The sequence below is a fragment of the Nocardia uniformis NBRC 13702 genome (assembly GCF_001613345.1).
GTDB lineage: Bacteria > Actinomycetota > Actinomycetes > Mycobacteriales > Mycobacteriaceae > Nocardia > Nocardia uniformis.
The window spans coordinates 115343-228935 of sequence record NZ_BDCE01000044.1 but is presented as its reverse complement, the minus strand read 5'-3'; the positions used below and the strand labels follow the sequence as shown (position 1 = coordinate 228935).

Sequence of the window (113593 nt, the reverse complement as noted above, 5' to 3'; positions counted from 1 at the left end):
CCGATCGGATTTCGAAGCCCTCCGCGGTCGGAGAAGCGTTCTCGCGCCGCTGAACCCAGTCGATAATGGTGGCCACCGCGTCGGCGACCGGCACGGTGTTCACCTGGGTGCCGTCGCGGAACCGGAAGCTGACCGCGCCCGCCTCCACATCGCGCGCACCGGCGAGCAGCATGAACGGCACCTTCTGCGCGGTGGTGTTGAAGATCTTCTTCTGCATGCGGTCGTCGCTGCGGTCCACCTCGGCGCGAATGCCGTTGTCCTGCAACAGCTCTACCACGGCGTCGAGGTGCGGGGCGAAATCGCCCGCGACCGGGATGCCGACGACCTGCACCGGTGCCAGCCACGCCGGGAACGCACCCGCGTAATGCTCGGTGAGCACACCGAAGAACCGCTCGATGGAGCCGAACAGCGCGCGGTGGATCATGACCGGGCGATGCTTACCGCCGTCCGCGCCGGTGTACTCCAGCTCGAAGCGTTCGGGCAGGTTGAAGTCCAGCTGAATGGTCGACATCTGCCAGGTGCGGCCGAGCGCGTCCTTGGCCTGTACCGAGATCTTCGGGCCGTAGAAGGCCGCGCCGCCGGGATCGGGCACCAGATCCAGGCCGGAGTCGGTGGCCACCTTGCGCAGGGTTTCGGTGGCCTCTTCCCACAGCTCTTCGGTGCCGACGAACTTCTTCGGATCCTTGGTCGACAGCTCCAGGTAGAAGTCGTCGAGGCCGTAGTCGCGCAGCAGGCTCAGCACGAATTGCAGCGTGGAGGTGAGCTCCGCGTGCATTTGCTCCTTGGTGCAGTAGATGTGCGCGTCGTCCTGGGTCATACCGCGCACCCGGGTCAGGCCGTGGATTACGCCGGACTTCTCGTAGCGGTACACCGAGCCGAATTCGAACATGCGCAGCGGCAGTTCCCGGTACGACCGGCCGCGCGACCGGAAGATCAGGTTGTGCATCGGGCAGTTCATCGGCTTGACGTAGTAGTCCTGGCCGGGCTTGCGGACGGTGCCGTCGTCGTTGAGTTCGGCGTCGAGGTGCATGGCCGGGAACATGCCGTCGCGGTACCAGTCCAGGTGGCCGGAGACCTCGAACAGGTGGCCCTTGGTGATGTGCGGGGTATTGACGAATTCGTAGCCCGCGGCGACGTGGCGGCGGCGCGAGTAGTCCTCGAGCTCCTTGCGGATGATGCCGCCCTTGGGGTGGAACACCGGCAGGCCCGAGCCCAGCTCATCCGGGAAGGAGAACAGGTCCAGTTCCAGACCCAGCTTGCGGTGATCGCGCTTCTCGGCCTCTTCGAGCAGGCGCAGGTACTCGTCCTGGGCCTCTTGGGATTCCCACGCGGTGCCGTAGACGCGCTGTAGGTCCTCGCGGCTCTGATCGCCACGCCAGTAGGCGGCTGAGGAACGGGTCAGCTTGAATGCCGGAATGTATTTGGTGGTCGGGATATGCGGGCCGCGGCACAGATCGCCCCAGATCCGTTCACCCGAGCGCGGATCGAGATTGTCGTAGATGGTCAGCTCGGCACCGCCGACCTCCATGACCTCCGGATCGTCGATACCCGACTTATCGGAGATGAGTTCCAGCTTGAACGGCTCCTTGGCCAGTTCGACGCGAGCCTCTTCGACATCGGTGACGCGTCGCGAGAATCGCTGCGCGCCTTTGATGATCTTCTTCATCCGGGATTCGAGCTTGGTCAGATCCTCCGGAGTGAAGGGGCGGTCCACCTGGAAGTCGTAGTAGAAGCCGTCCTTGATCGGCGGGCCGATTCCGAGCTTGGCCTCCGGGAACTCCTGCTGCACGGCCTGTGCCAGCACGTGGGCGGCCGAGTGCCGGATAACGCTGCGCCCGTCCTCGGAGTCGGCGGTCACGGCTTCGACCTCGATATCGGCGTCGGGAACCCAGGTCAGGTCCTTGAGGTTGCCCTCCGGATCCCGCACCACGATGACGGCGTTGGGGCCCTTGCTCGGCAAGTCGGCCTCGCGCACCGCGGCACCCGCCGTAGTCCCGGCAGGCACCCGGACGAGGGCTGCTGGGGTCTGCGGTGATGAGGTGGTCACGGCTGCGTGCTCCTTGGCGTTGTCGTATAAGCGGGAATGCCCCGCCGTGCGCTGGTCATAGCCGGCCGCGCCCGTGACGGTTCACGAACGCATTCCTCCGGCGCGACCATGCTATCGGCAGGGCACCGCCCCCGCGTCCATGGACCCGGCCCGGCGGTCGATCGTTGTCGTACAGCGTTGTGGCGATGTTGTGGTCCACCGGTCGTCCGCCGATCAGCGGTTCGACCCGCTACCGCCGGTGGACACCGCGGTGGCGACCGCCGACCGGACCCGGCCGCGGGGTGGTCAATCTCTCAACCGCGAGCCGCCAGCTCTGCCAGCAGCGCTTCGCGTTGCGGCGCAGGGCGTTTCGGGCAGCTGGTGCACATGTCGCAGCCGGGGACCTCGAAAACGAGGCAGCAGGAGATGCGGCGGACGAAGGTTCGGGGGGCGATATCGATGAAGCGCGGGATGGGGAGGCGACCGGCTATATCGCGGGCGAGCTGCGCACCCGACTCCTGGGCGCCGATATCGAGGGCCCGGTTTCCGATGGCGTCGGCGACTATCGCCCACAGCGCCGCCGGTCCCGCACCGGAGACCTCCGCCACGACCGGGATGACCTGCGACAGGGTGTGCCGCAGGGCCGGGCCGGCGCTGGAGCCGGTGCAGCCGGACGCCAGGGCGGTCGGCTCGGTCTCGTCCGGCGCGTCTTGGCCGGTTGCCGCCGTAGCGCAGTGGCAGGGCTCGTCGCCGTGGGTGCCGAGTTCGCTCGCGGCGGGTAGCGGCAGCACCCGTTCGATACCGCCGTCGGGGCGGATTTCGCACGCGATGTGGTCGAGTGCCGGATTCATGGCGGGCCGACCTGCCGCATAGGCACTGACGATCGGGGTCACCAGCGACGATGCCGCCATGCACCACCACAGGGTGCCGGAGACGCGGGAATCGGCCGTACCCCAGGAGATGCCCATATCGGCTATCCGTTCGGTGAGCCACCGCGGGTTCAGCAGCTCCGTTCCCGGGACAATGGCCGCGTTCACTGGAACAGCGGACTGCGCAGTAGTTCCCATTCGACTCCGATCCAGCCACCGATCAGACCAAGGGTGCCGAGCAGCCACAGGGTCGCGACCACAAGGGTCACGGTGGCGATCGCGGCCAGTCCGCGCACCAGCAGACCGCGAGCGGCATACCAGCCCATGGCCCGGTGATACCGCCCACGTGTCCAGTGCAGCGCACGGTGTGCCCAGGCGAATCCGGTGGCCAGAATCCCCAGCCCCGCGAAGACGATCAACCAGCCCGGGCCCGGATACGGAATCGTCACGATCCCGATCGCCAGGACCACGACACCCAGCACGCCCACCACGATCCGGTGGGCGAGGTTCAGGGTAGGGCGTCCGCCAACGGCCTCACGCCAGGCGCGCCAGCGAGTTGGAGCAGTAAGCACAACGCCAGGGTACGGGCGGCGACACGACAGGGCGTGCGCCGACGCCTTCTTCCCGAACCGACTCATTCGCTGCCAATCCGCCACCACATCGGATGCTCCGTCGGAGCTCGCCGCTCATACCTGCGAGTGGGGCGGTTCGACATCGGTGACCATCACCCTGGGAAGGGTGAACGAAGATCTCATTCCGGCAAGTTTCGGCCGGGATCCACTGCTGCGGGAGTGTGGATTCCGGCCGAGAGCGTGCCGGGATGACGAATAGCTCGGTCAGGACACGCCCGCCGCGTCCCGGGCCGCGAGGTAGCCGAAGACCAGGGCCGGGCCGATGGTTGCGCCGGGTCCGGCGTAGGTGTAGCCCATTACCGGGGAGCTGGTGTTGCCCGCGGCGTAGAGGCCTTCGATGATGGAACCGTCCGCGCGAAGGGCTCGGGCGTTGAGGTCGGTGTTGATGCCGCCCTTGGTGCCGAGGTCGGCGGGGACCAACTGGGCGGCGTAGAACGGGGGGTTGGTCAGCTCGCCGAGGCTGGGGTTGGGTTTGTTGGTGATATCGCCGTAGTAGTGGTCGTATTTGCTTTCGCCACGGTGGAAGTCGGGGTCTGTGCCGGTTCTGGCGTGGCTGTTGAATCGCTCGATGGTGGCGGTGAGGGACTGTGTGGGGACTGCGATCTGTTCCGCCAGTGCGGGTATGGAACCGGCGGTGACGATGGCTCCCGATCGGATCCAGGAGCGCGGCAGCGGCTGTCGGCCCGCGACGCTCGCGAACATGTAGCGGTTGCGATAGGTCTGGTCGAATATGAGCCAGGCGGGGAGGTTTTCGGCGGGACCCTCACCTTGCCCGTGGTCACCGCCGAGCATGCGGTGGGTGGCTTCGACGTAGGGCAGCGATTCGTTCATGAAGCGGACGCCGCGGCCGTTGACGATGAGGCTGCGTGGGAGTGAGCGTTCGGAGAGAGCGAACCATGGGCCCTTCGGTAGCGGGATCGACGGGGCCCACCACGCGTCGCCCATGAAGGAGACGGCCGCACCGAGACGTAGTGCGGCGGTAATACCGTCGCCGGTGTTGGTGGGGGCGCCGAGGGTCAGGGAGGCCGAAACCGGTGCGCGGTGGTATTTCTCGCGCATCTCCGGGTTGTTGTCGAAGCCACCGCAGGCCAGCAGCACACCGCGTCGGGCACGCAGAGTCGTTGTGATTCCACTGTTTTCGACAACGACCCCGACCACCCGATTGTCCTCGGTGATCAGATCGGTCATCGCGGTATTCAGCCGGACGGGGACACCGGCGGCGCGCACCCCCAGCATCAGCTCGGCCATGAGGGCAGAGCCCAAGCCGATGAGCTTTTGTCGGCGCAGCCTGCCGAGCAAGGTGCGCACACCGATCCGCAGCAGGCGGTGCGGGCCGCGCCAGTTCCGCAATCCCGTACTCGCCCACCGGTATTCGGACTGTTTGAGCACGACACCGAGCGGCGCTTTCACATAGGACGGGTGCAGCGTCGCGAGATCGTCCCCCAGTGCGCGAGCGTCGAACGGCGACGGCTCGCACGAGCGTCCGGTGGCGCGGCCGCCGGGAGCCTCCGGGTGGTAGTCGGAGTACCCGTTCACCCATTCCAGCCGCAGCGCGGAGTTCTCGATGAGGAACTCCAAGGCTTCGGGACCGCGCTCGATATAGGTGTCGATCAGCTCCGGAGCCACATCGCCCCCGACAATGCTCGCGAGATAGGCTCGCGCATCCTCGATATCGTCGGCCGGAGCCTGTCGGCGGAGCACCGAGTTGCCGGGAATCCACACCCCACCACCCGATCGGGCCGAGGATCCGCCCCAGTACCGCGATTTCTCCACGATGACGGTGCTCAGTCCGTGGCGGGCGGCGGTTATCGCCGCGGCCATCCCCGCCGCACCCGACCCAACGACAATCAGGTCGACCGTGTCGTCGGTTACGTTGTCGTACCGCATAATTCAACGCTCGCTATCTTCAGTTCTTCCAACGTTCATCGAGCACCGCCGCGAGGGCGCCCTCGACACACACCAGCAGTGACGCCCCTTTGGCGGAGCCGCGCAGCCATTGCAGATAGCCGAATTCAGCGGCGGCGAGCATTAGATGCACCAGCAGGCCGGGATTGCTATCGGTCCGGGAATCACGCGACATACGCTGTGCGACAAGCTCGACCAATCGCTCGCGATGCTCCGGAGTAATCAACGCGACCCGGTCGAGCAGGTGCGGTGCGGTGCGGAACGCGGCACGCCACTGCTCGAGTTCCGCAGCGGCGAGCGTCGTGGACCGAGTCATAATCGCCTGCGCCAGTGCGATATCGGCGGACTCGTCACTCGGCCGCTCCTCCAATAGAGCGGCGATACCGGCGCCACCCTCACGCACCGGATCCAGCAGCAGATCGTCCTTACTGCGCACATGCCGGAAGTAGGTACTCGGCGAGATTCCGGCGGCGGCCGCGATCTGCTCGGTCGTCACCTCCTCGAACCCGCTGCGCGCGAACAACTCGAAGGCCGCCCGCTGAATCTCGGCGCGAATCTGCCTGCGCTGCCGTTCCCGTAGTGACATGGACACTCCTCCACTCGATAGTGCGAGTATCTCCATATATGACAGCGACTGTCAAGAGTGGACCTGCTGTCACAACGCAGACGGGGCGCGGATTCACTCGGAATCCGCGCCCCGTGACGAATCAGCCCCTGCCGCAGGGGCATTGGCCACTGCCGTGAGCTACACCGTCACCAACTCCGCCAGCTCGCCATCATCGATCTCGGCGATCCCGTCGGCCGTCACCGCGAGCACCCGTGCGGTACCGATATCGAAGAACAAGCCGGACACCGTGACGCCGCGGTCGCGAATGGCCGCACGCACCAGTGGGTGATTACTCAGCGTTGCCACCTGTACCGCCACATTCACCATGCTCAGCTGGTCGACGTCGGAGAACCCGGCATCGGCCGCGGCACGGGCGACCGGATGGCCCATGCGGAACCGATCCAGGCTCGGCACCGCGTACTCCAACCAGTCGCCGAGTCCGGATCCGGTGTGCGCGCCCGCGTACACCGCCGTCATGGCACCGCATCCGGAGTGCCCGCACACCACCAGATTGTCGACCCGCAATTCCTCCAGAGCGAAGATCAGTCCGGCCTCCAGGGAGGTGTCGCGCCCATAGGACGGCACCAGATTGCCGACATTGCGGACGGTGAACAGATCACCGGGACCGCTATTGGTAATGACATTCGGCACGATCCGCGAATCCGCGCAGGTGAGGAAGAACGAATGCGGTTGCTGCCCGTGCTCGTCGAGATGCGGTCGCACCACATGGGCATTGCGCCGGTGATAGGCGGCGATACCCGAGGTGATCGGGCTGCTCTCGCCGGTATCGCGCCACGGGCTCAGCACATCGTCGAGCAGTCCGCGGGCGCGACCGCGCACCGGTGGTCCAGCCGGGGCGTGCTTCATGGGCGCGGTCCCCAGCTCGATGAATTCCACTGTGCCGCCGGTACTCTCGTGCTGGGTCGCCCAGTCGTGAATGGATTCGTAGGCGGCGTGGTCGAGGAAGTCGACACTCATCTCCACCAGCACGACGGTCCCGGCCGGCACCTTCGCGAGTTCGGAGGACAGCCTGGGCAGCGCCAGGAAGGTACAGGTGCCCTCGATCCGCACCAGCCACCGGTCGTCGTCCACATGCTCGGCCGTCACCGCGACGCGCACCACGCGCCACAGCAGCAGCGCGAATGCCACCACGAGACCGATGAGCACACCCTCGAGGAGATTGAGGAACACCACACCCGCGACGGTGGCCACATAGATGAACAGATCGCCGGTGCGATGCGCGAGCCGAATATGCGCGGTCTTCACCAGCTGCATGCCGACCACGATCAGCAGACCGGCCAGGGCGGCCTTGGGAATCTGCTGCACCAGGCCCACGAGCGCGACCGAGAACACCAGCACCCACACACCGTGGATGAGCGCCGACGCCCGGGTGCGGGCACCGGCCGCCACATTGGTGGCGCTGCGCACGATGACGCCGGTGACCGGCAGACCGCCGAGCAGACCCGAGGTCATATTGGCCGCACCCTGTGCCACCAATTCGCGGTCGAAGTCGGTGCGCGGCCCGGTGTGCATCTTGTCGACGGCGACCGCCGACAGCAGACTTTCCACACTGGCGATGAGCGCGATGGTCAGCGCCGCGAGCGCCACCGCACCCCAGCCACCGCTGGGCATCTCGGGCAGGCCGATCGCGTCGAACAGTGAGCCGTTCAACACGATTCGCTCGACATTGCCGGGAACCACCAGCGACAGCACGGTGCCGACGAGCACCGCCACCAGCGGTCCGGGCACCACCCGAATCTTGCCGGGCATGTACTTCCAGCCGAGCATGATGGCAATGACGACGGCACCGATGAGGACGTCGTAGGCATGCAGATTCAGCAGCTGCCGCGGTAGCTCGGTGATATTGGCCAGCGCGGAACTGTGCGACGAACCACCGAGCAATACATGCACCTGCTGCAGGGCGATGGTGATGCCGATACCGGCGAGCATGGCGTGCACCACAACCGGCGCGATGGCCAAGGCCGCCCGCGCGATCCGGCTGAGTCCGAACACGACCTGCAGCGCTCCGGCCGCGACGGTAATGAAACAGGCTGTCTTCCAGCCGAATTGATTGATGGTCTCGGCGACAACAACGGTCAGGCCGGCGGCGGGGCCGCTGACCTGCAGCGCCGAACCACCGAGCAGACCCACCACCACACCACCCACCACGGCGGCGATGAGTCCGGCGGCAATGGGCGCGTCGGAGGCGACGGCAATGCCGAGCGAGAGGGGCAGGGCGACGAGGAAGACCACGAGCGACGCGGGCAGGTCGTGGCGCAGCAGCACACGCCAGCGGGAATCTCCCGGGCTGTGCTGTGATTGGGTGTCGAGCGACATACTTCTCCTTCACCAGGGCCTGACGAGGGCCCGGACGATGTCTGGCAATGGCATCGAGGAGGCGCTGTGGGCGGCACTGACCACAGGATCGCCGGGAAGCGAAGGCAAGGCTAATAGTAAAGACTTAGCAAAGCCTGAGAAAACCTGTGCCCCAATGAAAACCGTCCGTGAACTCTGCATCACACCCATTCCATTCAGACCGGTTGAACCGCTGAGTCTTTCGCCGGAAGTCGTCGGCCCAAGTCATCGATCTGCGCGATCCCGCTCACAGTGACCTCAACCACGCGACCGCTAGCGATATCAAAGAACAGGCCCGACACCACGACTCCGCGCTCCTCGACCCCGTGCCGCACCACCGGATGCGTATAGAGCGTCTCCAATTGCATGGCCACATTGACCATCGCGAGCTGATCGACCGAGCCGAATCCCGCCGCCGCCGCGGCGAACGCCACCGGGTGCCCGGCCCGGAAACGGTTGAGGCTGGGCTGCGCATTGGCAAGCCACGTGTCGAGCTCGGTTCCGGTGATCGCCCCGCCGTACAGCGTCTCCATCGCCCCGCAGCCGGAATGCCCGCACACCACCACCGATCGGATATCGAGCTTGTCCAGGGCGTAGACGAGTGCGGCCTCGATGGAGGAGTCGCTGCCATCGGCGGGGATCACATTGCCGACATTGCGGACGGTGAACAGATCACCGGGACCGCTATTGGTGATGACATTCGGCACGATCCGCGAATCGGCACAGGTGAGGAAGACCGAATGCGGTTCCTGACCATCACGCAGTCCGCCCAGATGCGGGCGCACGGCATGCGCATGGCTGCGGTGATACTTGGCGATACCGGTCACCATCGGGTCCGCGCGCCGGGCGGTGCGCCGCCAGGGCGCGAGTACCTCGTCGAGCATGCCCCGGGTCGGGATGCGGGCGGGCGGACCCACGGCGGCGGTGTCCATTCGGACCGGTCCCATCTCGACGAATTCGACAGTGCCACCGACATTCTCGTGCTGACGCACCCAATCGTGAATGGCTTCGTAGGCGGCATGGTCGAGAAAGTCGACACTCAGCTCGATCAGGACATCCGCACCCTCGGGCACCTTCGCGAATTCCGTGGACAGTCGAGGCAATGCCAGGAAGGTGCAGGTGCCGTCGATACTCACCATCCAATTGCCGTTCTCAGCGACCGGCATCGCCACAACCGCTACGCGCACCACCCGCCAGAGCAGCAGCGCGAAGGCGATGCCCAATCCGATCAGCACCCCTTCCAGGAGGTTCAGGAACACCACGCCCAGCACGGTGGCGGTATAGACGACGAGATCGCCGGTGCGATGCGCGAGTCGAATATCGGCCAGCTTCACCAGCTGTACGCCAACAACAATGAGCAGACCGGCCAGGGCAGCCTTGGGAATCTGCTGCACCACGCCGACCAGGGCGACCGCGAACACCAGAATCCACAGTCCGTGCAGCACCGAGGACGCACGAGTACACGCCCCGGCTCGCACATTGGCAGCACTGCGCACGATGACGCCCGTGACCGGAAGTCCGCCGAGTAGACCCGAGGTCATATTGGCCGCACCCTGACCCACCAGTTCACGGTCGAAATTGGTGCGCGGGCCGCTGTGCATCTTATCGACGGCGACGGCCGACAGCAGACTCTCCACGCTCGCGATGAGGGCGACGGTCAGCACCGTCATGGCGATCGTGGCCCAACCGCCCCGCGGAATCTCCGGCAGGCCGATGGCATCGAACAGTGAGCCGTTCAATACGATTCGCTCGATCTGGTCGGGCATCAGCATCGACAACCCGGTCGCGGCCACGACGGCGACCAGCGGACCGGGTACCACCCGGATCCGTCGCGGGAGATAGCGCCAGCCGAGCATGATCACAATGACGACGCCGCCGATCAGCACCGCTCCCCCGTGCAGATTCAGCAATTGCCCCGGTAGCTCCGTAATGTTCTGAAGGGCAGTGCTTTCCGAAGCACCGCCGAGCAGCACATGCACCTGTTGCAGGGCAATGGTGATGCCGATTCCGGCGAGCATGGCGTGCACCACCACCGGCGCGATGGCCAGTGCGGCACGGGCGATTCGACTGAGCCCGAAAATGATCTGCAACGCCCCGGCCGCGACGGTAATGAAACAAGCGCCTGCCCAACCGAATTGGGCGATCGTCTCGGCCACCACCACGGTGAGACCGGCGGCGGGGCCGCTGACCTGCAGCGTGGACCCGCCGAGCAATCCGGCGACCACGCCACCGACAACGGCGGCGATCAATCCCGCGGCGACGGGAGCTCCGGTGGCCACGGCAATACCGAGTGACAGCGGGAGCGCGACCAGGAACACCACGAGCGAGGCGGGCAGATCTTTTCGTAGCACCTCAACAAGACCAGGAAGCGACGTCCGGGCGGCTTGTTCGGTGTCGGTGGACATATCTCTCCTTCGCCGAATCGACTTCAGGCGATCCGGTTCATCGGTCAACATGTACTGGCATCGAGAGCGGGCGGGCGAAGCCGTGGAGCGAGGCCTCAGCGGAGCGAGACCCCCAGCGGAGCGGATACTCAGCGAAGGCCGGGCTAATCGTAAAGAGTCGGCAAAGGTGATGAAAAGCTTTTGCAGGAAGAAAGAGCCAACCGCTATCAAACTGTGACCTGGGCCACTTTTAGCTGGTCAAGCACCCATTGGGGTTATCGGTCGATCGACACACCCGCGAGACGAGAAGTACTACTACAGCGACAGCCACGATGATTTCGCCATCTGGACGCCACCGGCCGAACTGCCGGAGGTGTCCGGAACAGTCAGGCACGCAACGATATTCATCGAGAACGAACCGCGAACCTGAACGCCGATCCCGCACGCGGCGTCCACGCCGCGCCCGCCAGCGTGATCAGGTACACGAGGACATAGATGTTCATCAGGATCGGGGCGATCGGCCACGATGGCGGAAAGAGGAAGAGCCCGATCGACACCCAGGTCTCGTCCCACCGATAGGTCCAGGCGGCGACCGAGACGTAGAGCGCTACCGCGACGAGCCCCCACCACGGCGACGTCAGTGCTCGGTGGACGAGGTAGACGAGCAGGGGCACGAACCAGACCCAGTGATGCCCCCAGGAGAAGGGGGAGACGGCACAGGCGGTGAGACCGGTCAGCGTGACGGCCAGCAACCGCTCGCCCCGATCGTGCAGCGCCTTGGCGATCATCGAACCCGCCACCGCCACGGCTGCGGCGATGAGCAGCCACAACCACAGCGGCGGCGCGTGTCCCATCAGGTGCGCGAGTACACCGCGGATGGATTGGTTGGCGGGATGGGTGGCCTCGGCAATGCGGTCGGACCGCACGAATGTCGAGAACCAGTACTGCCGGGAATCCGTGGGCAGTACGATCCACGCCACCGCGATCGACCCGAGGAACACCGCGGACGCGATGGCCGCCGAGCGCCACTGCCGCAGGACGAGGAACTGCACGATGAAGTACCCGGGCACGAGTTTGATCCCGGCGGCGATCCCGACGCCGATCCCCCGCAGGCGGTCTCCGTCGTTGCGCGAGAAGTCCCACAGCACCAGCAACATCAGCCACAGGTTGATCTGACCGAAATACAGCGTGGTGCGCACCGGTTCGATGAATACACAGCTGATCGCCAGCAAACCGCTGACCACCGTCAACCACGTATTCGACCGATACTCGAGCATGCGCCAGCACAATCGGACGCACGCGAACAGCACCATCAGGTTCGCGGCCAGCCAGACGTCGGTCACATAGGCCCACGGCACCAATACAATTGGCAAGAAGACGATGGTGGAAAACGGAGTGTAGGTGTAGAGCAGTCCGAACAGGGTCGGCTCGGTGTACAGCGGGCGGCCCCACAGAATCCGCAGCGCCCCGTCCCGATAGATATGCGCGTCGAGACCGCCGACCAGGATTCCGGCCTTGTCCAACCACGGATCGACCGTCGTGAACAGCAGGACAACCGCGGCAGCGGCGGTCGCGGCCAAAACGAAAATGGTTGCGCTCGAACGGGGAAGTTCCACCGTCCGCGCGTCACCCACACCAATTACGTTAGCTAACTATTGGCCATCGAGCATGACCCCGAACCCGGGGTGTCGCGGTGGCACTGACCACATTCGCCCATAAGCGTCACGAATCGGCGCACCATCGATGCCGCGCCAGTTGCCCTCGCCGCGAACCCGGCTACCGCGCTGCTGCGGAATCGCCGCTAGGCGTGGACGGGCTCGGTCTGCTGAATCCGGGTGACCAGCCTGGTCAGGGAGCGGGCCAGGCGGCCACGGTCGTCGGCGAGTAGGTCGAGTCCGGTCTCGTTGAGCGCCTTCGTCATTACCTGGTGGGTGATCAGGCCGCGGCGGGTGGGGAAGACCAGGACGCGGCGACGGTCGGTGTCGTCGACCCTGCGGTGGACCAGGTTGTCGTCGATCATGGCGTCGATCAGCCGGGTCAGGCTGGCACCGCTCAGCAGGGTGACCTCGGCGAGTTGTGACATGGAGCGGCCGGAGCCCGCGGCGACGGCTTCGAGCACATGCCAGCGCCCGACGGAGGTTTCACCGATACATGCCGCGATCGCGCGATCCAGCTCGTGGGAAGCCAGACGCGCCAATCGCGCCAGCTCTGCCAGGGCAGCGGGGGCAGTGCTATCGTCCACGGAAGCACTATATACAACGTCGTACTTTAAAGATTCACATGGAAATATGCGGTGGTGATTTTCCATGGCACGCTTCACTTCTCGCGGTAGCCGCTCGACTGTCGATATAGCGCTGGTCGTTCCGCTGAGTGGGCCGGCCGGTTTGTTCGGCCCCTCCGCCGAGGCGTGCGCCGACCTCGCCGTCGAGGATATCAATGCCATGGGCGGCATTCTGGATCGCCCGGTGCGGCTGCATGCGGTCGATGCCGGTGCGCCCCTGCCGGAATTGGCCGCGCGAATCGGCCGGATGGTGGATCTCGGGCAGATCGACGGGGTCGTCGGCTGGCATCTGTCCAATGCTCGAAAAGTGATCACACCGCAGACGGCGGGCCGAATTCCCTACGTCTACACCACCTTCTACGAGGGCGGTGAGGATTCCGACGGCGTCTATATGGTCGGGGAGACACCCGATCAGCAACTCTTCCCCGCATTGCGCTGGCTGCGCGCGGAATTGGGAATTCGTCGCTGGTGCGTCATCGGCAACGACTATGTGTGGCCTCGGGAAACCGCGCGGGCGGCGAAAGAATTCGCCGCCACCACCGCCGATATCGAGATCCTCGGCGAAACCTATATTCCCCTGGGCGGGCGGCGCTTCGGCCACGCACTCGACCTGGTCCGCGACTCGCCCGCCCAAGGTGTCCTGCTGTTCATGGTCGGCGCGGATTGCGCCGCCTTCAACCGCGCATTCGCCCGCGCCGGACTCGACGACGGTCGACTGCGGCTGAGCATGATGATCGGGGAGGATGTGCTGTACGCCGGTGGCCCGGACAGCACGCGCGGATTGCACACCGCCTCGGGCTATTTCGAGAGTGTCATCAGCCCGGAGGGGATGGATTTCGGCAGCCGCTACGTGCGCCGCTTCGGCACCGTCGCGCCCGCGCTGAACAATATCGGCGAATCCTGTTACGAGGGCATGCTGCTGTTCGCCTCCCTGGCCGAGACCGCCCGGAGCCTGGACCTGCGCGCCATCGAACGCCATGCGGCGCAGGTCAGTTACGGCGGGCCACGCGGCGAGGTACGAGTGCGCGGTGCGCACACCACGCAGCCGGTCTTCCTGGCCGACGCCGACGCTCTGCGCTTCAGCGTGCTCGCGGAACTGGGTCGATAGCCCCCACCTCCGAGCCGTCGACGTAACGCCGTATTCACGTGCCGGTTCCGCTGCGGCGACATCCGCGGGTTTGTATCGTTCCCGTACGGAATACATTCATTTGAAAATAAGTGAGGTGAGCGTGCCCCTCTACGAGTTCCGCTGTCGCGACTGCGGCAGCTTCGATCGGAGCTTCGCGATGGCCGAGGTCCCGGCGGCGGTGGACTGTCCAGGATGCGCGGCCACGAGCAGGCGACAACCGGGCGGTGCGTTCATTCGCCCCGGCTCGGCCGCCGCCCGGCTCATCGACGCCACCACCCGCACCGCGAGCGAGCCCGCCGTCGTCGGCGCACCCGCCGCGCGAGGTGCCGCCCTGACCCGGAATCCGTTGCACCACAAACTCCCCCGCCCCTGAACCCGAAGGAGGGCCCCATGCCCGAACTGCTGTTCCCGCTGGATTCCGGCAAGAAGTTCACCGAGCAGAAGATCGTCGGACACAACCGTTGGCATCCCGATATTCCCGCACCGGTGACCGTGCAGCCGGGTGACGAGTTCCGGGTGCATGTGCGCGAATGGTTCGACGGTGCCATTCATAACGACGATTCCGCCGACGATGTGCTGAACGCGCCGCTGAGTACGGTGCACTGCCTGTCCGGACCTTTCGCCGTCGCAGGCGCACAGCCCGGCGATCTGCTCATTGTCGATATCCTCGATATCGGCCCTATCCCGCAGGAGGATTCGGGCCCCCTGGCCGGCCAGGGCTGGGGTTACACCGGCATCTTCCCGACCGACAATGGCGGTGGTTTCCTCACCGAGCACTTCCCCGACGCCTACAAGGCGATCTGGGATTTCAGCGGACACACCGCCACCTCCCGGCACGTACCCGGCGTGCAGTTCACCGGCATCATGCATCCCGGACTCATGGGCACCGCGCCGTCGGCGGCGCTGCTGTCGAAGTGGAACACCCGCGAGGGTGCGCTGATCGCGACCGATCCGCTGCGTGTCCCCCCGCTCGCCCTGCCGCCGGAACCGCGCGACGCCATTCTCGGCTCCCTCTCCGGTGCCGAATTCGACCGTGCCGCAGCCGAAGCCGCGCGTACCGCCCCACCCCGCGAGAACGGTGGCAATCAGGACATCAAGAACCTGACCCGGGGCAGCCGCGTCTTCTACCCGGTCTTCGTGGACGGCGCGAAGCTCTCCGTCGGCGACCTGCACTTCTCCCAGGGCGACGGCGAGATCACCTTCTGCGGTGCGATCGAAATGGGCGGCTTCCTCGATCTGCGCGTCGATCTGATCAAGAACGGTATGGAGCTCTACGGCGTCAGCGAGAACGCCATCTTCATGCCCGGTAACGAAGGTCCCAATTACACCGAGTACCTGGCATTTTCGGGCACCTCGGTCACCCTCGACGGCGAACAGCGCTACCTCGACTCCCAGCTGTCCTTCGAACGGGCCTGCCTGCACGCCATCGACTACCTCAGCAAATTCGGCTACAGCCGCGAGCAGGCGTACCTGCTCCTGGGCGCGGCCCCCATCGAGGGCCGCTTCTCCGGCGTGGTCGATATCCCGAATTCCTGTGCGACGGTCTACATTCCCACCGCCATCTTCGACTTCCCCATTGTCCCCACCGCCGCGGGCCCGATCACCATCGACCCCGGTATGGGCGCTCCTCGCGCCACCCGCTGAATCGTCGCCCTTCCACATCGCGTCGGACCGTCGATGAAGTACCGTCACGATCCGAACGAGGATGACTGTGAGGAATTGGCATTCGCATATGAGGAACTCGCCGCGCACCGAGCTGCCCGGCGAGTTCCTCGTCATGACTGGCACCGATCCAGCTGTGCGCGATGGCATCGAGCGCCACCTATATGAGATCGGAAAGTTCCGATGAACAGCGCAACGGTCGCCATCGGCGTATGGCTGATCGCCGTCGCGATATTCGCCATCGCAGGCCAGATGGTTCGAACCCCCTTGTGGCGAAATCGATTTCGCGACGTCGGCAAGGCACTGGCTTTGGCGCTGGTCGCCGCCCTCGCGACCGTCGGCTTGCTGCTGGCAATGTACTTTTGACCCGATCGCGCCGTAGCGCGAAGTCGCTGGATCTCATTCGCGACGCTTCTAGCGGACGGCCCGACCGACAGCCTCCTCGACGATCGCATCGAGCGGCGCGTCCGGCACTGGTGCCCGCGACCGCGGCGACAGCCTGGTAGACCCTCCTATTCGATGCACCGAAACCGCCCCGTCTCCCATCAGATTCTCGCAGTGGTCGTGACAGGGGCATGTCAGGTGGATGTCAGGCCGGAGGCCGATGGTTGTCCCCATGAACAGGCCGGGACCGAACAGCAGGAGAGCCGCTATGTCTACCTTCGCCACGCCGGGGCCCATCGCCGCCACCGTGCAGGTCGCCGGCGCTCGGGTGCGGGTCATCGCGAGCGATCGGACCGACACCGTCGTACTGGTCGAACCCATCGACCAGGCGAACCGGCACGACGTCAAGGTGGCCGACAAGACCAGGGTCGCATTCGCCGGCGGGCGGCTGTCGGTCAAGACCACCACCTCAGGCGGCAAGGACGGTTCGGTGGCGATCACGATCGAACTACCCACCGGCTCCAGCGTGGTGACGTACCTGACGCATTCGAGTGTGCACGCCGACGGCTCCTTCGGCGAGTACGAATTGCATATGGCGTCGAGTCGGGTCCAGCTGGATCACATCGACGCACTGCGCGCGAACAGCTCGGCCGGGGAGATCGTGGTCGGCCGTATCGCCGGACGCGCCGATATCAACGGCAGCGTGGTCGCGGTGCGGATCAACGAAGCCCATGGCGCGGTCGGACTGTCGAGCTCGGGCGGGCAGACCTGGATCGGTCACGCCTCGGCCGACCTCGATCTCAGCAGTGGCAGTGGTGGTTTCGATATCGACCGCGCCGACGCCGGCGTCACCGCCACGACCGGCAGTGGCGACATTCGAATCGGTCGGATGACAGGCGGGCACGCGCAACTGGAGAACCACTCGGGAACTATCGAGGTCGGCGTCGGCGCGAGCGCTGCCGCCCTGGTCGATGCCGACAGCAAGCGCGGGTCGGTGCGCAACTCTGTTGCAGCACAACACGACTTCGACACATTCGGCGACAAGGTCACGATCAATGCGCGCACGCGGCGTGGCGATATCATTATTCAACGTGCGGCGAGTTGACCGCGAACACCGGCACGTCGGTACTCGCGGGCTCTTCCCCTGCCTTCAGGAGCCGAGCGTGACCGCGGCCAGTTCAGCCCAACTCGACTCTGTCCCCGCCCGGGTCGCCTCGGCGAATCCCTCGTCACCGAGAATGCCTCGCGCGGACTGCTCGATCCGGGCCACATCCGGATGGGAACGATCCGACAGACCGCGCACGCCCGCGCTGGCCGCGAGCAGCCGCGCGGCCTGCTCGGGCTGTTGATCTCGCAGCGCCAGATCCGCGATCCCGACGAGCGCCCGCGCGATCAGGGTGGTGTGTCCCGTCTCCGACGCCGCCTGGAAGGCCGCGATGCGATATTGCCGGACGGCGTCCAGGTCCTCGGCGAGGTAGCCGAGGATGTCCTGTGTCACCGCGCGGATGAGTGACCGCTCCGCATCGTCGCCCAGCGTGGCTGTCGCAACGTCGAGTTGTCGGTGTGCCTGTTCGGCGTCGCCGCTCCAGCGGGCGAGCTCGGCCTTCGACAAGGCCAGCTCGGCCAGCACGGTCGGCCAGGCCACTCGTTCCGCGACCCGCTGCGCCTGCGCCATGGCCGCCGCGCTCGACTCCGCATTGTCCATCAGCCAGTACAGCTGGGCCTGCCGCGACCGCATCGGCACCACATCCTCGATGGCACCGACCTCGGTGACGACCGCGATCGCCTGTTCGTAGTGTTCGCACGCGGCGGCGAACTCGCCGCGCATAGCTATTCGGTTAGCCAGTTCGGTCCGGGCGAACGAAATTCCCCATCGGTCGCCGATCGCGTGGAACTCGTCGAGTGCCTTCGCCAGATCCGCATCCGCGGCCCGATCGCCGTGGCCGAGCAGGATCCGCATCTTGCCGAGCTGCAGCCGGGCCAGGGCGCGGACCCAGGGGTCCGTATCGGCCAGCAATGCTTCCCACGCGGGCAGGAACGCGTCCGGTCCCCGCAGCATGCGTTCCAGTGGAGCGGCGAATCTCAGCGCCGGGTGACCGCCCTGAACACGCTGGCTGATCTCGTACGTCTTGCGGATCCACTCCGCCGCCCCGAACTGGTCACCCTGTGGACCGGAGGTCACGAACTGTACGACGAACGCGTACACCGTGCCACGGATCTCGTCGGCCACCTCGCCGGACATGGTGGCGGCGGCCATGATCAGCTCATTGCCCTCCGCCTTGTGCCCGCCGAGCCACCAGTACCAACCGGCGGCGGCGGCGAGCCGCATCGCCGCGGCTGTCTCGTCGGCCGCGAGCGCACCGCGCATCGCGGCAGCGATATTGTCGTGCTCGATCTCGAGGGCGGCGAGCCATTCCAGTTGCTCGGCGCGGCGCAGGTGCGGCTCCGCGACTTCGGCGAATTCGGTGAAATAGGCGAGGTGCGCATGACGCGCCGGCTCCGATTCGCCCGCCTCCACGAGGCGCTGCTCGGCGTACTCCTTGATCGTGCCGAGCATTCGGTAGCGCGCAGCCAGGTCGCCCTCGGTGCGCACCAGCGATTTCTCGCTCAGCGCCTCCAGTAATTCGAGTACCTCCCCCGCATCGACCGCGTCGCTCGAGTCGGGCGCACTAGCGACTGCTCGCAGGTCGCTCGAAAAGGTCGGCGCCGCGCAGACCCGCTCGGCCGCTTCCAGGCTCGCTCCGCCCGCGAACACCGAAAGCCTGCGCAACACAACCCGTTCGGCGTCGGTGAGCAGCTCCCAGCTCCAGTCGACCACCGCGCGCAGAGTCCGGTGTCGTGGTAGCGCGGTACGGCTGCCGCTGGTCAGCAGGCGGAACCGGTCGTCGAGCCGATGGGCCAGCTGATCCAGGGACATGGTGCGGAGCCTGGCCGCGGCGAGTTCGATGGCCAGCGGCATGCCGTCCAGTGCCCGGCAGACGCGCGTCATTGTCGCCAGCGCGTGCGCGTCGAGCTCGAGATCCTTGCGGACCGCGGCCGCCCGGTCCCGGAACAACTGGACGGCCGGGGCGGATTCGAGTTCGCCGGGGGTGGCGGTGACCTCCGGTACGGCCAGCGGCTCGACCAGCCACAGTGCCTCACCGGTAATGCCGAGCGGTTCCCGGCTCGTCGCGATGATCCGCAACCGTCGGCATTCCCCGAGCACTCGATCGGCGAACCTCGCGGCCGACTCGATCACGTGCTCACAGTTGTCCAGGATCAGCAGTGCCTCCCGCTCGCGGAGCGTGGCGATGACCCGGTCCGTCGGATCGGCGTTCGGGGCCTCGCCGAGCAGAGCGTCCCGGCGGCCGAGCCCGGCGAGCGTCGCCTGCGCGACGTCACCGTCGGCGCCCAGGCCCGCGAGCTCCACCAGCCAGGCCCCATCCGGCAGGTCATCGAGCAGTATGCGCGCGGTTTCGGTGGCCAGCCTGGTCTTACCCGATCCGCCCGGCCCGATCAGGGTGGTGAGCCGGTGGTCGGCGATGAGTTCGCGGACCACCTCGATATCAGCGCCCTTGCCGACGAAGCTGGTCAGTTCGGCACGCAGGTTGGTCTTGCGGTTTTCCTCCCGGCGTCCCAGCTCACCGCGCAATAGCGCGACGTGCAGGGCGGACAGCTCCGGGGAGGGGTCGACGCCCAGCTCATCGGCCAGGGCCTCTCTGGTGCGCTCGTACACCCGCAGTGCGTCGGAGTCGCGACCGCTCGCGGCGAGGGCCCGTATCAGTGCGGCGACGAGCCGTTCTCGCATCGGATGCGCGGTGACCAGGTCGGTCAGTTCCGGGACCAGATCCGCACCGTTGCCGATGCCGATCTCCGCATCGAACCGATCCTCCACGGCGGTGAGGCGCAGTCCCTCGAGGCGGGTGACCGCGGCATCGAAGGCCGCGCTTTCCGGTAGGCCGATGTCCTGCATGGCCGCGCCGCGCCACAGCGCGAGGGCCTCGCGCAGCCGCCGGACGCGTTGTGCGCCCTCGTCATTGCGGGCCTGGGCGAGCAGGCGTTCGAACCGCACGGCATCGACGGCGTCGGGTTCCACCCGCAGCCGGTAGCCGTCCGCCTGCCCCTCGACCACACCTTCCGGCAGCGCCTTCCGCAGTCGGGAAACCAAGCGGTGCAGGGAGTTCGCGGCGTCCGATGGCGGGTGCTCACCCCAGATCCAGTCGACGAGTGTCGCTTTCGGGACCGCGTGACCCGGTTCGAGGGCGAGGGCGATCAACAGCCCGCGTAGTCGCGCGCCCGGCACGTCGGCGAAAGCGCCGTCATCCGTGCGAATTTCGAATGGTCCCAGGATCCCGATCTGCACCCGGCCGATCTTGCCACGGGCGGTGGCGAGCCCGCGCCGCCGCTGCGGAGCAGCACGTCAGCGAGGGGCAGGGCCGGTGTCAGAGCCGTGTCAGTCGCGTGTCAGGCCGGTCGGCGAATGTTGTCGCAACAGCCCGCCCCGAAAGGAATTCCGATGACTCGAACGGTTCCCGTACCCCACGGCCTCCCCACCAAGCGCGATGCGGGGCCCTTCGCCCCGCCCCGCCAGATCACCCAGCTGCGCGATGCTCGCCCGGTCAGTCCCATGGTCTTCCCCGACGGTCACGAGGGCTGGCTCGTCACCGGCCATGAGGCGGTCCGCCAGCTCATGTCCGACACCCAGTTCAGCTCGCGCCAGGACATCGGCGTGGTCCACACGGTCGAGGACATTCCGGATATGCCCGCCCAAACCGAACCGTCTCCGCAGATCCCGGGCTTGTTCATCGCCATGGATCCGCCGGACCACACCCGGCTGCGGAGCCTGCTCACCAGCACCTTCACCGTCAAGCGCATGAAGCAGCTCCAAGACCGCATCATCGATATCACCGAGCGGCAATTGGACGAGATGGCACGCCTGACCCCGCCGGTCGACCTGGTCAAGGAGTTCGCGCTGCCGGTGCCCTCGCTGGTGATCTGCGAAATGCTCGGCGTGCCCTACGCGGATCGGGAGACCTTCCAGGTCAACTCCGCCAAGTTCCTGGTCAAGGAGCAAGAAATCGAAGAGAAGATGGCCGCGTACGGCGCGATGACCGGATACCTCGCCGAACTGGTCACGGGTAAACGCGCCGAGCCCGGCGACGACATCCTGTCCGACCTGGCTCGCAATGACGACCTCAGCATCGAGGAGTTGGTAGGTATTGCCTTCCTGCTGCTGCTCGCGGGCCACGAGACCACCGCCAACATGCTGGGCCTGGGTACCTTCGCGCTCCTCGAACATCCCGACCAGATGGCCGAATTGCGCGCCGACCCGGAACTGATGCCCGATGCCGTCGAGGAGCTGCTGCGCTACCTGTCCGTTGCCGACATCTTCTACCGCTACGCCACCGAGGACATCGAACTCGGCGGTGAATTGATCGCCAAGGGTTCGACCGTCGTCGTCTCGCTACTGGCCGCCAATCGCGACCCTCGGCGCTTCGACGACCCGGACATCCTGGATATCCGCCGCAAGGGCGGCGGCCGCGTCGCTTTCGGCCACGGCATTCACACCTGCCTCGGCCAGCAATTGGCCCGCATCGAGATGCGCGCCGGTTTCGACGGACTGCTGCGCCGCTTCCCCACCCTCGAACTCGCCATCCCCGCCGATGAGGTGAAGCTCCGGACGGACATGAATATCTATGGCGTGCACGAACTTCCGGTCACCTGGACGGAAACGGCCGAGTAGGTCCACCCGGCAGTCGCGAAAGGAGACAGGGCAATGCGAATCATTGCGGATCGGGAGCGCTGTATCGGCGCGGGCATGTGCGCCCTCATCGCGCCGGAGATCTTCGATCAGGATGAGGACGACGGCAGGGTTCGGTTACTCGACCGGAGCCCGCGGCACGGTCACGCGGCAGTTCGGGAGGCCCTGGACACCTGCCCGTCCAGGGCACTCGCACTCGACGAGCCGCGCGAGTAAAGGCCGATCGACTGGGGCCAGGGTCAACGCTGGGCGCGGGACTGTCGGCGCACCGCCGCGCCCTCGATGACCGGGCCGACAGCGCCGCCGGTACGGGCGCGGCCCTGGTCGGCATGTCCGAGCGCTGACAGATTCGAGAACACGGCCAACTCATGCCCTACCTAGTACCCTACGTTCTATGGAGGCCAAGACGAACACCTCACGTTCCATGAAGTCCAAGTCCAAGTCCAAGACGAGCGTGTACCTCGACCCCGAGCAGGCGGCCCGTCTCAAGAAGGCCGCAGCGGAGTCGGGGCGATCAGAAGCCGATCTCATCCGCGAAGGGGTCGACCTCGTACTGCTGCGCTCGCACAAGGTGCGCCGCAGTCGACCGTGGCCATCGTTCGACTCCGGCGACCCGAACTTCGCCGCCGATAGCGAGGAGCTGCTGGGAGAGGCCTACGGGCAGTGAGCTTCTTCATTGCCGATACCTCGGCGATCATCGCCGCATACGATCGGGCCGCCGAATTACACAGCCGTGCACGTGATTTCCTCGCCACCTCGGTAGCTGTCGTCTCACCACTGGTGCTCGACGAGATCGATCATCTGCTGATCGCACGATTCGGCAAAGACCGTCATATCGCGAATCTCGTTCTCGACGATCTCCTCACCTCGGCCGAGGAAGGCGCGGTACTCGTACCGCCGGTCGATCGCGATGACCTCCGGGTCGCGCAGCAGATCATCCAGCAATACGGCGGACTTCGACTCGACCTCGCCGACGCGGTCAACGTGGTACTCGCTGAGCGCTACCTCACCAACGACATCCTGACGCTGGATGAGAAGGATTTCCGCGCCGTCAGACCGCTCACCCCCGCACACCCCGCGTTCCGGCTACTTCTCCAGGACCAGTAAGTCCTCGAGCCTGGAGGCGACGAGCGGATGGTCGAACAGCTCGACCCTTTCCGATGTCATTGGTCCAGTTCGCGACTGCGGTCCGCCTCGCGCTGACGGGCCGCTTCCTGTCGCCTCGCTTCAGCAGGAACGAAAGGGACAGTGACCGGTCGAATCCATGAAAGAAGACGGTCAGTCACTGGGTCACAGCCCTGACTCTTCGCCGGCATCGTCCCGGGCATGGTGTCCGGTGCCGGTCGCCTTCCCTCCGCCCCGATACTTCCGCTCAGCTTCCCGCTGGGCCTCCTGCTTGATCCTCTCGACTTCCCGCCGAGTCTGCTCCGGCACCATGACGCGAGTCTGATAGGAGCCCAACGCAATCGACGCGCCGAACCCGCTGGCCACCACGGCCACCCCCGCAATCCACGAGATGTGCCAGAACGCGGCGCCGACACCGATCATCGAGAAGCTCAGCCCGAGGGCCTTGGCGGTCGCCGGGAGGAATCGCAGGATCGGATACCCCTCCGGGTTGGGCCAGTCCGAGATCAGCACCAAGACCCCGAGATGCGGCAGGGCGATCGCAAAGGCAACGACCGCGATCATGGCGGTGAGGTCCATCGAGGGAGCGGTGAGGAATGGCTGCACAATGACGGTGCCAATCGCTATCAGCCCGCCGTAGATCAGGTTGTCCTGCCGTACCCACGCCGCCTTCTCCTCGGGCGTAATCCCGTCTAGCCACTTCTTGTCCTCGTCGCGCATACGCCCATCATCGGATGGCGCTGCCTGCGGAACGCGACATTGCGACAGCGTGTTGGAGAGCGCTGCTCCGTCGGTGTGGGTCAGCGCTTCCAGATACCGCTGGAGAGGAAGGCGTCCCAGGCCTGTGGACCGAACTCCAACTCAGGCCCGCCTGGGTTCTTCGAGTCTCGGACGGCGACCACATCCCCATCGAATTTGACCTCCACACACGCATTAGAGGCCTCGCTCCATCTGGACTTGAACCATTTGCCCGCAGGTGCTTCGTAAGTCACGCCGCGTACTCCTTCGCCAATCGCGCCACCATGTTTCGGGTGTCGCCTTCACTCAACGCTACTGATTGCAGGTCCGAGATCGCTGCCCGGTATCGCTGAACTACGTCGTCTCGATCGTTGTAGTCACCACCGCCCAACGCACGTTCGAGATACACGACCGGCGGTTCGACCGGTCCCCGTTGTCGGCGCGGAAAAGCCAGCAACGTGAAGCTCAGAAGCGTCAACCCTCGATGCGAGCCAACCTCGAACGGGATTACACGGATACTGATGTTGTCGCGCTCACTCACCTCCGCCAACCACTGAAGCTGCGCGGACATCACGACGGGGCCGCCAGGTTGGTGCCGCAGTACAGCCTCGGAGATGAGCGCTTGCATGCTGAACCCGTCCTCATCCAGCTTGGCCTGTCGACGGGTCGTCAACTCAACTCGACGTTCCTGGTTGACGAGAGACATTGCGGGATCGTCGATCCGAGCTATCGCCCGCCGGTAGTCGGCCGTCTGCAACAGTCCGGGCACGAGAACCAGCTGATGAGTCGTGATCTCATTGGCGGAGGTCTCCAGTCGCAATAGGTGCGGAAAATGCGAAGCGTACTGATCTGCGTACTCCCGCCAGTATCCTTTCGAATTCCCTTGAAGTTTAGCCACTTTGGCCTGTTCCCTGACTTCACTCCACAGCTCTAGCGCTTCCTTTCGACTGGCGGCGTCGACCGCGTAGAAGTCCAGAAGACTTTCGAGTTGCGGGGTGGTCAGTTTCGTGAGCTCGCCGTCCTCGAGCCGCCTGATCGTCATGCGGGAGACCTCTACGCGCAGCGCTGCCGCAAGTGGCGACTTCCCTGCCTGTTCCCGCAGATCGAGCAGGTATTTTCCAAACGCTCTGCGAGAGACCGTTGTTCCGGCCATTTTGTTAGCCTCGCTATCTGGGAGTGTTCGCAGTGAGCACGCTCATGGTGTGCACTCATCATATTTTGTGTGCATTACGCCGTGGGCAGTTCACGAATAATGATTTGGGTGTCTACTGAGATGTAGCACCAGGCGACGACATCGACATCCGCCGCTTCGGGCGTAAGGCCATCGAAAGTACCCACATTTTCAAGGAGTTCCAATGCTCCCTGCCTTGCTCCAATTGCTCTTGGTCGCTCTAGCTGTCGCGATTACCGTTGCCGTCGCCGCTTGGGGGATTTCCATCGACCGTTCCGAAATCCCGCCCACGCCAAGCGATCCGCTTCTGGTCGCGGGCGGACGCCAGCTCTACCGCATTCCGACCCACAACACCCACCGCGCCCACGGCCGACACCGAGCGCAGTGACGACATGTACTCCAGGCTCTCGCACTATCGGATCCCCGCCACCGTGCAGCTCAGCCCGATCACGGTGAAATGCCTGCTGTGGCGGCATCGCAACTGTGTCGAGGGTGACGCGCCCACACCCTCGCCCGCCTCGTGCAATGCGCGCCGACAGCTCCTCCGAGTCCACCGGGACAATGGCTGGCCCTGGCCCATCCCACGCGCGGACCAGCCGTCTCCCACCTCTTCCCGTCCCCAGCCACTCCCCAGGAGTCCGCGATGACCGGTCCCTTCGAATACGTACCGTCCTCCGACAGCCCGACCATCAGCCACGCCGCGCCCACATCACCTGCGGCATATAGTGATCGAGACATCAGGGCGGCGTTGCTGTTGCACGGCGAGGTCTGCGAGCGCAACGGTTGCGAACTGCGCCGGTTCATGGCGAATCTCGATCAGGAACGGGCTGGACGACGGCGGCCACGAGGACCGAACAGTGGTTCACATCGCGATATCCCGCTACCCGTCAGGGCTGACCGGTGAGTACCGCCATCACCGCATCGAGGAAGGCCTGGCCGCCCATGAGGTAGCCGCCCGCTATCGCGCCGACCAGGAGGCCGATCGGGCCGGTGATAATGCTGAGCATCATGAGACCGGCTGCGGCTCCGAGGATTCCGCCGAGGATTCCGCCGATGACGACGCCGACCATGTTCTTGTCGAGTTCGGCGACGAGACGGTCCATGGAGCCGATCTGGCGCAGCTCACCGATTTCCTTGGCGTCCACCCGCGGCGTCAGAGTGAGCTTTTCGCCGTTGTCGCTGATTTGTTCGGCGAGTTCCAGACGCTTTTCGGAGATTTCGAAGACCAATGGCACCGCCGCGACCGTGTCACCGTCGTCAGACTTCAGTAGCACCTTTCCGCCGTCGGCGGTGACCTCGAATTTACCGCCGTCGACCGAGGTGCTGATCACCTGATCGAAATGATCGAGCACAGCACGGTAGCCAATCCCCTGTTCTACGCCTGACCAGGCATTTTCCCGGCTGTCCAGGGCCGGCTTCGCTGCCACGCTTCCGGTGGCGATTCCCATGGCAGCAATGGTCAGCAGGGTTGTTCCAGCGAACGTGCCAAACTTCATTCTGAATTAATTCCTTTTCACAGAGCTCCGGCCGTAACCCGGCCGGTGTCACCACATTGTGCCCAGTGGACGGTGGTCGACCGCACGGCAATTTGGCGATAGTTGACAGCTCATCGTTGCCGGATCGTGATCTAGTCAGTTGATCAAAATAGTTGCACCACAGCATGACTCGACAGGCGCGCATCATGTGCTGTATACCTGGCGTGATCTTGGAACTGCGGCGGACGAATTCGCATCTCACGAAGGGTGATCGCCGCAGGAGTTCGACCTGGAGGAATGTATTGTCGCGCCGACGTTTCCATGCCGGCTTAACCTTGGCGAGTGTCGTGGTCGGTGCCGCACTGACAATGGCAGCCCTGATGGCCGCCGCACTGTCGCTGGTAACCACGGGTGCCGATACCAGCGCGGATACCAGCGAAAACACCGGTCCGACAACGGCATCGACCGCGTCGGCGGCAGTGGAACCACCGCTGCCCGTCCTCGGCGCCCGATCAGCGGACCCCGCCACCGGGAACATCAATAAAACCGCCACCCCGGGGACGCCCGCGGTGAATATCGGCGACTGCATGGAATTCGGTGCCAACACACATCCGGAAAAGGCTGTCTGCGGCAACGGAAACTCCCACTACAAAGTCGTCGCGACGGCGGCCGCGAACAACCACTGCCCCGCCGATGTCGATCATGTCCATCACCACCCCCGCCCGGGCACCGAACACGACCTACTGTGCATGGATATCGACTGGTCCGTCGGCGGATGCATCGAACTCGGCGGCGACGGCCCCCGCCACATCGACTGCCACGCCACCGACACCACCGAGGCGGTCCGTGTACTGGCGATCGAATCGAGTACCACCGATATCACCGCATGCCCGAGCAATGCCGGATTCGTCTACGACCAGCGGCGGATCGTGGTCTGCGTCGCCCACCTGTAAATAGCCGGTCCCCGAGTACGGCCATGAGCCCGGCCCCGGTGGTGGACGCCGATTCGCTGCGCAGCCCCTCGGCCCGTTGCCCGACGATCTCCGACGACGGAGCTAGTTACGAACGCCGTGTTCACACCCGCCGAACGCCGCCTTCGCATGATCTGCTGGTCCGGTCAACTCTGTCAGGTCGAAGCCATCGACGACTGGCGGCAACGGACTCTCAATCGGGAACATCCCAGAAGGCCAGCTCGTGGCGCATACCCTCCAGGAAAAGGGATTCGGCGCGAGCGGGATCCATATCGGACTCGTCGAGCATCTGGCCACAGCGCCGAGTCAGGGCGGCGAAGGCCGGATCGGCGTAGGTCTGAACCCACTGCCGGTAGCGAGGTTCGGTGGGCATGTTCTCGGCGAGGATGGAGCCGAGGGTGGAGTACCCCCACATGCACGGATACAGCGCCGCCAACCCGTCACCGTAGGAGGCGGCCGACTCCAGCAGAAACTCCGTATACGCCCGGCACGGTGCACCTTTCACCGCATGCTCCAGATCGGCCCCGAACTCCCCCGCCAACGACCGGTGCAAAGACAACTCCTCGTGATAGGTGGCATACGCCAAATCCACCAGATCACCCAGATGAGCAGCCGGAGCCTGCCACGCCAGCCGCGAGAACACCCGCACATAATCGAGCAGGAACAAGTAGTCCTGCTCGAGCCAGGACCGAAACACCGGCTCCGGCAGAACCCCCTTACCGATCCCGACCACAGTCGGGTGCTCGAGCTGCCGCGCGACAAGCGGATAACCCACATCCTCCAGATGCGACGAAAGACTCATACCCCTGAGTCAATCAGGTGCCGTGTACACGATGGCGATCACCGGTCCCGCAGGGGCTCGATCACCCGCCCATAGAAGACATCCGCTGCCGAGGTCACGCTAGCGATGAAGCTCGCCGCGGTCCCGGACCTCCGGCTGCCCATGGGGAGACTCTGCTCCAACGTGAAGTACACGATCGCACCGGCACGATCGGCGGTCAGCGCCTTGGGGTTCGCGCGCACGGTGTCGAGGTGCTCGCAGACCTCATTGCCGGGCTCGGAGAACACCGCTTCCACCTGCACATCGCCCGGCACGTCCTGGAGCTGTCTGAGCAACCACGACACTCGACGACCAGATGTTCCCGCATCGGGCGCATCGAGGGTGGTACGACAGCGAATCTTGTTGGTACGCAGGTCTGCCACAACCACGAGGTCACCTGACGCATCCGGAATCCGGAGGACAGCTTCGAATATTCCGTCGGTCGCCAACAGCTCCGCGACGGCAGCATTGCGAGCAGCGGGATCGACGCGGTGTCGACGAGGCAGGATGTGCCCGACGGTCAGCCCGAGTTCGGCGGTCAGCCGCAGCGAGAGATGGCGCGCCAACGACACCCAGGTATCCGCGACGGCGAGCGCCTTCTGATCCCCCGCGCGCAGGGTGCCCGCGGTCACCGCGTCACGAACGGCAACCCAGTGCCGACCCATATCGACGAACTCGGCCGCGCCCGAGCGCGGATGATCGAGGTAGCGCAGGAACTCACTCAGCAACCACGCCTGTAAATCGTCGTCGATACCCCCGTGCGACAGCAGCATTCGCGCCTCGTGCGCCACCTCCGCCCACGACAGGTGCCGCAGGGCGACCTTGGCTAGCTTGCGACGGTCGACCTCGACGGGCAGCTCTCCGGGGCCTGCGGGAATATCGTTCGACAGGCTGACCACAACGTCGTACTTGTTCTTGCGGGCCACGTCGAGATAGCTCTCGAGCTGGTCGTGCTTGAGCTTGCTGTTGCCGGTCTTGACCTCGAGCAGGCCGGTCCACACGCGGCTGCCTCGAACCACCTTGAGTACCACGTCGGGGATGACCTTCGATTCACCCCGCGCGTATTGCACCTCGGCATAGCCCTCGAAACTCCCTGCGGGAGCGCCCATCCGCGCGCAGACCGCCCGCGCGAACGGACGGACGGCCTGCATTGTCGCGATCAGCGCCGAGGTGGCACGCCGCTCCTGCTCCTCCCCTGCTCCGACGCCGACCACGGAGAACAATCGAGCCGGTTGCCAGCTCTCGTTCTCGGCCAGTTTGAACTCGAAAGGCTTGGCATTCTTCGCGACCCGCTTCGAGGTACGTACACCGCGGCGGCGGGGCACGGTCCGAACGCTGGCCGTATCGGGCTGCGCGACTTCGGTATCCGGCACGACACCCTCGGTGGAATCCAATACGACAGCGTCGGTGGAATCCGGTACGACAGCGGTCGGCTCGGGTTCGGCCGCTGATCCCGCATCGAAGGGCGTATCGGCCGATCGACCTTCCGCGTCGTCTTCGATCGTGACACCGAAATCCGTTGCCAGGCCCGCTAATCCGGAAGCCCATCCCTGCGCCACGGCGCGGACCTTCCAGATACCGCCGCGGCGGTACACCTCACCGAACAGGAACGCTGACTCTGTCGTGGCGTCAGCGGTCGCGTACTCTGCCAGCGCCTGCCCCGCTCCGTCGACAACACAGAACGCTATGTTGCCCAGCTCTCCGAAAGTCCTGGTGCCGACGCTGCCAGCGAGTGCGACCGTGTGGATATCGTCCGGGATCGCGGACAGGTCGATGGCGATCCTGGTCTGCGCACCCCCCTCGGTCGCACTACTACCGAGGAATCGCACCGATCCGTCCGACGATTCCGGTTGGTTGTAGAAGACGAAATCACTATCAGAGCGAACCTTTCGGTCCTCTCCGATTAACAGGGCCGAGGCGTCCACCTCGATTTCCGATTCCGCCCACCCGATAACGACATCGACACGTTCGATATCACCGGGCAGCGACACATTCTGGCCCTTCGAAAGAATCGAAGCCGTCAAGGTTTGCCTCTCCACTGTACGAGCACGTCGCATCGACACTGCCACATAAGAATTCGGCACTCCCACGAGAGTTGTTACAGTTCCGACCGACCCGTATTTTCGTTAGCACGCCGCAGATAGCCCACGCCCGACCCGAATACCCGACTCCCGGTAGAAATTTCGATTCCGCCCGGAAGTATGGAGGTACACGGTACTCTTTCCTCAAAGCTGTTGCCTTCAAGCGTATTTCGACAGCTTCGTGCGCCGCCACCGCATTCGCCGGCGCGATTCAACCTTGCCATAGCTCCGGAATTTCCTCTCCGTGACAATGACGTCCGCGGCTCAACTCCTGCAGCAGGAGGCCGACAGCACGATCGCACGAGAATTCTCCGGACTCAACAGGATCGAAAGGGTAGGAACATGGCTGACGCGCGTTCGAATCAATTGCGGTTACTGGCTCCCGATCAGGAAGCTGATGTCGAGGCGGTGGTCAATGGGTTGCTGACAGGGGCCGCTACCGGCGTTCCGGAGTATCTCGTCGACGATATCGCCGCGGTTCGGGCTCGAAGCAATCTCGGGAAGGTATTGATACCGGGGGCGGGGGGTGTGCTACTCGATGGGATTGCCGCTTGGCCGCTGACCGGTGGGCCGCACCCGCTGATTGTCATGCCTGCCGGGTTGGATCCGACCGGTTGGAAGATGTACTCCGGAGCCGTTATTCGGCTGCTGATGCGCGGTTACGCCGTGGTCGCATATACCGAACGTGGGCTACCCGGGTCCGAAGGGGAGCTGACTGTTGCCGGGCCCGAAGATGTCGCGGATGGGAAGAAGGTGATCGACTGGGCATTGGAACATACTCAGTTGAACGCCGACAAGGCGAAGATCGGGATGGCCGGCATCTCGTACGGTTCCGGGATCAGCCAGCTCGTCGCGCAGGCCGACGATCGGGTCAAAGCCGTTGTCGCACTGAGTACCTGGGCTGATCTGGGCGAGGCGCTCTACGATAATGGGACGCGCCATACGGCGGCGGCGGAAGCGCTCGCCTTGATCAGCGACCGCCCCAGCGCGGAACTGTCGAAGGTGCTCGACGACTTCCGGGCGAACACGAATATCGACCTGGTCCTGGACTATGCGAGGGACCGCTCCCCCGCTCATCTACAGGGCACGCCACGAGCCGTACCGACTTTCTTCACCAGCTTCTGGCACGAGACGATCTTCCCGCAGAATCAGCTGCTCGAATACTTCGATCGCTTTCCCGAACCCAAGCGCTTGGATCTGGCGGTGGGCGACCACGGCGCGGTGGAGATTCCCGGCCTGCTACTCGGCGTGTACACCCGCACCACCGAGGCCGCCTACGACTGGTTCGATCGCTTCCTGCTCGATATAGACAATGGCATCGACCACGACGGTGCGGTGCACACCGAGACCATGCACACCTTCACCGTCGGCGCCGCCGCGGATCTGCACTCCTGGTCGAGGTCGGCAAGACGCTACTTCCTCACCGCACCCCAGGACGAATCCTCGTACGGCACATTGCGTTCAGAGGCCCCGCCCGCGTTCAGCCAGAACTTCCAGGCGGGCGGCCAGCAGGCGCGAGCGGTCGAGAAGCTCGTCGAGGACGGGTTCCGCGAGCGACTGCTCATGCCCCGTCGCCAACCACTCGCCGATATCGACCGCACGACCGCCGCCATCTGGACCACCGGCCCGGCATTCCTGCGCCCCCAACACCTCGCGGGCATCCCCGAGGTCGCGCTGACGGTCACGCCCACCGGCGACATGGTCACCCTCATTGCCTACCTCTTCGACCTCAACCCCTTCACCGGCGCGATGCGCATCATCACCCACGCCGCCACCACGGTGCACAACCAGCAATCCGGTCAGCCGACCGCCGTGCGGATCCGCATGCAAGCCACCGACTATCGAATCCCGATCGGCCACAAACTGGTCCTGATCACCGATGCCCGCGATCACCTCTACTTCTACCCCGGCGATCCCGACACCGGCGGCACCGTCACGCTGTCGAGCGAATACGGTCCCGCCTACGTCGATATCCCGATGTCCTCCTAGCCGATAGCAGCAATTCCGGACACGTTCGCAGCCGCTGTTCATCCGAACCGCGGCTGCGGCATTGCGGCTCACCATCACTCATCCGATCTCCAAATCTGTTGTTGCCGTGCGTAAGCCGAGTAATAGGGGCAATTCGGTACTGGAATGCTGTTGCGCTGGACGCGAATCGAGTGAGCCACGGCAATGGCGCCAATGAACAGACCGGTCCGCCGCTCGGTGCGCGGGCCTTGGCGATGGTGCACCTGTCGATGCACGACGGGTTCACCGGCGCGCACGGTCCCAGCGCGAAATACGGTCCGTACCTGCCTGACTTGCCACCGGCGCCACCGGGCGCATCCGTAGCGGCGGCGGTGGCCGCCGCGGCCTATACGGCATTGACATCGCTGTTCCCGAGCCAGACGGAGTCCTTCGACCAAGCACTGGCGGATGCGGAGCTGAGCGGCCCGGCGTCGACGATGGATTGAGATTCGGCCGGATCGTCGCCGAACAGGTTCCGGTGACCGCTCGAGCGACCCCAGTGTGAGCGATGACGGCTGCGAGACTTCGCCGGAGCGTTTCCGGCGCTTGGGCGTGCTCGTCGAACGCGGCCAAAATGGCGCTGGCTTCGACGATGACAGCGGTCACTCGCCGAAGCCCCTGTTCAGTTCCGCGGCGATCTCCTCGGCATCGAGTGGCCGGTCGCTGCGGTATCCGCCGGTGGTGGGACGCGGCTTCGTTGCGCTCTCGTCGATAAGCCGGTCGATCTGCTGGGCGAGGGTTAGGCCGTGGGCTGCCGCCAGCCGGTGCAGCCGGTCTCGAGTCGCCTTCGGCACCTTGATGGTTGCGGCGGTCATACGATCGAGTATGCCGAGGAGGCCTCCGTGGTCACCGTCGTATTCGCCGCCGACCTGCGCGTGCGATCGCCACCCTGCCTGCGCTGATCTTCGCCATCACGCTGCGGGTTCTCACCGGGAAACGGCGGCAGGCTGTTCCAGCGCGGGCAGCCGCTCCGATTGCGCGATAACCTCACGCGCCAAAGCCCGGTACTGTTCCGCACCACGGGATTTGGGCGCCCAGGTGGTAATGGGTTCGCCCGCGATGCTGGCATCGGGGAAGCGGACGGTCCGCGAGATCATGGTGTCGTAGAGCCGCTCGCCGAAGACCTCCTTGACCCGCGCCAGCACCTGACGTGCGTGCAGTAGGCGCGAATCGAACATGGTGACCACAATGCCGAGCAGATTGAGCCGAGGGTTCAACCGGTCGTGCACCTTCTCCATGGTGTCGGTGAGCAGCGCGAGCCCACGCAGTGAGAAGAACTCGCACTCCATCGGGATGATCACGCCGTCGGCGCAGGCGAGCGCGTTCACGGTGAGCAGGCTCAGCGCGGGCTGACAGTCGATGAGGATGTAGTCGTAGCGGTCCCGAATCGGATCGAGGACCCGCCGCAACAGCTGTTCCCGGGCGACCTCGTTGACCATCTGGATTTCGGCTGCGGACAGATCGATATTGCTCGGTAGCAGGTCCATATTGTCGACGCAGGTATTGACCAGCACCTCGTCGATCGGCGGTGCGTCCCTGCCGAGCAGGTCATAGATCGTCAAGGTCAGGTCATTGTGGGCGACACCGAGACCGGCGGATAGCGCGCCCTGCGGATCCAGGTCGACCAGTAGTACGCGCTGGCCACATTCGGCGAGCGCGGCACCCAGATTGACGGTCGAGGTGGTTTTTCCGACGCCGCCCTTCTGATTGCACAGGGCAATTATCCGTGCTTCGCCGTAGGGCACCTCTGCAGTCACGATCCGCCGACGCTCCTGTTCGCTTCAGTCCCCTACTCGCTGCGACCGTGAGGCCAGTTCAACAAGCCACGGGATGTTTGCCGAAATGTCGCTAGGTTAACCGATTATCAGCACAACCGAGCGGCACGACGCGTGAGTCCTTGCTCACTGCGGCGTTTCTGCGTTAGCGGATCATTAACGAATCCAAGGCAATTCGAGAGCGCCATCTGAAATGTCGCATTTTGTGTGCTGCGATCAGACGGCCGCGGCGGGTCGGTCGAAACGCCGCAGCACCGGTTCCACCCCGCGGGCGGCAATCGGCCCCAATACGGCCATCAGCAATACATAGGTGGTGGCCAGGGCGGCGAATTCGGCGGGTACCGCGCCCGCCGCGACGGCCAAACCGGCGATGACAATGGAGAATTCGCCACGCGCGATCAGGGCGGTGCCAGCACGGGCACGACCGTATTTCGAGGCTCCGGCCCGCTTGGCCGCCCACCAACCGGTCGCCAGTTTGGTCAGCGTGGTGACCACCGCCAGCACAATCGCCCAGCCGAGCACCGGCGGGATGGTGCTCGGATCGGTACTGAGCCCGAACAGGACGAAGAACATGGCCGCGAACAGGTCCCGCAGCGGTTCCAGGAGTTTGGTGGCGCTATGGGCGGTCGAGCCGGAGATGGCGATGCCGAGGAGGAACGCGCCGACCGCCGCCGACACCTGTAGCGAGGAGGCGACACCGGCGACCAGCAGCGCGGAACCGAGCAGCTTGAGCAGGAAGATTTCCCGATCGGCGCTGTCGACGATCATCGAGACGTATTTGCCGTAGCGCAGCGCGACGACGAGCACGACCGTGACGGCGGCCAAGGCGATCCCGACGGTTTGCAGTCCGGCCAGGAAGCCAGCCGCGGCCAGGACCGCGGTCAGCACCGGCAGGTACGCGGCCATGACCAGATCCTCGAATACCAGAATGGACAGGATGGTCGGGGTCTCGCGGTTACCCAGCCGCCCGAGATCACCGAGGACCTTGGCGACGATTCCGGACGAGGAGATGTAGGTGACGCCCGCCATCGCGACAGCGCCGGTGACGCCCCACCCCAGCATGAATGCCACCACCACGCCGGGGGTCGCGTTCAGTACGATATCGAGTACACCGGCCGCCCACGAGTTCCGCATACCGGTGACCAGTTCGTTTGCGGTGTACTCCAATCCGAGGAGCAGCAACAGCAGCACAACGCCGATCTCACTGGCCAGGTGAATGAACTCGTCGACATGATCCAGCTCGACCAGTCCGCCGGTGCCGAACACCAGTCCGCCGATCAGATACAGCGGAATCGGCGACATGCCGATCCGCAAGGCGAGCCGTCCCAGCAACCCCAGACCGAAAAAGACCGCGCCCAGCTGTATCAGCGCGAGCGCGGTTTCGTGTGCCACCATCTACTTTCAGCCATCCGTCAAAATCCTGGCGGCGGCCCCCAGGCCCTCCGCGGTACCGACAACAACCAACACATCACCTGCGGCGAATAGGAATTCCGGCCCCGGCGACGGAATAGCGTGCCCGGCCCGCATCACCGCGACGATGGACACCGTTGTGCGCGACCGCATCTGCGTGTCGCCCAGCGGTCGGCCGTCGTACGGCGAGCGGGCGCGGATGGCGATCTGACGGGTAGTCAGGTCACCGTATTCCCGATGTTCTTCCTGCAATTGCGCCACCAGCTGCGGGGCGCCCAACAGGTTGGCCAGCACCGTTGCCTCCCGAACAGATAACGCGATCTGTTCTGTCACATCAGGATTGCCGGGTTTGCTCACGATCAGATCGATCGTGCCGTCCTTGTGATCGATGATGCCGATCCGGCGACGGGAACCCGACAGCGAAAAGTCCTTGCGTACCCCGATACCGGGCAGCTGCGTAACCTCGACGTTCACAAATCCACGGTAACCGCAAACAGACCCAACTGGACTTCCCGAATCCTCCGGATGGTAATGATTCCGTAAAGGAACCGGTATGGCAAACCGGGCACACGTGGCGGCACCGCATCCGGCCCTGATCATGCTGACAGACAGCGCATTTCAACAAATTCGACAGCAACGGGGCAGCGGATGCCACCCGCCCCAGAACTTGCAGTTTCTGAAAACTTGCAGTTTCTGCTAAATTATCCGCCATGGCCGACGCGAAGCACAACGAGCCGGAGATGGGGCTGCGGGAACGGAAGAAGTGGCAGACCCGCCTCGACCTCTGCATGGCGGCTCGACAGCTCACAACCGAACGGGGGCTGGACGCGACCACAACCGACGACATCGCCAAGGCCGTCGGGGTCTCACCGCGCACCTTCTTCAACTACTACGACACCAAGCTCGACGCGGTGGTCGGGCCGATTACCGAGATCGGTACACCACAGGCGCGCGAGGAATTCGTCGCCGGGGGCCCCAGCGGCATTCTGATCGACGATGTGATCTGGCTGTACGCCTCCGGATACGAGCCCGACAGCGAAGTGCGCGAGAGCATCGCCCTGATCGCGGAGATCATCCACACCGAGCCGCGGGTGCTCGCGGCCTTTATCGCGGCCGGTGCCCGGCACGAGGCGGCCGTGCGGGACCTGCTGTCCGCGCGCAGCGGCGGCGAGGTATCGGCCGAATACGCCGGGCTCATTGCCGGAATCATGTCGTGCCTGACCACGAGGGCCGCGATGTCGCTGGCCAGCAATCCTTCTGGGTCCCTGTCCGATGCCCTGCGCGCGCAGTGCGATATGGCGGCCGAGCTGTTCCGACGTTTGTGAAAATCGATAAGGAGATGTGATGACCACGACGGCTGATTCGCCGCCGACCCCGATTGTCCTCACACAGAAACGGATCTGGCTCATCTTCTCCGCGCTGATCGCGGGAATGTTCCTGGCCAGTCTCGATCAGACGATCGTGGGCACCGCCATGCCGACCATTGTGGGTGAGCTCGGCGGGGTCTCCGAAATGGCTTGGACCGCAACGTCGTACCTGCTGGCCACCACCATTGTGATGCCCATCTACGGCAAGTTCGGCGACCTGTTCGGACGACGGTGGCTGTTCCTGTTCGCCATCGGCGTCTTCACCGCCGCCTCCATCGGCGCGGCACTGGCGACCGGGTTCTGGGAGTTCATCGCGTTCCGCGGGCTGCAGGGTGTCGGCGGTGGCGGTCTGATGATCTTGGCGCAGGCCATTATCGCCGACGTGGTGCCCGCGAAGGATCGCGGCAAGTACATGGCGCCGATGGGCGCGGTCTTCGGTATCACCTCGGTGGCCGGACCACTGCTCGGCGGCTTCTTCGCCGATCACATCGGCTGGCGCTGGTGCTTCTGGATCAATGTGCCGATCGGTATCGCGGCCATGGTCATCGCATTCCGGTATCTGAACCTCCCCAGCCATCGCCCCAAGTCGCGGCCGGATTATCTCGGCGTCGTACTCATGTCCACGGCGACCACGCTGCTCATCCTCATTACCGATTGGGGCGGTAAGCGCTACGAGTGGGATTCTATGGTCGTTGTGTCGATGATCGCGGCCCTGGTGGTCGTGGTCGGCACCTTCATTGTCGTGGAGGCCCGCGCCGAGGAGCCGATGCTGCCGCTGTGGCTGTTCCGCAATCGGACCTTCGTGCTGACCTCGGCCATCGGCCTGGTGGTCGGTCTGGTGATGTTCGCGGCGCTGGCGTTCATTCCGACCTATCTGCAAATGGCCACCGGCGCTTCGGCCTCGGTATCCGGCCTGCTGCTGATCCCGATGATGGTCGGCATGTTGGCGACACTGGTCGGCTCGATGACCGCGATCACCAAAACCGGCAGCTACCGGATATATCCGCCGATCGGCGCGCTGATCATGGGCGGCGGATTGCTGTGGCTGACCCAGCTGAGCGCGCACACCTCCATGTGGGTGGTCTCCGGCATGCTCTTCGTCATGGGCGCGGGTCTCGGCCTGATCATGCAGATCATCGTGCTGGTCGTGCAGAACGCGGTGGCGCCCGACCAGATCGGCACCGCGACCAGCGCCAATAACTACTTCCGGGAAATGGGCGGCGCCATCGGCGTGGCGGTTTTCGGCTCGATCTTCACCAGCCGCCTCACCGAGGGTCTCACCGATGCGTTCGGCGCGAACGGGCAGCAGGCGGCCGGACTCGATCCAGGCGCCCTGGTGCCGTCGGTGGTCAAGAACCTGCCCGCGGAGCTGCACGACGCGATCGTCGGCGCGTACGTCAACGCCCTGGTCCCCGGCTTCTGGTACCTGATTCCGGGGGTGGCGGTGGCATTCGTACTCGCGCTGTTCATCCCGCAACTGACGCTCTCCGATGAGGCGGGCATGGTCGCCCGCGGTGAAGCGGTGCTGGAGGAAGACCCGCCGAAGACCGATCTGTCGAAGACAGACGCGCCGACCGAATAACGGAACCCGGTCCCCGGCTAGCGCGCCGGGACCAGCTCGGCACGTGAGCGCGCGTAGGCAATGACGTGTTCCGCGTACTCGGACGCCTCCGAGGACGCGGAACACGTCCGCAGCTCATCGATGGCCTCGTCGAGCCGCGAACTCGACCCCTCGTCGGCCAGCAGCACGACAATCGCTTCCCGCGCCCGCACGCCCGGATCGGGGTCGGCCAGCAATTCATCCAGGTATCGCTCCGAATCGGCTAGTCGGATGGCTCGACGGGCGTAGGCGTGCACGCGCCGGGGCAGTTCCGCGCGGACGGCGTCGACATCCTCGGGCAGCGCATGGCCGGTGGCGATCCGCAGCGACCACATGGCGGTCAAATCCTCCGATAAGCCGCTGTCGGTAATCAGATCGGGGCCGGTGGCCCGCTCGAGCGCTATCGCCGCGAGCCCCTGCCGCGCATGGCACCAGTTGCGCCACTCCCACCAGGCCATGGGCGTGGCGCTGAGCGCCAAGCCGAAGCTGAGCACCTGCTGCCCACCCGTCCAGGTCCGAAATGTCCGGGTGCGCCCGACCGCCGCCACCCCCTCCTCCCCCACCCGCACCCAGATCGGTTCGGACCCATGAAACCCATATGGCTCCAGCAGCTTTCCCGTATCGCGCATCAGCTGACGCAGCGCCGACTCCACCCTGACCATGTCGGCAGACTAGCGGTGTGGGCGGACAAATTACCGGAACCGCCGCCGCCTTCCGGGCCTGTTCCCTCGAGCCAACCCACCCCGGGTGTCCCGGGGTGGAATACGCCCTGGTGACGTGGACACCCCTAAACGCCCCTATTCCCTGTGCCCAGCACTTCTCGATAAGGCCGATGAGCGGCGTGATCGACGGGATTCAAGACCGTGGCGCGGGGAACCCGGGTGGCAGGGTGAGACGTCATGAAGACGATCCTGATCACGGGGGCCACATCGGGTATCGGTCTCGAGGCCGCACAGCAACTCGGCGCGGAGGGCGATCGCCTGGTACTGGTGGGGCGCAACCCCGGCAAACTCGCGCATGCGGCACAGCTGGTGCGAGCCGCGGGTGCGGGCGAAGTCGATACGCTGGAATGCGATTTCGCCTCCCAGACCTCGGTGCGCCAGTTGGCCAAGGCGGTGCTGAGCGGTTACGGCCGCATCGATGTGCTGGCCAATAACGCCGGCGGCTACTACAACGAGCGGACCGAAACCGCGGACGGTATCGAGGCCACCTTCGCCGTCAATCACCTCGGCGGCTACCTCCTCACCGAGCTGCTCCTCGACCTGATGACGAACAGCGCCCCGGCGCGCATCCTGTTCACCTCCTCGGTGATGAACTTCGGCGCGACCATGGATTTCGATGATCTCGGCTTCCGCGAAGGGTATTCGGGCCAGCAGGCTTACAGCCGATCCAAACTGGCCAATATCCTGTACACCAGGGCACTTTCGCATCGCCTCACCGGAACCGGCGTGACCGTCAACGCCTTTCACCCCGGCGCGGTGGCGACCCACATCTGGGATTCCATGCCGTGGTACGGCAGGCCCTTCGCCGCAGTCGCCAAGCGGCTGTTCATGATCTCCGCGGCCGAGGGCGGCCGAACCCTCACCTATCTCGCCACCGCACCCGAGGTGGCCGAGATCTCCGGACGCTACTTCCAACACAATCGGGTCAAGACACCGTCGCGGCGCGCCCTCGATGACGCGGCCGCCCAACGCCTGTGCGAGATCAGCACCAGACTTGTCGGTCTACCCGAGAACTGACCGCTGTCCGCTGCCGGCGCGGGACGCGCCCGAATGTCGATACGCGCCGGTCCGCTGGATATTTTTCCTGTTCCCGCAATCACCTGAACCCGCTGGTGGGCACTGGCGGGCCACTGGCCAGCACGGCCTCAGCGATTCGGCCGCTACCCGATACGGGCTAAGGCGCTGCTGACCTTCATCGACCACGTGGAGAAGGACGGCGTCGAACTGAGCATTGAGGGGGTGCCGCCGCACGTCGAGCACAGATTGACGACGCTCGCGAGCGACGAGCAGAGCGGTAGGGTGCAGGCCATCGTCGAATCAGCGTGACGGCTCAGCGGTCCGCTGCGCTCCTCAGAGGCCCGCAGCGCGCCGACGCTCGTGCCAGCGGTCGAACAGCACCGGCAACTCGGCGGCGAAAAAGTCGAAGAAATCCCCCATTTCGGCGAGCCGACGGCCCACCGGGGTGTCGCTGCCCATGAGTTCGACTCCCTCACTGGCGGTTTCGGACCACATCTTCATCATGCGATCGCGCTTGAGAAAGCTCGCGTACCAGAGATCGTCGTAGAGCCGGTAGGAATCGCGGCGCTGGCCGGGCATCCGCTCCTTGGCCACCAGTCCGACCTGATCGAGGTAGCGGACCGCGCCGGATACCGCTGCCGGACTGATCGATAGCGCATCGGCGAGTCCGCGAGCCGACATCCGGCCGTCCTCGGAGACCATCAGTGTGGCGAATACCCGCGCGGGCATGCGGGGCCAGCCCATATCGGCGAGGCCGATCGCCAGCTTCTCCACGAAGCGCGCCTTGGCAACTTCCCTATTCGCCGCGGCAGTATCGGCCGACACTCCCTCTCCTCTCATCCATGGGAGCCGACGGCGTCCGGCGCGATCTCATCTCCGAACAGCTCCCGTCGACGCTCCTTCCATCGTCGCATCGTCTCCGGCAGTTCGGCGCGCATGAACCGGTAGTACTCGAGTGTCTCGCGTACCCGGCGACCGCCGGGGCGGGCCTGGTCGAGCAAGTCGACGCCCTCGCCGAGGAACCGCACCGAGCGGTCGAGGGCTTCCCTGCGCTGCATGGTGATGGCGTACCAGACGTCGTCGTCGTAAACGCGGAAGGTGTCCTGACGTGCGCCCGGCTCGCGTTCACGACCAAGCAGGCCGATCCGAACCAGGTGACGCACCGCTCCCGAGATCGCGGCGGGGCTCACCCGCAATCCCTGCGCCAACTCCTGCGCGGAGTAGTGCTCGGCGTCATCGGCGAGGACGAATGCGAACACTCTGGCCGACATGCGCGGCATGCCCGATTCGGTGAGTAGCAGCGCGAACTGTTCCACAAACCGCAGGACGGCCTCCTCCTGCGAATCTTCTTGCGCTGTCGACACTGGTCACCCTCTCGCTCGAGACTTCCAAGAGTAGCTACATCATAACCTTCATACTATTCACAAATTTGTGAACTCTCTGTACGATCCCCGTATGGATAACGCCATTGCCATCTCCGGACTGCACAAGTCTTTCGGCCCCACCAAGGCCCTCGACGGTCTCGACCTCGAGGTTTCCCGTGGTGAGGTGCACGGCTTCCTAGGTCCGAACGGTGCGGGAAAGACGACCACCATCCGGGTGCTGCTCGGACTACTCCAAGCCGACCGCGGCTCGGTGAACCTGCTCGGCGGGGACCCGTGGAACGATGCCGTCGAACTGCACAGACGACTCGCCTACGTGCCCGGCGATGTGGAGCTGTGGCCCAACCTCACCGGCGGTGAGGCCATCGATCTGTTCGGACGGCTCCGCGGTGGGCTCAATACCGTCCGACGCGATGAACTCATCGAGCGATTCGATCTCGATCCCTCGAAAAAGGGCCGCACCTATTCGAAGGGCAACCGCCAGAAGGTCGCCCTCATCGCCGCACTCGCCTCGGAGGTGGAGCTGTTCCTGCTCGACGAACCCACGGCGGGGTTGGACCCGCTCATGGAGGTCGTCTTCCAGGACATCGTCCACGAGGTGAAGGGCGACGGCGCGACCATACTGCTGTCGAGCCATATCTTGGCCCAGGTGGAGAAGCTGGCCGACCGGGTCAGCATTATTCGGTTGGGACAGGTCGTGCAATCGGGAACGCTGACCGAGATGCGGAACCTGACCCGAACCTCCGTCGAAGCGGTAACGGTCCGCCCGGTGACCGATCTCGAGGAACTCGAAGGCGTGCATCACGTGTCCATCGAGGACGGCCGGATCAGGTTCGACGTCGACGGGGCGGCGCTCGACACCGCGATCGGGAGGCTCAGCGCCGCGGGTATTCGCTCATTGACGAGCCATCCCCCGACGCTGGAGGAACTCATGCTGCGCCACTACGGCGATGAACTCGCCGCCAGCGGCAACGGTCAGGGAGTGAGCGTGAAATGACGACCCTGACGTCGAATGCTCCCCGGGGTGCGCAGACACAGTCGGCCGGTAGCCGCGGCACCGCGCTGACCGGAACCGGCACCCTGATCCGATTCATCTTGCGCCGCGACCGCATCAAGCTCCCCGCGTGGATTCTCGGCATCGCCTTACTCAGCATGTACTACGGCGCGGCACTGCCGCAGATCTACAAGACCGACGAGGATCTGCGGGCGGTCAGCCAGTTCGCCGAAGGCACCATGGGCGCGCTGATCGCCGGGCCCGGATACGGATTGACCAGTCCGACAGTGGAATCGGTGATCGTCGCCATCTACGGGCTGTACTTCCTGCTGCTCGCGGCGCTGATGAATATCCTGCTGATATCCCGGCACACCCGGGTCGAGGAACAGACCGGCCGCGCCGAACTGATTCGCGCCAATGTGGTCGGCCGCCACGCGCAGTTGACTGCGGCGCTGATAGTGGCGGTGGGCGCGAATATCGCACTGTCCCTGCTGATCGCGGGCGGCTTCGCGGCGGCGGACCTCGACACCGGTGGCGCGCTGCTGTTCGGCGCGAGCGTGGGCGCGGTCGGCCTGGTCTTCGCCGGAATTACGGCGGTGACCGTGCAGATCACCGAATACTCACGTGCTGCTTCGGGATTGGCCGGTGCCGCACTGGGCGTGGCGTATGTCGTCCGGGCCGCGGGCGATACGATCCGGGAAGGCGGCAGCGCACTGTCCTGGTTCTCGCCACTGGCCTGGTCGCAGCAGACCCGGGCCTATGCGGATCCGCGGTGGTCGCCGCTGGCACTGTCGGTCGCCTTCGCGGTCGCGGCGGCGCTGCTCGGCTACGCCCTGTCGGGACGCCGCGATCTGAACGCCGGTCTCGTCGCACCGCGACGCGGGAGTCGATATGCCGCACCGTGGCTGAATTCCCCTGTCGCACTGGCATTCCGGCTACAGCGGGCCAGCTTCATCGGCTGGGGCCTCGCCTTGGCCGCCATGGGTGCGCTGTACGGCGCCCTCACCAAGACGCTCGTGGACTCCTTCGAAGATCTGCCCGACAATGTCATCGATATCATGGGTGGAGACCCCACTCGAATGCTCGACGGCTATGTCAGCACCATGGGTGTCTTCGATGCGCTGCTGGTGGTGGTCTTCGTGATTCTCGGCGTGCAGAGCCTGCACGGCGAGGAGACCAAGGGACGCGCCGAACCGGTACTCGCGACGGGCACCGGCCGCTGGGCACTGTTCGGCAGCTGGATCGGGATGCTGGCGGCCGGCGTGACCGCACTCCTGGTCATCGTGGGGCTGGCGCTGGGCCTGTCGACCGCCATCTCCGTCGGCGACAGCTCCTATGTCGGGAAGGTGCTGGGGGCCCACCTGGCGTACCTCCCGGCGATCCTGGTCGTCCTGGCGGTCGCGGCCCTCCTGTTCGGGGTCATCCCGCGGGCGATAGGCGCGACCTGGGCGCTATTCGGATTCTCGATGATCCTCGGATTCTTCGGACCGATTATGGATCTGCCGCAGTGGGTGATGAATCTGTCGCCATTCGAACATATCGCCGCACTGCCGCTGGACCGAATGACCTGGTCGCCGCTATTCGCGCTGACCGTCATCGCCCTGGCCCTGACCGCGCTGGGCGGCTATGGGTTCCGCCGTAGGGATCTCGATATGAAATAGCGCGCGGAGGTCTATCCCTATTCGAGGGTGACATTCCGAGAATAGTGAGAACCGCGCTGAACTGGGGAGTACGCGCGCCCGCGAGTAGCACTGCTACCCGCGGGCGCGCTCACTCTCTTCCTTCGCTGCTGAGCGGTGCCGGATCCGCGTCGGGGCGGTGGCGTGCTGGTCACCTCGGCGGACGGCCCGATCACCTCCGTACCGCCGGGCGGCTGGCATCGCGAGCCCGCCACGCCCCCTCGGTTTCCGGCATCGATACCTATGTGACGGTCAATGTCAATGCGGTGACCTACTTCCGGATCGTGGATCCGGTGAGATCGGTGGTGGCCGTGGAGGATCATGTTCAGGCGACCCAGCAGTTCGCGCAGACCACACTGCGCAGCATCCTCGGCCAGACCGATCTCGACGATCTGCTGATCGACCGCGACGAGGTGAATCGGCGGCTACAGAAGATCATCGACGAGGTCACCAACCCGTGGGGCGTGAAGGTCGACCAACGTCCATCGGCTCGCTGCGGCAATAGCGAAAGCCGATGGCACGCCCGCCCTCACCACGGCGGGCGGCGGAATCGACGCCGCGTTAATTCAACTTGCCCCGGGACGGTCTTTACGGCATCCTTACAGCCACAGGGGGAGCCGGGAAGCCTGGTCGGCACGCGATCCACGCTATGGATCGCGGTGGAAAGACCATTGGAGTATCTGATGAACACGCAGTCGATCTCGCATGCCCTTTTCAGCCCGGTACCCGGGCATGGGTGAATTCTTCGCGGCGACACTGACTTTCCCGACCGTTCTATTCAGCTTCGCACTGCTGGTCGTCGTCGCGTTCTGGGTCGTGGTCCTGGCAGGCGGGGCCGATATGGACCTCCTCGACACCGACACCCCGGACTCCGCTATCCATGATCGCTGGGGACTCGGCGGAGTTCCGGCGACGATCACGGTGTCCATTCTTATCGCACTGGCGTGGTTTCTGTGCCTGGCCGGTTCGACTGTGACCGGCATGCTGAATCTCGGTGGCGTCGCCGGTTTTCTGGCCGGTCTCGGGGTGCTGGGTGTCGCTGCCGCGGCCGCCGTCCCCGCCACCCGCGCGGTCGTGATTCCGCTGCGCCGGACATTCGTGCCCGCCGCGCCGCTCACACGTGCGGATTACGTCGGCCGGGTCTGCGTTATTCGCACCGGTCGCGTCGGCCCGGAATTCGGGCAGGCGGAACTCACGTCGGCGGACGGGTCGTCCGCGATCATCCAGGTCCGCCAAACCTTCGAACATGCCGCTGAAATGCCTCTCACACAGGGCGTTTCGGCTGTTGTCTACGACTATGACCACGCCGCCGAGACATTCTGGGTGGCTCCTGTGGAGGGGATTTGATGTCTACCATCGCCATTGGCCTCGGTGTCCTGCTGGGCGTCGCGCTCTTACTCGCCATTGCCGCGCTGCTCATAGTGAGCACACTGTTCAAGAAGGTGGAACAGGGCCGCACACTCATTATCTCGAAAATGCGGCGGGTGGATGTCACCTTCACCGGCGCGGTGGTGCTGCCCGTTTTGCACAAGGCCGAGTACATGGATATCTCGGTGAAGACCATTGAAATCGCCCGGGTCGGTCACGACGGATTGATCTGCCGCGACAATATTCGCGCTGATATCCGTATTACCTTCTTCGTGCGGGTGAACAAGACCGTCGAGGACGTCATCAAGGTGGCGCAGGCCATCGGCACCGCCCGCGCCAGCGATCAGGCCACCATGCAGGAGCTGTTCAGCGCGAAATTCTCCGAGGCGCTCAAGACGGTCGGCAAACACCTCGACTTCGTCGACCTCTACACCCAGCGCGACGAGTTCCGCGACCGCATCATCGCGGTGATCGGCACCGACCTCAACGGGTACAGCCTCGAGGACGCCGCCATCGACTACCTGGAGCAGACGCCGCTCGGACAGCTCGATGCCCAGAACATCCTGGACGCGCAGGGCATTCGCAAGATCACCGAACTCACCGCCGCGGAACATGTGCGCACCAATGAATTCCGCCGCCACGAGGAGAAGGAGATCACCCGCCAGAACGTGCAGGCGCGGGAGGCGGTACTCGAGCTCGAGCGTCAGCAGGCCGATGCCGAGATCCGGCAGAAGCGTGAGGTCGAAACCCTGCGTGCCAAGGAAGAGGCCGAGATCGCGCGGGTGCAGTCCGAGGAGCGGCTGCGTTCACACGGCGCGCATCTGCGCACCGAGGAGGCCCTCGGCATCCAGCAGCAGAATATGGGCCGGGAAATCGCCGTCGCGGAGAAGAACCGCGAGCGCGTGATCGCCGTCGAATCCGAGCGGATCGAGAAGGACCGGATGCTCGAGGTCACCGCGCGCGACCGCGAGGTATCCCTCGCCCAGATCGCCGCCGAGCGCGAGGTGGAGACCGAGAAGCGCACCGTCGCCGAGGTGGTTCGTGAACGGGTCGCGGTGGATAAGACCGTCGCCGAACAAGAGGAGCAGATCAACCGGCTGCGCGCGGTCGAGGCCGCGGAACGGGACCGGCAGGCCACCGTCATTCGCGCCGAGGGCGAGGCGCAGGAGCATCTGGTCAAGGGCATCAAGGCGGCCGAGGCCGCCGAAGCCGCCGCGGTATTCAAGGCCAAGGAATCGCTGACGCTGGCCGAGGCGGAGCAGCAGGCCTCGGAAATGCAGGCACAGGCCAAGATTCGGCTCGCCGAGGCATCGCAGGCCGAAACCGCCGCCTACGGTCTGGGTCAGGCGCAGGTGCGCGAACGCGCGGCCGATGCCATCGAGAAGGAGGGCCGCGCCGAGGCGAGCGCCCTGCGGGAGAAGGGTTTCGCCGAAGCGGAGACGCTGCGCGAGAAGCTCAAGGGCGAGGCCGAGGGCTTGCAGGAGAAGGCCACGGCCATGGCCGCGCTCGACGACGCCACCCGCCAGCACGAGGAGTACCGGCTGCGCCTCGAGCTCGAAAAGGAGGTCGAACTCGCCAAGGTCAACGCCTACCGCGAGGTCGCCGAGGCACAGGCCCGAGTGCTGTCCACCGGATTGGAGAGCGCCAATATCGATATCGTCGGCGGGGATTCGGTATTCCTGGACCGGATCGTCGGATCCATCGGCCTGGGCAAGGGGCTCGATCAGCTGATCGGCAACTCCGAGGTCGGCAAGACGGCCGCCACCGCGCTCATCGGCAAGTTGACGGGGGCCAATGGCTCCGATGACGGTGAGCGGGCAGCGGTCAAGTGAGCGCGGCAGCACAGCCGCGTACCGACCGCCGGAGCGAATCCGGCGGTCGGGGCCCGGCCGATACGGCCCTGGAAACCGGCACCTACGAGGTTCTGCGCGCCCGGCTGGCCGAGCACGCCGCCGAATTGTCCCGGCGCGCGGGCCTGCTCAATCAGCGGCGGATCGAGGAGTTCGGCGGCTCCGATCTCACCCTGCTCGGCACCGAGCGGATTCGCACCGAGAACAATTGCGTGCCACGCGATGTCGTGGCGCTGCCCGATGGCCGAATGGTGTTCGGCTACAATGTATTCGTCGGGATGCGACCGGAGACGGCCATCGCGGACGTGTTCGCGGTGCGCCGATTTCGGCACGAGCACACCTCCGGCGAGGTCCACGACGAGACGGATACGACGTCGTTCGGCTTCGATCCCGCCGATCCGGCCGGACTGTTCGACGATCCGCGGTTCCGACATGATTTCGCCGAGCTGTACCGGTACTACAGCCAGACGCGGTTGCTGCAACTGCGTCGGGTCGAAGGACGCCTGCTCGCGGTATTCCAGACCGGCGGGCGCACCGACGATATTCGAGTGCTGCGCTGGCAACTGGACGCCGACGGGTCGATTCGGTACCTGGACAACCGGGGCGAACGCGATCATGTGCTCCCAACCTCGCATGATTTCGAATGGGTCGAGACCACCCGCGACGACCAGGTACTCGGGCGGTACCCGCATCTGTCGATCCTCGATGAGGTTTTCGTCGAGACGCTCGGCGGCACCCTGACGATCAAGGTCGAGAACAACACCGAATCCGGTGCGGGTGTCTACAGCGAGCCGGTCGACGAGCCGTTGCAGAGCCTCGCCGACGCGGCCGTGCAGTATGCGCGACTGGGGCCGCTGATTCTGTTGCGCATCCGCCCGTACAACGAAACCGTCTGGCGGCACCTGGTTTTCAATATCCGCACCAAGGATGTGGTGCGCCTCGACGGCATCGGGCAGGCCTGTCGGCGATTGCCCGAGGATCACGGCATCATCTTCCCGGGCGGGTACTACCTGGCCACCGGCGTGCACAAGCGGTTCGACACCACCGTGGCCGATCTGGAGTACGAGCGGACGGTGCGCTCGGCGAATGGCGAGGACGTGCTGTACGTCTTCCATGCCCGCGCCGAGGGGCGCACGCTACTGCTGCCCTACAACCTGGTGCGGACCGAGGTCGCCAATCCGCTGTCCTGCCACGGGTATTCGCTGTTCGATGACGGCACCATGGTGGTGTTCCGGGCACTGTCGGAGGAGCCCACCCGGGTACATCCCATGCAGGTGTGGCGGTCCCCCTTCGTCTCCGATCTGCACGCCGCCACACAATCGGTCGGTACGGGACCGCTGCACCGGGTCGGCAATGCCGAACTGGTGCGCGGTATCTCCGACTGCCTCGCCGTGGCTCGCATGGTGGATGAGATGCGGCCCGCGACAGCGGTATTCGAGGCAGTGATGGCCGCGTGCACGCGCGCGGCCGACCACTATCACTGGCTGGGCGAAACAGAACTGTGCGATCCGGCCACACCGCTGGGTGAGCTGCGTGCCACCGCCGAGCAGGTCCTCGACGAATACGAGAAGGTCACCGCGCTCACCGCGCAGGCGACCGCGGCCGTGGATACGGCGGCCGAGCAGGCGGCGACGCTCATCCGCCTCGCCCGTGCCGCCGCCTATCGCAGCGCCGACGAATGGGTGCGGTTGCTGGCCGACCTGCGGCGCGCGCAGGGGCAGCTGGTGACACTGCGGGATCTGCGCTACGTCGACACCGACCGGATCGACACCGTGGACGCCGACCTAGCCGAGGCGCTCGCCGACGCGGGCCGCCGTGCCGTCGAATTCCTCGGTGACGCCAAGGCTTTCGCGACCTACCACACCGAACTCGATGAACTGCTGGAGCGAGCCGAGGCGATCGGCACGGTCGCCGACGCCGAACCACTGCAGCAGCGGCTGACCGAGCAGACCGACTCGCTGCAGATCGTCACCGAGATCGTCGGCGCCCTCGATATCGCAGACGCGACCGTGCGCACCGATATCCTGACCCGGATCGGTGAGATCCTCGCCGCGGTCAACCGGGTGCGCGCCACCGTGCAGGCGCGGCGCGTCGAACTGGCGTCGGTGGAGGGCCGCGCGGCCTTCGCCGCCGAATTCGCACTGCTCGGGCAGGCGGTCACCGGTGCGCTCGCGGTGTGCGACTCCCCCGATGCCTGCGACGACCAGCTGGCGAAACTGCTGCTGGCCATCGAGAATCTGGAGACCCGGTTCGGCGAGATCGACGATTTCGCCGACCGGCTCACCGCCAAGCGCGAGGACGTGTACGAGGCGTTCACCGCGCGCAAACAGGCACTGCTCGATGAGCGGTCCCAGCGCGCGGAGCGCATCGCCGCCTCCGCACAGCGCATCCTGGCCGGGGTCGGCCGCCGGGCCGCGGCCCTCGGCTCCCTGGATGAGGTGAACACCTACTTCGCCTCCGATCCAATGGTGGCTCGGCTGCGCCAAGCCGTCACGCAATTGCGCGACATCGGTGATCAGGTGCGGGCCGAAGAGTTCGACGGGCGGTTGCGCGCCGCCCGCCAGGAGGCCGGGCGCGCGCTGCGCGACCGCGTCGACCTCTACGACGACGGTGGCGAAACCATCCGGCTGGGTCGGCACCGGTTCGCGGTCGACACCCGGCCGGTGGAGCTCACCATGGTCCCGCACGACGGTGCCATGTGGTACACGATCACCGGTACCGACTACCGGGCGCCGGTGCGCGACAACGACTTCGGCGCCACTCGGCCGTACTGGTCACAGCTGCTGGCCTCGGAGACCGCCGAGATGTACCGGGGCGAGTATCTGGCGGTGTCGATTCTCGCCGAAGCCGAACGCGACGGTGGGCTCGATACGCTGTATCAGGCGGCCGGGACCGCGGGCGATCTCGCCGAACTGGTTCGCAAGGCCGCGGCCGGACGCTACGACGAGGGGTACGAGCGCGGCGTACACGACCACGACGGCGCCACCATTCTGGAAACGGTGCTGCGGCTGTACGCGGGCGCGCAATTGCTGCGGTTCCCGTCGGCGGAACGAGCGGCCGCGCAGCTGTGGTGGCGGTTCGCCCTCGATGCCGATGACGGCGCGCGGGCACACTGGCAGACCCGGGTCGGTTCCCTGGCCCGCGCACGCGCCATTTTCGGGCGCACGGCGGCGGTCGACCAGATGTGCGACGAACTGTCCACGCGAATCGGGGAATTCGCCGACAGCATCGGGCTCGACGGTGTCGACCGTGCGCTCGCCGGCGAGTATCTGTTCGAGGAACTGTTCTCGCCGACACCGGGATTCATCACCTCGGCGGGAGCCAGGCTGCTGCTGGAACGCTTCCACCGGGCGTTGGGCGCGGCCTCGGCGACCGCGCGTGCGGAATTCGAATCCGATCTGAGCTCACTGGGCGCGGAATTCGTCGGCGCGCAATCGCTGCCCGCACGGCACCAACTGGTGCACGCCTGGCTCACGGCGTATGTGGAACGGGCCGATGACGGTATGGATCTGGCCGCCGACCTACCGGAGGCGGTGGCGATCGAACTGTGTGGGGCCGGTCTGCCGCGCTCCGAGGCCGCCACCGCGCTGACCGCCACAGTTTCGGGGCTGCTGGGCACACATCCGCGGATCACGCAGCGGGAGTTGACCTTCCGGTTCGACGAGCTGCTGGCGCGGTGCCGCCGCTTCCGTCTCGAACGGGTACCGGGCTTCCGTGCCTACCTCCGGCGGCGCACCGCACTGGTGTCCGCCGAGCGGGATCGGCTGCGGTTGGAGGAGTATCGGCCGCGGGCATTGAGCGGTTTCGTGCGCAACCGGCTGCTCGATGAGGTGTATCTGCCATTGATCGGTGACAACCTCGCCAAACAGCTCGGTGTCGTCGGCGACTCCGACCGCACCGACCGCTCGGGGCTGCTGCTGTTGATCTCGCCGCCCGGTTACGGCAAGACCACGCTCATGGAGTATGTGGCCGCACGGCTGGGCCTCGTGCTGGTGAAGGTGAACGGTCCCGCGCTGGGCCATGAGGTGACCTCGGTCGATCCGGCGCAGGCTCCCAACGCCACCGCCCGCCAGGAGCTCGAAAAGATCAACTTCGCACTGGAACTCGGCAATAACGTGCTGCTCTATCTCGACGATATCCAGCACACCTCACCGGAACTGCTGCAGAAGTTCATATCGCTCTGCGATGGACAGCGCCGGATGGAGGGTGTGTGGGACGGCCGCACCCGCACCTATGACCTGCGCGGCAAGCGGTTCGCGGTATGTATGGCGGGTAACCCGTATACCGAGCAGGGCAAGCGATTCCGTATCCCGGATATGCTCGCCAATCGCGCCGACGTGTGGAACCTCGGCGACGTACTGTCGGGCCGCGACGAACTGTTCGCACTCAGCTACATCGAGAACGCGCTCACCACCAATCCCGTTCTCGCACCGCTGTCGTCGCGCGACCGCGGCGATCTGGAGATCCTGGTGCGCATGGCCCGCGGCGACCGACACGCCATGGCCGACCAGCTCACCCACCCGTACTCGGCGACCGAACTGTCCGAAATCACGGCGGTACTGGGCAAACTCATTCGCCTCCAGGAAGTGGTACTGGCCACCAACCGCGCCTACATCGCCTCCGCCGCCACCGCCGACTCCTCCCGCACCGAACCGCCCTTCCAGCTTCAGGGCTCCTACCGCAATATGAACGCCCTCGCCGAACGGGTGGTGCCGGTCATGAACGATGAGGAACTGGAGGCCCTCATCGACGACCACTACCTCGGCGAAGCCCAAACCCTCGCCGCCGGAGCCGAATTCAACCTCCTCAAACTCGCCGAACTACGCGGTCGCCTCTCCGAACAACAGGCCCGCCGCTGGACCGAGGTGAAAGCCGCGTACCTGCGCGAACAGGCCCTCGGCGGAGCCGAGGACGACCCTCTGGTCCGCGCTGTCGGCGCACTGGGACTACTCGGCGACCGCATAGCCGGAATCGAATCCGCGCTACGGGCGATCGAGGCGAGGGATCCATCCGGCAAACACAGTCGGACACTCCAGGGGAGCCGGGCAAGCGAACTCGACACACATCGCACAGAATCGGATTCGTGACACGAGATAGCGAGCGGCCACCAGGGCCGGAGCAGCAGGGGGGTGGGTATCTCTCGGCGCGGCCCGGTCCGCCGCAGGCGTACGAGTATCCACCGCTCGAGGACCTGCCGTATCGGCCGTATGAGTACCCGGCATTGGAGGACCATCGGCAATGGCATCCGGGCGGGTATCCCGGGTATGGCACGCCGGTGCGGTCACCTCGGCGCGGCACCGCGGGTCCGATTCTCGCCGTGATCATCACCGGACTCGTGTTGTTCGGCGCGATCACCGCGAGTATCACCGGTCGCTTGACCTCCTCCGGTGATACCGCTCGGACGACCGCGCCGGTCACGAAGCTGGTCGTGCCGCCGCGCACCTCCACGACTACCACCACCACACGGGCGCCGAGTACCACCACACCGCTACTCCCCGACTATCAAGGGGTAGCGGTGCCGTCGCGCGGCGTGGCATACGACGTGCCCTCCGGCTGGGTTGTGGACACACCCGGAGTGATCCGTGGCTTCGAGAACGAGCAGGGCCGCATATCCGGCACCGGAACCGCGACCGACGGCAAGAACTATTGCGGGTCTTCGACCCGCACAATCACTTTCGTCCACCGGTCACAACTCGATGATCCCGCCGCCGCAGCCGCCGACGTCGCGACGACCGCGGCGGAACGCGGCTTCGACGGTCCCGGCTGGGGTCGAGAAACCACTCCGGCGACCCCGTTGACGACCGCCAGCGGCATCACCGGTTACCTGGCGGAGGCATCCGGCAACTGGACGCCGAAGAGCGCGGAATGCACGAGTTCACGGTTCTCCGTCTACACCTTCGCGTTCCCCGGACCACAGAATCCCATGTTGGTTCTCACTATCGCCGCAGATCGCGGCGTCGACGGGGAAGTGACCCCGGAGCAGGCGCGGGAAATATTCTCCAGCATCCGATTGATCGATTGACTCCTGTTCAACCCTTGCGGCAGACCGCGATCCACCGCTCGCGATCGGGCCCGCCGACCCGACTTCCCGGCACTCCGCCCGTAAAGATGCCGCAAGGTTCACCGAGGCGCAAATCGGAATCCGGACCGGGAAGTCCGAGCCCCCGGTTTGCCTCCGGCGTGATCTCTCGGGCATCTTAAGGGCGGAGCGCCGGGAAGTCTGGTCGGCAACCCCGCCTCACTACTCGGGGCCGGGGCCATTTCGTTGTGGGGAGTTCGCGTGCGCGCTCATACCTTGGGACCACCGGTGCCGACCGGGTTGGTTACCCGAAATCAGCTGCCGGAGAGCAAGTCCCGGCAGCAGTACCGTGACGATCTCGACGGTTTGCGCGGCATCGCGATCGCGCTGGTGGTGGCCTTCCACGTGTGGATGGGTCGGGTCTCCGGGGGCGTAGACGTCTTCCTAGTACTGTCCGGTTTCTTCTTCACCGGAATGGTGTTGCGCCGCACCGATACCACCGGCTCGGCCGGGATCGGCCCGACCCTGCGCCGCACCGGCCGTCGGCTGTTCCCCGCGCTCGTGGTCGTACTCGCCGCGGTCGCCGTCGCCACCGTCGTAGCGCGGCCGTACACCCAGTGGGGTGATACCTCGGCGCAGCTGCTCGCGTCCGGGTTCTACTTCCAGAACTGGTATCTGGCGACCGCGGAAATGGATTACGCGTCCCCCGACCCGTCCATCAGCCCGCTGCAACATCTGTGGTCCATGGCGGTCCAGGGCCAGTTCTATCTCGTCATCCTGGCGGTCATCGCCCTCTGGGCCCGCCTGCGGCCGCAATCGGACCGCCACCGCGGACTGCTGCTGACGGTGCTGGTTATCGTCGGGTTGATTTCCTTCCGGTATGCCACGATCGGCGCAGCCCAGCACCAGGCCTGGACCTACTACGACAGCGCGGCCCGGGTCTGGGAACTGCTCGCCGGTGCCGCACTCGCGGTCGCCGCACCCTGGATCTCCATACCGAACTGGGCACGCTGGTGCGCGGCGAGTCTCGGTCTCGCCATGGTGCTCTCCTGCGGTCTGCTGATCGACGGCGCCAGCGAATTCCCCGGCCCGGCAGCGCTGTTCCCGGTGGTGGCCACCGTCGCGCTGATCCTGTCCGGGATGCACCTCTCGTCATCCGAACGACCCTGGGCGAACCGGCTATTGGCCGGTCGGCTGTGCACGGAACTCGGTGCCATCGCCTATCCCCTGTACCTGTGGCACTGGCCGATCCTGATCTTCTATCTGGCCGAAACCGGGAATGCGCACGCCGGATTCACCGATGGCCTGATCGTCATCGCGGTCTCGATCGTTCTGGCGCTGGCCACAACCCGCATTATCGAAGCGCCACTGCGGAAGCGCTCCACACCGGTACCCGACACCGGTAGGTCCGCGAAGTACCGAACCGGTGTCGGCACCCTGGTCGCGGCGATCGGCGTCGTGGTGCTGGCGTCGTCACTCGGCTGGCAGGTGGTGTCCAGGACCAATCCGGCGGAACCACCGCAGGCGCTCGAGCCGAACGAATACCCGGGGGCGGCCGCCCTCCTCGACGGCATCGACCCCCCGCCGGCACCCATGCGGCCCTCGGTATTCGAAGGTCAGGCCGACGCGCCACCCCCGACCGTCGACGGCTGCATCACCCCGAACCGGGAGGTGCGCACCTGCACCTACGGCGATACGACCGCTGGCCGCTCCATCGCGGTGGTCGGCGGATCGCATTCCGAGCACTGGATCCCGGCCCTGGAACTGCTCTCCTACGATTACGACTTCCGCATCGTCACCTTTCTGAAAGAGGGTTGCCCCCTCGTACTCGTCGACCAACCCTCCTATGCCGAAGCGCCCTTCCCCGAATGCCGGGAATGGTCGGAAGAAGTCCTCGACCGTCTCGCTCAGGACCAACCCGACTGGGTATTCACCATCTCCACTCGCTTCCGGCCGTACAACGACGGTGACGAGGTGCCGCCGGAATACTTCGATGTGTGGTCGGCGCTGTCGGACCGCGGGATGAAAGTGCTCGCCCTTCGAGACACCCCGAGGCTGCGACACAATGGCGTCTTCTACAAGGCGGTCGATTGCCTGGCCCAGCGCGGCACCACTCCGGTCAGCTGCGGTATCGATCGCGCCGTCGCCCTCGACCCCCGCGATCCCGCCGAGGGACCGGCCGCGGCCTACTCGAATATCTTCCCGCTCGACCTGAACGATGCGGTCTGCCGACCGGACCGCTGCCATGTCGCCGAGGGCAATGTCCTCATCTACCGCGATGAGCACCATCTCACCGCCAGCTATGCCCGCTCACTGGCTCCGGAACTGGGGCGACGGATCGCGATGATCACCGAGTGGTGGTGAGCGAACGGCCGCGGTACCGACAATGCGCGACGAATACCTGAGCGAGTGGTGCGACAAACTGACGTAAGCAGACCGTTAGGATCTCTAAGCGCCGCAGACCGTCGACGCCCGGACGAGACCCAAAGGGGACGCATCGTTGAGTACGACCACCACCGGGACGGTGCCCCTATCGCCGTCCTCGGCGCACTGATCGCATGCCACGCACAGCGCAGCCGATCGTCCGCCGCCTGGGCCGACTCGGACATCCTGCTCGGCTCACCGTCGTGGGCTTCCTCGTAGTCAACGTACTCGGCGCGGCCCTGCTGACACTGCCGTTCGCGTCCGAGTCCGGCACCTGGACCGATCCGGTCACGGCACTGTTCACCTCGACGTCGGCGATCTGTGTGACCGGCCTGGTCGTCGTCGATACGTCGACCTACTGGTCGGGGTTCGGCGAGGGGGTGGTGCTGGGGCTCATTCAGGTGGGCGGCATCGGCATCATGACGGCGGCCTCACTGCTGGGGCTGCTGGTGGCTCGCCGGATGGGTTTGCGGATGCAGTTGATCGCGCAGGCCGAGACGAAGGCTTTGCAGCTGGGCGAAACGCGCCGGGTCGTACTCGGCGTCGTCGTGATGAGCGTGACGATCGAACTGGTGACGGCCGTGTTCCTCACCGGCCGTCGGCTGGTCACCACCGACGAACCCTTCAGCTCGGCACTGTATTACGGCACGTTCCACGCCATTTCGGCCTACAACAACGCGGGGTTCGCGCTGCACGGGGACAGTCTCGTGCGGCACGCGTCCGATCCATGGATCATCGTGCCCATCACGGTGGCATTCGTACTGGGCGGCCTCGGCTTTCCAGTGGTCTTCGAGACCGTGCGAGCGATGCGGGCCCGGCTGCGCGGCACCCCCGTGCTCGGCTGGTCCCTGCACACCAAGATCACCGTCTTGGCCTACGCCGGACTGGCCGTGGTCGGTGTCGTACTGGTAACCGCCCTCGAATGGGGTAATCCGGCCACCCTCGGCACCCATTCGTTCGGTGGTCGCCTCCTGGCGGGTGCCTTCCACGGCATGACTCCTCGCACGGCCGGATTCAACTCCGTAGACGTCGGTGCCATGCACCCGACCACGCTGCTGGTCAATGATGTGCTCATGTTCATCGGCGGTGGCAGCGCGGGCACCGCGGGCGGCATCAAGGTCACCACCTTCGCGCTGCTGGCCTTCGTGGTGTACGCCGAGGTCCGCGGCCAGCCCACCGTGCACGTTATGGGACGACGTTTGGCGGCGAGCGTGCAGCGCCAAGCGATTACGGTCGCGCTGCTCGGTGTCGGCGTCGTCATGGTCGCAACCATGATCCTGCTCGGCCTGTCCACCCATCGCCTGGACGCGGTGCTGTTCGAGGTGGTGTCGGCATTCGGGACGGTGGGCCTGTCCACCGGTATCACCGCCGATCTCCCCCCGTTGGGCCACCTGCTGCTCAGCGCGGTGATGTTCCTGGGCCGCGTCGGACCGATCACCCTGGCCGCGGCGCTCGCACTACGTGAATACGAACGCCGATACGAACTACCGGAGGAGCGCCCCATTGTTGGGTAAACCCGCGAAAACGCCGAAACACCCGACCACCCGGGTGGTTGTCATCGGTCTCGGCCGCTTCGGCGGTTCGCTCGCGCACGAACTGGTCGTACACGGCTCCGAGGTATTGGCCATCGACTCCGATCCGCGTCTGGTGCAACAGTTCTCCAATGACCTGACCCATGTCGCGGTCGCGGACACCACCGATCAGGAAGCGCTTGTCCAACTCGGCGTTCCCGACTTTCCGCACGCGGTGGTCGGTATCGGCACCGACCTGGAGGCGAGCATCCTCACCACCTCATTGCTGGTCGACTTCCAGATCCCCCGCATCTGGGCCAAGGCCACCAGTCGGCAGCACGGCCGGATCCTGGAGCGGGTCGGTGCCCACCACGTCGTACTACCGGAATTCGATATGGGCGAACGGATCGCGCATCTGGTCACCGGCCGCATGCTCGACTACATCGAATTCGACGAGAACTACGCCATGGTGCGCACCACCGCCCCGCGCGCGGTCGTCGGAATGACCCTCACCGAGAGCGGACTGCGCGAGCATTTCAATGTCACCGTCGTCGCGATCAAACGTCGAGGCGGCGAATTCACCTATGCCACACCGGAAACCGTCATTTTCGCGGACGACCAGCTGATTGTCTCCGGCAGTATCGTCTGCGTCGAATCCTTCGCCGACCTGGTGTGACGGCGTAGTACCAAGCGCCACAACGTAAGAGCGGTACGCCTGCCGGTGCAGACGTACCGCCCTTACGAGCTCTCGCCAGGAATGCGGTCGACCCGATCAGACCGTGGTCTGGGCGCGGTCCTTGCCGCCCGTCGGATCGTAGGTCTCCCAGAAGGTGGCTCCCGGGATATTCAGGGCCAGCGGATCGAAGACCGGGTCCAGGCCCGACTTCTTCTGCCGCTCGTAATCACGCAGTGCCTTGTACGCCGGCTGCTGCAGGATGATGACGCCGATAATGTTGAGCCAGGCCATCAATCCCACACCGATATCGCCGAGCGTCCACGCTTCCGACGCGGTCGACACCGCGCCGACCGCCACGGAGACCAGGATCAGCACCTGCAGGACCGCGGTGAGGTTCGTACCGATGGTGCCGCGAATGACCGGCACCGGAACCACCGAGTGCTTGCCGAGGATGAACCGCAGATTGGTCTCGGCCATGTAGTAGTACGCGATGATCGTGGTGAGGCAGAAGAACGCGAGCGATATCGCGATGAAGGACGAGCCGAAGCCGTTCCACAGCGTATCGATGCCGACCTGGGCGAAGGTCGGTCCGACCGCGGCATCCGAGGGCAGCGCCCCGCCGTCCTTCAGGACGGGACTCGTCACGGTGTCACCGTCGAACACCCGGTACGCGCCGGTCGACAGGATGAGGAATCCGGTCGCGGTGCAGATGAAGAGCGTGTCGATGTAGACCGCGAAGGCCTGGACCAGGCCCTGCTTGGCGGGATGGGAGACCTCGGCCGCCGCGGCGGCGTGCGGTCCGGTGCCCTGCCCGGCCTCATTGGAGTAGACGCCGCGCTTGACGCCCCACATAACCGCCGCGCCGATGATCGCACCGAACGCCGCGTCGGCGCCGAAGGCGCTGGCGAAGATCGTGCTCACAATGCCGGGGATCTCCGAGGCGTTGGAGAAGACGACGATCAGCGCCATCACGATGTAGGCGACCGCCATGAACGGCACCACGACACCGGCGAACGCGGCGATCCGCTTGACGCCACCGATGATCACGAAGGCCAGCACGATAATCATGCCGACAGCCACCACCCAGGTGGAGATGCCCCACGCCTGGTTCATGGCCGAGGCCATGGAGTTGGACTGCACGCTGGGCAGCAGCAGGCCACAGGCGAGTACGGTCACGGCCGCGAAAATGAAGCCGTAGATCTTGAACAGCGGAGCCGCGCGGGTGTGCGCCATCGCCCTGCTGAAGTAGTACGCGGGTCCGCCTCGGTATTCATTGGTGAGGGGATCGCGGGTCTTGTAGATCTGGCCGAGGGTGCACTCGACGAAGGAGGTCGAGGCTCCCAGGAACGCCACCGCCCACATCCAGAACAGCGCCCCGGGTCCGCCGAACGCGATCGCGGTGGCGACACCGGCGATATTGCCGGTACCCACGCGGCCGGACAGCGACATGGCCAGCGCTTGGAACGATGAGACACCCGACGGTGACTTCTCACCTCTGAACATCAGGCGAACCATTTCTGGCACCTGACGAACCTGGACGAACCTGGAGCGAATGGAGAAGTACACCCCGGCCGCGAGGCAGAGGTATATCAGCCCGTTGCTCCAGATGTAGCCGTTAATCGTGCCGAGGAACTCAGCCACCACACACTCCCATCGAGACTCCGGAATCGACAGGGATCGTCTCATGGACTCTGTGAACGGTTGTTACTTTTCGGTCAATACGGCGTAATCACCCAAAATAATCATCCTGACGGGCCACTACGGCGAAGATAAGTGCCGACAGCACGCCGGAGTGTTGGACGTTCCACGGGTTCCCCGGAACACTGACACAATGCCGACCGCGTACAAGAACCCCCGTTGTCAGCGTGCGGTGCGGCAGTGGTGCTCGAATACCTTGACGCACGCGGACTTTCCACTCACCGCCGCGACCGTGGACACGAGCGCCGGGCAGGTACGGCTCACCTCCGCCGGAACGGGTTCGCCGCGGGTCGTCGTGGTTCCCGGCACCGGCTTCAATGCTGCGGTGGCGCTGCCGTGGCTGCGGGCCCTGTCGGCGCACTGGGCGACCACGGTGGTGGATCTACCCGGTCAGCCCGGACTCAGCGATCCACGACGGCCGCGGCGGGACCGGCTGGCCTGGTACGGCCGGGTTCTGGACGAAGTCCTGGCCGCCGCTCAGCTGGACGAGGTCGTGCTCGTGGGCAACTCATTGGGCTCGGCGGTGGCCCTGGCCGCCGACTCACCCCGGATCGCGGCGCGGGCGCTGATCTCACCCGCCGGTTTCATCCGTCTGGCAGTGGAGCCGAAACTCGCGGTGGCCTCGACGGTGTGGCTGCTGCGCCCCACCCCGGAGAACACGCGCCGCATGCTCCGCCTCTTCGTCGCCCCCGGCGAGGAGCCACCCGAAACCGAGGTGGAATGGATGGCACTCATGGCCGGCTGCTGCCACACCACCCTGGCCCCGCCTCCCCTGCCCGCCGAACTACTGGCCCGCCGCGCCGAGCGGCCCTGCGTGGTCGGGGTCGGAGAATACGACCGATTCCTACCGCCGAAGCGGCTGGCCCAGGCACTGCGCCGAACCATGAACCTCGACCTCCGGGTCTTCTCCGATATGGGCCACCTGACCACCCCGCACCACCTCGACGATGTCGTATCGCTGGTGGCCGAGGTCGTCGAATCACCGAGCGATCGCACGCGCTGATCTCGGCGCACACCGGTCGATCGAGGAACGGTGTCGGTTGCGCGACGGATCAGTGGAGGTTGCGCTCGTCGGCGCGTCGGCTGCCGCCTCGGTGCCACATGCTGGCACGCAGGTCGGCAGGATGCCGGGCGAAGGGAGAGGTGCCGTGGCATTGCGACGTCGTGAGGTGCTGATCGGCTTTGTCGGTGCCGGGGGTCTCGCCGTCACCGGGTGCGCACGGGAGCAGGAAGCGCCGCCATCACCCCGGGCCGCGGCTATCCGGTTCGATCCCGCGCTGGACTCTCACGGGGTGAATGCGCGTATACCCGGCACGGTTACGGTGACCGACGGGACGTTGCGGTCGGTCGAGTGGATCGACGAAACGGGCAGGGCGCTGCCGGGAGCACTGACACCCGATCAGCGCGTATGGACCAGTGCGGAACCGCTCGGATACGGCCACACCTATACCGCGAAGGCGGTGGCGCAGGGTGAAACCGGCGAGGTCACCGCGACCGCGACGTGCGCCACGGTGGCGCCCGATCGACTCGTCGACGTCTCGCTGCGATCCGGCAACCTGGTCGAGCTCGCCGAAAATGACACTTACGGAGTGGGTTTCGTGTTGGTCGCACGTTTCGACCAACCCGTCGATCGGGCGGCGGCACAGCGCCAATTGCGGGTCAGCACCGAACCCGCGGTCACCGGCGCCTGGTATTGGCTCGACGATCAGAACGCGCACTGGCGGCCCGAGCACTACTACGCCCCGGGGACCAGGGTCACCATCGCGGCGGAGCTGTTCGGCGCGCCGCTCGGCGACGGCGCTTACGGCCTACGCGATCAACATATTTCGGTGCTCATCGGCCCGGCCCATGTCGCCATCGCCGACGACGACACCAAACACATCGATGTCTTCGAGAACGGAAACCTGGTGCGCAGTATGCCCACCTCGATGGGTATGGGCGGTAGCGCGGCCGTCGGCGGTACGGTGCTGTCGTTCTGGACCCGGCCCGGCATCTATACCGTTCTGGATCGCAAGAACCCGGTGATTATGGATTCCGCCAGCTACGGCCTACCGGTCAATTCCCGGCTCGGCTATCGAACCACCATCAATCACGGTGTCCGCATCAGCCACGACGGGATTTTCGTGCACGCGCTGGCGGAAAGTATGTGGGCACAGGGCAATACCAATGTCTCGCACGGCTGCCTGAACCTCTCCCCCGACGACGCCGCCTGGTTCTACGACTTCGTCATACCGGGCGACGTCATCGAGGTTCGCAACACCGGCGGCGACCCCCTCGATATCTGGCAGAACGGCGATTGGACCATCCTGTGGCCCGACTGGCTCCGCGGCGGCGCCCCGGCCTGACCGGTTCGGGGGCGCGGCGGGTGGATTCACAAAGGAAATGGGCCGTCTTATTGCGAAAGGCCCCTGGACAATTCCCCTGCCTTTGCACCGTAAAGTGATAGCTTTTCTCTATGATCGACTGGATCTGACAATCGCTGCGCATCAAAGGGAGATTCGGTGTCCAGGGCTGTGAAGGCTGCCGCCGCACGGGTTTGCGGAGGAATTCTCGCGATGTCCGCGTGCCTGTTCGGGGCGGGCACCGCACACGCCGATGATGCCCCCGGCCCGGTGCTGATCGGTGACACCGCGTATTTCGCTTTGGGCGATTGGAACTGTTCGATCGGTGCGGGCGGCACGGTCGGGTGCGACCTCGCGGTACCGGCCTCCCACATGAATGTGCTGTTCGCCGGAATGCAGGTACCGCTGCCGTATGTGCCCGCGATCATCATCGATTCCGCCACCTGGCCCGCCCACCCCCAGTGGAACTCCAACGGGAGCCACACACTGCCGGGCGGAAATCCAGCATTGCCGCGCATCGCACCCGTGAACTACCACGACCCACGGTATTCGGTCACCCATGCCGGAGCGACCTGCCAAATCACCTTCAAAGATGTGGCTGTGTGTACCTCGATGGGCCACGGGTTCAGCCAATGGGGACCAGTGCCGCACGGCTACTGATCCCCATGAATCAACTACTACCGGTACCAGACGCCGGATTCCCAAGCGCCGTAATCCCATACGTTGAAATTGTATCGACTGTGCGCACCTCCGAAGAGGTAGCCCCACCAACCAGCGGAGGTGTCGCAGATCTGGTCGTCGCGGTTGCATACGGTCAGAACCGGGAAGCCACCGAACCAATTGTCGACGCCCGCCAGCGGATAACCGACGATTCCACTCCCGGGAGTCGACGACAACCCGCCCCAACCCGGCCCGGGGGCACGCTTGGGATCCGCCAGGAGAATGGCATTGGCATTGCCCACACCCTGGTTCGCGGTGACCCAGGCATGCAGGATGCCCGCACCCTCACTATGTCCGATCAATCTGATGTGGTCGCCCGGGCATTGATTGCGATGCCCCCAGAACAGCCTGTTGATTTCATGGAACCCCGACATCGGGTCGGCGGAGTTGTAGCCCACGGGCTGATTCACGAACGGGACGAATACCGACGAGGAGTTGTCGCCGAGACCGCCGATTCCAATGGCCCAGTCGCCAGTACAAGTACCGGCGAGTGCCTTCGGACTTGTCACGTGAGTGATGGAGAGGAGGATGGCCAGCAGTAATGCGGCGAAGAGCGCCGTTGCTCTACGCATAGTCGTACTTCTTAACTTATTGTGCCTCCGGGTCCGGCCCGGCTTGCGCAGGGTGTACCCAGAAATTGCTGGTGTGCTTGATTTCTGGCGAAACAGTTACCTGGGCCGCGTTTTTGTATGCCGTAATGCGATGTCAGAGGCCATCATCGGCGAAAGGGCGCGGGCTTGCCGGACGGTGACGCGAATGGCGGACGCCGCACCTGTCGCGAAACCCGCTGGGGCAACCACCCACCCATCGATGTGCCGCCGTACCCCTCGCACTCGAAAGGGATACGGCAGCTGCGGAATACACGGGCCGCGAGTGAGGCACCGCCCGGACATCTCAGCTGCCCGAGCCGCTGGGCAGCAGACCCGACAGCGAGCCGGTATCGACGCCGCCCTTGGTGATCTCGACGACGGTCGACTTGCTCGAGGAGCCCTGAGTGGCGACGATCGTGTACGCGCCCTGCGCCGATGGACGCCAGTCGCCCGTATTTCCCAACAGTATTGGGAGACGCGGCTTATTCCTCGTCGAGGTCGACGTCGACCTGGTCGCGGTCGGCCCATTCCAGGAGCGGTTCGAGATCGAATACCGCGTCGTCGATACCGGCGTGCAGATCGCCCAGTTCAGCGTAGCGCCCGGGCACCGTGGCCATGGTGAAGTCGCGGGGGTGCAGGTCGGGAAGTTCGTCCCAGCGGATCGGGGTGGATACCGTCGCCTCGGGGATGCCGCGCACCGAGTAGGCGGCGGCGATGGTGTGATCGCGGGCGTTCTGGTTGTAGTCGACGAACAGCAGGCTCGGATCGCGGTCGCGCCGCCACCAGGCGGTGGTGACGTCATCGGGTGCGCGCCGTTCGACCTCGCGGGCGAAGGCGAGCGCGGCCCGGCGCACCTCCTTGAACCCGAATTGCGGGGCGATACGCACATAGACGTGTAATCCATTGCCGCCGGAGGTTTTCGGCCAGCCGACCGCCCCGAGCTCGTCGAGCACCTCGTGGACCACACCGGCCACCCGCCGCACCCGCGACCACGGGCAGTCCGGCATCGGATCCAGGTCGATGCGCCACTCGTCGGGCAGTTCGGTGTCGAAGCGGCGGGAGTTCCAGGGATGGAATTCCACGGTCGACATCTGTACGGACCAAATGACATCCGCGAGTTTCTCGACGCACAGTTCGTCGGCGGTGCGCCCGAAGCGCGGGAAGTGCAGCCGCACGGTGGGAATCCATTCCGGGGCGCCGCCGGGCAGCCGCTTCTGATGCACCTTGTCACCGGAGAGTCCCTTGGGGAATCGGTGCAGCATGCACGGCCGGTCACGCAGCGCGTTGACGATCCCATCACCGACGCTGAGGTAGTACTGCACCAGGTCGAGCTTGGTCGCCCCGGTCTCGGGGAAATACACCCGATCCGGATTCGAGATACGCACCGTATGGTCGCCGACCGTCAGCTCCACGGCGGGCGACGCCGATTTACTGGCCACCCGTCCGACCATAACGGGCAATCCGACCACGTGCGTGGCACAACACGATTTGCCTGATCGGGACGGGTCCGGCGCACCTCGCCCCTTGCGACGCGAGGTCGGCCAGCAAGGACCTCGGTGCCGCTACCACAAGGCCGCCTGCCGTGCTTCTAAGTATCTCTCAATTCTGACACAGCAAAACGTTGAAAGTACGTACAGCGGGCCATCACGCACGTTAAGTTACTGCTCATTCTCCAAGTTTTGGAGGAGCGACACGGGTGCCATCGCGGTGGCGTCCGAGCTCTTTGAGGAGTAGCGACAATGGATACAGTCAACAGACGCAATGCGATGAAAGCCGGTGGGGCGCTGGGCATGTTCGGCGCACTGGCCATGATGACCCCCGCGCGGGCGCAGCCGTGGACCTGGTCGCCGCAGGGTTCGGTGGCCGGGACCGGAGCCGGGCTCGACCCTATGACGGTGTGGGACGCCGAGGCCGACCCGGTGGTCGCCGGACTGCTCGACCGCGGCGAAGTCCCCCGGGTCAACGAGTTGTTGCGGACCTGGACGAAGAACGGTCAGCCCCTCCCCGCCGGCCTGCCCACGGAATTGCGCGATTTCATGGAGTACGCCCGCCAACTGCCGCACTGGACCGATCCCGGAAAGCTGGGCACCGCGGTCGAGTTCAACAAGAAGCGGGGGCTCTATCTCGGGGTGCTGTACGGGCTGGCCAGCGGCATGATGAGCACCGTCATTCCGAAAGAGGCGCGCGCGGTGTACTACTCCAAGGGCGGCCACGATCTCAAGGACCGAATCTCCAAGACCGCCAAACTCGGCTATGACATCGGGACCGCGAATGCCTATGCCCCCGATGGGGAAATGGTGGTGACCTGCGTCAAAACCCGCCTCGTACATGCCGCCGTGCGACACCTACTGCCACGGTCGCCGCACTGGGTGGCCTCCGCCGAGGAGGACATCCCGATCAGCCAGAACGACATCATGGTCACCTGGCACAGTCTGCCCACCACCGTCATGAAACACCTGACCGCCTGGAATGTGCCGATCCCACCGCACGAGTCGGATGCCTTCCTGCACTCGTGGCAGGTGGCCGCGCACATGCTCGGCGTCCGCGACGAGTACATCCCGAATTCGTGGCCCGAGGCCAATTCCCAAGCCGCACAGGTCCTGGACCCCATTATCGCGCCGACCCCCGAGGGCGTGCAGCTCGCCGACCGGCTGCTGCGACTCGGCGTCAACCTCGATCTGGCCGTCCTCAGCAAGCCGGTACTGGGGGCGTTCACCCGCTTCCTGCTCGGTGACCAGATCGCCGACGGCCTGGCGATTCCCCGCGAACCGGTCTGGGACCCGCTACTGCGGCTGAGTTGGGGACCGTTCATAGCGGTCCGCGAAGGTCTGCTCCCCGTCGTCCCGCTGGCACCGGACGCCTACTGGCTCTTCGACGAATTCCTCCGCCAGGCCGCCCTCATCTACCTGGCCGAACTACGTTTGCCGATCAGCATCGAACTACCCATGATGAACCGGGATATGAGCCAGCCGCCGCGCTGATGCGTGCGTCGACGACCGTGTGATCCGGCCTGAACGTGCCTTATCGCTCGAATCGGTCCGAAATAGGCTCGAATCAGCGGAAAGTGCATGCTCAGGCCAACCCGTCTGTGGTGCGCTCGGCAGTGAGATCGGCGATGAAAGAACGTATTACCGCGGCGCATTCGGGAGCGTGGGATTCGATTGACGTCCTCTTCGGCCTGAAGGCCGAAGCTGACACTCCCCGGCCACGGCACCTACCGGGGTCACGAAGGCTCCGTCTGGGGCGGCGGCGCGATCTCCATGACCAGCGCCGACGGCACCCGACGAATGTCGATAGCGGTGAACCTGCAGCGATGGAACCGACTCGACTCGGCCCAAATACCCCAGCCCCACCCCATCGACGACGCACTGCACTCCCTGATTCAGCTGGCGCTGCACGGTTGACACAGTGGTCGGATTCGACAGGCGCTCGCCAGCAGCGTTCGCTGGGTGTGAAGCTACGGATTCCACTCGGATCGAAGGTGTCCGATCTGTCGGTTCATACGATTGCTTCCACCTGCCGGTAATGAATACCTTGATCTCGCGGACCGCGTAGAGACACCACGGCGGTATTTCAGCATCGACACGATGGGAATTGGCACACTTGAGCGAGCCGACGTACTACGCACCCGAGGGCGGCCTGCCGTCTCAGACCACGCTGCTGACCAGCCGAGCCGTCGTGAAGGAGGCGTACACGGTCATTCCGCGCGGCGTGCTGCGCGACATTGTGACCAGCAACCTGCCCGGGTGGGCCAACACTCGGTCGTGGATCCTCGCCAAGCCCATTGCCGGGTTCGCCACCACGTTCGCGCAGTACATCGTCGAGGTATCACCGGGCGGCGGCAGTACCGAGCCCGAGCCCGAGCGTGGTGTCGAGTCGGTGGTGTTCCTGCTGACCGGCACCCTGAACGTCGTCATCGAGGGCGAGAAGCACAGTCTCACGCCGGGCGGGTACGCCTATCTCCCCGCGGGCGCGAACTGGTCGGTGGCCAACGAGTCCACCGAGGTGGCGGCCTTCCAATGGGTCCGCAAGGCGTACGAACCACTCGAGGGCTACACGCCGCAGCCGTTCGCGGTGCAGGAGCAGGACCTCGAGCCCACGCCGATGCCCGGCACCAACGGCGCCTGGGCCACCACCCGATTCGTCGACCCGAACGACCTCGCTCACGACATGCACGTCAATATCGTGACCTTCGAGCCCGGCGCGGTAATCCCGTTCGCCGAGACACACGTCATGGAACACGGCATCTACGTCCTCGAAGGCAAGGCGGTATACCGCCTCAACGACGACTGGGTCGAGGTCGAAGCGGGCGACTTCATGTGGCTGCGCGCCTTCTGCCCCCAAGCGTGCTACGCGGGCGGCCCCGGCAAGTTCCGCTACCTGCTGTACAAGGACGTCAATCGTCAGATCAAGCTGACCTGACGACTGCTCGCGGAAACTCAGCGGAGTTGCCGTTCCCAAGCTTCGGCCCAACTCGTGACCGGTTCCAGGCTGCTGACGAGCTCGCGTCCGATCGGTGTCAGCACGTAACCGGTGGTGTTTTCCACGAGCTGTGCCTGGACGAGTTCACGCAGTCGCGTGGTGAGCACACTCGACGAGATATCGCCGCACGCGGCGCGGAGTGCGCGGAAGGTCAGCGGCTGCTCGGCTCGGTCGAGTTCCCAGATCACCCGCAGGGTCCACCGTCGTCCGATCAAGTCGAACAACGCCATGGTCGGACGGCCGGTGGTCGATCCGCGGACCGGCTTGCCCGGGCGAGGCGCGACCACCACTACGCCGACTGCTCGGGCAGCGGCGAAACTTCCATCCGCTGAGCCATTTTCGCCATTGCCGCGCGCAGTGACCGATACGGCCGCAGGTACAGCGTGATGTGTTCGAGCCGACCGTCTTCCGAGTACGTCTCCCGGACCATGCCCTGCAATTCATGGTCGTCGACCCGAGCGGTGAAGGCGTGCACACCATCTCGCTCGCTGGACCAGCGGCCAGTCTGGTCGACCCGCTCGAGGACCGTCGCGATGAGAGTGAGCATATGCACGGTTCGCGCGCGGCCGTGATAGTCGGCGGCCGGGCTGGAGAAGGTCGCGTCCGCGGCCAAGCTGTTCACCAGCGGACCCGCATCGCCGCTCTGCCAGAAGGGAATTACCACACCATTGGCCATGCCTCTATTTTAGAGGCAGCGTCAAATGTGCCCGGCCTCCAGGCCCGATCCAGCGGCAACCAGCTCCCAGGCCATCCTCGATGGTTGCACCGCGATAACCGGGAACCGCTGCGGTCCAACAACTCCGGGGTGACGATTCCGCCGCACCTGGCGGATGCTGAGATGCTCTCAGCCCGTTGACCTGCGGGCGTGCCGCTCAGCGGTTCAGGTCCCACTCAGCGGCATTATCGCCATAGCGGTAGCCGACGCCACTTCCCACCTAACTCGCCGCGGTCACGTGGGAATGGCGATGGAACAGGACCTGGCGCCCACAGCACAAGCGAGCGACTCGAGCAGGTTCTGCACCACCTCAGCAGAACCGGTGCCGATCGAACTGCTGCCCGTACCGGTAGTTTCCGCGGCGGCCGGACCGGCCGCAGCGACAAGTCCCGCGGTGACGGCGATAGCAGCGACACCGATGCGCAGTGTCCGAATCGGGAAGATCATGACCGAATCGTATAGTCGGGCCGTCGATTTCGGCTGCCCCCGAATACAGGGGCCGCAGCCATCCCTCGAGTGGCCGAGACCGCCGATCGCCACGAGCACCTGGCTTCGATCACGAATCTCGGAATCGATCCGAGTGCTGCCGGGCGAAGGGGGGTGGGTGCTTCGCTACCTCGTTTTGTGCCAGGTGAAGGCGTATCGCCATAGCGGTAGCCGACGCCATTTCATTCCGGGTAGTACCGCAGTGGCGATCTGTTTGGCCTCGGTGTAGGTGTGCGGAAACCGCATCTGCACGGGAGCGTTGTGCTGCCAGAAGCCGCGAGTGCGGGAGAGAACCTGGTGCTGGACGATGCCCGCCAGTTCAAAGGCGTAGTCGTGCACGGTCGAACTGCGGGCGCAACCGATCACGACCAGGGCGCCACCGGGGGCGGTCAGGTCAGCGAGGCGTTGGAGGCCGACGACGAGATCGGGGAAGTGATGGACGGTTGCGACTGCGGCAACGAGGTCGTAGTGCGCTTCGGGCAAGTCGTAGGTCAGGGCGTCGCCGGTGATCCAGGTGATGTTGCCGGAAGCGCTGGATTGAGCGCGGGCGATGATCTCAGCGTCGGAGTCGATGCCGGTGACTTCGGGGATCTTCTCGGCGAGGCGTACCGCGAGGAGGCCATCGCCGGTGCCGACGTCAAGAGCGGTGCGCGCTGTTGACGGCGCGGCGTCCAGCGCGATGTCGTAGTAGTGGGTGTTGTGGTTCCATCGATCTTGTTCCTTGCGCACCTGACCACTGTGGCATGCATCAAAGGGCTGGGTGGGTGGCCAGGTGAGGCGTTTGGCCGCCGTCAGAAGCGCTGGCTCCGTTGATCTTCCAGGGCAACCACTGCCGTCGGCTCGATCAGCGGCATGCTCGCCATTCGGCAATCCAGGACGTTGTTAGGCCGAGATGGTCTCGCCTCGTTGATCTTCGGGTGTGCGTGTGGCCTCGAACCGCGCCACGCGGCATGACCGGGTCTTCCACCCCGCCCTCGGATTGTGCCCACTAGGACGCCTGAAGAGTAGGCGGAAAGTGGTCGGAGGAGGCCCTGTGCGTGCTGGAGGGGTGCCCCTCGCTCCCGATCCGAGCGGGTCGGATCGTTGCGGTCGTGTGGTCGATTCACGGCATTGCACCCCGTTCATTTATGTGTAACGATCTGTCACAGTATTCATGGTCGGCGCTGACCTGGAGTTGTGCTTCCCGGCGCGCCCTGCACCCCGGAGGAGCTGGTGTCATGGCGGGGTCGGAATTCGATGTGGTGATCGTCGGCGGACGCTGCGCGGGCGCGACGTTGAGCACGGTGCTCGCGCAACACGGCGTGAAGGTCTGTGTCGTGGACAAGGCCGGGTTTCCCAGCGAGACGCTCTCGACGTGTGTGTTCCAGTCCAACGGCGTCGAGGTTCTGCGCCGGATCGGGGTGCTCGAGGAGATCCTCGCAGCAGGAGCGAGCGTTATACGGGGTGCGACGGTGACCAGCACGCACCAGAAGTTCACCGTCGACCTCGACCCCGATTCCTACGGCACCCTGCTCGGGATGCGCCGGACCACGATGGACGCGATTCTGATCGGCCACGCCGCCCGTGCCGGTGCGGAGGTCCGCACGCAGTGCCCGGTCGAGGACGTGATCTTCGAAGACGGGCGAGCGCGCGGGGTGCGTACCCGCGCCGGGGAGATTCGGGCGCGGGTGGTGATCGGCGCGGATGGTCGATACTCGACGGTGGCCCGGTCGGTCGGGGCGCGGGAGTACTGCACGCGCCCCGGTGGCCGGGTGCCGACCTGGTCGTTCTATGAAGGGGTCGACCCCGACCAGGGTCTGTTCTTCGGCGCGGTCGGCGGTACACGCGGTGGATCGACGGCATTTCTCGGGTTGCCGCTCGATGGCCAGTTCCTGGCCACGGTCGCGGTGCCGACCGCGGAGGCCGAGGGGTATCTGGGCGACCGCTACACCCAGTTCGACGCCCGGTTGCGGCTGTTTCCGGAGTTGGCAGCCGCAGTCGAGGGCGCTACCCGGGTCGGGCCGATTCGGGTTTTGCAGAAGTGGCACAGCTACTTCCGTGAATCAGCAGGCTCGGGGTGGGCATTGGTCGGAGACGCGGGCAACTTCAAGGACTACTCCCTGGGCCAAGGGCAGTCCGATGCTTTCCGGCAAGCCGAATATCTGGCCGGACGGCTGGTCGCGGGCTTGGCCCCGGGAGCGGACCTCGATAGCGAACTGGCCGATTGGTGGCGGTGGCGCGACCGTGATGCGTGGCAGCTGTACTGGGCCAACTGCCTACTCGGCGAGCCGTACCTGCCCGACGCCGTCGCCGACGGCCTGTTCGGTCTAGCGGCCGCCGACGACGCTGTCGCCTTGGACTTCGCCCGCATTTTCAACAAGAGCGTGACCACGCTGCGCGCCGCGGCCACACCCGCACGGCTGGCCCGGATCGCCCCGCGCATGGTCGGCTCCCAGCTCGCCACACCCAGCGGGGGCCTGGTGCGCGACACCCGCGCCACAGCCGAAATGGCGACGTTCACCGCGAAGCTCCTGGCCCAACACCCGCGCTCCCCGTGGAACCGACGACACCCACCACGCGCTCATGACGACCGCCGCGTACCGGGGTTGTCGTGAACGCGATCCTCGTGCCGGTCATCGTGATCGGCGCGCTGCTGGTGTTGCTGCTCCTGCTCGGTCCCGACGTCGATGTGGATCTGAGGGGCCGTGAGATCTCCGAAGCCTATGCACGCCGGCGACAGCGAGAACGCCTTGCGCACGGCCACGAGTGTTGTCTGCGTCGCCGTGGCTCGCCGTGAACGCCGACCTACCGATGCCGGCTCGTGCAAGTGGCACAGCCACTTTCGTGAATCAGCAGCGAATCGGCACCGCCTGACACCGCGCCGACGCCCCTGCCGGACGGATTCGCTGACGACAGGAGAATTCTATGAAGGTCCACCACCTCAATTGCGGAACGATGCGGCCCCCGGTCGGCGGGTTGTCCGTCGCCCACGTCCTGCTGGTGGAAACCGCTGAGCATCTTGTGCTCGTCGATGCCGGCTATGGGTTGGACGACATCGCCGACCCGAGTCGTATCGGCCCAGTCAGGCATCTGATCCGACCCGAACTGCTCGCCAGCGAGACCGCCGCCCACCAGATTCGCGCGTTGGGCTATGACGTGCGCGATGTCCGCCACGTCGTGGCCACGCACCTCGACGTCGATCACATCGGGGGTGTCAGCGATTTCCCCGAGGCCGTGTTGCACACCACCGCCACCGAAAAAGCCGCCGCCTACCATGGCGGCTTGCGGTCGGTGCTGCGCTATCGGCGCGGGCAGCTACCGCAGGAAGCGCGCGTGCGGGCACATGCCCCGGGAGCCGACAGCTGGTACGAGTTTCCCGGTGCCACGCACCTGTCGGAGATCGCGGAGGGCATCGTGTTGCTGCCATTGCCGGGCCATACCCGCGGTCACGCCGCTGTCGCGGTCGATGCCGGAAGCCACTGGGTATTGCACTGCGGCGACGCGTTCTTCCATCAAGCCACCCTGCGGCGGGCCTCGATCCCGGCCGCCTTGCGCCTGACCGAAGCCGTCCTCGCCGACCAACCCCACCGGATCGCACGCAGCCACGAACGCCTCGCCGCACTGCACGCCACCCAGCCGGGTACCACACCGATTCGCATCGTCTGCGCTCACGACCCACAGATGCTCGCCGATGCCCAGGCTGCCGGCTCCAGAGGGCGACGCTGCCGCCCCGCCCTACGGCAGCGAACGGGCCGACGACAACGCGAGTCATGTTCGCGGCGTGGGGATCTCAGTTGTGCGCGCAGAGCCGCTCGGTGCCGTGGTGGGCGACGTTGCCGCCGTCGAGATGAACCCAGCGGCCGTCTCCTTCGCAAGGCTCCCCCGCTACCAGCGCCGGGCCCGGAGTCGGTAAGCGAGAGAGCGGCTTTGGTGCCGATCATGGTGCCGAAGGTGTTGATTTCCAGTATTCGACGGGTGAGTGCGTCGCTTTCCTCGAGCAGCGCGCCGGTCGGCATGATGCCCGCATTGTTCACCAGCATCTCCAGCGGCCCGAGTTGCTGTTCGACGGCACTCAGATACCGACGAAAGGATACGGGGTCGGTGACGTCGAGAGTCTGATGATGGTCGGCGCCAGTTCCGCTGCGGTGGCGGTGAGGGTTTCGGCGTCGATGTCGGCTATCGATACCCGCGCACCGCGGGCCAGAGCTGCTTCGGCGATCACTCGGCCGATTCCGCGGGCGGCTCCGGTGATCACGATGGTTCTGCCGCTCAGGGTTCGGCTCATCGTCTTCCTTCGATTGTGCCTCGACCGGTCCTGTTCGAGGCGGCGTCGCGGGGGTGGTAGGTGGGTGCTTCAGCGTTCGAGGACGAAGAAGTACGGCTGAGCCAGTCCGCGCTTGTCCATCACCCCGAACAACGTGTTCTCGTCGAGGCGGCGGAAGTGGTCGATGATCGGGAGGTGGTCGTAGACCATGGCCGCGCTGGTGACCCCGCGGTATTCGATCTCGCGCAGGCGCGCGCCGGGTTGGGACGTGCGCAGTAGCGGGGCGAGGACGCTCAGGCGGTTGCGTACCGGGCGTAGCAGCCGCGAGGGAACCCGTCCGGCCAGTGACATTGGCACCCGACGAGGGCTGACGGCGACGATCGTTCCTCTTTCGTCGGCGAACAGCAGAGGGTATACGTGTTCAGGGGTGTCGAACTGCTTTCCGTACCAGCCGGATTCGGCGAGTGCGCCGTCCATCGGATGTCCGGTGGGCAGTTCTCGCCCGCACCATCGCCCGGTCGTGATCTCGGCGACCCGGACCGCGGGCAGCGAGTCGAAGATCTCCCACGCTCGCACGCTGGTGCAGCCATGTTCGGGCCGACCAACGCGCGGGTCGCGGCAGTACCGGACGTTCGAAATGCCAGGCCGGAATCCGCGCAACCGTCAAATCGACGTCGTGCTGCGCGAGCCAATGGTGACCCAGTAACGCCGCGCTAGACCGAGCTTGGTGTCCTGAATGCTTTCGAGGACGCCGCCGTGACGCTCGATCGTTTTGGCGGAGCCCACATTGTCTTCTGCACAGACCAGTAGCACCCGGTCCATGCCCAGACCTCGTGCATCGTCGAGCATCCGGCCCAGCGCCCAGGTCGCTACACCACGTTGGCGGGCGGATGGCCGGATGCCGAAGCCGATGTGCCCTGTCCGCATTACCGTCTCATCGGACCCGTACCGCAGTGCGATTCCGCCGAGAACCTTTCCTCCCTCGACGATCCATCGGTATATGCAGCGGGTCCCGTTGGTATTCCAGTGATCTGGCTCGTCGGTGAGCCGTGCTACCCAGGCCTCGAACCCGCGAGGCGACTCGATCTCGTCGGTGGGCAGAAGCCCGAAACCGTCTTCATGCAGACCCGGACCCCACTCGGCATGTGCCTCAAACCAAGACGGGTGTAAATCCGTGGTGGGCAGAGCTAAATCGGGCACCATGTCACCGTATCGACGATGCAACGTACTGCACGGAACTCGGCATTATCGTGCGTTGCAGTTGATCGAGATGACCTCCGCCCGTTGGTCTTCGGGCGCGCTCCGTGGCCGCTCCGATCAGCGCCGTAGGCGGCAGTTCCGGACGTTCTCGCTGAGATTCTCCACAGTGGAATCTGGCACTAGGCGTCAGCGTAACGGATGCTCAGCGAGGGCTGCGGCCCGCCGGTCAGTCGATGCCTTCGATGATGCGGAAGTCGCGCTCGACGCCGTCGGGGAGGGCCACCAGCGCCTTCTGGTATGCCTCGCTCTCGTATGCCGCGACGGCCTCTTCAAAGCTGTTGAACTCGATCAGAATGACACGTTGCGTGATTCCGGCCTCGTGGGCGACGACTCGACTACCGACATGGGTCAGGAGGCGCCCGCCCCCAGCCTGGACAGCCGGACCGGCCAGCTTGTTGTAGGCGGTCAGCCTCTCAGGGTCGGAAATGGCGGGGTAGACACTGACCCAGTAGCCCTTAGCCATGGAAACCTCCTGTGTTCGACCGGACACGTCCGACTTCGAATCGACACTCGAATCGATCGATCCCGGCGACGGGTACTGCGGTCAGTTGAATCGTCATATGCGCAGGTTAGGGCTTGATGTGCGGTCGAGGGAAAGACCGATACGGGATAGACTCAGAACGGATCGTTATCAATCGAGGGGGGAGGGCACGTGGCGCCGGATACGGTGAGCCTGCAGTACTTTCTGGTGCTGGCGCAGGAGTTGAACTTCACCCGCGCGGCCGCACGGATCGGTATCGCACAGCCCGCACTCAGCGCCCGGATGCGCCGATTGGAGGCGGAACTCGGTACGGCCCTGCTGGTCCGCAACACGCGTAGTGTCGTATTGACCACGGCCGGTGCGGCTTTGGCGGAGTCCGCGCCGCCCGCGCTGGCGGCGCTGGACCGGGCATGGGACACCGCCCGGAGCGCGGCGGCCGGTGAACTGGGCACGCTGCGCATCGGATACAGCCTCAGCACGGGGGCCGAGACGGTACCGGCCCTGGTGGACAGGCTGATTCGCAGCAGCCCGGGACTCGAGGTCAGCGCGGTCCCGATGGCGACACCGGAGATCTCCCCCGCGGTCGCCGACGGCCGCATCGATGCCGGGATCACCCGCGGTGAACAGCCGGGCCGTGGCGTGCGCCGGTACCTGCTGCGGCGTGCGCGCGTCGGAGTCCAGCTGGCGCAGCATCATCCGCTGGCCGAACACCCGGAGATCGAGATCGCCGACGCGTCCGCGTATCCGCTGCGACTCCCCGGCCGTGCGGCCAACCCCGTGATCCACGATCAGCTGTCCGCACTGTTCCGCGACACCCGGCCAACCCCCCGATTCCACACGCCCACAGTTTCTTTCGACATGTCTCAGCGCGACCTACGCGACGGGCTCACCCTTGCCCCGGCCAGTGAAGCCGCGGCCACAACACTATCGGCCGGTCTCACCTGGCGACCGCTGCGGGGCGCGCGCAGCCTGACGCTCCACCTGGTCCTCCCACGCGAGCAGTCGCCACTACACCGCCGCATCCGTGCCGTCGCCAAAACCCTGGCGCACGAGCTGCACTGGCTGTCGGACTGACACGCACGGCTCGAAACCGATCCGACTCTCACGCAACCGGGCGCTCCAGTACGTCGCCCAGCTTCGACAGAACCTGACGCCATCCACGTTCCAGGTTGTTCCGCTGCATCCGCTGACGCTTGTCCTCGATGTCGAAACCACTGGCGGTAAGCAACACTCGGGTCCCGTGCCCCTGCGGCTGCAACTCCCAGGTCACTATCCAACGAGCCGGCTGTGGGCCGCGCATATCCATCCAACTCCATGTCATCGCTTCCCCTTCCGTCGCGGCGAGAACCTCGCAGGCAACCTCGGCCGGGGGATTCGACGGCACGGTAAACAAGAAATGCGTCCCTACCTGCGCGCCGTCGAAACCGATCGACGGCAGCAGCCACTGCTCGACCACGGCCGAGTCCGTGAGCGCCCGCCAAACAGCCTCGGGCGGTTGCGGATAGAATCTGCCGAGCTCGACTTGCGATGGATCAAGTTCGTTTTCGATACCCACTGGGTGATCTCCTGAGCAAGTCGGCAGTCAAATCGGAACCAGGGTACTCACTTTGGACTCTGCCCCGTACTCACTTGGCATCCCCATAGCACTCCACCACCGCCGTGGTAAACGGAAACCGCACCGGTGTCGGGCCGAAGGCGATTCGGCCCGCGCTCTCCGCCGCAGTGGCGATTGCTTCGGCGACCACTGTCGCTTCCTCCGCGGGGCAGTGCACGATTACCTCGTCGTGTTGGAAGAAGACGAGTTCGGCGCGTAATCCCGCGCTGGCAAGGGCGTGGCGCAGGCCCGCCAGTACCAGGAGGGTCCAGTCGGCGGCACTGCCCTGGACGACGAAGTTGCGGGTGAAGCGGCCGCGGGCGCGGGCGGCGGGGGTGCTGCCATAGCGACCGGAGGGCTCCTCCTGGTGGCCTTCCTGGTCGGATGATGTTGCGGGGGTGCATGTTCGGCCGAACCAGGTGCGGACCAGGCGGCCTTCCTCACCGGCGCGGGCCGCGTCGTCGACGTAGGCCACCGCAGCGGGGTAGCGGCGGCGCAGTTCGGCCATGTGAGTGAGGGCGTCGCCGGAGGTTTGGCCGTAGATCGCGCCCAGGAGAGCGATTTTGGCCTGGGCGCGGTCGCCGCCGAAGGCGCGGGCCGCCAGGTCGGCGTACAGGTCTTCGCCTCGACCGGCCACCTCCATCAGCCCTGGGTCGCGGGAGATGGCGGCGAGTACGCGCGGCTCCATCTGGTCGGCGTCGGCGACCACCAGTCGCCACCCCGGGTCCGCGCGAATCGCTTGCCTGACCACTTTCGGGATCTGTAGCGCCCCACCACCATTGGTGGTCCAGCGCCCGGTGACCGTGCCGCCGGGCTGATATTCGGGGCGAAAGCGGCCGTCGTGCACCCACTGTTCGAGCCAGGACCAGCCGTGGGCGGTGTAGAGGCGGTAGAGCGATTTGTAGGCCAGCAGTGGCGCGACCGCGGGATGGTCGATCTCCTGGAGTTCCCATTTCCTGGTGGAGGACAGCGAGATTCCGACGCGGCCGAAGGCCCTGATGATGTCCTGGGGCAGGTCGGGTCGGACCCGCGCCCCGAAGGCCCGCGACACTTCCTCGGCCAACTCCGCCATCCGTCGCGGTTCCCCACCCGAAATACGTTCCCCCAGCATGGTTTCGAGCAATAACCAGTGAACGTCCGCACGCCAGGGAATCCCGGCCCGCGACATCTCCGTCGCCACCAGCATGCCCGCCGATTCAGCGGCGAGCAGCAGCCGCATACGCTCCGGATACTCGGTCTGGGCCGTGCGAGCCACCTGCCCCGCGTACACCTCCAACAGCGCGGTGAACTCATCGGTGCCCGGCGGCAGCGGCACCGGCCCCGACTCGAACAGCGACGGCTGCGTCTCGGCGGCCCGGGCGGGCGCGTCCGGCGGGACGGGTAGGTGGTGCACGCGCGCCCAGGCGGCGGCCAGCGACCGGGCCTGCCCGGACTGCCCCTCCTCGTGCCCGATCAGCAGTGACTCCGCGACCTCCACGTCGTAACAACGTTCCACCCGCACACCGGCCGCCAGCAGCTGCCGATAGAGCTCGGCGGTCGACCGCCACACCCATCGCTCGACCTCGGGACGGGAGCGCACCGCCTCGACGAACGAGGATTCGCGCACCACCGGCCCCGCAGGACGACCGTCCTGACCCAACCGACACAGCAGCGCACCCCCTTCGTCTTTTTTCGCTACCGCCCATCTCATATCCGGGAGTCTTGCAGCGAACACCGACACAACATCCGAGGCCCGCCACTGCGGCGGGTTGCGGCTGCCGCGCCCGGGGGCGCTCGATGGCAAGTTCGCGGGCACACTGGAGGTATGGACCCTGTGGTCGCCCTACGCCAGATCGCGTTCTACAAGGACCGCGCCCGCGAGGAATCCCGACGGGTGATGGCCTACCGCAACGCCGCCGATATCGTCGAACGGCTCGACGACGCACAGCGCGAGCAACTGGGGCGGTCGAACGGCTGGCAGTCGCTGCCCGGTATCGGCCCCAAAACGGCCGCCGTCATCGCGCAGGCGTGGGCGGGCCGCGAGCCCGACGCCCTGGTGAAATTGCGTGCCGCCGCCAAGGACCTGGGCGGCGGCGAGTTGCGCGCGGCACTCCAGGGCGACCTGCACCTGCACTCGAACTGGTCGGACGGCTCGGCCCCCATCGCGGAAATGATTGCCGCCGCACAGTTATTGGGCCACGAGTACTGCGCGCTCACCGACCACTCCCCCCGCCTGACAGTCGCCAACGGCCTCTCGGCGGACCGGCTGCGTCAGCAGCTCGATGTCATCGACGAACTCCGCGAGCAGTTCGCGCCGATGCGCATCCTCACTGGAATCGAGGTCGACATCCTCGACGACGGCTCACTCGACCAGGAGCCCGAACTGCTCGACCGCCTCGACATCGTGGTGGCCAGCGTGCACTCCAAACTGAAGATGGAATCCGCCGCGATGACCAGACGGATGGTGCGCGCGGTATCGAGCGGTCAGGCCGACATACTCGGGCACTGCACCGGCCGACTCGTCGAGGGCAACCGGGGTATTCGGCCGGAGTCGACGTTCGATGCCGAGCAGGTGTTCACCGCCTGTCGCGAGCACGGCACCGCCGTCGAGATCAATTCCAGGCCGGAACGCCGCGATCCCCCGACCCGACTTTTGCGGCTGGCAGTCGAGATCGGCTGCGACTTCGCCATCGACACCGATGCGCACGCGCCCGGCCAACTCGATTTCCTCGGTTACGGCGCGCAGCGCGCACTGGACAATCACGTGCCCGCCGAGCGGGTCATCAACACCTGGCCGGTCGACAAGCTGCTGGCGTGGGCGGGTTCCTAGGAGTCGCGCCGAATCGACCGCGCTCTCTCGACCGCATCCTTATCGATGTCGTCGAGCTTGCGGGTATCACGCGGTTCCACATCCTCGGGCAGCCCCGCCGCCATGGCTCTGCCGTGGTCGAGTTCGGCATTGACCTCCGCACCGAGCAGTACCGCGATATTGCTCAGCCACAACCATTCGAGGAAGATCACGACGCCCGCGAGCGACCCGTACACCTCGCCGTAGGAGGCGAAGTTGGCGACATACCTTGCTCGATCACCCGTGCACAACAGCAATTTCGCACTGATCGGGATGCGCCCCGGCGCGCCGGGGCACAAACACCCGCATGTGGGTGTTCCACACCCCCTGATAGAATGAACATTAGTTCATTACATAGATTGGAGAATGCGTGGCACGCACCGCCGAGCAGAACGCCGCCATGGCAGCGGCCACACGGAGCGCGGTGCAGACCGCGGCCGTGCGCGTCTTCGCCCGCCGCGGGTATGCCGCATCGACCATCCGAGACATCGCGGTCGAGGCCGACGTCAGCGTCGGCACGATCTACCGTCACTATCCGACCAAGGACGCCCTGTACGCCGATCTGCTCGATCAGGCGGCGACCGGCCTCGTCGCCCTGGCCGAGAAACTGTCCGCCCCGGGCTCTCCGATCGAGGTGCTCCGGGGATTCACCGCGCACTATCTGTCCGATCTCACCGCCGACGATGGCGCCGCCGAGTTCGTGGTCGTCATCAATCAGGGTGTGACCGCCGGTATTTCGGCCGGAGCGACCGCCCCCGTCCTCGATGCCCACCGCACGATGTGGCGCGCCTTCGAGGAGGTGATCCGACGCGGCCAAGCGATCGGCGAATTCGGTGACGGTGATCCGACGCAACTCACCACCTGCTACTTCGCGATGCTCAGCGGCCTCACCTCGATCCGGGTCGGTCTCGGTACCGAGTTCACCGCCCCGGACGTCGATGTCGTACTCGGACTGCTCACACAGGGACGGACACAATGATCATGATCAAACGTGGTGACCAGCTGGGCGAGAGCTATCGCAGGCAGATCACCGGGGTGCTGGTCCGTGGCTTCGCCGAGGACTTCGCCTTCTTCTCCACCGACCCGGAGCAGCTGACCGCCGCGTTCGAGCACATGCTGCTCATGCAACGGTTCGTCGTGGCACTGGTCGACGGCGAGCCCGCGGCCATCGCATCGGTCACCTCCGGCGATCAGGAATGCTTCGCACCCCGGCTCTCGGAGTTCCGGCGCCATCCCGGATTCCGGCACGGAACGATCAGCTACCTGGTGGTGCGCTCACAGTTCCTCGGCGCGCCCGACGAGGCACGGGACGGACTGGCCGAGATCGCCTTTGTCGCAACCGCACCCGCATACCAGGGGCGCGGGGTGGGAACGGCGCTGATGGAACACCTTGTCGCGCTTCCCGGCTACGACGAGTTCGTCCTGCGCGATATCAAGGACACCAACGCACCCGCACTGGGTCTCTACCGCAAGTTCGGTTTCACCGAATACCGACGGCGTCCCGTCCGCTTCGCCCGTCGCGCCGGTTTCAACCACTACCTGTCGCTGCGACTCGGAAAAGTGTAGAGCCGCACCGGCATCGGACCGTTGCGCACTGACCGGGGGGTGCACGGACACCGCGAGCCAGGGTGTCACCGGTCCGGCAGCTCACACCCCTCGCCGCCGATCGCGGGTTCGACCGCGCCCGAGTGCCATTGGCCGTCGGGATAGGTGATGTAGAGCGGCCCCAGGTTGCAGGGATTGAGGCAGCCGGTGGGGGTGATCAGGGCGTCAGGGTGGTCGCGGCGCAGGGTGCGGTGTAGTTCGCCCGCCCCGTAGACGGTGCAGCGGGGGCCACGGCAGACCAGGATGTGTTCGCTGTGTTCGGGGATCTGCGACCAGGCGGGGCTGCGGAAAGCGCGCGGGCTGGCGGTGACGGCGGAGCCCGCGTCACCCATTCTGGAACGCACCACATCGACGAATCCGGTTGCGGTGTCGATACTTTCGGTGATGCGCACGTCGAGTTCGCGGGCGCGGGTCTCCTTCCAGTTCGCCACCGCCCGGGCTATCCAGGTTTCCAGATATCGGTCGCGCGGCACCGCCAGGGGAATCAGGGTGACCGGCTGGTCGAGTAGTGCGGCATCGTCGAGGGCGGTGTGGATGGTCGGCTCCCCCTGGTCGAGCAGCGCGTAACCGATCGCACAGGCCCGCGCCAGACCTTCGACAGCGGCGAGATCGACACCGGACGGGGTGGGGCGGGCGACGAGGACGAAACGGCGCGTCACGAGGCACGCACCGTTCGTCCGGCCGGAATCACCAGCGGTGTACCGGTATTCGGGTCGTCGATCACCGTGCAGTCCAGGTCGAAGACCTCGGATACCAGATCGGGGCACACGATCTGGCCGGGTGAGCCCTGCGCGACCACCCGGCCGTCCTTCATGGCGATGAGATGATCGGCGTAACGGGCGGCCAGATTCAGATCGTGCAGCACCGCGATAATGGTGCGCGGCAGCAGATTCCGCAGCACATCGAGCACATCGAGCTGGTGCGCCAGGTCGAGGAAGGTGGTCGGCTCGTCGAGCAGCATCACCTCCGGATCCTGCGCGATCGCGAGCGCGATCCAGACCCGTTGCTGCTGCCCGCCGGAGAGCTGGTCCACCGTGCGGTCGATGAGTTCGAGGGTATCGGTGGCCGCCAATGCTTTTCGGACCGCGACCTCGTCGCCCTCGGACCACTGGCGGAACCAGCGCTGATGGGGATGGCGGCCGCGGCCGACGAGTTCACCGACGGTGATCCCGTCCGGCGCCACCGGCTGCTGCGGCAGCATGCCGAGCCGACGGGCGAGCGCGCGCGCCGGTTGGTGCGCGATATCGGTGCCGTCGAGCAGTACCGCGCCCGCCGTCGGCGGTATCAGCCGCGCGAGACCGCGCAGCAGTGTCGATTTTCCACAGCCATTGCGGCCGACGATGACGGTGATCTGCCCGGCGGGGAAATCGACGGTGGCGTCGGTGACGATCGCGGTGTCGCCGTAGGCGAGACCGAGTCCGGTGGTGGTGAGATGTGTTGTCATCCAGCGTGTCCGATTCGGGTTGCGCGGGCGAGGAGATAGACGAGTACGGGTGCGCCGAGGATCGCGGTCACGACCCCGACCGGCAGTTCGGCCGGGAACAGCCGCCGTGCGGCCAGGTCGGACACCACCACCAGCAGTGCGCCCGCGGCGGCAGCCGGTGCGAGTCCGGCACCGCGTTCGGCGAGCAGTCGCCGCACGATCTGCGGTGCCACCAGGGCGACGAATGCGATGGGCCCGGCGGCGGCGGTGGCCAGGGCCGCCGCGGCGGCCGCGAGCACGACCAGTGTGGTGCGATGCGGACCGCGCTGCCCGGCAAGGGAATTCGCGAGCTCGTCGCCCAGTTCGAGTAGCGGCAGTGCGCGGGCGAACACGATCAGCGGCGGTACGACCACGCCCAGTGCCGCGGCACCGAACCAGACGTGCATCCAGTCGCGGTTGGCGAGACTGCCGGTGAGCCACATGGCGGCCGTATGCGCCTGGTAGGTATCGGTCCGGGTCAGGATGAACGCGATCGCCGATGACAGCATGGCCGTGACGCCGATGCCGACCAGGACGAGACGGTAGCCGTCGAGACCGTCCTTGGTCGCGACCGCGACAATCAGCGCCATGGCCACGAACGCCCCGGCCAGCGCACCGGCGACCACTCCCAGACCGGAGCCGCCGAGCAGCACGCTCACCGTCAGCGCACCGAGCGAAGCGCCGGTATTGATGCCGATAATCTCGGGGCTGACCAGCGGATTCGTCGCGATCCGCTGCAGTATCGCCCCGGATAGGGCGAAGGCCGCGCCGGCGCACAGCCCGGTGAGTACGCGCGGTAGCCGATCGTCGACGACGACGCCGTATTCGATGAGCGTGCCGCCACCGCCGAGCACCCGCAGTACGTCGCCGACCGTGAGCGGATAGTGGCCGATGGTGAGCGACCATGCCGCGACCGCCAGCGCAACCGCCGTGAGCGCCAGGGTGAGGAGCGCCGACCGCCGCTGGACACGAATGACAACGCGCCGTCCGGGCGACCGCAAAAGTACTGTGCCGCTGGGCAGCACGCTACGTTCGATGCGCGTCACAGTGTCGCCACCTTCCGATTGCGCACGAGGTAGAGGAAGAACGGCGATCCGGCGAAGGCGGTGATAATGCCGACCTGGATCTCCTGCGGCTGGGCGACCACCCGTCCGAGAATGTCGGCGAGCAACAGCAGGGTCGGGCCGAGCACGGCGCACCACAGCAGAACCCATCGGTAGTCGTGTCCGGCGAATGCTCTGGCGATATGCGGGATGACCAGGCCGATAAAGGCGATCGGCCCGGCGATCGCCACCGCCGATCCCGCCAGCAGCACGACGCTCAACGCACCACCGGCGCGGACCGCGATGAGCCGGGTGCCGAGTGTCCGCGCCAGATCGTCACCGATGGCAATGGCGTTCAGCGACCGCGACACCACGAGCGTCAGCACTCCCCCGACCACGATGAACGGCGCTATCCCCCAGAGAGATTCGACATTCGCGCGGGTCAGCGACCCGACCACCCAGAATCGGAAATTATCGAAGGTGGTCCGATCCAGCAGGGTGATCGCGGTGGTGATCGAACCGCACAGCGCGGTGAACGCCGCACCGGCGAGGGCCAGTTTCACCGGTGTCGCGCCGCCGAATCCCAAAGATCCCAGCACGTAGACGAATCCGGCGGCGACGGCCGCACCGAGAAAGGCGAACCAGATGAATCCGGTCGGCGAGGTCAGGCCCAGGCCGCCCATGGCGACCACAATCGCCAGTGAGGCACCGGAATTGATCCCGAGCAGTCCGGGTCCGGCGAGGGGATTGCGGGTCAGCCCCTGCATCACCGCTCCGGCCAGCGCGAGCGCGAGACCCGCAAGCAGACCGGCGACGGTTCTCGGCAGCCTGATGTAGCGCACGATCCGGTCGGTATCGGTACCTCGGAAGTCGGTGAACGCCGCGACCGCCTGGTCGAGGGTGAGTGGATGTGAGCCGATCAGGATGGACGCCACGCAGGCAGCGACGAGCGCGGCACCGGCCAGGATCAGGCCGGTACCGCGAGCGGTGCGATTCACCGCGCGAACAGATCGGGATGGATCAGTTGGGCGACCAGTTCGGTCGCGTGCGCGATCCGGACCCCGGCGGCCCGATCGGCGAAGAGGAACGGGTGTACCGCGCCGGTGCGGACCGCGACCAGATTGGCGAAGGCCGGGTTGCCGACGATCCGGTCGACCTGCGGCTGACCGTCGGCGCGGGTGTAGGTCGCCCGACAGCACAGGCTGGTCAGAATAATGTCGGGGTCGCGTGCGATGAGCTCTTCGGCGCCGATCACAACATTGCGGCGCTCGGTGAGATCGGCGAAGGCGTTGATACCGCCCGCGGCGTCGATGATCTGGGTGACGAAGTCGATTCCGCCCGCGACGGTGTAGGAGCCATCGTCCTTGGGCGTGACGACCGCGACCCGGGGCCGGGCCGCGCTACCCACCGTCGCGCGTACGGCCTCGATCCGCGAATTCAGTTGGGTGACCACCTCTTCGGCGCGATCGGCCACACCCCAGAGCGCGCCGAGATCGCGCAGGTCCGCGTACACATTGTCGAATCGCACGGTCGCCGGGTCGATGGCTTCGTCCGCGAGTCCGTCCGCGCTCGGGCACAGCGGGCTCACCACCCAGGTCCGCACCCCCAGCTCGTGCAGGCTGGCGCGGGTACCCACGCTGTTCTGCGACGATTTGGCGAACACCCCGTTGAATCCGGACAGCACGAAGTCGGGCTGGTGGGTGAGCAGTTCGTCGCGGCTCGGCAGCTTCTCGACGTAGGGCGACTTCGCTTGCGCGGCCTGATACTCGGGCAGGACCGCGGAATCCAGGAACGCCGTCCCGACGAGCCGATCGGTGACGCCGAGCGCGTGCGCGATCTCGATCGAGGGCTGATATGCCGCGTAGATCCGCTGCGGCGGTCCGCCGACGGCGATGTCGATTCCGCAGTTGGCGCGGGTCACGGCGTTCGCGCCGGTGGCTTCCGGGCCGGGTTGCGCACCACAACCGGTCAGAGCGATCGCACACGCGATCAGCGCGCCGGTGCGTAGGCGCGCGAAAACAGAGGGGGTCAAGGTAACCGGCCTTCCAGGTCCTCGTGGAATGGATACTGCGTAGCCGTGGCCGGTCTCCTGGCTGACGGGATACTGCGCGGCAGATCTACCTTCCCGGAGCACGGGTGCTCCAGTGGCTCCGGACGATTGCTCGTCCGGTTCGATCTGCCACTCCCGATCACAGTGGCGAGGGCCGCACCGGTTCCACACCGGTTTCCCGAACACCACGGCCCGGGGACTGTATCAAGATCACATCCGGGGGCGGTCGGCCTACCTCATCGTTCGGAATTCGGCGGCGGTCAGCCCGGCTCTAGCTGTGGCTGCACTGCGTCCCACTAGGATGGCGGTGTGTCTGTTCCGTATGTCGAACGACCTGAACTCCCCGAATTCATGTCCTGGGAGGATTTGGCGCGGCTGCCCGAGGAGGTGGCCGCGCAGATCGAACTGTGGGACGGACGCGTGGTGTGGGTCCGGCGGGGTCCTGCCGAACATCAGGCATTCATGTTCAATGTGACAGCCGCTTTGAAACGCTGCGCACGACAAGCCACGACGGACCGACCAGAGCACTACTGGCGTGCCGATCTGGAGACGAACGTCTTCTTCGGGCACACCGGCAAGTCCGACTTCGCAACTCCCGACTTTCTGGTCTACCGCTGTCTGAAGACTCCGTATCAAGATGTTCGTGCCGACGATGTCGTCCTGGTGGGTGAGGTGCTGTCGCCGTCGAATACTCACACTGACGTCGAGGCCAAGAAAGCCCGCTACTCGAGCGGCGGCATTCCCTGGTACTGGGAGATCACACTGGCTCGTGAAGCGAGCGCCATCGACACCGTTCGCGCGTACGCGCTCGAGACCGAGCCCGGCCGACTGCCCGCAGGCGTCCATCCGCTGCGTCCGGCCAACTACCTCCTCGTAGGTGAATGGACTGCCGACGATCGCGGCGGCATCGAGATCGGCTTCCCGTTCCCGATCGACATCTCATGGTCCGAGCTGGAGTTCTGAATTCGCGGGCTGGAGGCCCGTGTTTTTCGACTGCCTGAGCGGGTACGCGCCGCACATGATCAAAACTCGAACATCGTACGTGCGACCGGACGACGCGCCGCCGAGGCGAGTTCAGTCGTGGACCCGCGCGCGTTTGGCGGTCGTCACCTAGGGAAGTCGCAGGGAAGGTGAAGGAGGACACGATGAGTGAACCGAACAACACCTACGATCCCCCGCAGGACACCGGCGAACCGGATTCGGTGGAAACCGATCCGGGTGCCCTCAGCAGCGCCGAAGACCTCGACGAGGATCGATTGCGGCAGGATCCGCACGAACGTGGCATGGATCCGCCCGAACACTGGTCGGGCGCGACCAAGTACGGCATGACGCCGTGGGAGCAAGCCCATCCGCAGCCGTTGGCGGAGCGACTCGACGAGGAGCAACCCGACTTCACCGTCGATATCCCGCCCCGCGACCCGGATGCGGTCGAACCCGACAGTCTGGGCGTTCGACACGGCGCTGCGGATCTCGGCACCGAGAGCTACGAGGAAGAACTCGGGATCGCCGCCGATATCGCGGGAGGTTCTGTGCCCCAGGAGATTCGCGAACCGTCTCCACCGGAATGACATCTGGTCGCGGAGCCGAGTTCCGCGACTGTCGTGAGGAGTTGCACCATGCGCGTGGTCGTAGTGGGCGCCACCGGAAACGTCGGAACCGCCGTGGTCGACGCACTGGCAGCGGATCCGGCGGTGACCTCGATTGTCGGCCTGGCGCGCCGAATGCCGTCGAGGCGGATGGAGAAGACGGAGTGGATCGGCGCCGATATCCGCGTCGCAGATCTGGAGACCCTCTTCCGCGGCGCCGCGGCGGTCGTGCATCTGGCCTGGCAGATCCAGCCGATGCGGCAGCCGCTGGAAACCTGGCGAACGAACGTGATCGGCAGCTCCCGGGTACTCGACGCGGTTGCCGCCGCGGAGGTTCCGGCATTGATCTACGCGTCGTCGGTCGGCGCGTATTCGCCCCGCCGCGAGGACCATCCGGTCACCGAAGCGTGGCCGACGAATGGCTGGCCGACCGCGGGCTACACGCGCGAGAAGGCCTATGTCGAGCGAATGCTGGACAATTTCACGCGGACACATCCGACCTGCCGGGTGGTGCGGCTGCGTCCGGGGTTCATCTTCCAGCGCGGCGCGGCCAGTGCGCAGCGACGCCTGTTCGCCGGTCCGCTCTTGCCGAATCGGCTGATCCGTCCAGGTTTGCTCCCGTTCGTGCCCGAACTGCCGGAGCTGCTGTTCCAGGCGGTCCACGCCGAGGATGTCGCCGAGGCGTACCGGCTCGCGGTCACCGGGGATGCGAGCGGGCCGTTCAATATCGCGGCGGATCCGGTCATCGATTCGCGACTGTTGAGTCAGTTACTGGATGCCCGGCCGATTCGAGTGCCGACCCGGCTGCTGCGCGCGACATTGGCCGCGGCATGGCATCTACGCCTGGTACCGGTCGCACCGCAACTCTTCGACGCGTTCCTCCGGCTGCCGGTCATGGACACCGCCCGCGCGCGTACCGAACTCGGCTGGAAGCCGCGCTACAGCTCCATGGACGCGCTGCGCGAGCTGCTGGACGGGATTCACACCTCCGCCGAAATCCATACTCCCCCGCTGGCCCGCAATGCCGGCGGGTTCCTGCGGTTCCGTGAATTCACCTCCGGCGTGGGCGGTTCCGACCCCGTCGATCGCAATGTCGACCGAGTAGCGGCGGCCGAGAATTCGCCACCGGGCACAGCCGTCTGACCACCTCCGCATCCGTGTTTCCGCGGCACGAAGTCGGGCGGTCGACCATGAGATGTGCGAGGACTTTCCGCCGTGACGGCGCGCTCATGGCCCAGCCGGATGGTGCTGGGTTACATTCACCTCATTCGATAATTCCGCGATTCAATCGACCCGGGAGGTCCCGGCATGACTGGACCCGAGAGTTACCCCGCTTCCGGAAGCGAAGTAGTCGCCCAGGAGCCGTCGGTAGAACTGGATGTCTTTCCACCACAGCAACATTCCCGATGGACGGTACTACTGCGACTGATCCTGATCATCCCCCAGGCGATCGTGATCTGGGCGCTGGGAATCGCCGCGGTGGTCGTGGTCATCTGCGGCTGGTTCGGGGCGTTGTTCCTCGGGCGGCTACCCGACTGGTGTAGCGATTTCCTACGCGGCTACACCGCGTACTCCACCCGCGTGTACGCGTACGGCATGCTGCTCGTGGACACCTACCCGCCGTTCGCCTGGAACCCGCAGGACTACCCGGTCCGCGTGCTGTTCCACCCGCCGACACCGTTGAACCGGGTGGCGGTGTTCTTCCGTTTGATCCTGGCCTTCCCGATTCTGGTGCTGGCCAGCTTCTTCACCAGCGGCTGGACCGTGATCGCCATTATCGTGTGGCTCATCGTCCTGATTTCCGGCCGCATGCCCCAGCCGGTCTTCGAAGCCACCGCCGCGGTGCTGCGCATCCAATTGCGCACGAGCGCATACACCTATCTCATCACCCCCACCTACCTGAAGGGCATCTTCGGCGACCGCACACCGGTGGTCCAGCCCGGATTCACCCCCGCGCAGCCCGCCCAATCCCCCACCCGCCCGCTGTGGGTGTCGAGCGGGGGACGCACCCTGCTCATCGTCATCCTCGTTCTCGGCATTCTCGCGAGCATCGGACAGTCCGCCGTCAGCACCACGTCGTACGACGACACCGACACGGTGTCGGTGTCGTATATCGCCGACTGAACGGGTAAGCCCGCAGGTCAGGCCCGGCAATATGCCGGGCCTGACCTTTTTCTATGGAGCTGCTGGACCCGCGATATCGCGCACCTCAGCGCCTGCGGTTCGCCGAGCGCGTCTACGTCGCAGTTCGAGCATGAAGGGCCGCATCTCGCAGCCGCTGCCCTCCCCGCATCGCTGCTCGTCATGGAGTGCGAGCGCGGCGGCGATCTCGCTATCGCTGAATCCCAGACGCGAGACGGGTTTGGTGTGACTGACCCGCGGTGTATCAACGGGCGGAACATACTCGAATGGGCCGCTCATTACTGACTCCTGGGAAGAGGATCGGGAGAATGACGGTCAGCGGCAGGAATGGGCCACAGCCACCCGCTGCCCTTGTGGATCTGCACCAATTGCTTTCGCGCACCGCAGCATTGGGATGTACCGCCATCGCCCGCGATGCAATTGCGATGCCGGTACAGCAGCGCCTTCCCCTCGAAAGAGGTCAGCCGCAACGGTCCAGGAATCACGTAATGCGATATGCGCGAGTACATGTCATCACCCCGCACGATGACGCCCATGGACGCGATGGCAGTTGTCGAGGGGGACGACACGAAATGTGAGCCGAGTCCCGCCCACAACGAGGATCAACTCACTCGCCGCGGGCGGACGTTCTGAACTGTCGCTGGAGATTCCCCACACGGCTCCGGCGACAACGGACAGAACGACGAGCGTGACCAACAACAACTGGATAGCTGCAAACATGGGAATCCCCTTGTTAAGTCTGCCATTTCCGAGACTGATGCGCCGACTTCGGAAATGTCGTCGCGGGCGCTATCCATCAAGTAGACACCCAAATCGTCGACGGCATAACGACCACGGCGGACTGTCTGTGAAATATGATGGATGTCCCACGCGGACACGTCCGCCACGGGCATTCCCCAGATAGCGAGGCTAACGAAATGGTCGGATTGACTGTCTCTCGTTTGGATTTCGGCAACTTCATGCAGGGACTTCGAATGAGCGCGCCCAAGACGTCGATGATTTCGGCAGCGCTACGCATCGACTCCACTCGACAGGTGCTGGATCGGCTGGAAAGAGGCGGTCCCACCAAGCTCGGCAGGCTGCACATCAATGGCCTGCTGGACTACTACGAGGCCACTCCCGAACAACGCTCCGAGGCATTGAGGCTGTGGGAGGAGATCCGCGAGCAGGACAAAGCTGCTAGGGCGCAAGGGAATTCAAAAGGGTTCTGGAAGGCATACAGCGATCAAGTCGCCCCGAACTTCGAGAAGTTCCTCCGGCTGGAAGGTGCGGCCGAGGCAGTGACTGCATTTCAACCGGTGATCGTTCCGGGCCTGCTACAGACGCCCGAATACCGCCGCGCGATCATTCGGATCGACCACCCCGACCTCTCTGCAGTCGACACCGAACGATTGCTCGAGCTGACCGAGCGCCGACAGACAAGATTGAGCGAAACTGGCTTCCGCCTGGAAGCTTTCATATCCGAAGCCGTACTGCGGAACCACCCTTGTGACCCGGAAACGATGCTGGAACAACTTCGGCATCTGACGGAAATTGGAGAGCGCGAGAACGTCAGCATCCGAGTCATCCCGTTCTCGGTGGGTCCACACAAGGGGTTGACGATTCAGGTCTTCACTTTGCTGCGGCTACCGAAGGGCGCGAGTGGCATGGTCTTGCCACCTCTGGTTTACGCCGAGGGCGCCGTCGGATCGGTATTCCACGAGCATGGTGACGAAGTGAGCCAGTACGAGCAGGCGATCGACGGCCTGCGGGCTGTAGCTTTGTCGGAAGAGGACACCAGAGATCTGGTGTTGCGAGCTGCGAAGGAGTACTCGGCGTGAACAAGCCGGTGAAGGGCAAGTGGTATAAGTCAAGTAGATCTGATGCCGGGAAGGACTGCGTCGAGGTGTACCACGCTGACGATGCAGTCGGTGTACGCGACTCGAAGAACCCCGGTGGACCCGAGTTGTTCTTCAGCGGCAAAGCGTGGAACGACTTCCTAACCAGCGGCATCTGGGAGCGTTGAGCCGCAACACAACTGAAGGTGCTTCGTCGACTCGAGCGTGTGATCCGGCCTAATCGTGCATTATTCACTCGAATCGGTCCGAAATCGACGTGAACAGCTGGCGAGTGCACGATTAGGCCCACTCGCACAGTGCCGACCCCGCGAACAACGCGCCTCGCGGCCAGTTGGCCCGTGGCCGATCAGCTCGGGTCCGCAATGAGCTGGAGGTACGCGGTGTCGAGGGGGATATCGACCGCGAACCAGGCGGCGGGCCGATCATCATCGCGGGGGCACCAGGCGACCGCGATGCACAGCCGAGCGACCTCCGCGGCGACCAGACCCGGCAGATGCCACGCGACTCGAGCCGGATCCGTATATCGCACACCGTATTCGGTGGCGGTGTCGTCCCCGTCGGGCGGCAGCACGTCCGCCCAGTCGGCGGGCATCAGGCGGCCGTCCGCGGCCTGCATGGCGAGCAGCTCGGAATCCGGGCCACCGATCGACACCATGAAGTGCTCGTTCTCGACACTCACCGCCGCCAGGCATTCCCCGGGGTCCGCACCACCGAACGCGTCAGCGGGCAAATCGGTCAGTTCCGCCGACACCACCAGCCCGGGCACCCCGTCACCCGCCTGCACCTGCCAGATTCCAGCCCACACCGGCACCGGCGCCCCGCCATCCCACGCCGGAACGTCAATACTTCCGATCAGCAGGTCCACCGTCGCACTCCCCTGCCGCCACCGATGCAGATGCGACCCATTCGGCAAGCGCCACAAGGCATCCGGTGCGGCCGGTAGCGCATCCGATCCGAGTGCGACGCAGAACTGCACAGCACCGAGGGGCGTGTCGATCACGGCTGGGCGACGGTCCGCCTGGACCAGCTGGTCAGTGGGGAGCATGCGCCCATCATGCAGGTTCACCGTCCCGCGAAACCAGTGGGTCACCGGCACACCGGTACCACTCAACCCGATTTGCCCGGTGGTCACGGCAGACCACCGTCGTCAACAAACTCACTAGTCAGAGTTCGTGTTCGGTGGTTCCGGGATTTGCCCAGCGCGGCAACGGTTGCCGGTAACCAACGGCCCGACGCCACGGCCCGATATTCCAGCTCGGCTGTTCGGCATGGCGATTCGTGCCCAGTCCCAATGGCAAATGAACTGGCCGAACCTCGGTTCCGCCCGCGCTCCCACGAGAATTGAATCGTCCATTCAAATGGTCACTTGATTAAATAGATGCGATGGATTGCGCATATCGCAGAAATAATTCCAACCATTCTGTAATGGCTCGCGCCGCGCCCCCGATTATCGGGGAAGTAGGAAGTGCGCACCTCTTGCATCGCAATTGGATCTACCCGGATCGGAACCGGGACCCCCACTAGGAGGACCAATCATGAAACGCACAACTCTGCTGAAGACCGCCGTCGCGAGCGCGGCTGTAGCCACCCTGTCCATCGCGGGCGCCGCTCCCGCCATGGCCGGAGGAGGACTGAATCTCGGCGGCGACGCGAGCGTGACTGTCTCCGTACCCGGTGTCGATGTCAACACCAACGTTGGCGCCGATACGTCGGTCAACAAGCGCGGTGCGGAAGCATCAACCGAAAGCGATCTGAAAGTCGGGCTGTTCAAGTAGCTCACCGCGCAACCTCGATCCAGCCCCACCCGGAGATCCGGGTGGGGCTCAGTCGTCTCACTGCCGACCGATGGCGAACACCTACTGCGCCTCACCCCCACCGGCCCCGACCGATCGACTGGCCGACTTCACCGCCACCACCAGCCAGGGGCCTCCGAGCCTTCGGCAGTCGAGTACGGCTTCCGGCAGCACCGCGGCCGTGCGGCTCGTCTGACGCGGCTCTACGGTTCGGATTCCGATGGCTGCCATCACGCATGCGTCGCGTCGGCAAGCCACCGAACAGCACACCGACAGCGACGTCGGCACACTCAGGCCAAGTAAGCGAATTGTCGAACATATGTTCTATGTCGAGGTAAGCTGCCTCGCGTGAACATACATTCGAACGCGCTGGCGCCGGGTGCTCCAGCGCCAGGATGGCCGGACCTGACCGATGTCGACTTGCTGCGCACCCTCGTCGAAACCGAACGCCGCCGGAGGCGACTGGATGCCGTCATGCGCGCGGCCGTCTCCGAAGCCGAGCGTCGTGGCCTCGCCGCAGACACCGGCTATCAGGACACCGTGGAGCTACTGACTGATTTGCTGCGGATCAGTGCTCACGAAGCGCGCCGACGAATCGAATCCGCGGCTCCGCAGGCCCGCTCACGCTCCAGAAAGGTGTGGAGGGTGCTAGCGGCAGCAAGCTGAGCCCAAGCCCGGCTGCCTCAACCTCGGTTCGTTCGGCCGCAATATGACTCCGAGGCGCGATCGAGCCACCGCATGCCACCTTCTCGATCAGCAGCAGTGCAGTGCGCGTCTTGCCCAGGGCAGCCATCCCGCTACAGCCATGGCGACGGCGTACCCCGGCCACCGTGTCCACCGACGGGAGCTATGGCGGCAATACGCGCGAGATCCTCAGCGGTAAGCGCAATATCGCTGGCTGCGACGTTTTGAGCGACGCGGTCGGGGTTGCGGGAGCCCGGAATCGGGACGATGTAGTCGCGTTGCGCGAGAGTCCAGGCCAACGCCAGCTGTGAGACGGTGACGCCTTCGGCGGTAGCGAGTTCGGTGAGCTGACCGATGATGTGCGCGTTGGCGTCATAGTTGTCGGCGTGCCACCAGGGCATGAGGGTGCGGAAGTCGGTGCGATCGTAGTCGCGGGCCGGTTTCGCTGTGCCGGTGAGGAATCCGCGCGCCAGCGGGGAATAGGCGACGAATCCGATACCGTGGGTCGCGGCTTTTCGGATGGGTATAGCTCGGTTTGGAGTGAGCTGGGGGATGCGTGCAGCCGCAGCGTCGACTGTGGAGGGGACTGCTGCACGGATAGTGCCTATTGACCTGAAGTGCGGTTTGGGTTTCAGAGTGTTGTCATGGAGTTCTCGAATGCCGAAGGGCAAGGCGACCGCGTGACGCCGTCGCTGGAAGAGTTGACCGTCCGGCAGTGGATTGGCCGGGCGGCGCGGCCGTTGGTGACGGTGCGGCCGTCGGCACCGCGCGATGATCTACGGCCACTGGTGGAGATGGTGGCCGATGCGCCGGTGGTGGGCTATGGGGGCGGCACGCGCGGCGCGCACGAGGTGTTCGCGCTACAGGACCGCATCGCCCGCCTGCTGGTCGGCGAGGCCGGGTTCCGGGTCATCGCCTTGGATCAGGACTGGACGCTGGGTCTGCGTTTGGACGCGTTCGTGCGCACCGGTATCGGAGATCCACGCGAAATTCTCGGTGAGGCCGAGGCTTTCGCCGCTACCGAGGAGGTGCTCGCCCTGATTCGGTGGGTACGTGACTTCAATCAGGACCATCCCGCGGACCCGGTGCGGGTGGTGGGAGTGAGCCCGCACGCGGTCGACCACCGTGCCTACGACACCGTGGTGGAGTACATGCGGGAGGTCGCTGCCGACCGGGTGGCCGACCTGGCGGAGCTGTACGCCGATGCGTTGCCCAGCGGGGATATCGACGCCCATGTCGACCATTTCCGCGGTCTACCCGATCGTTCGGGCAGGGTCGAGCGGGTACGCGACGCCTACCGGCTGGTCGCGAATGTCGCAGCCGACCATGGTGAGTCCGGGTGGGCGCTGCAGGCCGCGCGGGTGATCGTGCAGTTCCACGAACTGCACGATCACGACAGCACACCCGACGACCCTTTGAACATGGCCTACTACGAAGCAGCGTTCGCCGAGAACGTCGAATGGTGGTACCGCCACAGCGGTCGGAAGGTGCTGTTCTGGTCGTCCAGCTCCCACACCGCCAATGCCCGCCACCGGGGTTTTCCGCCGAACCCGGCCGACGTGTCCCCTAGCGCGGGCAGCTACCTGCGTGACCGTCTCGGACCGGGCTACAGGTCGGTCGGGCTCACCTTCCACGAGGGCGACCTGGCCACCTTCGAAGGCCGAAATCGCGTGCACGTACCGGAGGCCTCACCACGATTGTTCGAGGCGATGCTGGGCTCGGTCGGCCACAACTACTATCTGCTGGACCTGTCGGCCGACCAACCTGCGGCGGTGACCGACTGGCTTTCCCGCACAGCCGAATTCAGAATGATCGGCCGCAACTACGACACCGACGACGGCCACTACATGACCGGCGGATCCGCCCGAGAATTATTCGACATCATCGTGCACTGCCACCATGTGACACCCGCCCGACCGTTGCGTCCCTTTCCCGGATAGGCACGGCTCGCCCCCCGAAGCCGCAGTGCTCACCTCGGAGCCACTGCGGCGCAGTTGCAGCCAGTAGCTCGGCTCATGCCCCGGACAGTGTTGGGCTGTACGTCGGAGATCGTGCGTGCGCAGCGGTTCAGCCGACATGAGCGGGTTGCGCGGTGACGCACGCGAGCGCGAGCACCGCCAGCGCCGACGTCACAGCGATTTCGGACGGGCCCTTCTCTGCTCCGTGACGTTCAGCGGTACAGACCCAGGAATTGAGGGGATGAAAAGGTTAGGGGCGAGGTGTAAGGATTGGGTGCTACATCGCGTAAACCAGGAGATTGCTGATGAGTCGTAGAGTGTCGAATGCTGTTGCCGTTGTAGCGATTGCCGCCGTGGCCGCTCTGGGTGCTGCCCCCGGTGTTGCGGCCGCGAGCGGGCCGGAGGGGGTGCCGGGCGCGCGGGCGGTCGAAGTGCTCGATCCGTACGGTTCCGGCTTGCTCGATCCGGCATATCTGCTGTGCTTCCTGCGCTCGCTATCCGGCGGCGGAGTCCACTGCCCCTGGGGCTGAGCCCACCTGCCACATGCGCCATAGCGCCAGACTCGCGCGCCGCCCCGCCTCTACGCCGTCGGTGTACCTTCTGTCGTCGGTGTACCTTCTGTCCATGTCAAAAGCCCTGTGCACCGGGTCTTTCGACCCGGCGACAAACGGCCATATCAACGTGTTCGAGCGGGCGGCAGCCCAGTTCGACGAGCTCGTGGTCACGGTCATGGTCAACACGAACAAGAAGACGATGTTCACCATCGACGAGCGCATCGAGATGCTGCGCGAGGCCACCGCCCACATCGGTAACGTGCGGGTGGCGTCCTGGCAGGGGCTGCTGGTGGACTTCGCGCGCGAGCAGGGAATCACCGCGATTGTGAAGGGGTTGCGCTGCGGCGACTTCGACTACGAACTGCCCATGGCGCGGACGCACCACACGCTCACCGTCGTGGACACGTGCTTCATCACCAGCGACCCGACCTACGGGTTCCTGTCCAGTTCGTTGGCCAAGGAGGTCGCCACGTCGGGTGGCGACATAACCGACCTGCTGCCGGTGGGTGCGCACGGCCGACTACTGAAGCGACTGGCGGAAGGGTAGCGGCAGCCACTCACCAGCTCCCTACCCCTCCTCGATAGTGCGGGCGCGCCCTCTCTTCGGCCTGTCGGTGCATCGCTGATTCCGAGATGTCCTCAGCCCATTGACCTTCGGTCAAAAGGCATGGCCGTTCGATCAGCGCGCAACGCGGCATTGCATACGTTCGGGCGAGGCGTCGGCCGCAGCGCTGCGCGATCTGCACCGGACCGCGCCCACCTGACCGGCGTACCGGTCTCCGCGCCGATGGATCCACACTTGAATTTCTCAAGTGTATATGCAATATTCAAGCAGCCCAGTGGGCCGAGTCGAAGAGGAGCCATCGTGGCCGATTCCACCGAGAGCGCGCGGCCCGCCTGGGTCGACGACGCCCTGTTCCCGTTCGAGAGCCGCTTCGTCGATATCGACGGGCACAGCGTGCACTACCTCGACGAGGGCTCGGGCCCCACTTTGCTATTCCTGCACGGCAATCCGACTTGGTCGTTCCTCTGGCGTGATGTGATCAGAGCGCTGCGCGACGACTTCCGGTGCGTCGCCCTCGACTACCCGGGCTTCGGGCTGTCGACGCCGAGGCCCGGCTACCGTTTCCTGCCCGAGGAGCACGCAGATGTGGTCACCGGGTTTGTCGACGCGCTCGGCCTCGAGGGGGTCACGCTGGTCGGGCAGGACTGGGGCGGTCTGATCGGCCTGGCGGTCGTGCAGCGGCGGCCGGGCGTCTTCGATCGGCTGGTGCTCGCCAACACCTGGGCTTGGCCGGTCAACGGCGTCCTCTACTACGAGGCCTTCTCTCGCGCCCTCGGCGGACCTCCCGGCCGCTTCCTGGTCCGGCGGTTCAACCTGCTCGTCAACACGTTCATCCCGACCGGCCACCGAAGGCGGAAGCCGACCGCGGCCGAGATGTTCCACTACCGCCGGGCGCTGGACACCCCCGGGCGGCGCCAGGCCTCCGCTGTGCTCCCCGGCCGGTTCCTAACCAGCCGGGCTTTCTGCGCCGAGGTCGAGACCGGCCTCGCTGACATCGCTGACCTGCCGGCATTGATCGTGTGGGGTGACGCCGATATCGCCTTCCGCCCCCAGGAGCGCGAGCGTCTGGAAGCGACCTTCCCCGACCACAAGACCGTGATCGTCGAAGGCGCCGGCACCTACGTGGAATCCGACGCACCCGAGGAGTTCGTCGCCGCGATCCGCGACTGGGCAGCGATGCGGCCCGGGGACGCGGGTCGCGCGGATGAGACAGACCTATCGACCACTATCACCAGCACTGGTCAGGACGGCAGCGCGCAGCAAGAAGCACCGTAGGCTCGGACAAGTCGAGGCGGTGAGTGGATGCACCAGCACCCCGGCACGGATCCTGGTCGCCGGTTCCGCTACCCAAGAGGAGCGGCCCTCGGTCCAAGTCCGCGATCTCGTTGCCGGTCACCAGAATTCGCGTCGAGTCGTTGGCATCAACTTCGTCGGGGCCACATAATGCTGCGTCGCCACAGCTGAGATGGCCTCGGTCAGGCGGGTTCCACACGGAAGATCGCGATGCGCTCGGCCGCGGCGGCGAGCCTCTCCGGGGTAGCTTCCTCGACCAGGCCGGTCTTCACGAACCATTCGTCCAGCTTCGCCCGGCCGTTCGCGACGTGGTCGCGCAGCAGCGAACGGCGTTCTTCCACAGGCAGTTCCACCATTCGCACCACCGAGGAGCGTCGACCACGCGCCAATGTGACCGTCGGCGTGGCCCGAACGTTCGCCACCCACGCCGACTTCGGATACGCCTGGAAGACGTAGCGCGCACCCGCGAGCCGAAGCACTGAGATCGGCACCTCCCGCAACTCACCGGTGCGCCGACCGACGACTGTGAGGATGTGCATGTCCGAGAAGGCGATACCGCGCTTCTGCAGCAGGGTGATAAACCCATTGAGCCGATTTATATTGCGGCGCAGTCGCTCTGGCTTTCGAGTCATAGTTCCGTCCTTAACCGAGGTACCGACGCGAGGCTCTGGTCCCCAGAGCCCCCTCCCGATGCTGCCATCAACCACTGATGCAGCGGCGCCGTACGCGGCAGTGTTGTTGGTGAACTCCCGTGCAACTCTGCACGTCCGCTAGGCGCGCCGTTGTACTTCGACGGCGGCGCGGAGGTCACAGTGGTCAGGCCGTCCGCAGGTCGAAGAACAGGAAGCCCAAGAAACTTTCGCCGACGACCTCGTGGAACAACTCGGGAAACAGATCGCGGGCGCCAGGTGCGGGCCGCGGTTCGCTGATGACATCGATGCGAAATCCCGACGCGGTGAAAGCGTCGGTCATCGCGTTCAGCGGCCGGTCCCAGAAAGTCAATTGGGTGCTCTGCCCGCCCAGGGTCCACTCTTCGGTTCGCTGGCGGGTCTGGAAATAGTCGGTCGTCTTTCCGTCCGAGCGCTCGGCGATCCAGATGGCGAAGGGATGCTCGACCGAGGCGATGAGCCGACCGCCGGGCTTCAGGACCCGTCGCAGCTCGGTGAGTGTCGGTCCCCAATCCCGCAGATAGTGCAGCACCAGGGATGCGGTGACGTCGTCGAACGTGTTGTCGGGAAACGGCAGCGGGTTCGCGAGGTCGGCGATCCGCAGGTCCGCGTCGGCGCCCAGCCGCCGCCGAGCCAGCTCCAGCATCCCGGCACTCGCGTCGATGCCGGTCACGACGGCGCCCCGATCGCGCAGCTCGGCGAATAGCGGACCGGAGCCGCAACCGGCGTCGAGAATCCGCCGACCGGCCACATCCCCGGCGAGCTCCAGCATCGCGGGCCGCTCGTAATAGGCATTCATCAGACTGGTTTCGTTCTCGGCGGTATACCCCTCGGCGATGCCGTCGTAGTTGTATGCCTGGACGGGATCGGCGGGAATCGCGGCGCTTTCCGGAACTGGAGTCATATGCCCCATCCTGGCACGACAGCGTGCACGTGCGCCGTAACCCCTTGTCAGACAGGCATTCTGAATACCGGACCAGAACCGGTCTGCGGCTACTCGAGACTGGCGGTCGGACCTGGTCCCAGCCAGGAGCGGATACCTGGCGCTGCCGGTCTCCCCGGGTAGGCCTTGACCTTGTACTGTTTCCGATCGGAAGCACTTCGAGGGGTTGTGATTTATCTGAATACGTTGCGCCGTCTGGCGGTTGCCGTCACGGCCTTATCGCTCGCACTGTCGATGGGCGGCGCCGGCGCCCAGGCATCCCCCGCAGTACCGCCCGTCGTGACGATCTCGCTACCTCACGTCACCGGGGATATGCCGGTCGGCGTGACCGACGTTCACCTGCTCGATCCCGATCGCCCGGATCCGTGGAATGCAGACCAGCGCCGTGAACTGATGGTCAGAATCTGGTACCCGGCAACGGATTCCGACACCGAACCGGCCGAACCGTGGATAGCTCCCGGTGCACTGCAAGCCCAAATCAGCGACCTCGCCGGTCTGGGTATCGCTCAGGGCGCGTACATATTCGGGCCCGGCCACAGTCGACACGACGCACCGGTTCGCACCACCGATGGCCCCTTCCCTGCCTTACTGTTCTCTCCCGGGATGGGCGACCCCGCGGGATTGAGCACCGCCCAGGCCGAGGACCTCGCCAGCCACGGCTACCTCGTTGCCGCGATCAACCACACCTACGAAGCATTCGCGGTGCGCTTCCCCGACGGCCGCGCCGAACGAACCGTCGTCCCCCTCGACTCACCCCCGGAAATGCTCAGCGATGTGCTGCTACCCGTACGTGTAGCCGACACTCGCTTCGTGCTGGACCAACTGACCGAGATCACCAAGGGGACCCGCACAATCGGTGGAGCCGTGGATCTGATGGGCGGCGTCGACCTGACGAGGGTCGGGATGTTCGGCCACTCGCTCGGGGGCGCCACCACTGCCCAGGCGATGTACGACGATCCTCGTATCCGCGCCGGTGTGAATCTGGACGGACCGCTGCTCGGGTCCGTCGTCGCCGACGGACTGGACCGGCCGCTGCTCATGCTGGGCAACGACAATCCCCGATGGTTGAATCGTGAGAACTGGGAACCAGTGTGGCCCAACAGCTCCGGAGTGAAGATTCCGCTGCGACTCTCGGGAACCGAGCACATGTCCTTCAACGACGTCGGGCTGATCCTGCCGCAGCTCACCGCGAACGGGTTACTGCCTACCGCCACCACGCAGTCGATAGTGGGAGGCGTCGACCCCGCGCACTCCATTGATCTGCAACGCACCTACCTGCGCACCTACTTCGACTTGTCTTTCGGCCGAGCCGACGGCGACATCGCCGAATTGATCAGTGTTCTGGCACAACCGGGTATCTACCCGCACCCCTGACCGAATTCCCACAACCCCGAAACACCGGACAAGCGGCCTGCGCGCGTGCGCCAAGCGATGGCTCTCAATTTCCACCATCGCTTCCCTATCCGTCGCACCCGCAGCAGTACGGTGGCTACGCCGCTAGACGAACCGGGCGGTGAGCTCGGTCGAGATCTCGTAGTGGCGCACGAGAAACGAGCGTTCGTCGAGCTTCTTGCGCCGCAGCCAGCTGGTCACCTCGGCGTTGCACTTGCTGGCATTGCACGATCCGCACGCGGGCACGACATTGCCCAGGGTGTAGCGGCCGCCGCGCGAGATGGCCTGCACGCAGTCCTTCTGCAGCGAGGTGGCGAGGGAGCCGCAGTAGGCGCACCCGCCCCAGGACGTCTTGAGCGCATCCCACTGCGCGTCGGTGAGGTCGTGGATGACGCGCGCCATCCGCTTCTTGCGCTTGCGCGCGGCGCGAACCTGTTTACTACCGCCAGACGGCATGAGTGGTGAGACTACGCGTCGTGATGGTCGACCGGTCGGAGGCGGGGCACTACTACCGAGCGCGTTTCTCGGCGTGGCTGGCGCATTGACAGGAGGTTATGGGCTGGACGAAGACGTGCCGCCCGAGATTCGTGGACCGAACGAGTTCTTCTACGTGACCGACGCCGACTGAGAGCAACAGTGTCCTCGGCGGATCCGGACGGTCCGAGGAGCCAAACGGTCCGAGGTGAGGTGAACCAGCACCGGACCTGAAATCGGCATGATGGTTCGTTACCCGAGACCGAGATGACCTCACCCTCCGAGGGACAGCAGGGTATCAGCGGAAATCGGCTGGTGCTCAACGGAAATCGGCGAGGTGGTCGGCGACCCACTCCCGGTAGGTGTGCGCGGGCCCGCCGGTGACCTCGGCGACGGTGGACAGCACCGGCTCCGGCCGTGCGGTCATCTCATCCATCTCCCCCAGCGCGTCGCTCACCTCGTCGGCAGGCATCCAGGTCGACATTTGCGCCTGCATCTGCGCCCGGGACATCTTCTCGAACCGCACCGGCGCCCCGAGCGCGTCGGCGATGATCCGGGCCCGCTGGGGGGCGGTCAGCGCCTCGGGGCCGGTCACCTCGTAGACGGCGTCGGTGTGGCCCTCGAGCAGGGCCCGGACGCCCACCGCGGCGATGTCCCGCTCGTGGATCACCGACCTGGCCCAATCGTCATAGTGTTCGCGCACAACACCTTCCGCGCGAATGGACTCCACCCAGCCGAGGTCGTTGCCCGCGAATCCGCCCGCGCGCACGAAGGTCCGGCCGACCCCGGTTTCGTCGATGAGTCGTTCGAGGTAACCGTGCGAACCGAGCACCGCGCCGACCCGCTCATCGGCGCCCATGGCGGACAGGTAGACGAAATGCCGCACCCGCTCGGCCAGCCGCCGAACCGCGGCCGGAGCGGCCGCGTCCGCCGCCAGCGTCGGCCACACCAGGAACACCGCGCGCACACCGTCGAGCGCGGCGTCCAGGCTGCCCGGATCCGCTAGATCGCCGCGGACGACCTCGACGCCGAGCGGCAGGTCCGCCGCCTCCGGGCGACGAACCAGCGCACGAACCCCGACACCCGCCTCGTGTAGTTGGATGACGGCCTGACGGCCGGCCTTGCCCGTTGCACCGGTAACCAAAATCATGGACCCGATCCTGCTACCTAAACCATTGTTCAGGTCAAATCTCGCAGCTCAGCACAATTTGCGCAGGCAGGGCGAGATCATGTTCGGGGCGGCTCACGCCCTCGTCACCGGGGTGCGCTCGTTGTCCTACCGACCGATGCGGTCGTGTCGTCGCGCTGGGCCCGCAGCAGGGCCGGCCGGTGCTTGCCGTCCTTGAACAAGTGGTGGGAGCCGGGCTTGTGGGCCTCGGTCGCCAGGTGCTTGATACCCGCTTCGCAGGCGAATTCCTTGAGCTTCTTACCCACGAATCCGCTGAAGTACAGCCGCATGGCGGTCTCGTCCTTGTGGCCGAGCTGATAGATCCCGGCATCGCGGCCCAGACTCAGGCACATGGCGGGGAACGACAGGTCGACCGGCGTGGGCTCCTCCCCCGCGATCCGGTGCAGCACGGTGTCGGCGGCATGGGCGCCCAGGCAGTACGCCACGTAGGCGCTCATCCGGAACGGCAGATCCGACGGCGCCGACGAATCACCCGCCGCGACAATGCGTTCGTCGTCGACACTGGTCAGCGTCTCGTCGGTGAGCAACCGCCCCGCGGCATCGGTGCGCAACCCACTCCGACGGGCCAGATCGGGCACATCGAAGCCCGCCGTCCAAATGGTGACCGCGCTCGCCAGCCTCCGGCCGTCGCCGAGTTCCACGGCCTCCGCTGTCACCGCGGTGACGGCCGCATCGGTGCCCTCGATGACGGTCACCCCCAGCTCGGCGAGGTACTTGTGGGCAGTGCGCCGCGCCTTGGGGTGCAGGTAGGCAACGAGTACACCGCCGCAGACCAAGGTGACCTTGCGTCCCTGCTCGGCCAGCTCGGCGGCGGTCTCGATGCCGGTCGGTCCGCCCCCGATCACCGTCACCGCGGCCGTCGCGGGCGTGTCGAGCAGTACCGACCGCAGCCGCTGCGCCGCCTCCAAAGTCGCGATCGGATAGGCGAATTCGGCCGCACCCGGTACCCGCGGCTCGGCACCGTGGCTGCCGACCGCATAGAGCAGGTAGTCGTAGCCGATCGTGCCGCCGTCGGCCAGCATCACCCTGCGCTCGGCCGCATCGATCCGAGTCGCGCTGTCGACCACCAGCCGGATCCCCTCGGCCAGGACCTCCTGGTAATCGACGACCGCCTCGTGGGTCTCGCCGACGAGCTGGTGCAAACGCAGCCGCGGGACGAAGACCTGACGGGGGTTGATCACGGTCACCCGCACGTCGTCGCGTTGTGTCAGGCGGTTGGCCGCCATCACGCCCGCGTATCCGCCACCGATCACGACGACTTCATTCTTGTTGCTCATGCTGTCTTTCCTTCGTTCGGTGTGGGGTTCGGGCACAAGACACCGCGTACCCCTCAGCTGTGACAGCGTGTGAGTCAGATCACGGACAACGCCGAGGGTCGAGGCCATCGCAGCCCGGTGGAGTTATCACCCCGGGCGGCTAGCCGGTAGCGGTGTGCGCGCTTCGACGGAGCACCGAGGCGGCTGAGTGCCCGATTTCCCCCAGTTCGCCCGAAGGCCGGGTCACAATGATAAGGAAGGTTTACAGATCAGCTCGGACTCTCGTGTCGCCCACACGGTTCCCTCGCCCCGGTCGACACGTTCGTACCACGGGTGAGGGCAAGGGAGGTCCGATCCATGAAACGCAAGAATCGTCTCCGCTCCGGACTCAGACTCGCGGTGCTGGTCAGCATGGCAGCGACCGGTCTCGTGGTCGCGGCGCCGGCGCAAGCCGAACCACTGTGGCCCGGCGGGCCGGATATCCCCGGTGTGCCGGCGATCATCCCACCGGCTCCCGTGGTGGCACCGTGCACGGCGGCGGGGGCACGCGGATGTATGCGCCTGTCGACCAATGAGGCGTGGCTGATGGATAACGGCCAGGTCACCTACGGCCCGACGCCGATCTCACACGGCCGCCCCGGCTACCGCACCAATGTCGGGGTCTTCGATGTCGACTTCAAACGCGAGGACCACTGGAGCACCCTGCACCATGTCCCGATGAAGTACGCGGTCTTTTTCGATGGTGATATCGCCACGCATATCGGCCCGATCGAAGAGCAGTCACACGGATGCATCCGAATGACGCCCGACGGTGCCCGCGAATTCTTCACCTACCTCTGGCCCGGCGACATTATCGAAGTAGTGCCGTAACCGAGCGCGGAACCACCCCACAATCGCGGGATCACGCCTATACCGTGCGCGCGCCTCGCGATACCGACCCACGAGCACTGACCGGCGCGGCGAGCGAACCGGCGAGCATATCGATGATTTCCCCCCACGCCTGCGCGTCCTCCGTCCGCACGGAGCCCGCCTCGGTCGCTCGTTCACGATCGGCCAGCAGCGCGAAAAGCATGGTGGTCAATGCCCGCAACCGCCGCACCCGCAACCGCGGCGGCAGAGCGGTGAGTTCACGGTCGAGCCCCTGCATGATGACGCGCACCGATGTACGTCCCGCGCGCTCGAGATTGGCCGCGTCGGTAACCGCCGGATGAGTGTGTATCTGTTCGAGAAACCGCGCGTAATGCCAGATCCCGTGTCGCTCACCCAGCTCGAACATGGGTACCACCAGGGCTTCGAGTAGCCCGTGTATACCTGGCGGCTGTCCCGAACCCGCTTGTTCGGCAAGCAATTCCAGCCGCCGCACCTCCAGCGTCGCCAGCCGGTGCTCGACCACCGCCTCGATGAGTCCGTCGCGGGATCCGAAGTGATACTGGATCGCCGAATTGTTCCGCTGTCCGGCGGCGGCGGCGATATCGCGCAGCGGTACCGCCTGTCCGCGCTCCGCGATCAGACGCTCCGCCGCAACGATGATGCGTTCCCGCGCTGCTGTCCCTGCCACAGTCTGCACAGTAGCCGCTCACCAGCAGATAAAGAATCACTCCTTGACACTTAAGCGATAGTTCTTAAAGCTGCTTGTGACCGCAGCCACACGCGGCCATCTCAGAGCTCATCTCAGAGAGGAACTTTCCCATGATCCTGGATACCTTCCGGCTCGACGGCCGGGTAGCCATCGTCACCGGCGGTGGCCGCGGCATCGGCGCGGCCACCGCGCTCGCGCTCGCCGAAGCCGGTGCCGACGTCGCCATCGCCGCCCGCACCCCCGAGCAACTCGACGAGGTCGCCGGGAAGATCCGCGCCCTGGGCCGCCGTGCCGTCACCGTACCGGCGGACCTGTCCGACCTGTCCGCGGTGAGGGCCTTCGCCGATACCGCCGCCGCCGAGCTCGGCCGCATCGACATCGTGGTCAACAATGTCGGCGGCACCATGCCCAATACCTTCATGACCACCTCCCCCGAATTTCTCGAGGACGCCTTCCGCTTCAATGTGTCCACCGCACACGCCCTCACCCAGGCCGCGGTACCGCACCTGCTGGAGGCGGGCGGCGGGTCGGTCGTGAATATCTCCTCGATGATGGGACGCACCGCCGGGCGCGGCTTCCTCGCCTACGGCACCGCGAAAGCCGCGCTCGCGCACTGGACCCGTTTGGCCGCCACCGACCTGTCCCCGCGCATCCGCGTCAATGCCATCGCGGTCGGCTCGGTACTCACCTCCGCGCTGGATGTCGTTGCGCAGCAACCGGAAATCAAGGCCACCATGGAAGCCGCCACGCCATTGGGTCGGCTCGGCGAACCCTGGGAGATCGCCGCCGCCATCGTGTATCTCAGCTCGCGGGCGGGCGGCTACATCACCGGCAAGATTCTCGAGGTGGACGGCGGCATCGAACACCCCAACCTCGAACTCGGCCTGCCCGACCTGTGATCCATCCCCGCACAAAGGATCTGATATGACCTACCGCGTAATCCAGTGGAGCACCGGCAATGTCGGTGCGCGAGCACTGCGTTCCATTATCGCCCGGCCCGAACTCGAGCTCGTCGGCGTCTGGGTATCGAGCCCCGCCAAAGCCGGTAAGGACGCGGGTGAACTCGCCGGGCTCTCCGTCGAGACCGGTATTACCGCCACCACGGACGCCGACGCCCTCTTGGCCCTGAAGCCCGACTGCATCGTGCACACCGCGATGGCCGACGACCGGCTCATGGAAGCGGTCGAAGACCTGAAACGGTTCCTGCGCGCCGGAATCAATGTGGTCTCCAGCAGCCCCGTCTTCCTGCAATTCCCGTACGGCGTCCTGCCCGATGAGGCTATTGCCCCGATCGTCGAAGCCGCCGAGGAAGGCGGTGCGTCCCTGTGGGTGAACGGGATCGACCCCGGCTGGGCCAATGACTGGCTCCCGCTGCTGCTCTCCAGCGGCTCCGAACGGATCGACCGCATTATCTGCTCGGAGATCATGGACTACTCCACCTACGACAACCCCAAGGTCGTATTCGACATCATGGGCTTCGGCAGCGAGCTCGAGACCCTGCCCATGCTGCTGCAACCCGGCATCCTCACCCTCGCCTGGGGCAGCGTAATCCGCCAGCTCGCCGCCGCTCTCGATATCGAACTCGACTCCGTCACACAGCATTTCGAGCGACTACCGGCGACCGAGAAACTCACCATCGGCGACCACACCATCGCTCCCGGCACCGCCGCCGCCCTGCGTTTCCAGGTCCACGGCATTCGTGGCGACCGCGAAGTCCTCACTCTCGAACACGTCACCCGCCTGCACCCCGACCTGGCTCCCGAATGGCCGCAGCCGACCGGAAAGGGTTGCTACCGAGTCGAAATCCAGGGCGACCCGGACTACCAGCTGGACCTGCAGCTCTACAGCAACGGCGACCACGCTCTCGCGGGCGTGGTCGGTACCGCCGCCCGCCTGGTGAGCGCCGTCTCGGCCGTGATCGAAGCCCGCCCGGGCCTGCTGACCGCCACCGACCTACCTCTCACCACCGGCCGCGGACTGGTCAGCTGACCTCCCGACCCCGTCCACGGTGAGATTCGAGCACTGAGCGGCTGGTCAAAGCACTGGGCGCGAGCCCCGTCATTCCGGCATGCTTTTGGCCGGAATCCACACCCGAAGGCCCGCGCCGCCCAGTGTGGATCCCGGCCGGACAGCGCCGGGATGACTGGGCGGCTCGGTCACGAAACGCGCGGTACCTGCGACCACCCACTTGGGCGGCGGCGTCGACCCAGGCGATTGCGTACCGATCAGGTTGCGGGACAGTAGTTCCGGACGGTGCGGCCGCAGCCACGGTCAGTACCGCTATCGCGGTGCGATGCGGAACAGTCCGGTCATGGTGCCTTGATAGAGCGTGCGATCCGGTGAGATGGTGCCGACCATCTGCAGGGTGTTGTGTATCGCGGTGGCACCGATGACCTTCTCCTTCTCGATGCGGCCGGTAGCGGCGTCGATGACCGCGTAGCGGAAGCTATCGGTCACGCCGACGCTGCCGGTCGGGATGAGAGTGTGGCGGGTGACGGTGTAGATCTTGCCGTCGGCCACCGAGAGGCGCGGAACCGCCGCGGAGAGCGCGTCATTGGTCCACTTCACCTGGCAGCCGGAGCCGGTGACGTCGACGCGGACGATACCGCCGGTGAATTTGGCGTTGGCCGGTTCGCTGGGACCGGCCCCCTCGGGGACGGCCGGATAGGGGTAGCCGTAGGTGCTGGCGATGAACAGACTGTTGCCGGAGCCGATCGGGGAGTTCTCGGTGCCTGCCACGGTCGGCACCGAACAGACGCGATTACCGGTGGTGGTGTCGAAGACCAGCAGATTCACCTTGGGTACCGCATTATCGGTAATGGCCAGGTATTCCGTGCCGCTGCCCGGCCCGAAGTAGGTGGGAGTGGCACCCGAGCCCCAGCTCAGCTGACCGGGCTTGCGGGCGGGGCCGCGATCGTAGGCCTCCCGCCACAGCACCTGCGGATTGCCCGAACTGTCGACGTCGACCAGGTACAGCGCATGCGTCGTCGTGATCGCCACGCCCTCGGGGGCGGTCGAGATACTGTTCGCCACTTTCTCACCGGGACCGAGCACGATCGAGCGCGCGATGCCGGTGGCCGGATCGAGGAAACCGGCCGCGGCATTGTCGGTGGCGAACCACACCCGGCCGGCGAAATCGGCCATGACCGAACTGACCGCGTCGCAGTCACCTCCACCGCAGTGACCCGAAACCGCTTGCGCGATATCGTTTCTCGATTCGATGAACACCTGCCAATCACCCCCCGCCTGTCGATGCCCGATGCGCAGGAGCTGACCGCTGCCGTCCACGGTGACCATGCGGTCGTGATTGTCGAGGTAGGCGTACACGCCGCCGAGCAGGCTGCCCTTCGCCAAATCCAGTGAGGCGAGAGGTCGGCCGTTGGCCGGATCGAGCAGGAACACCTTCGGGGCTCGGTCGATGACTTTCGTGCACAGCGCCTGCGGCATACCGTCCGCGCCCTGCAGGATGGTCGGGCACGCGGCGGCGAGTTCCCGGAAATCGCTGTCCACATTCCCGGTGCCCGGGCCCGCGAACGGTGTGGCGTCGGAGGATTCGGCGTCACCGTGCATGGTGGCGGTACCGAGGGGCCCGAGGTGGGGGTTGGCCGGTGGTAGGGAACCGAAGGCGGCGGCCGATCCGGTCGTGACGGTCAGCATCACTGCCATGCCCAACGCGACGGTCGCGGCGGCGCGACCCAGTCTCTCGATCACGGAGTACTCCCTGAATTGTGGGTGCCGGGGCGTTCACCGCTGACGAGAACATCCGGCCGAGTGCGAATATTCGGTCCAATTGTTCCGAATATTCGCATGGCGCTACACGGTAGAAGAGCGGCCGGAAGAAGGCAAGGTATTCAACAGCATTCGCGGATTGCCGCGATTCGCGCGGTCGGGCCGACGATCAACGCGGTCGGCCGGGCGATCAGCGGGAACCAGGGCTCAGGAGGGAGCCGAGCGTACGCGCGGCCGAGCCGAGCTCGTCGATATAGCGCCGCCGTTCAGCCCGCGTGACCGAGGCGCGGAGTGGACCGATCTGCAACTCCCACAGCGCTTTTCCATCATGGTCGAAAACCGGGGCGGCCAGGTAGCTGATCGGCAGCGAGTCCGCGCTGTCGAGTGCGGCCGCGGTGTGCAGCCGCCCGCCGGTTTCCGCCATCAGCGCTTGGACATCCTCGCGCAATTGCTGATTCGTGGCATTGGTGGACAGGTGCGCGACGACCCGTCCCAGCACATCGATGCGGTGCAGGTCGGCGACGTCGGCACCCCAGACCGCGAATCCGTGCTCGGCGATCTGTTCGAGTCCGCGTCGGAGCTGGTCACGCTGCCCGGCAGCGGCGCTGTCGATCCAGTCCCGCTGGACCGGATCGTCGGCGTACGCGACGACGGCCGCACCACCCGGGGCGTGCAGCGGAAGCCGCAGTCCCACCTCCACACCCGCGGGGATATGGCCGAGGCCGCGCGTGACGGCAATGAAGACCAACTGTCCCGAATCGACCAGGCTCAGGGCGGCACCGCAGCCGACCCGGGCCGCCAAGCCGTCGAGCAGTCCCATCACATCGGTGGGACCCTGAAGCGCCGCCCGCACCCGGTCCGCGGTGACCAGGAGAGCCGGGCCGAGCACATAGCGGAGATCAGGCAGGCGACTGACCCAGCCGTGCGCCTGTAGCGAGCCGAGAATCGCGCCGACCGTCGAGCGGCTGAGTTCGAGCGTATCGGCCAGATCCGCCGCGGTGGCGGGAGATCCGAGCGCGGCGAGGAGATCGACCACGGCCACCACCCGGTCCGTCGGTGGCGAATGCCGGGCCGATCCGCCCCTGTCCTCCGACACCGAAAACCCCCACGCCGCGAAGTGATCCAGATTCTCGCCCTAACGGAAACGAATATTCGCATCGGCTGGGCTTCCTGTCAATTCCTACGACGCCGCTCGCCACAGGTGACGTGGCGAGTGAGCCCGGTGCATCAGCTGCCGGGCCGATCGAGCCAGCGACACCGCGTCCGGACCGGCAACGTAGGTATTCACGCGGTCTCCGATCGGAGGAATCGCGAGCAGGGCGTAGAGGGGCTGGGTCAACCGGAATGCCGTCGCGACAAGGGGATCGGCGACTTTCGGTATGCCGTACAGGCGGCGGACAGGCCCGGGAACGATGCCGAACGCCGCGATACCGCTCGCCATGAGTACCAGCATGATCAGCGCGGTATCGACATCGCCCGGGTGACGCAGCATTCGCACGATCGCGAGTAGTGTGCCGACGAGAACTGGTTCGTCACCGCCGCGGCGGTAGTACTGCGGGGCATGGTTGCGGTAGTACTCGTGGACCTGCGCGACCGATCGTGGAATGTCTTCGGGGCGAGCGCCCATCAGTTCCCCGAAACGGGCGGCCTCGGCGAAGTAGCGGTCCCGGTCCTCGTCGTCGAGCCGCCTCGGGAGACCTCCCTCGAACGCGGTCCGCTCATACACGAGCAGTGCGGCGTGCATGATCGTCACGTGCGCGAAGACCACGAGATCCGAGCCCGCGGCGTCGTAGGGTTCGCCTGTCGCGGGAATGGTGCCCTGCATTCGGCTGTGGAATCGGCGCAGGTGAGCGGCGACGCGATCCGCGGTGTGCTTATCGCCGAGGATGATCGGTACCGGAACGCCGACCGTGCGCCGCAGGCGATCGTTCACCATCGACGGGCGCACCCTGCCGCGTAGCGTCGCGCGGGTCAGCGGGTCGTGGTCGAAGACGGCCGAGAACAGCCCCGCCTCAGCCACTTCCAGTAGTCCGGTGACCTGGGCGATCATGGAGGGGACCGCCGGATGGGTCAGGACCCGCCACACCACCGTGGCGGGACCGAAGTAGCCGTAGTCGGGTTGTCCGTCCGGCCCGATCGAGGTTCCGGCCGCGACCGGCGGCCCCCCGCGACGGAATACGGCGGTTGCTGCTGCACGTTCTGATGCGCTGGTCACGTCGAAAACTCCTCGTTGAGTGACGAATCCCTACCTCAACGCTAAGGTGAAAACAGATTCGACTTCTACTCGGATTCACCCCATTCGAGTCACATACTTCGGCGGTGCGAATGCCCAGGCCCAAGCGAATCCGGCCGGTACAGCAGCGCTCTCGTGACACCACCGCCACCTTGATCGACGCCACTGCTCGGGTTTTGACCGCGCACGGCTATGCCCACCTGACAACCAACCACGTGGCGCGGGAAGCCGGGGTCAGCGTCGGCACCCTGTACCGCTATTTCGCGGACAAGGCGGAATTGGTCGAGGCGGTGCGTGATCGCACCGCCACCGAGATCACGGCAACGCTCACGGCCGCCATGTCGGCATCGGTCTCGGACAATCTCGAACCGGTCGACGGGTTCCGACACCTCACCGCCACCATGGTCGAGGCGATCGAAACCCACCGCGGTGTCGTCCGAGCGTTGCTATCGGAAGCGCCACTGGGCCTCTACAGCAATGTATTTCCCGAAATCGAACAGACCTTGGGACATTTCGGTCGGCTCCTGATCACCATCGTCCGCCCCGACCTCACCCGCGAACAGCGCGAATCGATGGTCTACATCGGCATGGCGGTATTCGCCACCGCATGCTTCCGCATCGCCATCGACCCGCCGCCCTATATCGACAAACCGTGGGTCATCGACCAAGCGGCCCGGCTGCTGGCACCGGCCCTCACCCCGGGGTGACGGGTCTCGGGACGGCTTTCGCGAGCTACCGAAACCCGAACAGCGGCGGAAAGGCCAGAACCACAATCCAGGCCCAGATGGCGTACACCACAGGGTAGTTGGTTTGTCAGCGGTCGAGGCGTCCGGCCGGGGGTCGTGTAGCGCCAGGTATCGGAAGACACTAGTGAGCTGGCCCGTGGTTGCCCGGGAAGCTCAGTCGACGGCATTGGCCGCGTCGTAGGCGCGCAGCATCGGGGTGAATTCATCGCAGCGGAAGCGGGCGCTGATGCCCAGGGCGTCGCGTGTCTGGCGAGCCGTGAAGCCCGCTTCCTGCCCGAACCGCACTTCCAGCGAGGCCAGGCCGCTCGCATTCGTCGAGTATTCCGGGTCCGTGGAGATCAGCCCCCTCTCCCGCATATCGCCCAGCACCGCACAGTGATCGGAGACGAGTTCGACGATTGCCCGCGTGGCCTCCTCCGGCCCGGCCGCATCGTCGTCGAGAGATGTGCCGTAGACGGTCCGGGAGTACTCACGTGCCAGCTGGTCGTCGGTGAGCGTGGCGGAGCCGTCCCCGAAACCGCACGCCGCCAGGAGTGCGACTGTTGACGTAATAGCGAGCACCGCAGCAAATCTCATATTGTCCCTTGGTCATCGCGATCGCATTGTCCGAGTGCTGCGCCCGCAGCGGTCAATCGAATGCGCCCCGACCGATTCGTTCGGGGCGCATTCACTTTCCGCGCTGGCGACCGGTAGCGGTAATGTCTACTCGCACAACGTGATTCATTCCGAAAGTCTCTCAGCTGATTGCCCGCGACCGATGGCAGCCCAGGCTGCGACTCCCGTCGACAGGAGTTGTCGCGCGGGCCATGATCCATGCTGATGACCGATCTTGCCAGTATCCAATTGAACTCTGGCACAAAAGGTCACATGGGCACATCAACAGCAGCGCCCCGAACGCTGCCGGGAGCGCGCGGGTCAGAGGGACGGTTCGGACCAATTCCGCAGGCTGCTCAGGTCACGGGCTGGGTTGCGGGAGATCGACCTTGCAGTCATCCACCGTCGGATTCATGCCGAGGTAGTTGAGCGGCCCGGCCAGGATGGTCACCGCGATGGTTCCGGTGCTCGCGCAGTTGGTCGGCGCGCTACCGAAGTAGTCCCGTTGCCCGGCGGCGACGGCACCGATAATCAGCCATACCAACACCAGCACCGTGACCAGGCTGGAGATCCTCGAGCGGCCACCCCTGCGCATCTGTCTGCCCTCGTTCGCGAATGTTCTC

The 113593-nt window shown here is 65.6% G+C and carries 112 protein-coding genes, 2 pseudogenes and 1 riboswitch; of the genes and pseudogenes, 57 read left to right on the top strand and 57 right to left on the bottom strand.

Annotated elements, in window-relative coordinates; all coding sequences use genetic code 11:
• The 9 genes from thrS to NU1_RS13935 form a co-directional block, all read right to left on the bottom strand.
• On the bottom strand, positions 1-2047 hold a 2047-nt coding region (gene thrS, locus NU1_RS13975; protein ID WP_067521430.1), incomplete at its 3' end, for a threonine--tRNA ligase.
• A gap of 293 nt (positions 2048-2340) precedes the next feature.
• Complete coding sequence (locus NU1_RS13970) at positions 2341-3063, bottom strand: (2Fe-2S)-binding protein (protein ID WP_245720116.1); 723 nt, start codon at positions 3061-3063, stop codon at positions 2341-2343.
• Positions 3060-3467, bottom strand: a complete 408-nt coding sequence (locus NU1_RS13965) for a TIGR02611 family protein (protein ID WP_067521428.1) — start codon at positions 3465-3467, stop codon at positions 3060-3062. Before NU1_RS13965 ends, NU1_RS13970 begins: the two co-directional genes overlap by 4 nt.
• Positions 3468-3731: 264 nt before the next feature.
• On the bottom strand, positions 3732-5414 hold the full coding sequence (gene kstD, locus NU1_RS13960; RefSeq protein WP_067521345.1) for a 3-oxosteroid 1-dehydrogenase: 1683 nt from the start codon (positions 5412-5414) through the stop codon (positions 3732-3734).
• A gap of 19 nt (positions 5415-5433) precedes the next feature.
• Positions 5434-6018, bottom strand: a complete 585-nt coding sequence (locus NU1_RS13955) for a TetR/AcrR family transcriptional regulator (protein WP_067521342.1) — start codon at positions 6016-6018, stop codon at positions 5434-5436.
• Between the two features lie 159 nt (positions 6019-6177).
• Entirely contained in the window at positions 6178-8376 is a 2199-nt protein-coding gene (locus NU1_RS13950; protein WP_067521339.1) for a SulP family inorganic anion transporter, read from the bottom strand.
• A gap of 194 nt (positions 8377-8570) precedes the next feature.
• Entirely contained in the window at positions 8571-10826 is a 2256-nt protein-coding gene (locus NU1_RS13945) for a SulP family inorganic anion transporter (protein ID WP_371859790.1), read from the bottom strand.
• Positions 10827-11182: 356 nt separating this feature from the next.
• The gene (locus tag NU1_RS13940) at positions 11183-12412 is read right to left on the bottom strand and encodes a glycosyltransferase 87 family protein (RefSeq protein WP_245720115.1); all 1230 of its coding nucleotides are present in this window, start codon (positions 12410-12412) and stop codon (positions 11183-11185) included.
• Between the two features lie 167 nt (positions 12413-12579).
• Entirely contained in the window at positions 12580-13020 is a 441-nt protein-coding gene (locus tag NU1_RS13935; protein WP_067521333.1) for a MarR family transcriptional regulator, read from the bottom strand.
• 64 nt (positions 13021-13084) lie between these two features.
• On the opposite strand from NU1_RS13935, the gene NU1_RS13930 reads away from it, so the two are divergent.
• The 5 genes from NU1_RS13930 (at position 13085) to NU1_RS13910 (ending at position 17339) form a co-directional block, all read left to right on the top strand.
• Entirely contained in the window at positions 13085-14167 is a 1083-nt protein-coding gene (locus NU1_RS13930; protein WP_067521331.1) for a substrate-binding domain-containing protein, read from the top strand.
• A gap of 115 nt (positions 14168-14282) precedes the next feature.
• Entirely contained in the window at positions 14283-14561 is a 279-nt protein-coding gene (locus NU1_RS13925) for an FmdB family zinc ribbon protein (RefSeq protein WP_084521278.1), read from the top strand.
• A 17-nt stretch (positions 14562-14578) separates the two neighbouring features.
• Complete coding sequence (fmdA, locus tag NU1_RS13920) at positions 14579-15832, top strand: formamidase (RefSeq protein WP_067521325.1); 1254 nt, start codon at positions 14579-14581, stop codon at positions 15830-15832.
• Positions 15833-16033: 201 nt separating this feature from the next.
• The gene (locus NU1_RS13915; protein WP_067521322.1) at positions 16034-16216 is read left to right on the top strand and encodes a hypothetical protein; all 183 of its coding nucleotides are present in this window, start codon (positions 16034-16036) and stop codon (positions 16214-16216) included.
• Positions 16217-16502: 286 nt separating this feature from the next.
• Positions 16503-17339, top strand: a complete 837-nt coding sequence (locus NU1_RS13910) for a DUF4097 family beta strand repeat-containing protein (RefSeq protein WP_067521319.1) — start codon at positions 16503-16505, stop codon at positions 17337-17339.
• Positions 17340-17384: 45 nt separating this feature from the next.
• On the opposite strand, the gene NU1_RS13905 is transcribed toward NU1_RS13910, so the two are convergent.
• Complete coding sequence (locus NU1_RS13905) at positions 17385-20576, bottom strand: ATP-binding protein (protein ID WP_067521316.1); 3192 nt, start codon at positions 20574-20576, stop codon at positions 17385-17387.
• A 153-nt stretch (positions 20577-20729) separates the two neighbouring features.
• Here NU1_RS13905 and NU1_RS13900 point away from each other — a divergent pair, with 153 nt between their 5' ends.
• From NU1_RS13900 to NU1_RS13885, 4 genes are all read left to right on the top strand, one after another.
• Positions 20730-21956, top strand: coding sequence for a cytochrome P450 (locus NU1_RS13900; protein WP_067521313.1), 1227 nt, complete (start codon positions 20730-20732; stop codon positions 21954-21956).
• Positions 21957-21989: 33 nt separating this feature from the next.
• Positions 21990-22190 (top strand): ferredoxin, encoded by a 201-nt coding sequence (locus tag NU1_RS13895; protein WP_067521309.1) that lies wholly within the window; start codon positions 21990-21992, stop codon positions 22188-22190.
• 178 nt (positions 22191-22368) lie between these two features.
• On the top strand, positions 22369-22641 hold the full coding sequence (locus tag NU1_RS13890; RefSeq protein ID WP_084521277.1) for a ribbon-helix-helix domain-containing protein: 273 nt from the start codon (positions 22369-22371) through the stop codon (positions 22639-22641).
• Complete coding sequence (locus NU1_RS13885) at positions 22638-23081, top strand: PIN domain-containing protein (RefSeq protein ID WP_084521276.1); 444 nt, start codon at positions 22638-22640, stop codon at positions 23079-23081. The genes NU1_RS13890 and NU1_RS13885 overlap by 4 nt, the downstream gene beginning before the upstream one ends.
• A 183-nt stretch (positions 23082-23264) precedes the next feature.
• Here NU1_RS13885 and NU1_RS13880 read toward each other — a convergent pair whose 3' ends face one another.
• The 3 genes from NU1_RS13880 to NU1_RS13870 all read right to left on the bottom strand — a co-directional run bounded on the left by NU1_RS13880 (position 23265) and on the right by NU1_RS13870 (position 24990).
• On the bottom strand, positions 23265-23819 hold the full coding sequence (locus NU1_RS13880) for a hypothetical protein (protein WP_067521306.1): 555 nt from the start codon (positions 23817-23819) through the stop codon (positions 23265-23267).
• An 80-nt stretch (positions 23820-23899) separates the two neighbouring features.
• On the bottom strand, positions 23900-24091 hold the full coding sequence (locus tag NU1_RS13875) for a DUF397 domain-containing protein (protein ID WP_067521303.1): 192 nt from the start codon (positions 24089-24091) through the stop codon (positions 23900-23902).
• A complete protein-coding gene (locus NU1_RS13870) occupies positions 24088-24990 on the bottom strand; it encodes a helix-turn-helix domain-containing protein (protein ID WP_084521274.1) in 903 nt (300 codons plus the stop codon). The genes NU1_RS13875 and NU1_RS13870 overlap by 4 nt, the downstream gene beginning before the upstream one ends.
• Positions 24991-25192: 202 nt before the next feature.
• Here NU1_RS13870 and NU1_RS41390 point away from each other — a divergent pair, with 202 nt between their 5' ends.
• Positions 25193-25396: a hypothetical protein gene (locus NU1_RS41390; RefSeq protein ID WP_157552218.1), complete on the top strand. Its 204-nt coding sequence runs from the start codon at positions 25193-25195 to the stop codon at positions 25394-25396.
• Positions 25397-25895: 499 nt separating this feature from the next.
• Here NU1_RS41390 and NU1_RS13865 read toward each other — a convergent pair whose 3' ends face one another.
• Positions 25896-26504: a DUF8020 domain-containing protein gene (locus NU1_RS13865; RefSeq protein ID WP_067521297.1), complete on the bottom strand. Its 609-nt coding sequence runs from the start codon at positions 26502-26504 to the stop codon at positions 25896-25898.
• Positions 26505-26851: 347 nt separating this feature from the next.
• On the opposite strand from NU1_RS13865, the gene lppU reads away from it, so the two are divergent.
• Complete coding sequence (gene lppU, locus NU1_RS13860) at positions 26852-27436, top strand: LppU family putative lipoprotein (protein WP_157552216.1); 585 nt, start codon at positions 26852-26854, stop codon at positions 27434-27436.
• A 211-nt stretch (positions 27437-27647) separates the two neighbouring features.
• On the opposite strand, the gene NU1_RS13855 is transcribed toward lppU, so the two are convergent.
• Both NU1_RS13855 and NU1_RS13850 read right to left on the bottom strand, forming a co-directional pair.
• Positions 27648-28256 (bottom strand): TenA family protein, encoded by a 609-nt coding sequence (locus NU1_RS13855; RefSeq protein WP_067521292.1) that lies wholly within the window; start codon positions 28254-28256, stop codon positions 27648-27650.
• A gap of 38 nt (positions 28257-28294) precedes the next feature.
• Positions 28295-30298 carry a TerD family protein gene (locus NU1_RS13850; protein WP_157552214.1) on the bottom strand — a complete coding sequence of 668 codons (2004 nt, stop codon included), beginning with the start codon at positions 30296-30298 and terminating at the stop codon, positions 28295-28297.
• Between the two features lie 399 nt (positions 30299-30697).
• On the opposite strand from NU1_RS13850, the gene NU1_RS13845 reads away from it, so the two are divergent.
• Positions 30698-32344 (top strand): CocE/NonD family hydrolase, encoded by a 1647-nt coding sequence (locus tag NU1_RS13845; RefSeq protein ID WP_067521289.1) that lies wholly within the window; start codon positions 30698-30700, stop codon positions 32342-32344.
• A 98-nt stretch (positions 32345-32442) separates the two neighbouring features.
• On the top strand, positions 32443-32808 hold the full coding sequence (locus tag NU1_RS13840; RefSeq protein WP_307643830.1) for a hypothetical protein: 366 nt from the start codon (positions 32443-32445) through the stop codon (positions 32806-32808).
• 156 nt (positions 32809-32964) lie between these two features.
• Here NU1_RS13840 and NU1_RS13835 read toward each other — a convergent pair whose 3' ends face one another.
• The 4 genes from NU1_RS13835 to NU1_RS13820 all read right to left on the bottom strand — a co-directional run bounded on the left by NU1_RS13835 (position 32965) and on the right by NU1_RS13820 (position 36021).
• Positions 32965-33177, bottom strand: a complete 213-nt coding sequence (locus NU1_RS13835) for a hypothetical protein (protein WP_067521284.1) — start codon at positions 33175-33177, stop codon at positions 32965-32967.
• 111 nt (positions 33178-33288) lie between these two features.
• Positions 33289-34119 (bottom strand): ParA family protein, encoded by an 831-nt coding sequence (locus NU1_RS13830; protein ID WP_245720114.1) that lies wholly within the window; start codon positions 34117-34119, stop codon positions 33289-33291.
• Between the two features lie 234 nt (positions 34120-34353).
• Positions 34354-35532: a cation:proton antiporter gene (locus NU1_RS13825; protein WP_067521278.1), complete on the bottom strand. Its 1179-nt coding sequence runs from the start codon at positions 35530-35532 to the stop codon at positions 34354-34356.
• Positions 35533-35538: 6 nt separating this feature from the next.
• Positions 35539-36021: a cation:proton antiporter regulatory subunit gene (locus tag NU1_RS13820; RefSeq protein WP_067521276.1), complete on the bottom strand. Its 483-nt coding sequence runs from the start codon at positions 36019-36021 to the stop codon at positions 35539-35541.
• A gap of 236 nt (positions 36022-36257) precedes the next feature.
• Here NU1_RS13820 and NU1_RS13815 point away from each other — a divergent pair, with 236 nt between their 5' ends.
• Positions 36258-36872 (top strand): TetR/AcrR family transcriptional regulator, encoded by a 615-nt coding sequence (locus tag NU1_RS13815; protein WP_067521273.1) that lies wholly within the window; start codon positions 36258-36260, stop codon positions 36870-36872.
• Positions 36873-36891: 19 nt separating this feature from the next.
• Positions 36892-38496, top strand: a complete 1605-nt coding sequence (locus tag NU1_RS13810) for an MDR family MFS transporter (RefSeq protein ID WP_067521272.1) — start codon at positions 36892-36894, stop codon at positions 38494-38496.
• Between the two features lie 17 nt (positions 38497-38513).
• Here NU1_RS13810 and NU1_RS13805 read toward each other — a convergent pair whose 3' ends face one another.
• On the bottom strand, positions 38514-39176 hold the full coding sequence (locus NU1_RS13805) for a hypothetical protein (protein WP_067521268.1): 663 nt from the start codon (positions 39174-39176) through the stop codon (positions 38514-38516).
• Positions 39177-39413: 237 nt separating this feature from the next.
• Between NU1_RS13805 and NU1_RS13800 the strand changes: the two genes are divergently transcribed.
• Positions 39414-40253, top strand: coding sequence for an SDR family NAD(P)-dependent oxidoreductase (locus NU1_RS13800; RefSeq protein ID WP_067521265.1), 840 nt, complete (start codon positions 39414-39416; stop codon positions 40251-40253).
• A 333-nt stretch (positions 40254-40586) separates the two neighbouring features.
• On the opposite strand, the gene NU1_RS13795 is transcribed toward NU1_RS13800, so the two are convergent.
• Entirely contained in the window at positions 40587-41078 is a 492-nt protein-coding gene (locus NU1_RS13795; protein ID WP_084521269.1) for a GbsR/MarR family transcriptional regulator, read from the bottom strand.
• A gap of 11 nt (positions 41079-41089) precedes the next feature.
• Entirely contained in the window at positions 41090-41617 is a 528-nt protein-coding gene (locus NU1_RS13790; RefSeq protein ID WP_067521259.1) for a GbsR/MarR family transcriptional regulator, read from the bottom strand.
• 91 nt (positions 41618-41708) lie between these two features.
• Here NU1_RS13790 and NU1_RS13785 point away from each other — a divergent pair, with 91 nt between their 5' ends.
• From NU1_RS13785 to NU1_RS13740, 10 genes are all read left to right on the top strand, one after another.
• Positions 41709-42632 carry an ABC transporter ATP-binding protein gene (locus NU1_RS13785; RefSeq protein ID WP_067521256.1) on the top strand — a complete coding sequence of 308 codons (924 nt, stop codon included), beginning with the start codon at positions 41709-41711 and terminating at the stop codon, positions 42630-42632.
• Complete coding sequence (locus NU1_RS13780) at positions 42629-44290, top strand: ABC transporter permease (protein ID WP_067521253.1); 1662 nt, start codon at positions 42629-42631, stop codon at positions 44288-44290. The genes NU1_RS13785 and NU1_RS13780 overlap by 4 nt, the downstream gene beginning before the upstream one ends.
• Positions 44291-44334: 44 nt before the next feature.
• Complete coding sequence (locus NU1_RS42740) at positions 44335-45048, top strand: SPFH domain-containing protein (protein WP_245720113.1); 714 nt, start codon at positions 44335-44337, stop codon at positions 45046-45048.
• Positions 45041-45655 carry a hypothetical protein gene (locus NU1_RS13770; protein ID WP_067521247.1) on the top strand — a complete coding sequence of 205 codons (615 nt, stop codon included), beginning with the start codon at positions 45041-45043 and terminating at the stop codon, positions 45653-45655. The genes NU1_RS42740 and NU1_RS13770 overlap by 8 nt, the downstream gene beginning before the upstream one ends.
• Positions 45655-47508 (top strand): SPFH domain-containing protein, encoded by a 1854-nt coding sequence (locus NU1_RS13765; RefSeq protein WP_212761559.1) that lies wholly within the window; start codon positions 45655-45657, stop codon positions 47506-47508. The genes NU1_RS13770 and NU1_RS13765 overlap by 1 nt, the downstream gene beginning before the upstream one ends.
• The gene (locus NU1_RS13760; protein WP_067521245.1) at positions 47505-52613 is read left to right on the top strand and encodes a DNA repair ATPase; all 5109 of its coding nucleotides are present in this window, start codon (positions 47505-47507) and stop codon (positions 52611-52613) included. Before NU1_RS13765 ends, NU1_RS13760 begins: the two co-directional genes overlap by 4 nt.
• Positions 52610-53548 (top strand): DUF8017 domain-containing protein, encoded by a 939-nt coding sequence (locus tag NU1_RS13755; protein ID WP_157552210.1) that lies wholly within the window; start codon positions 52610-52612, stop codon positions 53546-53548. The genes NU1_RS13760 and NU1_RS13755 overlap by 4 nt, the downstream gene beginning before the upstream one ends.
• Before the next feature lie 258 nt (positions 53549-53806).
• Positions 53807-55909: an acyltransferase family protein gene (locus tag NU1_RS13750; RefSeq protein ID WP_245720112.1), complete on the top strand. Its 2103-nt coding sequence runs from the start codon at positions 53807-53809 to the stop codon at positions 55907-55909.
• Between the two features lie 194 nt (positions 55910-56103).
• Complete coding sequence (locus tag NU1_RS13745; RefSeq protein ID WP_067521239.1) at positions 56104-57483, top strand: TrkH family potassium uptake protein; 1380 nt, start codon at positions 56104-56106, stop codon at positions 57481-57483.
• Entirely contained in the window at positions 57473-58156 is a 684-nt protein-coding gene (locus NU1_RS13740; protein WP_245720111.1) for a potassium channel family protein, read from the top strand. Before NU1_RS13745 ends, NU1_RS13740 begins: the two co-directional genes overlap by 11 nt.
• Positions 58157-58252: 96 nt before the next feature.
• Here the strand turns inward: NU1_RS13740 and NU1_RS13735 are convergent, their stop codons facing one another.
• On the bottom strand, positions 58253-59797 hold the full coding sequence (locus NU1_RS13735; protein WP_067521233.1) for an alanine/glycine:cation symporter family protein: 1545 nt from the start codon (positions 59795-59797) through the stop codon (positions 58253-58255).
• Positions 59798-59987: 190 nt separating this feature from the next.
• Between NU1_RS13735 and NU1_RS13730 the strand changes: the two genes are divergently transcribed.
• The 3 genes from NU1_RS13730 to NU1_RS13720 all read left to right on the top strand — a co-directional run bounded on the left by NU1_RS13730 (position 59988) and on the right by NU1_RS13720 (position 62856).
• On the top strand, positions 59988-60857 hold the full coding sequence (locus tag NU1_RS13730; RefSeq protein ID WP_067521231.1) for an alpha/beta fold hydrolase: 870 nt from the start codon (positions 59988-59990) through the stop codon (positions 60855-60857).
• A 121-nt stretch (positions 60858-60978) separates the two neighbouring features.
• Positions 60979-62199, top strand: a complete 1221-nt coding sequence (locus NU1_RS13725; protein ID WP_084521321.1) for a L,D-transpeptidase — start codon at positions 60979-60981, stop codon at positions 62197-62199.
• A gap of 210 nt (positions 62200-62409) precedes the next feature.
• Entirely contained in the window at positions 62410-62856 is a 447-nt protein-coding gene (locus NU1_RS13720) for a hypothetical protein (RefSeq protein ID WP_157552206.1), read from the top strand.
• A 17-nt stretch (positions 62857-62873) separates the two neighbouring features.
• Here the strand turns inward: NU1_RS13720 and NU1_RS13715 are convergent, their stop codons facing one another.
• The 3 genes from NU1_RS13715 to ligD form a co-directional block, all read right to left on the bottom strand.
• On the bottom strand, positions 62874-63488 hold the full coding sequence (locus NU1_RS13715) for a hypothetical protein (protein WP_067521226.1): 615 nt from the start codon (positions 63486-63488) through the stop codon (positions 62874-62876).
• A gap of 322 nt (positions 63489-63810) precedes the next feature.
• Positions 63811-63969: a hypothetical protein gene (locus NU1_RS41380; RefSeq protein WP_157552204.1), complete on the bottom strand. Its 159-nt coding sequence runs from the start codon at positions 63967-63969 to the stop codon at positions 63811-63813.
• Between the two features lie 19 nt (positions 63970-63988).
• The gene (gene ligD, locus NU1_RS13710) at positions 63989-64945 is read right to left on the bottom strand and encodes a non-homologous end-joining DNA ligase (protein ID WP_245720110.1); all 957 of its coding nucleotides are present in this window, start codon (positions 64943-64945) and stop codon (positions 63989-63991) included.
• Between the two features lie 300 nt (positions 64946-65245).
• Between ligD and NU1_RS13705 the strand changes: the two genes are divergently transcribed.
• The 3 genes from NU1_RS13705 (at position 65246) to NU1_RS13700 (ending at position 67928) form a co-directional block, all read left to right on the top strand.
• Positions 65246-66487: an oxygenase MpaB family protein gene (locus NU1_RS13705; RefSeq protein ID WP_067521220.1), complete on the top strand. Its 1242-nt coding sequence runs from the start codon at positions 65246-65248 to the stop codon at positions 66485-66487.
• Between the two features lie 279 nt (positions 66488-66766).
• Positions 66767-66910, top strand: coding sequence for a hypothetical protein (locus NU1_RS42220; RefSeq protein ID WP_169815057.1), 144 nt, complete (start codon positions 66767-66769; stop codon positions 66908-66910).
• A gap of 199 nt (positions 66911-67109) precedes the next feature.
• Positions 67110-67928 carry a bifunctional allantoicase/(S)-ureidoglycine aminohydrolase gene (locus NU1_RS13700; RefSeq protein ID WP_067521217.1) on the top strand — a complete coding sequence of 273 codons (819 nt, stop codon included), beginning with the start codon at positions 67110-67112 and terminating at the stop codon, positions 67926-67928.
• Between the two features lie 17 nt (positions 67929-67945).
• Here the strand turns inward: NU1_RS13700 and NU1_RS13695 are convergent, their stop codons facing one another.
• The 4 genes from NU1_RS13695 to NU1_RS13680 form a co-directional block, all read right to left on the bottom strand.
• Positions 67946-68218, bottom strand: a complete 273-nt coding sequence (locus NU1_RS13695) for a winged helix-turn-helix transcriptional regulator (protein ID WP_084521318.1) — start codon at positions 68216-68218, stop codon at positions 67946-67948.
• Between the two features lie 59 nt (positions 68219-68277).
• On the bottom strand, positions 68278-68664 hold the full coding sequence (locus NU1_RS13690; protein ID WP_067521211.1) for a hypothetical protein: 387 nt from the start codon (positions 68662-68664) through the stop codon (positions 68278-68280).
• A gap of 273 nt (positions 68665-68937) precedes the next feature.
• Complete coding sequence (locus tag NU1_RS13685) at positions 68938-69150, bottom strand: hypothetical protein (protein ID WP_157552202.1); 213 nt, start codon at positions 69148-69150, stop codon at positions 68938-68940.
• A 165-nt stretch (positions 69151-69315) separates the two neighbouring features.
• Complete coding sequence (locus NU1_RS13680) at positions 69316-69918, bottom strand: class I SAM-dependent methyltransferase (RefSeq protein WP_067521206.1); 603 nt, start codon at positions 69916-69918, stop codon at positions 69316-69318.
• Positions 69919-70406: 488 nt separating this feature from the next.
• Between NU1_RS13680 and NU1_RS13675 the strand changes: the two genes are divergently transcribed.
• From NU1_RS13675 to NU1_RS40295, 3 genes and pseudogenes are all read left to right on the top strand, one after another.
• The gene (locus NU1_RS13675; protein ID WP_067521203.1) at positions 70407-71783 is read left to right on the top strand and encodes an NAD(P)/FAD-dependent oxidoreductase; all 1377 of its coding nucleotides are present in this window, start codon (positions 70407-70409) and stop codon (positions 71781-71783) included.
• Complete coding sequence (locus tag NU1_RS13670; protein WP_067521200.1) at positions 71780-71965, top strand: hypothetical protein; 186 nt, start codon at positions 71780-71782, stop codon at positions 71963-71965. Before NU1_RS13675 ends, NU1_RS13670 begins: the two co-directional genes overlap by 4 nt.
• A gap of 128 nt (positions 71966-72093) precedes the next feature.
• Positions 72094-72693 (top strand): annotated as a pseudogene (locus tag NU1_RS40295) (MBL fold metallo-hydrolase); the annotation flags it as partial.
• 143 nt (positions 72694-72836) lie between these two features.
• Here the strand turns inward: NU1_RS40295 and NU1_RS43220 are convergent.
• The 5 genes and pseudogenes from NU1_RS43220 to NU1_RS13635 all read right to left on the bottom strand — a co-directional run bounded on the left by NU1_RS43220 (position 72837) and on the right by NU1_RS13635 (position 75155).
• Positions 72837-73352: an SDR family NAD(P)-dependent oxidoreductase gene (locus tag NU1_RS43220; protein ID WP_371859789.1), complete on the bottom strand. Its 516-nt coding sequence runs from the start codon at positions 73350-73352 to the stop codon at positions 72837-72839.
• A pseudogene (locus NU1_RS44215) lies at positions 73310-73453 on the bottom strand (SDR family NAD(P)-dependent oxidoreductase); the annotation flags it as partial. The pseudogene NU1_RS44215 and the gene NU1_RS43220, both read right to left, overlap by 43 nt.
• Before the next feature lie 69 nt (positions 73454-73522).
• Positions 73523-74008 (bottom strand): DUF4334 domain-containing protein, encoded by a 486-nt coding sequence (locus tag NU1_RS13645; protein ID WP_245720109.1) that lies wholly within the window; start codon positions 74006-74008, stop codon positions 73523-73525.
• Positions 74009-74095: 87 nt separating this feature from the next.
• The gene (locus NU1_RS13640) at positions 74096-74632 is read right to left on the bottom strand and encodes a GNAT family N-acetyltransferase (RefSeq protein ID WP_067521406.1); all 537 of its coding nucleotides are present in this window, start codon (positions 74630-74632) and stop codon (positions 74096-74098) included.
• Between the two features lie 226 nt (positions 74633-74858).
• Positions 74859-75155 (bottom strand): DUF1330 domain-containing protein, encoded by a 297-nt coding sequence (locus NU1_RS13635; protein ID WP_067521185.1) that lies wholly within the window; start codon positions 75153-75155, stop codon positions 74859-74861.
• 189 nt (positions 75156-75344) lie between these two features.
• Here NU1_RS13635 and NU1_RS13630 point away from each other — a divergent pair, with 189 nt between their 5' ends.
• Positions 75345-76247, top strand: a complete 903-nt coding sequence (locus tag NU1_RS13630; RefSeq protein ID WP_067521183.1) for a LysR family transcriptional regulator — start codon at positions 75345-75347, stop codon at positions 76245-76247.
• 28 nt (positions 76248-76275) lie between these two features.
• Here NU1_RS13630 and NU1_RS13625 read toward each other — a convergent pair whose 3' ends face one another.
• On the bottom strand, positions 76276-76728 hold the full coding sequence (locus tag NU1_RS13625; protein ID WP_067521180.1) for an SRPBCC family protein: 453 nt from the start codon (positions 76726-76728) through the stop codon (positions 76276-76278).
• Between the two features lie 70 nt (positions 76729-76798).
• Entirely contained in the window at positions 76799-78457 is a 1659-nt protein-coding gene (locus tag NU1_RS13620; protein WP_067521177.1) for a bifunctional 3'-5' exonuclease/DNA polymerase, read from the bottom strand.
• Between the two features lie 114 nt (positions 78458-78571).
• Between NU1_RS13620 and NU1_RS13615 the strand changes: the two genes are divergently transcribed.
• Positions 78572-79576 carry a PHP domain-containing protein gene (locus NU1_RS13615; protein WP_067521174.1) on the top strand — a complete coding sequence of 335 codons (1005 nt, stop codon included), beginning with the start codon at positions 78572-78574 and terminating at the stop codon, positions 79574-79576.
• On the opposite strand, the gene NU1_RS40285 is transcribed toward NU1_RS13615, so the two are convergent.
• Positions 79573-79851 carry a YhjD/YihY/BrkB family envelope integrity protein gene (locus NU1_RS40285; protein WP_245720108.1) on the bottom strand — a complete coding sequence of 93 codons (279 nt, stop codon included), beginning with the start codon at positions 79849-79851 and terminating at the stop codon, positions 79573-79575. The genes NU1_RS13615 and NU1_RS40285 overlap by 4 nt on opposite strands.
• Before the next feature lie 113 nt (positions 79852-79964).
• Here NU1_RS40285 and NU1_RS13605 point away from each other — a divergent pair, with 113 nt between their 5' ends.
• Both NU1_RS13605 and NU1_RS13600 read left to right on the top strand, forming a co-directional pair.
• A complete protein-coding gene (locus tag NU1_RS13605) occupies positions 79965-80573 on the top strand; it encodes a TetR/AcrR family transcriptional regulator (protein WP_084521259.1) in 609 nt (202 codons plus the stop codon).
• Between the two features lie 2 nt (positions 80574-80575).
• Positions 80576-81160: a GNAT family N-acetyltransferase gene (locus NU1_RS13600; RefSeq protein ID WP_212761554.1), complete on the top strand. Its 585-nt coding sequence runs from the start codon at positions 80576-80578 to the stop codon at positions 81158-81160.
• Positions 81161-81225: 65 nt separating this feature from the next.
• Here the strand turns inward: NU1_RS13600 and NU1_RS13595 are convergent, their stop codons facing one another.
• Genes NU1_RS13595 through NU1_RS13575 form a run of 5 tightly spaced genes read right to left on the bottom strand, consistent with a single transcriptional unit; the run spans position 81226 to position 85736 of the window.
• Positions 81226-81858 (bottom strand): (2Fe-2S) ferredoxin domain-containing protein, encoded by a 633-nt coding sequence (locus NU1_RS13595; RefSeq protein WP_084521258.1) that lies wholly within the window; start codon positions 81856-81858, stop codon positions 81226-81228.
• A complete protein-coding gene (locus NU1_RS13590; RefSeq protein WP_067521166.1) occupies positions 81855-82643 on the bottom strand; it encodes an ABC transporter ATP-binding protein in 789 nt (262 codons plus the stop codon). Before NU1_RS13590 ends, NU1_RS13595 begins: the two co-directional genes overlap by 4 nt.
• Entirely contained in the window at positions 82640-83707 is a 1068-nt protein-coding gene (locus tag NU1_RS13585) for a FecCD family ABC transporter permease (protein WP_084521257.1), read from the bottom strand. The genes NU1_RS13590 and NU1_RS13585 overlap by 4 nt, the downstream gene beginning before the upstream one ends.
• Entirely contained in the window at positions 83704-84702 is a 999-nt protein-coding gene (locus NU1_RS13580; RefSeq protein WP_218027831.1) for a FecCD family ABC transporter permease, read from the bottom strand. Before NU1_RS13580 ends, NU1_RS13585 begins: the two co-directional genes overlap by 4 nt.
• A complete protein-coding gene (locus NU1_RS13575; protein WP_067521163.1) occupies positions 84699-85736 on the bottom strand; it encodes an ABC transporter substrate-binding protein in 1038 nt (345 codons plus the stop codon). The genes NU1_RS13580 and NU1_RS13575 overlap by 4 nt, the downstream gene beginning before the upstream one ends.
• Before the next feature lie 30 nt (positions 85737-85766).
• Positions 85767-85959, bottom strand: a riboswitch (cobalamin riboswitch).
• Between the two features lie 104 nt (positions 85960-86063).
• Between NU1_RS13575 and NU1_RS13570 the strand changes: the two genes are divergently transcribed.
• From NU1_RS13570 to NU1_RS13545, 6 genes are all read left to right on the top strand, one after another.
• On the top strand, positions 86064-86717 hold the full coding sequence (locus NU1_RS13570; RefSeq protein WP_245720107.1) for a Uma2 family endonuclease: 654 nt from the start codon (positions 86064-86066) through the stop codon (positions 86715-86717).
• 182 nt (positions 86718-86899) lie between these two features.
• Positions 86900-87322 (top strand): hypothetical protein, encoded by a 423-nt coding sequence (locus NU1_RS13565; RefSeq protein ID WP_067521157.1) that lies wholly within the window; start codon positions 86900-86902, stop codon positions 87320-87322.
• A 48-nt stretch (positions 87323-87370) separates the two neighbouring features.
• Positions 87371-88483 carry an NAD-dependent epimerase/dehydratase family protein gene (locus NU1_RS13560; protein WP_067521154.1) on the top strand — a complete coding sequence of 371 codons (1113 nt, stop codon included), beginning with the start codon at positions 87371-87373 and terminating at the stop codon, positions 88481-88483.
• Between the two features lie 165 nt (positions 88484-88648).
• Complete coding sequence (locus NU1_RS13555; protein ID WP_067521151.1) at positions 88649-89464, top strand: DUF4389 domain-containing protein; 816 nt, start codon at positions 88649-88651, stop codon at positions 89462-89464.
• 935 nt (positions 89465-90399) lie between these two features.
• Entirely contained in the window at positions 90400-91302 is a 903-nt protein-coding gene (locus tag NU1_RS13550) for a DUF5753 domain-containing protein (RefSeq protein ID WP_157552200.1), read from the top strand.
• Positions 91299-91487, top strand: coding sequence for a DUF397 domain-containing protein (locus NU1_RS13545; protein ID WP_067521146.1), 189 nt, complete (start codon positions 91299-91301; stop codon positions 91485-91487). Before NU1_RS13550 ends, NU1_RS13545 begins: the two co-directional genes overlap by 4 nt.
• A gap of 179 nt (positions 91488-91666) precedes the next feature.
• On the opposite strand, the gene NU1_RS13540 is transcribed toward NU1_RS13545, so the two are convergent.
• On the bottom strand, positions 91667-92452 hold the full coding sequence (locus NU1_RS13540) for a hypothetical protein (RefSeq protein ID WP_067521144.1): 786 nt from the start codon (positions 92450-92452) through the stop codon (positions 91667-91669).
• Between the two features lie 403 nt (positions 92453-92855).
• Here NU1_RS13540 and NU1_RS13535 point away from each other — a divergent pair, with 403 nt between their 5' ends.
• The 3 genes from NU1_RS13535 (at position 92856) to NU1_RS13530 (ending at position 93779) form a co-directional block, all read left to right on the top strand.
• Positions 92856-93095 carry a hypothetical protein gene (locus NU1_RS13535; protein WP_067521142.1) on the top strand — a complete coding sequence of 80 codons (240 nt, stop codon included), beginning with the start codon at positions 92856-92858 and terminating at the stop codon, positions 93093-93095.
• Between the two features lie 70 nt (positions 93096-93165).
• A complete protein-coding gene (locus tag NU1_RS41375; RefSeq protein ID WP_157552198.1) occupies positions 93166-93309 on the top strand; it encodes a hypothetical protein in 144 nt (47 codons plus the stop codon).
• A gap of 152 nt (positions 93310-93461) precedes the next feature.
• Positions 93462-93779 carry a 13E12 repeat family protein gene (locus tag NU1_RS13530; protein WP_245720106.1) on the top strand — a complete coding sequence of 106 codons (318 nt, stop codon included), beginning with the start codon at positions 93462-93464 and terminating at the stop codon, positions 93777-93779.
• 131 nt (positions 93780-93910) lie between these two features.
• Here NU1_RS13530 and NU1_RS42735 read toward each other — a convergent pair whose 3' ends face one another.
• Complete coding sequence (locus tag NU1_RS42735) at positions 93911-94468, bottom strand: aldo/keto reductase (RefSeq protein ID WP_245720105.1); 558 nt, start codon at positions 94466-94468, stop codon at positions 93911-93913.
• Here NU1_RS42735 and NU1_RS43215 point away from each other — a divergent pair.
• The 4 genes from NU1_RS43215 (at position 94442) to NU1_RS13510 (ending at position 98149) form a co-directional block, all read left to right on the top strand.
• On the top strand, positions 94442-95737 hold the full coding sequence (locus tag NU1_RS43215) for an erythromycin esterase family protein (protein WP_067521132.1): 1296 nt from the start codon (positions 94442-94444) through the stop codon (positions 95735-95737). The two genes, NU1_RS42735 and NU1_RS43215, sit on opposite strands and share 27 nt — an antisense overlap.
• Before the next feature lie 323 nt (positions 95738-96060).
• Positions 96061-96285, top strand: coding sequence for a hypothetical protein (locus NU1_RS41370; RefSeq protein WP_157552194.1), 225 nt, complete (start codon positions 96061-96063; stop codon positions 96283-96285).
• A gap of 94 nt (positions 96286-96379) precedes the next feature.
• Positions 96380-96856 (top strand): pantetheine-phosphate adenylyltransferase, encoded by a 477-nt coding sequence (gene coaD / locus NU1_RS13515; protein WP_067521129.1) that lies wholly within the window; start codon positions 96380-96382, stop codon positions 96854-96856.
• A gap of 318 nt (positions 96857-97174) precedes the next feature.
• Positions 97175-98149: an alpha/beta fold hydrolase gene (locus NU1_RS13510; protein WP_067521127.1), complete on the top strand. Its 975-nt coding sequence runs from the start codon at positions 97175-97177 to the stop codon at positions 98147-98149.
• A 200-nt stretch (positions 98150-98349) separates the two neighbouring features.
• Here the strand turns inward: NU1_RS13510 and NU1_RS13505 are convergent, their stop codons facing one another.
• Together NU1_RS13505 and NU1_RS13500 are read right to left on the bottom strand one after the other, a co-directional pair.
• Positions 98350-98799 (bottom strand): nitroreductase/quinone reductase family protein, encoded by a 450-nt coding sequence (locus tag NU1_RS13505; protein WP_067521124.1) that lies wholly within the window; start codon positions 98797-98799, stop codon positions 98350-98352.
• Between the two features lie 184 nt (positions 98800-98983).
• On the bottom strand, positions 98984-99739 hold the full coding sequence (locus NU1_RS13500; protein WP_067521121.1) for a class I SAM-dependent methyltransferase: 756 nt from the start codon (positions 99737-99739) through the stop codon (positions 98984-98986).
• Between the two features lie 207 nt (positions 99740-99946).
• On the opposite strand from NU1_RS13500, the gene NU1_RS13495 reads away from it, so the two are divergent.
• Positions 99947-101152, top strand: coding sequence for an alpha/beta hydrolase family protein (locus NU1_RS13495; protein WP_067521118.1), 1206 nt, complete (start codon positions 99947-99949; stop codon positions 101150-101152).
• Between the two features lie 123 nt (positions 101153-101275).
• Here the strand turns inward: NU1_RS13495 and NU1_RS13490 are convergent, their stop codons facing one another.
• The 3 genes from NU1_RS13490 to NU1_RS13480 all read right to left on the bottom strand — a co-directional run bounded on the left by NU1_RS13490 (position 101276) and on the right by NU1_RS13480 (position 104110).
• Entirely contained in the window at positions 101276-101626 is a 351-nt protein-coding gene (locus tag NU1_RS13490; RefSeq protein WP_067521115.1) for an HNH endonuclease, read from the bottom strand.
• A gap of 337 nt (positions 101627-101963) precedes the next feature.
• Positions 101964-102794 (bottom strand): SDR family oxidoreductase, encoded by an 831-nt coding sequence (locus tag NU1_RS13485; RefSeq protein ID WP_067521113.1) that lies wholly within the window; start codon positions 102792-102794, stop codon positions 101964-101966.
• 104 nt (positions 102795-102898) lie between these two features.
• Positions 102899-104110, bottom strand: coding sequence for an NAD(P)/FAD-dependent oxidoreductase (locus NU1_RS13480; protein ID WP_067521110.1), 1212 nt, complete (start codon positions 104108-104110; stop codon positions 102899-102901).
• Positions 104111-104446: 336 nt separating this feature from the next.
• Between NU1_RS13480 and NU1_RS13475 the strand changes: the two genes are divergently transcribed.
• On the top strand, positions 104447-104959 hold the full coding sequence (locus NU1_RS13475; RefSeq protein ID WP_067521107.1) for a L,D-transpeptidase: 513 nt from the start codon (positions 104447-104449) through the stop codon (positions 104957-104959).
• A 37-nt stretch (positions 104960-104996) separates the two neighbouring features.
• Here the strand turns inward: NU1_RS13475 and NU1_RS13470 are convergent, their stop codons facing one another.
• Positions 104997-105647 (bottom strand): TetR/AcrR family transcriptional regulator, encoded by a 651-nt coding sequence (locus tag NU1_RS13470; RefSeq protein ID WP_169815055.1) that lies wholly within the window; start codon positions 105645-105647, stop codon positions 104997-104999.
• 131 nt (positions 105648-105778) lie between these two features.
• Between NU1_RS13470 and NU1_RS13465 the strand changes: the two genes are divergently transcribed.
• Positions 105779-106567: an SDR family oxidoreductase gene (locus tag NU1_RS13465; protein ID WP_067521101.1), complete on the top strand. Its 789-nt coding sequence runs from the start codon at positions 105779-105781 to the stop codon at positions 106565-106567.
• Positions 106568-106592: 25 nt separating this feature from the next.
• Positions 106593-107657 (top strand): NAD(P)H-dependent amine dehydrogenase family protein, encoded by a 1065-nt coding sequence (locus tag NU1_RS13460; protein WP_067521098.1) that lies wholly within the window; start codon positions 106593-106595, stop codon positions 107655-107657.
• 291 nt (positions 107658-107948) lie between these two features.
• Here the strand turns inward: NU1_RS13460 and NU1_RS13455 are convergent, their stop codons facing one another.
• The 3 genes from NU1_RS13455 to NU1_RS13445 form a co-directional block, all read right to left on the bottom strand.
• Positions 107949-109334: a hypothetical protein gene (locus NU1_RS13455; protein ID WP_157552224.1), complete on the bottom strand. Its 1386-nt coding sequence runs from the start codon at positions 109332-109334 to the stop codon at positions 107949-107951.
• A gap of 253 nt (positions 109335-109587) precedes the next feature.
• The gene (locus tag NU1_RS13450; RefSeq protein ID WP_067521093.1) at positions 109588-110493 is read right to left on the bottom strand and encodes an IclR family transcriptional regulator; all 906 of its coding nucleotides are present in this window, start codon (positions 110491-110493) and stop codon (positions 109588-109590) included.
• 84 nt (positions 110494-110577) lie between these two features.
• Complete coding sequence (locus NU1_RS13445) at positions 110578-111612, bottom strand: oxygenase MpaB family protein (protein ID WP_067521091.1); 1035 nt, start codon at positions 111610-111612, stop codon at positions 110578-110580.
• 110 nt (positions 111613-111722) lie between these two features.
• On the opposite strand from NU1_RS13445, the gene NU1_RS13440 reads away from it, so the two are divergent.
• Positions 111723-112337, top strand: a complete 615-nt coding sequence (locus tag NU1_RS13440; RefSeq protein ID WP_067521088.1) for a TetR/AcrR family transcriptional regulator — start codon at positions 111723-111725, stop codon at positions 112335-112337.
• Positions 112338-112529: 192 nt separating this feature from the next.
• Here NU1_RS13440 and NU1_RS13435 read toward each other — a convergent pair whose 3' ends face one another.
• A complete protein-coding gene (locus tag NU1_RS13435; RefSeq protein ID WP_157552190.1) occupies positions 112530-112952 on the bottom strand; it encodes a hypothetical protein in 423 nt (140 codons plus the stop codon).
• 379 nt (positions 112953-113331) lie between these two features.
• Positions 113332-113565, bottom strand: a complete 234-nt coding sequence (locus tag NU1_RS13430; RefSeq protein WP_067521083.1) for a hypothetical protein — start codon at positions 113563-113565, stop codon at positions 113332-113334.
• Between the last annotated feature and the right edge of the window lie 28 nt (positions 113566-113593).

Excerpts from the sequence above, each read along its gene's own strand:
- NU1_RS13930 (WP_067521331.1), top strand. The coding sequence starts at position 13,085 with ATGGCACGCTTCACTTCTCGCGGTAGCCGCTCGACTGTCGATATAGCG.
- NU1_RS13955 (WP_067521342.1), bottom strand. The coding sequence starts at position 6,018 with ATGTCACTACGGGAACGGCAGCGCAGGCAGATTCGCGCCGAGATTCAG.
- NU1_RS13705 (WP_067521220.1), top strand. The coding sequence starts at position 65,246 with ATGGATACAGTCAACAGACGCAATGCGATGAAAGCCGGTGGGGCGCTG.
- NU1_RS13535 (WP_067521142.1), top strand. The coding sequence starts at position 92,856 with ATGAAACGCACAACTCTGCTGAAGACCGCCGTCGCGAGCGCGGCTGTA.
- NU1_RS13435 (WP_157552190.1), bottom strand. The coding sequence starts at position 112,952 with ATGAGATTTGCTGCGGTGCTCGCTATTACGTCAACAGTCGCACTCCTG.
- NU1_RS13725 (WP_084521321.1), top strand. The coding sequence starts at position 60,979 with ATGCCGGGCGAAGGGAGAGGTGCCGTGGCATTGCGACGTCGTGAGGTG.
- NU1_RS13460 (WP_067521098.1), top strand. The coding sequence starts at position 106,593 with ATGACCTACCGCGTAATCCAGTGGAGCACCGGCAATGTCGGTGCGCGA.
- NU1_RS13890 (WP_084521277.1), top strand. The coding sequence starts at position 22,369 with ATGGAGGCCAAGACGAACACCTCACGTTCCATGAAGTCCAAGTCCAAG.
- NU1_RS13855 (WP_067521292.1), bottom strand. The coding sequence starts at position 28,256 with ATGAGTCTTTCGTCGCATCTGGAGGATGTGGGTTATCCGCTTGTCGCG.
- NU1_RS13785 (WP_067521256.1), top strand. The coding sequence starts at position 41,709 with ATGGATAACGCCATTGCCATCTCCGGACTGCACAAGTCTTTCGGCCCC.
- NU1_RS13505 (WP_067521124.1), bottom strand. The coding sequence starts at position 98,799 with ATGACTCGAAAGCCAGAGCGACTGCGCCGCAATATAAATCGGCTCAAT.
- NU1_RS13950 (WP_067521339.1), bottom strand. The coding sequence starts at position 8,376 with ATGTCGCTCGACACCCAATCACAGCACAGCCCGGGAGATTCCCGCTGG.
- NU1_RS13565 (WP_067521157.1), top strand. The coding sequence starts at position 86,900 with ATGAGTGAACCGAACAACACCTACGATCCCCCGCAGGACACCGGCGAA.
- NU1_RS13770 (WP_067521247.1), top strand. The coding sequence starts at position 45,041 with ATGGGTGAATTCTTCGCGGCGACACTGACTTTCCCGACCGTTCTATTC.
- kstD (WP_067521345.1), bottom strand. The coding sequence starts at position 5,414 with ATGCGGTACGACAACGTAACCGACGACACGGTCGACCTGATTGTCGTT.
- NU1_RS13810 (WP_067521272.1), top strand. The coding sequence starts at position 36,892 with ATGACCACGACGGCTGATTCGCCGCCGACCCCGATTGTCCTCACACAG.
- NU1_RS13825 (WP_067521278.1), bottom strand. The coding sequence starts at position 35,532 with ATGGTGGCACACGAAACCGCGCTCGCGCTGATACAGCTGGGCGCGGTC.
- NU1_RS13600 (WP_212761554.1), top strand. The coding sequence starts at position 80,576 with ATGATCAAACGTGGTGACCAGCTGGGCGAGAGCTATCGCAGGCAGATC.
- NU1_RS13615 (WP_067521174.1), top strand. The coding sequence starts at position 78,572 with ATGGACCCTGTGGTCGCCCTACGCCAGATCGCGTTCTACAAGGACCGC.
- NU1_RS13880 (WP_067521306.1), bottom strand. The coding sequence starts at position 23,819 with ATGCGCGACGAGGACAAGAAGTGGCTAGACGGGATTACGCCCGAGGAG.
- NU1_RS13560 (WP_067521154.1), top strand. The coding sequence starts at position 87,371 with ATGCGCGTGGTCGTAGTGGGCGCCACCGGAAACGTCGGAACCGCCGTG.
- NU1_RS13720 (WP_157552206.1), top strand. The coding sequence starts at position 62,410 with ATGTCCGCGTGCCTGTTCGGGGCGGGCACCGCACACGCCGATGATGCC.
- coaD (WP_067521129.1), top strand. The coding sequence starts at position 96,380 with ATGTCAAAAGCCCTGTGCACCGGGTCTTTCGACCCGGCGACAAACGGC.
- NU1_RS13895 (WP_067521309.1), top strand. The coding sequence starts at position 21,990 with ATGCGAATCATTGCGGATCGGGAGCGCTGTATCGGCGCGGGCATGTGC.
- NU1_RS43215 (WP_067521132.1), top strand. The coding sequence starts at position 94,442 with ATGGAGTTCTCGAATGCCGAAGGGCAAGGCGACCGCGTGACGCCGTCG.
- NU1_RS13815 (WP_067521273.1), top strand. The coding sequence starts at position 36,258 with ATGGCCGACGCGAAGCACAACGAGCCGGAGATGGGGCTGCGGGAACGG.
- NU1_RS13500 (WP_067521121.1), bottom strand. The coding sequence starts at position 99,739 with ATGACTCCAGTTCCGGAAAGCGCCGCGATTCCCGCCGATCCCGTCCAG.
- NU1_RS41375 (WP_157552198.1), top strand. The coding sequence starts at position 93,166 with ATGGCGAACACCTACTGCGCCTCACCCCCACCGGCCCCGACCGATCGA.
- NU1_RS13900 (WP_067521313.1), top strand. The coding sequence starts at position 20,730 with ATGACTCGAACGGTTCCCGTACCCCACGGCCTCCCCACCAAGCGCGAT.
- NU1_RS13915 (WP_067521322.1), top strand. The coding sequence starts at position 16,034 with ATGAACAGCGCAACGGTCGCCATCGGCGTATGGCTGATCGCCGTCGCG.
- NU1_RS13675 (WP_067521203.1), top strand. The coding sequence starts at position 70,407 with ATGGCGGGGTCGGAATTCGATGTGGTGATCGTCGGCGGACGCTGCGCG.
- NU1_RS13455 (WP_157552224.1), bottom strand. The coding sequence starts at position 109,334 with ATGGCAGTGATGCTGACCGTCACGACCGGATCGGCCGCCGCCTTCGGT.
- NU1_RS13780 (WP_067521253.1), top strand. The coding sequence starts at position 42,629 with ATGACGACCCTGACGTCGAATGCTCCCCGGGGTGCGCAGACACAGTCG.
- NU1_RS13690 (WP_067521211.1), bottom strand. The coding sequence starts at position 68,664 with ATGGCCAATGGTGTGGTAATTCCCTTCTGGCAGAGCGGCGATGCGGGT.
- NU1_RS13865 (WP_067521297.1), bottom strand. The coding sequence starts at position 26,504 with ATGAAGTTTGGCACGTTCGCTGGAACAACCCTGCTGACCATTGCTGCC.
- NU1_RS13870 (WP_084521274.1), bottom strand. The coding sequence starts at position 24,990 with ATGGCCGGAACAACGGTCTCTCGCAGAGCGTTTGGAAAATACCTGCTC.
- NU1_RS13730 (WP_067521231.1), top strand. The coding sequence starts at position 59,988 with ATGCCGACCGCGTACAAGAACCCCCGTTGTCAGCGTGCGGTGCGGCAG.
- fmdA (WP_067521325.1), top strand. The coding sequence starts at position 14,579 with ATGCCCGAACTGCTGTTCCCGCTGGATTCCGGCAAGAAGTTCACCGAG.
- NU1_RS41370 (WP_157552194.1), top strand. The coding sequence starts at position 96,061 with ATGAGTCGTAGAGTGTCGAATGCTGTTGCCGTTGTAGCGATTGCCGCC.
- NU1_RS42220 (WP_169815057.1), top strand. The coding sequence starts at position 66,767 with ATGACCAGCGCCGACGGCACCCGACGAATGTCGATAGCGGTGAACCTG.
- NU1_RS13490 (WP_067521115.1), bottom strand. The coding sequence starts at position 101,626 with ATGCCGTCTGGCGGTAGTAAACAGGTTCGCGCCGCGCGCAAGCGCAAG.
- NU1_RS13465 (WP_067521101.1), top strand. The coding sequence starts at position 105,779 with ATGATCCTGGATACCTTCCGGCTCGACGGCCGGGTAGCCATCGTCACC.
- NU1_RS13805 (WP_067521268.1), bottom strand. The coding sequence starts at position 39,176 with ATGGTCAGGGTGGAGTCGGCGCTGCGTCAGCTGATGCGCGATACGGGA.
- NU1_RS13745 (WP_067521239.1), top strand. The coding sequence starts at position 56,104 with ATGCCACGCACAGCGCAGCCGATCGTCCGCCGCCTGGGCCGACTCGGA.
- NU1_RS13480 (WP_067521110.1), bottom strand. The coding sequence starts at position 104,110 with ATGAGCAACAAGAATGAAGTCGTCGTGATCGGTGGCGGATACGCGGGC.
- NU1_RS13485 (WP_067521113.1), bottom strand. The coding sequence starts at position 102,794 with ATGATTTTGGTTACCGGTGCAACGGGCAAGGCCGGCCGTCAGGCCGTC.
- NU1_RS13475 (WP_067521107.1), top strand. The coding sequence starts at position 104,447 with ATGAAACGCAAGAATCGTCTCCGCTCCGGACTCAGACTCGCGGTGCTG.
- NU1_RS13440 (WP_067521088.1), top strand. The coding sequence starts at position 111,723 with ATGCCCAGGCCCAAGCGAATCCGGCCGGTACAGCAGCGCTCTCGTGAC.
- NU1_RS13765 (WP_212761559.1), top strand. The coding sequence starts at position 45,655 with ATGTCTACCATCGCCATTGGCCTCGGTGTCCTGCTGGGCGTCGCGCTC.
- NU1_RS13685 (WP_157552202.1), bottom strand. The coding sequence starts at position 69,150 with ATGATCTTCCCGATTCGGACACTGCGCATCGGTGTCGCTGCTATCGCC.
- NU1_RS13800 (WP_067521265.1), top strand. The coding sequence starts at position 39,414 with ATGAAGACGATCCTGATCACGGGGGCCACATCGGGTATCGGTCTCGAG.
- NU1_RS13635 (WP_067521185.1), bottom strand. The coding sequence starts at position 75,155 with ATGGCTAAGGGCTACTGGGTCAGTGTCTACCCCGCCATTTCCGACCCT.
- NU1_RS13835 (WP_067521284.1), bottom strand. The coding sequence starts at position 33,177 with ATGACCGCCGCAACCATCAAGGTGCCGAAGGCGACTCGAGACCGGCTG.
- NU1_RS13590 (WP_067521166.1), bottom strand. The coding sequence starts at position 82,643 with ATGACAACACATCTCACCACCACCGGACTCGGTCTCGCCTACGGCGAC.
- NU1_RS13430 (WP_067521083.1), bottom strand. The coding sequence starts at position 113,565 with ATGCGCAGGGGTGGCCGCTCGAGGATCTCCAGCCTGGTCACGGTGCTG.
- NU1_RS13555 (WP_067521151.1), top strand. The coding sequence starts at position 88,649 with ATGACTGGACCCGAGAGTTACCCCGCTTCCGGAAGCGAAGTAGTCGCC.
- NU1_RS13845 (WP_067521289.1), top strand. The coding sequence starts at position 30,698 with ATGGCTGACGCGCGTTCGAATCAATTGCGGTTACTGGCTCCCGATCAG.
- lppU (WP_157552216.1), top strand. The coding sequence starts at position 26,852 with ATGGCAGCCCTGATGGCCGCCGCACTGTCGCTGGTAACCACGGGTGCC.
- NU1_RS13620 (WP_067521177.1), bottom strand. The coding sequence starts at position 78,457 with ATGAGATGGGCGGTAGCGAAAAAAGACGAAGGGGGTGCGCTGCTGTGT.
- NU1_RS13715 (WP_067521226.1), bottom strand. The coding sequence starts at position 63,488 with ATGCGTAGAGCAACGGCGCTCTTCGCCGCATTACTGCTGGCCATCCTC.
- NU1_RS41390 (WP_157552218.1), top strand. The coding sequence starts at position 25,193 with ATGCTCCCTGCCTTGCTCCAATTGCTCTTGGTCGCTCTAGCTGTCGCG.
- NU1_RS13695 (WP_084521318.1), bottom strand. The coding sequence starts at position 68,218 with ATGGCGTTGTTCGACTTGATCGGACGACGGTGGACCCTGCGGGTGATC.
- NU1_RS13550 (WP_157552200.1), top strand. The coding sequence starts at position 90,400 with ATGGTCGGATTGACTGTCTCTCGTTTGGATTTCGGCAACTTCATGCAG.
- NU1_RS13910 (WP_067521319.1), top strand. The coding sequence starts at position 16,503 with ATGTCTACCTTCGCCACGCCGGGGCCCATCGCCGCCACCGTGCAGGTC.